The sequence below is a fragment of the Paracoccus lichenicola genome, assembly GCF_009708075.1.
Classification (GTDB): Bacteria; Pseudomonadota; Alphaproteobacteria; order Rhodobacterales; family Rhodobacteraceae; genus Paracoccus; species Paracoccus lichenicola.
The window spans coordinates 54353-164796 of the sequence record NZ_WMBT01000002.1; the positions used below are offsets into that span (position 1 = coordinate 54353).

Sequence of the window (110444 nt, forward strand, 5' to 3'; positions counted from 1 at the left end):
CGGCGACTGGCTGGACGACCTGCTGCGCGGCGTCTCGGACGGGGCCAAGGCCCTGGCCGCGGGCGACGGCCCGCGCTTCCAGAACGCCGTGGCGGCCCGGATGCAGCCCGCGCGGAACAGCGGCACCCGGCCCGTGGCCGAAAAGCCTGCCCCGGCGCCCGCTGCCCCCGCAGAGCCTGCGAGCCTGCCCGACAAGCTGCGGCAGTTGACCGATCGTTTCCGCCAGCGGTGATCGGCGCGGGACTTGGCGCGCCCGCCGCATGGCTGTAGCCTGTCACAAGGAGGACATGCCATGGAACCATCGCTGAACGTGCTGGGAACCCGGCTGGAGCCATGCTCGATGAAGCCGCTGACGGGCTTTTATCGCAACGGCTGCTGCGATACCGGGCAGGGTGACGCCGGCAGCCATACGGTTTGCGTGATCGTCGATGCCGAATTCCTGGCGGTGTCGAGATACCTGGGCAACGACCTGTCCACGCCGCGTCCCGAGTTCCGCTTCGACGGGTTGAAGCCCGGCGACCGCTGGTGTCTGTGCGCCGCGCGGTTCCTGCAGGCCGCCCAGGAATTCGCCGCCCCCAAGGTGGTGCTGGCCGCGACCCATGCCCGCGCCACCGACATCGTGCCCCTGGCGCTGTTGCAGGCCCACGCGGCGGACGCGCGCACCTGAAACATCAAGGATCTGACAATGACGAAAGCCCTTGCGCTTGCCGTGGCGCTGGCCCTCGGACTGCCCGTGGCGGGCGCCGCCCAGGCGATCCGGCCCGACGACCAGGCGCGGCTGGACCAGCTGGACGCGGCGGCGGGCAAGGCCCTGCTGCAGGTGCTGTCGCTGGGCAGCGACGAGGAGATCGTTTCCGCCATCAACGCCTTGCAGGGACCGGGCATGGCGCCCAACCAGTCCTTGGCGGACAGCCTGCCGGGCGATTGGCAATGCGCCATGGTCAAGATGGGCGGCGTGATGCCGCTGGTCGCCTATCCCCCCTTCCGCTGCCGGATCGAGGCGCGGGACGGCATCCTGCATTTCGACAAGCTGACCGGATCGCAGCGCACCAGCGGCACGATCCAACAGATCGGGGACCGCTGGATCTATCTGGGATCGTCCTTCGTGGGGGGACAACAGCCCCGGCCCTACGCCGATTTTCCAGCCGAAATCGACACCGGCGCGACCGAGACGCTGCCCGATGTCGGCGTGCTGGAGGTTCTGGGCCAGGATCGGGCGCGGCTGGTGATGCCGCTGCCCTATCGTGAATCGGTCCTGAACGTGCTGGTGCTGACGCGCTGAGGCTTCACGCCTCGACCTTCACGCCCAGGTGCTTGGCGACGGTGAAGATGTCCTTGTCGCCGCGCCCGCACATGTTCATCACGATCAGGTGGTCGCGCGGCAGGCCGGGGGCGATCTTCATCACGTGGGCCAGGGCGTGGCTGGGTTCCAGTGCGGGGATGATGCCTTCCTGGGCACAGCACAGCTGGAACGCCTCCAGCGCCTCATCATCGGTGATGCTGACATATTCGGCGCGGCCCGTGTCGTGCAGCCAGGCATGTTCCGGCCCGATGCCGGGATAATCCAGCCCGGCGCTGATCGAATGGCCTTCCAGGATCTGGCCTTCGTCATCCTGCAACAGATAGGTGCGGTTGCCGTGCAGGACGCCCGCGCGGCCCCCGGAAAGGCTGGCGCAATGCTCCAGGCGGTCGTCCACGCCCTTGCCCCCGGCCTCGACCCCGATGATGCGGACTTCCTTGTCGTCCAAAAAGGGATGGAACAGGCCCATGGCGTTCGATCCGCCGCCAATGGCCGCGACGATGGTGTCGGGCAGGCGGCCTTCGCGGGGCAGGATCTGTTCCTTGACCTCTTTCCCGATGATCGACTGGAAGTCGCGCACCATGGCCGGATAGGGATGCGGTCCCGCGACCGTGCCGATGCAATAGAAGGTGTCGCGCACGTTCGTGACCCAATCGCGCAGGGCGTCGTTCATGGCGTCCTTCAGCGTGCCGCGGCCGCTGGTGACGGGCACCACCTCGGCCCCCAGCAGGCGCATCCGGAAGACGTTGGGCGCCTGGCGTTCCACGTCATGGGCGCCCATGTAGACGATGCATTTCAGCCCGAAGCGCGCGCAGACGGTGGCGGTCGCCACGCCATGCTGGCCCGCGCCGGTTTCGGCGATGATCCGGGTCTTGCCCATGCGGCGCGCCAGCAGGATCTGGCCCAGCACGTTGTTGATCTTGTGCGCGCCGGTGTGGTTCAACTCGTCGCGCTTCATGTAGATCTTGGCGCCGCCCGCGTATTCCGTCAGGCGTTCCGCGAAATAGAGCGGCGAGGGACGGCCGACGTAATGCGTCCACAGGTCGTTCATCTCGGCCCAGAAATCCGGGTCGGTCTTGGCGCGTTCGTATTCGGCCTCCAGATCCAGGACCAGCGGCATCAGCGTCTCGCTGACGAAGCGGCCGCCATAGATGCCGAAGCGGCCCTGTTCGTCGGGACCGGTCTTGTAGCTGTTCACCAGATCATCTGCCATCGGACGCGCCTTCGTTAAGATGCAAGCAAGCCGTCATAACGCCGACGGTCGCGGACGGAAAGGCCAAGGTCAGCCTGCCGCCGCGATAAAGGCACGGATCAGCGCCTCGTCCTTCACCCCCGGCTCGATCTCGACGCCCGACGACACGTCGACGGCAGGGGCGCCGGTCAGGCGGATCGCCTCGGCCACGTTCTGCGCGGTCAGTCCGCCCGCCAGCATCCAGGGGCGCAGCCACTTGCGCCCGACCAGAAGGCGCCAGTCGAAAGCCAGCCCGTTGCCGCCCGGCAGATCGGCGCCTTTCGGGGGCTTGGCATCGACCAGCAGCATGTCGGCCACCAGGCCATAATCGGTCAGCGCGGGCAGGTCGTCAGGTCCCGACAGGCCCACCGACTTCATCACCGGCAGGCCGGTCAGCGCCTTGACGGCGGCAACGCGGTCCGGGCTTTCGGAACCGTGAAGCTGGATGATGTCCAAGGGCACCCGGGCCAGCGTCTCGGTCAGCAGGGCGTCGTCGGGATCGACGAACAGCCCCACCCGCGCGACGCCGACCGGGACATGGGCCGCCAGCTCGGCGGCCTCGTCGATGGACACGGCGCGGGGCGATTTCGGAAAGAAGACCAGGCCCACATAGCGCGCCCCGGCCTCGGCTGCGGCAACGATGTGTTCGGGCCGCCGCAGACCGCAGATCTTGACCTGGGCCATGTCCTAGGACCGGGCGGGCAGCGTGGTTCCCGACGCAGGCGCGGTCGGGGCTGCGGGGACGGCAGGCGGGGCGTTCTTCGGGCGCTCGAGGATCGCCAGAACCTCGTCCTTGGGCGCGGCGTGGCGGTCGCGCAGGTGGCCGACCTCGCTCTCCAGCTTGGCGGCGCGGCCGGCGTGAAGGCGTGCCTCGCGGCGGATGTGGGATTCGCGCAGCCACTCCCAGACCAGGCCGGCCAGCATCCCGACGGCAAAGGCCAGGAAGATGACCAGGAACAGCGGAAGATCGACCGACCAGCGCCCGCCCAGGTATTGTCCGAAATTCGCGGGAAAGGCGGACAGCGTGACGATGTCGCGGTTGGCCAGGGCAACCGCGACCAGGATGATTGCCAGCAGCACGATGAAGATCAGGCGAAGAAAGCGCATCGGTGGTCCTTGCTTGCGGCCGCCGGGTGCGGCCGTGGTTCCTGCAGCGGTTTTGCCCCGTCAGGCGTCCCCGTTCAACCGATCGCGCAACAGTTTTCCGGTCTTGAAGAAGGGGACATATTTCTGATCGACATCGACCGACTCCCCTGTCCGGGGATTGCGGCCGGTCCGGGAGTCGCGCTTTTTCACCGAAAAGGCGCCGAAGCCGCGAAGTTCGACCCGATCACCGCGGGCCATGGCGTTGATGATCTCCTCGAAAACCGTGTTCACGATCCGCTCGACATCGCGCCGGAACAGATGCGGGTTTTCGTCAGCAATAAGCTGGATCAGTTCGGAACGGATCATCATCCCCCCAGATGGCGTAACGGCTGCATGAGGTCGTTCGCACAGCTTGCGACAAGAAGGCAACGCAGGAAAAGGTCCCAAGTTTCCATAGCGATGCCAGTTTTGGCCCCGCCGCGCAAGAGAGCTGGAAGCCTGCTGCCTGTCCCTTGGGCATGAAAAGGCCCGCCCCCGCAACCGCAGGGACGGGCGATGTCAGACGGATGAACCGGCGATCAGCGGTCGCGGTTCAGCGCGGCGCCCAGGATGTCGCCCAGCGAGGCACCCGAATCCGAGCTGCCGTACTGGTCGATGGCTTCCTTTTCCTCGGCGATCTCGCGCGCCTTGATCGACAGGCCCAAGCGGCGGGTCTTGGTGTCGATGTTGGTCACGCGGGCATCGACCTTGTCGCCGACGCCGAAACGCTCGGGGCGCTGGTCCTGGCGGTCGCGGGCCAGATCGGACCGGCGGATGAACGACTTGACGCCGTTGTATTCCACCTCGATCCCGCCATCCTCGATCGCCGTCACTTCCACGGTGACGACCGAGCCACGCTTCACGCCGTCAACGGCTTCGGCCATGTGCTCGTTTTCCAGCGACTTGATCGACAGGCTGATGCGTTCCTTTTCGACATCCACGTCCTGGACGACGGCTTTCACCACATCGCCCTTGCGGAAGTCCTGGATCGCGTCCTCGCCGCGGGCATCCCACGAGATGTCCGACAGGTGGACCATGCCGTCGATATCGCCGTCCAGGCCCACGAACAGACCGAATTCGGTGATGTTCTTGACCTCGCCTTCGATGACGGTGCCCGAGGGATGCGTTTCCGCAAAGACTTCCCACGGGTTGCGCTGCGTCTGCTTCAGGCCCAGGGACACGCGGCGCTTGGCCTCGTCGATCTCCAGCACCATCACGTCAACCTCTTGCGAAGTGGACACGATCTTGCCCGGATGGACGTTCTTCTTGGTCCAGGACATTTCGCTGACGTGGACCAGACCCTCGACGCCGGCTTCCAGTTCGACGAAGGCGCCATAGTCGGTGATGTTGGTCACGCGGCCCTGGTGAACCGAGCCGATCGGGAACTTGTCGCCCACGGTGTCCCACGGATCGGACTGGAGCTGCTTCATGCCCAGGCTGATGCGGTGGCTGTCCTTGTTGATCTTGATGACCTGGACCTTCAGGGTCTCGCCGATCGACAGGATCTCGGACGGGTGGTTGACGCGGCGCCAGGCCATGTCGGTGACGTGCAGCAGCCCGTCAACGCCGCCCAGATCGACGAATGCGCCGTATTCGGTGATGTTCTTGACGACACCATCGACGGTCTGGCCTTCGGTCAGGTTGGCAATGACCTCGGCGCGCTGTTCGGCGCGGGATTCTTCCAGGATGGCACGGCGCGACACGACGATGTTGCCCCGGCGGCGGTCCATCTTGAGGATCTGGAACGGCTGCTTCAGGCCCATCAGGGGACCGGCGTCGCGCACGGGGCGCACATCGACCTGGCTACCGGGCAGGAAGGCCACGGCGCCGCCCAGATCGACGGTGAAGCCGCCCTTGACGCGGCCAAAGATGGCGCCTTCGACGCGCTCTTCATCGGCATAGGCTTTTTCCAGGCGATCCCAGGCTTCTTCGCGGCGGGCTTTCTCGCGCGAGATGCTGGCTTCGCCGCGGGCGTTTTCCACGCGGTCCAGATAAACCTCGACCTCGTCCCCAACCTTGATGTTGGGTTCTTCGCCGGGGTTCGCGAATTCCTTGAGATCGACGCGGCCTTCCATCTTGTAGCCAACGTCGATGATGGCCTGTCCCGCCTCGATGGCGATGACGCGGCCCTTGACGACCGAACCTTCGTCCGGCGTGTCGATGTCGAAGCTTTCGTTCAGGAGGGCTTCGAATTCCTCCATGGTCGCTTTAGCGCACATATATGATCGGTTTCCTTTACGACGATTTTTACTGGCCATGCGGTTGGCTCCGCCGGTCTTTATGGCGTCCTTCGGCAACGACAAAGGGTCGCGGCATGACGCCCGACCCGTTCCGATGCGGTCTGTTCTGACCCTGTCGCCCAAAGACTGACGGTCATATAGTCGCGCAGGGCCTTCAAGACAACACAAAAGGTGGTGGCGCGGTTATGGCCGGCGGGAAAGATCGCTTGCGCGGCAAGTCGGGGCGGCGATAGGTTCGCCGGGACATATCGCACGAGGACCCGATGATCCGCCCTGCCCTTCTGCTTGCCATGACGGCCGTGCCCGCCATGGCCGGGGACGTGACGGTCTTTGCCGCCGCCTCGCTGAAGAACGCCCTGGACGAGATCGCAACGGGCTTCACGCAGGATACCGGCCACCAGGTGAGGATCTCCTATGCGGGGTCGAACGCGCTGGCCAGGCAGATCATTGAGGGCGCGCCTGCCGACCTGTTCATCTCGGCCAGCGGCGAATGGATGGACGAGGTCGAAAAGGCCGGGCTTGTGCGGGACCGGGCCGACCTGCTGGGCAACCGGCTGGTGCTGGTCGCGCATGGCGACGTTGCGCCCGTTACGATTTCGGCGGACACGGATCTGGCGGCGATGCTGGACAGCGGCAAGCTGGCCATGGCGCTGGTCGATTCCGTGCCCGCCGGGCAATACGGCAAGGCGGCCCTGGACAGCCTGGGCCTGTGGGACGAGGTGAGGGCCGACGTGGCGCAATCCGACAACGTGCGCGCGGCCCTGGCCCTGGTCGCGACCGGCGAGGCGCCGCTGGGCATCGTCTATGCCACCGACGCCACCGCCGAGGACGACGTGACCGTCGTGGGCGAGTTTCCCAAGGGCAGCCATCCCCCGATCACCTATCCCGCCGCGCTGCTGGCCGGGGCGGATGAGGCCGACCGCGCCTTTTACGACGCGCTGAGGGGCGATGCCGCCGATGCGATCTTTGCCAGGCACGGCTTCACGGTGGCGGACTGACTTGGGCGACTGGCTGACCCCCGACGCGTGGCAGGCCGTCCGCCTGTCGCTGACGGTCTCGCTGTGGGCGGTGGCCGCCAGCCTGCCGTTGGGGATCCTTGTGGCCTATGCCCTGGCGCGGTGGCGCTTTCCGGGGCATGGGCTTCTGAACGGGCTGGTGCATCTGCCGCTGGTGCTGCCGCCGGTCGTCACGGGCTATCTGCTGCTGCTGACCTTCGGGCGGCGCGGTTGGGTCGGGCAATGGCTGGACCAGGTGGGCATCGTCCTGGCCTTCCGCTGGACCGGCGCGGCGCTGGCCGCCGCCGTCATGGCCTTCCCGCTGATGGTCCGCGCCATCCGCCTGTCGATCGAGGCGGTGGATCCCCGGCTGGAACAGGCGGCATCGACGCTAGGCGCGCCGCGCGTGTGGGTGTTCCTGACCGTCACCCTGCCGTTGATCCTGCCGGGTATCCTCGCGGGCGCGATCCTGGCCTTCGCCAAGGCCATGGGCGAATTCGGCGCGACGATCACCTTCGTGTCGAACATCCCCGGGCAGACGCAGACCCTGCCCTCGGCCATCTACGCCTTTCTGCAAGTGCCGGGGGGCGAGGGTGCCGCCGCCCGGCTGGTCCTTATCGCCATCGCCATCGCCATGGCCGCGCTGTTTTTGTCGGAATGGCTGTCGCGCCTTGTCGCGCGCCGCATCCGGGGGCTGTGATGCTGTCCGTCGCGCTGCGCCATGCCTTCCCCGGCTTCACGCTGGATGCCGGTTTCGAGGCGCCTGCCGGGCTGACGGCGTTGTTCGGGCAATCAGGCTCGGGCAAGACAACGGTCGTCAACGCCGTCGCCGGTCTGCTGCGCCCGCAGTCGGGGCGCATCGCGGTGGGCGATACTGTGCTGACCGACAGCGGGCGGGGCATCTTCCTGCCGCCGCACCGGCGCGGCATCGGCTATGTCTTCCAGGAAGCGCGGCTGTTTCCGCACCTGACCGTCCGGCAGAACCTGCTGTATGGTCACTGGTTCACGGGCCGGGGCCGCCAGCCCGACCTGCCGCGCGTGGTCGAGATGCTGGGCATCGGTCCCCTGCTGCCCCGCCGCCCCGCCGCGCTGTCGGGGGGCGAACGCCAGCGAGTCGCGCTTGGCCGGGCGATCCTGTCGCATCCCCGGATGCTGCTGATGGACGAACCCCTGGCCGCCCTTGACCAGCCCCGGAAAGAGGAAATCCTGCCCTATCTGGAACGCCTGCGCGACCATGCCGGGCTGCCGATCCTGTATGTCAGCCATTCCCCGGCCGAGGTCGCGCGCCTTGCCACCACGGTCGTGCTGCTGGACCGGGGCCGCGTCACCGCAGCCGGGCCGGTCGCCGCCATGCTGTCCGATCCGGCCATCGCTCCGTTGCTGGGCTTGTCGGAAACCGGCGCCATCCTGGCTGCCCGGGTCGAGGCGCAAGAGGCCGACGGGCTGACGCGCCTGTCCACGCCCTCGGGTCCCCTGTTCCTGCCGCGGGTCAAGGCGGACGTGGGGGCCATGCTGCGGCTGAGGATCCTGGCGCAGGACGTGATGATCGCGACTGCCGCGCCGCAGGGCATCTCGGCGCTGAACGTGGTGCCCGTGCAGGTGCGCGACCTGACCCCCACCGGGGACGGCGTGCTGGTGCGGCTGGACGCAGGCGATCAGGTGATCCTGTCGCGGATCACGGCGCGGTCAGCCGCAGCCCTGAATCTGCGGCCCGGTCTGGCCGTTCACGCGGTGCTGAAGGCGGTTTCCGTGGCCCCCGGCACGATCGGCGTTTCCGCCGGCTGATGGGCCACCCAGATCCCGCTTTCGCGCGAGAAATGCTCGTATTCCGGCGGGCGGAAGGATGGCTCGTCCATGGGGGCGATGTGGCGCTCGATGGTGAGCAACGGCCCGTCCAGTTGCAACACGGCAAATTCGTTCTGCCGGTCCGAGGGGCGTCCGCACAGGGCCGTGCCCGCCTGGACCTGCAGCACGCCCCGATGCGCCGTCTGGTCCAGCATCGCCCCCGTCGCCCAGACATGCAGGTGCCCCGACAGCACGATCTGCGCGCCCGCGCGTTCCAGCCGGGCCAGGGCCTCGGGCGCGCGGAGGGTCGGTTCCTTGTCCACCTCGGCCAGCTGTTCCAGCGGGTGATGCAGGGCCACGATGTTCATCGCCTGCGGGTCGAGTCCGCCGATCAGCCGCCCGATTTCTCCCTCGCGGATGATGCCGCGCTGCACGGCGAAGGGATCGACGCTGTTCAGCCCCAGCACCCGGACCGCGCCCGCCTGCCGCGTGGGCGTCAGGTCCGGTCCCATCACGCGGCGAAAGCCCGCATAGGGCGCCAGATAGCGGACGGCCAGATTGTAAAGCGGCACGTCATGGTTGCCCGGCACGGCCATCAGAGGCGCCTCGATCCGCTTCAGGAAGGCCGCCGCCTGGGCATACTGGTCGCGCCGCCCGCGATGCGTCACGTCGCCGGTCACGACCACCAGATCGGCGCGGGCGCGGTTGACGCGCTCCAGCAGGGCGTCGGTCAGCGCCGCGCGGTGAAGGCCGAAATGCAGGTCCGACAGGTGGACGATGCGCGTCACGCCTCGGCGCCCTTGGTCTTGCTGCTGCCGTCGGCGGGGACCAGCACCTTCAGCGCGCCATGCCGGACCTGCAGGTCGAAGGGGCTGACCATGCGGGTCTTTTCACCGTCATGGGCGATCAGCTGCTGGCGCTTGCCGGTCTCGATCGTCAGGCTGTCGGTGATGATCAGGTCGAAGTCGCTGTCCTTGGCGCTAAGCCCGAAGGCCAGCCGAAAGGCCGACCGCAGCAGCGGCAGGGGGCGGCGCGCCCTGGCGATCAGCACGGCGAAATTGCCCGCCCGGATCGCATCCGCGCCGTCCAGCCCGAAGGAATCCAGCTGATAGGCGCTGCGGGCGACAAAGACCAGGGCGGTGGTGAAGTTCCGCGCTTGCCCATCGACCTTGGCCGTCAGCCGCATCGGATGGCGCAGCCGCCGCATCGCCACCAGCACCGACCAATAGGCCGCAAGGCGCGACCGGCCCCAGCGTTTGTAAATCCCCTCGCGCGTCTTGAGGATGTGCGGATAGGCGCCCAGGCTGACATTGTTCAGGAAGACCAGGTTCTCGATCTGGCCGACATCCACGCGCCGGACCCGCGCGTCCAGCAGCGTTTCCAGGGCGTCCTCGACCGTCTCGCCCACGCCCAGGTCGCGCGCGAAATAGTTGAAGGTGCCGCCCGGCAGCACGCCCATCGCCGTCTCGGTGCCCGCCAAGGCCCCCGCGACCGCCGACTGGGTTCCGTCGCCGCCATAGGCCACCACGATGTCGAAGCCATCCTCGACCGCCTGGCGGGCAAGGCCGGGCAGTCGCTCGCCCCGGTCGGTTTCGCGCAGGGCGAATTCGGCGACCCGGCCTTCCAGCGCCTCGCGGATGGCCCGGGCCTGCTGCTTGCCGTCCTTCTTGCCCGACCCCAGATTGCCGATCACGCATAAACGGCAGGCGGACAGGTCCACCTTGTCGGCTGTATCGCGCATCCGTCCCCCGATGTGGTTTCCCTCACCAACACGCAGGCGGGGGCGACGGTTTCACGGGCGCGGGATCAAAGGTGCCGCACGGCCTCCTGGACCGAGGGGCGCAGCCCCGCGCCGCCGCTTTCGGCATAGGATTTCAACTGCTCGCGCATCCGGGGTTCCCAGTAATCCTTCATGTGCGCGGCGATCTTGTCGGGGGCATGGCCCGGCTGCGTGTCGAAGAAGGTGGCGATCTGGTTGGCCATGGTGACCATCTTTTCAGGCGACATCGGAAACCTCGGCGCGCAGCCGCTGGGGGTGGCAGAACAGATCGAACCCCTCGCCCCGCGCGAAGGCGGCAAGGGTCAGCCCCGCGCCTTCGGCCAGGCGCAGGGCGTGCAGCGTGGGGGCGGACACGGCGATCAGCACGGCGCAGCCCGCCATCACGCATTTCTGCACCATCTCGGTGGACACCCGGCTGGTCAGGACGATGGCGCCCTGCGCGGGGTCGATCCCCTGCCGGGCCATGGCGCCGATCAGCTTGTCCAGGGCATTGTGGCGGCCCACATCCTCTCGCGCCAGGACGACGCCCTGGCCCGGCAGCAGGAAGCCCGCCGCATGGACCGCGCGCGTGCGGTCGTGCAAGGGCTGCCAGCCGCGCAGCGAGTCGGTGGCCGCCGCGATCTCGTCAACCGTCAGGGTCGGACCCACGCCCGCTAGGCTTGGCAGGGACCGCACCGCGGCCTCGATGCTGTCGATGCCGCAGAGGCCGCAGCCGACCGGTCCCGCCAAGGACCGGCGGCGGGCGGCAAGCTGGGCGCCGCGATCTTCGGCCAGCCACATCTGCGCCTCGATCCCCTCCGGATGGGCGATCACGTCGCATGTGGCGATCTGGTCCAGGCCAGTCACGATGCCTTCGGTCAGCGAAAAGCCCACCGCGAAGTCCTGAACATCGGCGGGCGTCGCCATCATCACGGCATGGGTGGTGCCGTCATAGACCATGGCGATGGCCGTTTCCTCGGGCAGCGCGCGCGTGACCGCGACGTGGCTGCCGGGCCGATGGTGGGTCGCATCCGTGGCCCCGAAGGGCGGCGGCAGGGTCATGGCCTACTCCGCGGCGGTCAGGATCCGCCGCGACCGTTCGGCCTGTTCGGCATAGCTTTCCTGCCACTCCGAAGGACCGTTCGAGGGGCTGACCTGCACCGCCGTCACCTTGAATTCCGGGCAGTTCGTCGCCCAGTCCGAAAAATCGGTCGTGACCACGTTAGCCTGGGTCGAGGGGTGATGGAAGGTCGTATAGACCACCCCCGCCGCCACCCGATCGGTCAGCACCGCCCGCAGCGTGGTTTCGCCCGCGCGGGATGCCAGCCGCACCCAATCGCCGTCGTTGATGCCGCGGTTTTCCGCATCGTGGGGATTGATCTCCAGCACGTCCTCGGGGTGCCAGACCACGTTGTCGGTCCGCCGGGTCTGGGCGCCCACGTTGTATTGCGACAGGATCCGCCCCGTGGTCAGCAGCAGCGGGAAGCGCGGGCCGGTGCGTTCGTCGGTCGCGACATATTCCGTGACCATGAAATGCCCCTTGCCCGAGACGAAGCCGTCCACATGCATCAAGGGCGTCCCGTCCGGCACCGCCTCGTTGCAAGGCCACTGGACCGAACCCTTCTCCTCCAGCACCTCATAGGACACGCCGGCGAAGCTGGGGGTGGTGGCGGCGATCTCCTCCATAATCTGGCGGGGATGGGTATAGCGCCAGTTCGCGCCCATGGCGTTCGCCAGAAGCTGCGTGACTTCCCAATCCTCATAGCCGTTGCGGGGGGCCATCACCTTGCGGACGCGGTTGATGCGGCGTTCGGCATTGGTGAAGGTGCCGTCCTTTTCCAGGAAGGTCGAACCCGGCAGGAAGACATGGGCATAGTTCGCGGTCTCGTTCAGGAACAGGTCGTGGACGATCACGCATTCCATCGCGGCCAGACCCGCCGCGACGTGGTGGGTGTCGGGGTCGGATTGCAGGATGTCCTCGCCCTGGCAATAAAGGCCCTTGAAGGTGCCCTCGACCGCCGCGTCCAGCATGTTGGGGATGCGCAGGCCGGGTTCGGGGTCGATCTCGCAGTTCCAGGCCTTCTCGAAAATCGCGCGGACATCGGGCAGCTTGACGTGGCGATAACCGGGCAGTTCGTGGGGGAAGCTGCCCATGTCGCAGCTGCCCTGCACGTTGTTCTGGCCGCGCAAGGGGTTCACGCCCACACCGGGACGGCCGATATTGCCGGTCAGCATGGCAAGGTTGGCAATGCCGATCACGGTGGTGGAGCCTTGGGAATGTTCCGTCACGCCCAAGCCATAATAGATCGCGCCGTTGCCGCCGGTGGCATAAAGCCGCGCCGCCGCGCGCAGGTCCGCCGCCGGAACGCCGGTCAGCAGTTCCACGTTTTCCGGCGCATGGCGCGGGTCGCTGACGAAATCGACATAGAACTGGAATTCGTCCCAATCGCAGCGGGTGCGGATGAAGTCTTCGTCGAACAGCCCCTCGGTCACGATCACATGCGCCATGGCGGTGACGACGGCGACGTTGGTGCCGGGCCTCAAGGGCAGGTGATATTCCGCCTGGATGTGCGGCGAGCGCACGATGTCGGTGCGGCGCGGATCGACCACGATCAGCTTGGCCCCCTGGCGCAGGCGCTTTTTCAACCGGCTGGCAAAGACAGGGTGCCCATCAGTGGGGTTCGCGCCGATCACCATCACCACGTCGGCTTGTTCCACCGAGTCGAAATCCTGCGTCCCTGCCGAGGTGCCATAGGTCTTGCCCAACCCGTATCCGGTCGGCGAATGGCAGACACGGGCGCAGGTGTCGGTGTTGTTGTTGCCGAAGACCGCGCGGGTCAGTTTCTGCACCAGATAGGTTTCCTCGTTGGTGCAGCGGCTGGAGGTGATGACGCCCACCGACTTGCGGCCATACTTTTCCTGGATGCCGCGCATCCTGGCGGCGGCAAAGGCCATCGCCTCGGGCCAATCCACCTCGCGCCACGGCTGGTCGATGGTGTCGCGGATCATGGGTTTCAGGATCCGGTCCTTGTGCTGGGCATAGCCATAGGCGAAGCGGCCCTTGACGCAGCTATGCCCCCGGTTCGCCTTGCCGTGCTTGTAGGGGACCATGCGCACCAGCTGGTCGCCGTTCAGTTCCGCCTTGAAGCTGCAACCCACGCCGCAATAGGCGCAGGTGGTGATGACCGACCGTTCCGGCGTGCCCAACTCGATCACCGATTTCTCCTGCAAGGTCGCGGTCGGGCAGGCCTGCACGCAGGCCCCGCAGGACACGCAGTCCGAGGTCAGGAAATCGTCGCCAATGGCCCCCGCCTTGACGCGGCTGTCAAAGCCGCGCCCCTCGATGGTCAGGGCGAAGGTGCCCTGCACTTCCTCGCAGGCGCGGACGCAGCGCGAGCAGACGATGCACTTGGCCGGGTCATAGGTGAAATACGGGTTGCTTTCGTCCTTGGGGGTGTAATTCGCGTTGACACCCACCCCGTCGCGTTGGGCGAAGTGGTTGAGAAGCGTCGCCCCCTCGGGCGCTTTATACCGCACGTCGCGCAGGCCGACGTTGCCCGCCATGTCCTGCAATTCGCAATCACCATTGGCCGCGCAGGTCAGGCAGTCGAGAGGGTGGTCCGAGATGTAAAGCTCCATCACGCCCTTGCGCATCCGGCGCAGCTTGTCGGACTGGGTGTGGACGACCATGCCTTCGGTCACCGGAGTGGTGCAAGACGCGGGCGTGCCGCGCCGGCCTTCGATCTCCACGACGCAGAGGCGGCAGGATCCGAAGGCTTCGAGGTTGTCGCTGGCGCACAGCTTCGGGACCATGATCCCGGCCTCGGCGGCGGCGCGCATGACGGACGTGCCTTCGGGAACGGTGATGTCGATCCCATCGACGTTCAGCGTCACCGGCAAGCCGACCTTGGCAGGCGTGCCCATGTCGCGGTCGTCGCCCGGCGGGTATTGGGGGATGATGAAGTCTCTCATTCGGCTGCCTCCCGATAGGTGGCGAAATCGTCGGGGAAATTTCTCAGTGCGGACATGACCGGGAAGGGCGTGAAGCCGCCAAGCGCGCACAATGATCCGTCCTTCATCGTCTCGCACAGGTCGGTCAGCAGCGGGATCGCCGCCGCGTCGCCCTGGGCGATGCGGTCGATGGTTTCCACCCCGCGCACCGCGCCGATCCGGCAGGGCGTGCATTTGCCGCAGGATTCGACGGCGCAGAACTCCATCGCGAAGCGCGCCATGCGCAGCATGTCCACGGTGTCGTCAAAGACCACCAGACCGGCATGGCCGATCAGCCCGCCGTTCTGGTCGAATTCCTCGTATCCCATGGGCGTGTGGAACTGGTCGATGTGCATATAGGCGCCCAAGGGGCCGCCGACCTGCACCGCCTTGACGGGCCGCCCGCTGGCCGTGCCGCCGCCGATGTCGTTCACGACCTCGCCCAGGGTCAGGCCGAAGGCGGTCTCGAACAGCCCGCCGCGCTTGACGTTTCCGGCGATCTGCAAGGTGACGGTGCCGCGCGACCGGCCCAGGCCGAAATCGGCGTAATGCTTGGCACCCCGTTCGAAGATCACCGGGATCGTGGTCAGCGAGATGACGTTGTTCACGACCGTGGGTTGGCCCAGGAAGCCCTGCAACGCGGGCAAAGGCGGCTTGGCGCGCACGGTGCCGCGCTTGCCTTCCAGGCTGTTCAGCAGCGACGTTTCCTCGCCGCAGACATAAGCGCCCGCGCCGGTGCGGACCTCCATGTCGAAGGCGCGGCCCGATCCCAGCACGTCTGCGCCCAGCAGGCCCCGCTGGCGGGCGATCTTCACCGCTTGCGTCAGGATGGCGATGGCGTCGGGATATTCCGAGCGCAGATAGACATAGCCGCGCGTGGCGCCAACCCCCAGACCAGCAATCGCCATGCCTTCGATCAGTTGGAAGGGATCGCCCTCGATGATCATGCGGTCTGCGAAGGTGCCGCTGTCGCCCTCGTCGGCGTTGCAGACGATGTATTTCTGCGGGGCTTCGGCTTCGGCCACGGTCTTCCACTTGATGCCGGTGGGGAAACCCGCGCCGCCGCGCCCGCGAAGGCCGCTGTCGATGACTTCCTGCACGATCCGGGCCTTGGTCATGGTCAACGCGCGGCGCAGGCCGACAAGGCCGCCGTTGGCCTGATAGTCGTCCATGTCCAGCGGGTCGATCACGCCGCAGCGGGCAAAGGTCAGGCGGGTCTGGCGGGCGAACCAGTCGATGTCCTCGACCCGGCCCAACCCGTTCAGCTTGCCATCGAGCAGGTCGGGCACCTGGTCGGGGGTCACGTTTCCGTAACCGATGCGGCCCTGGGGCGTCTCGACCTCGACCAGGGGTTCCAGCCAGACCATGCCGCGGGTGCCGTTGCGGACGATCCGGATGTCGATGCCACGTGCCGCCGCCTGACGCGCAAGCGCATCGGCCACGTCATCCGCGCCAAGCGCCTTGGCGGCGCTGTCCAAGGGAACGAAGACCTTCATGCGCCCACCTCGGCCAGGATGCGGTCCATCCGGGCATCATCGACGCGGCCCACGACGCGGCCATCGACCATGGCGGCGGGGGCGCAGGCGCATAGCCCCAGGCAATAGACGGGTTCCACCGTCACCGCGCCGTTGGGGGTGGTGCCGTGCCAGCCGATCCCCAGCTTTTGCAGGGTGGATTCGGCCAGGGCATTGGCTCCCATGGACTGGCAGGCCTCGGCCCGGCAGATCTTCAGGACGTGCCGGCCCGCCGGATGGTCGCGGAAATCGTGATAGAAGCTGATGACGCCATGCACCTCGGCCCGGCCCAGGTTCAGGATGTCGGCCAGCACCGGCACGGCGGCCTGCGGGACATGGCCCCAGGTATCCTGCAACGCGTGCAGCATCGGCAGAAGTGGCCCTTCCAGGGAAGCAAGCGGCGCGACGATGCCCCGGATCTCCTCCTCGGTCGGGGCTGGCGCATGGGAATGCATATGCTGGCCTTTCGACGATCCTCTGGCGCATATCCAAGCACGCTGCACATTCCGAAATCAATATCGTTGTTTCGTCAGTTGATAGAAATCATCTATCGTTCGCCATGCGTCGCGCCTCGGTCAGCAGGGCCTCCAGCACAGGCGTATGGGGTTCGCGCCATGGTGCCACGAGGCCCACGGCATGGCTGGCGCCATCGCCGTCCAGGGGAATGGTCCGCAGCGGCTTGCCCTGGGTCAGGAAACCCGCGATGTCCTCGGGCAGGATGGTGATCCAGCCGCCTTCCAGCACATGGGCGACCAGCACCACGGTGGAACTGGATTCGACGGTGGCCTGAGGGGTCACGCCCGCCTCGATCAGGTTGCGGTTGATGATGCGGCGGTTCTGCATGTCGCTGGTCAGCAGGCACAGCCGATGCCCCGCCAGATCGGACCACCCCACGCGGTCCTGCCCGGCCAGCGGCGAGTCCGCACCGCAGACCAGCATGTAGCGTTCGTCGTAAAGGCTGACGGTGCTGACCCGGCCCAAGGGTTCGTTGTCCAGATAGGAAATCCCCGCGTCCACGGTCAGGTCGTCGATCATCTGAAGGATCTCGACCGAGGTGCGCGACAGGATGGTCATGCCCACATTCGGATGGGCCGCGCCGAAGCGGGCGCTGATCCAGGCGGCCCAGGTCAGTGCCGTGGGGATCACGGCGATGCGCAACTGGCCCGACAGCCCATGGCGCGTGGCCCGCATCTCCTCGCGCAACTGGCGGGTGTCGCCGACGATGCGGCGCGCCCAGACCAGGGCGGACTGGCCTTCGGGCGTCAGCCCGCCGAAGCGCGAGCCGCGAAAGACCAGCAGCACGCCAAGCTGTTCCTCGAGTTGCTTGATGCCCGCCGACAGGGTGGGCTGCGTGATGCCCAAGCTGGCGGCGGCGCGGCCGAAGTGGCGTTCCTTGGCGACGGCCAGGAACATCTCCAGCTTGTCGATCATTCGGCGGGCGCGGGCGCCGCCTGATCCTGCCGCGCCTTGCGGCCGCCCAGAAGCCGGACCATCAGCACGAAGAACAAGGGCGCGAACAGGATGCCCAGCACCGTGGAAGCAACCGTCCCGCCGATCACCGTGGCGCCGATGGCGTTGCGGCCATTGGCCCCTGCCCCGGTGGACAGCACCAGCGGCAGTACGCCCAGCGTGAAGGCGATCGAGGTCATGACGATGGGGCGGAACCGCTGGCGCGCGGCCTCGACCACGGCCTTGAACAGGGGGACGCCGTGTTCGGACTGTTCGCGCGCGAATTCGACGATCAGGATGGCGTTCTTGCCGGTCAGGCCGATCACGGTCAGCAGGCCCACCTGGAAGAACACGCCGTTGTCGAAGCCGCCGAAGTAAGCGCCCGCAAGCGCGCCCAGCACGCCGATGGGCATGACCAGGATCACCGCCAGCGGGATCGACCAGCTTTCGTAAAGCGCGGCCAGGCACAGGAAGACGGCGGCCAGCGACATCGCGTAAAGCAGCGTCGTCTGGTCGCCGGATTCCTGTTCCTCGAGCGACAGGCCCGTCCAGGCCACGGCATAGCCCGGCATCTGCGACACCAGGTTTTCCACCTCGGCCATCGCCTCGCCCGTGCTGACGCCAGGGGCGGGGCTGCCCTGGATCTGCATGGCCGGGATGCCGTTGTAACGGTTCAGCCCCTGCGGCCCGAAGGTCCATTCCCCCGCCGAGAAGTTCGAGAAGGGCACCAGCCCGCCGCTGGCATTCCTGACGCGCCACTTGTCGAAATCGCTGGGGGCGGACCGCGATGTCGCCTCGCCCTGGACATAGACGCGCTTGATGCGGCCGCGGTCCACGAAGTCGTTCACGTAGCGGCCCGTCCAGGCCACCTGAAGCAGGTTCGCCACATCGGTCGCCGTGACCCCCATGGCGCCTGCCTGCCGCCAGTCGATGTTCAGCTTGAACTGGGCCGCATCCTCAAGCCCCGAGGGGCGGGTCTGCGTGATCACCTGGCTTTGCGAGGCCATGCCCAGGAACTGGTTGCGGGCCGCCAGCAATTCCTCGTGCGATTGGCCGCCGCGGGCCTGAAGGTAGAAGTCGAAGCCCGAGACGTTGCCAAGCTCGATCACCGAAGGGGGCACGATGGGGAACACCATCGCGTCCTGGATGCCGCTGAGCGCGCCGAAGGCCCGGCCCGCGACCGCCTGCACGGCCTGTTCGGGGTTGGGGCGTTCCTTCCAGTCCTTCATGCGCACGAAGGCCATGCCGACGTTCTGCCCCTGCCCCGCGAAGCTGAAACCCACGACGCCGAACATCGAATCGACCGAGTCCTTTTCCTGGGTCAGGAAGTAATCCTGCACCTGATCGACCACCGCCGCTGTGCGTTCCGCCGTGGCCCCGGTGGGTCCCTGGATCAGGACGAACATGATGCCCTGGTCCTCGTCCGGCAGGAAACCCTCGGGCGTGCGCAGGAACAGCAGCACCATGGCCGCGCCAAGCGCCGCATAGATCAGCAGCACCCGCAGCGGACGGCGCACGATCCAGCCCACCGCGCCGGTATAGCCGTCGGTCGTGCGGTCGAAGCTGCGGTTGAACCAGCCGAACAGCCCGCGCTTGGAATGATGGTCCTTGGACCGCAGCAGCGTGGCGCAGAGCGCCGGCGTCAGCGTCAGCGCGACCAGAACCGACAGCGCCATGGCCGAGACGATGGTGACCGCGAACTGCTGATAGATCACCCCGGTGGATCCGCCGAAGAAGGCCATCGGCACGAAGACCGCCGACAGGACCAGCGCGATGCCGATCAGCGCGCCGGTGATCTGGCCCATGGACTTGCGGGTGGCCTCGCGCGGCTCCAGCCCTTCGTCCTCCATGATCCGCTCGACGTTTTCCACCACCACGATGGCATCGTCCACCAGCAGGCCGATGGCCAGCACCATGGCCAGCATGGTCAGGGTGTTGATGGAAAAGCCGAAGGCCGCGATGATGCCGAAGGTGCCCAGCAGGACGATCGGCACGGCCAGCGTCGGGATCAGCGTCGCCCGCCAGTTCTGAAGGAAGACATACATGACGATGAAGACCAGCACGATGGCCTCGATCAGCGTCTTGACGACCTCCTCGATGGAGATTTCCACGAAGGGCGAGGTGTCGAAGGGGATCACGTATTCCACGCCCTCGGGGAAGAATTCGGCGAATTCGACCATGCGTTCCTTGACGCGTTCGGCGGTGTCCAGCGCGTTGGCCCCGGGCGCAAGCGACAGCGCCATCCCGGCGGCGGGACGCCCGTTATAGGTGGCCTCGGTCGCATAGCTTTCGGCCCCGACCTCGACCCGCGCCACGTCGCGCAGCAGGACCAGGCCGCCGTTCTCCTCGGCCCGCAGGACGATCTGGCGGAAATCCTCGGGCGTGGTCAGCAGGGACTGCGCGGTGACGGTGGCATTCAGCTGCTGGCCTTCTACCGTCGGCAGGTCGCCGAAGGCCCCGGCGGAAATCTGGGTGTTCTGCGCGGAAACCGACGCCACCACGTCCGACGGCGTGATCTCGTAGGCCGCCAGCTTGTCGGGATCCAGCCAGATGCGCATGGCATAGGGTGAGCCGAAGACCTGCACGCTTCCCACGCCCTCGACCCGGGACAGGTCGTCCACCAGGTTCGAGAACATGTAGTCCGAAAGGTCCGTCTGGTCATAGCTGTCGCTGCCGATCAGGCCGATCACCATCAGGAAGCCCGCGGTCGATTTCTCGACCACGACGCCCTGGCGCTGGACAGGTTCGGGCAGCAGGGGCGTGGCCTGCGACAGCTTGTTCTGGACCTGGACTTGGGCGATGTCCACGTCGGTGCCGGTCTCGAAGGTCAGCGTCGTCTCGGACGCGCCAGCCGAGGACGAACCCGACGAGATATAGCGCAATCCGTCAAGGCCGGTCATCTGCTGCTCGATCACCTGGGTCACGGTGTTCGAGATCGTCTCGGCGGACGCGCCGGGATAGGTCGCGCGGACCGTGACCGAGGGCGGCGCGATCTGCGGATATTGCGCGATGGGCAGCGACAGGATCGACAGGATGCCGATGCCCATGATGATGATCGAGATGACCCAGGCGAATACCGGACGGTCGATGAAGAAACGGGCCATGATCTGTCACGCCTTGCTTGTCTGGACCGTCAGTTGCCCGACGCGTCTGCGGTGTCTTCCGTGGCTTGTCCTGCGGGCGCGGGCTGTCCTTCGGCGGGCGCGGTCGCACCTTCCGCGCCGCGTTCCTGCGGCACCACCGTGGCGCCCGGTCCGATCCGCTGCAGCCCCGCCACGACCACGCGGTCGCCGGGCGCAAGCCCGTCCGTCACGATCCAGTGGTTGCCGCGGTCCTGGGCGACTTCCAGCGTGCGTTCCTCGACCACGTTCTGGTCGTTCACGACCATCGCCACGGGACGCCCGCGCCGGTCGCGGCTGACGGCTTCCTGCGGGGCCAGGATCGCGTCCTTCAACTGCCCCTGCGGGATGTCGGCCAGCACGAACATGCCCGGCAGCAGGAAGCCGTCGGGATTGGCGAATTCCATCCGCAGGGTGATGACGCCGGTGGTCTCATCGACATGCGGCTCGGCGGCGGTCATGGATCCGGTGTGTTCATAGGTGCTGCCGTCGGGAAGCCGCAGCGTCACGGTGCGGTCGGTGCCCCGGGGCAGCGCGGCTTCGGCACCCATGCGCTGCCAGCGGGTGATCTCGGCTGCGGATTGCGTGACATCGACGCGGACCGGGTCGATGCGGCGGATGACGGCCAGGGGCGTCGCCTGCCCGGCGGTGACCAGGGCGCCGGGGCTGGCCTGGGCCAGGCCGATCACCCCGTCCAGGGGGGCGGTGATGGTGGTGCGGTCCAAGTCGATCTGGGCCGTCAGCAATTGCGCCTCGGCGGCCTTGACGCCGGCTTCTGCCGCGTCGCGTGCGGCGATGGCGCTGTCCTGGGTCTGTTCGCTGGCCACGCGCCGGTCGCGCAGGGTCACGACACGCTCGGCTTCGCGGCGTGCGGCATCGGCCTGGGCCTGGGCCTGGGCCAGCGCCGCCTGCGCCTGCGCGACGGCGGCCCCATAGCTGCGGGGGTCGATGCGGTATAGGGGATCGCCCTCGGCCACCTCGCTGCCTTCCTCGAACAGGCGCTCGACGATCAGGCCGCCGACCTGGGGGCGCAACTCGGCCTCGGCCGAGGCGACGACGCGGCCCGGCAGGCTGGCGGTCAGGGTCACGTCCTCGGCCTTCAGGGTGACGACGGTGACGGCGGGGGGCGGCATCTCTCCGCCCGGGGCCTGGGCGGAAAGGCCATGCGGGGCCATTGCCGCGACCATGCCGGCAAGAACAAGGATTCGTGTCAGCGTCGCCATGCTGTCCATACCGTCTGGGATAAATAACCGATGCTGGCGCCTGCCCGTTCGCAAGGGCAGTCCGTCGCCGCCGCTCACGCTATCGTCAAGCGGCGGCAAGGACAACGGGTCCGTTGCGATTCCCGCGCTTTGTTCGGTGCTTGCCTCGTCCGGCGACACAAGGCACTGTGGATCCCATGGGCAAGAGGGGGGAGCCGATGCCAGCCTATCTGATCGCGGACGTGAAGGTGACGGATGATGCGTGGGTGCCCGATTACGCCGCCCGCGTCCACGAGATCGCGGCCCGGCACGGCGGCCGCTATCTGTCGCGGTCCGGCAATATCGACACGCTGGAGGGCACGCCCCTGGGCAGCACGCTGGTCGCCCTGATCGAGTTTCCCTCGAAGGAGGCCGCGCGGGCCTTTGCGACCGATCCCGAATACGCCCCCTTCGCCGAGGCGCGCAAGGCGGGCAGCGTAAGCAACTTTCACCTGATCGACGACACCGACCTGGCGGGCGCCATCCCCTATCTGCCCAAGGGGTGACGCATCACATCGCCGCGCCTGACTTCGGGGCGCAAGGAACAGGCCCGGCGGCTGGCCGATGTGGCCCGGCTGCAGTGCCGCCGACATTTCCACCAGCCATCCGGTTGAACTGCGCCCGTTTCCGCCTATTCTGCGATGCAACAGGCCTTCCGCACGACGGATAAGGAAAGACATGCCATGACCGACGACACCCGCCGCCGCGCCGAGGACATCCGCACCCAGATCGAGGATCTGACCCGCGTGTCCCTGCCGGAACCCAAGGCCGATCCCCTGTCGATCCGTGCCGCCGATCCCCAGCTGGCCGCCGAGATCCGCCGCCGCATGGACGAGATCGACCTGGGCGACACCGGATCCATCGTCCGCTTCGGCACCCGCGCGCAGGCGGGGTTGCAGGAAATCAGCCAGAAGATGCTGGCCGATGTCAAAAGCAAGGATGTCGGCCCGGCGGGCGAAAGCCTGCGCAACATCGTGACCACCATCCGCGGCTTTTCCACCAGCGAACTGGACGTGCGCCGGACGCGCAGCTGGTGGGAAAAGCTGCTGGGCCGGTCCGCGCCCTTCGCGAAGTTCGTGGCCAATTACGAACAGGTCCAGACCCAGATCGACCGCATCACGGTGGAACTGGAACGCCACGAACAGACCCTGCTGAAGGACATCAAGTCGCTGGATCTGCTGTATGACCACACGCTGAACTTCTATGACGAACTGGCGCTGTACATCGCTGCCGGAGAGGAGAAGCTGGCGGAACTGGACAGCAAGGTCATTCCCGACATGGAAGCCAGGGTCAAGGCCGCGCCCGAGGCCGAGCAGGTCATGCAGGCGCAGGCGCTGCGCGACCTGCGCGCGGTGCGCGACGATCTGGAACGGCGCGTCCACGACCTCAAGCTGACGCGGCAGGTGACGATGCAGTCCCTGCCCTCGATCCGGCTGGTGCAGGAAAACGACAAGTCGCTGGTGACGAAGATCAACTCGACCCTGGTGAACACCGTGCCGCTGTGGGAAACGCAACTGGCCCAGGCGGTGACGATCCAGCGCAGCGCCGAGGCCGCCCGCGCCGTCAAGGAGGCCAGCGACCTGACGAACGACCTGCTGACCCGCAACGCCGACAACCTGCGCCAGGCGAACGTGCAGATCCGCACCCAGACCGAACGCGGCGTCTTCGACATCAACGCGGTCAAGGCCGCCAACGCGCAACTGATCGCCACCATCGAGGACTCCTTACGCATCGCCGACGAAGGCCGCGCCCGCCGCGCCGCCGCCGAGGGCGAGCTGACCAAGATGGAGGCGGAGCTTCGCGACACGCTGGCCCGCGCGACGGCGAAGCGCCAGGATGGCCGGTCGGCGCCGGGGACGCCGTCGCGGCAATGACGGCAGGGTGGGTCGGGCTTTTGGGCCGGCTGCCCCTGCTGGGGCTTCTGGCCGTGGCCGCCTGCGGGGCGCCGGAACCGTCGCCGCCGGACCCGGAACCCCGGCCCGCAGTCAGGCCCGATCCTGGCCCCTCGCAGGAAGAATTGCGCAAGGCCCGCGCCGAACGCAACCGCGCCGCCAATGCCGCCGCAGCCGAGGCCCTTGTCCAGGCAAGCGCCACCAGCACCGCGCAGCGCGATTTCTATGACCGCGCCGAACGCGCCCTGCGCGCCCAGGGCAGGCTGCGCCGCGACCGGGTGCCGCAGGACGCCCCCATCGACGCCGAAACGCTGACGCGCAACTTCATCGCCGTCGCGTTGCGGGACGAATACGGGCAGGGCGGGATCCAGGCGGGCAATGGCGGCGCCGCGGCGCCCCTGCGCCGCTGGCAGGATCCCGTGCGGCTGCAGATCGAATTCGGCACCACCACCGACGTGGCGACGCGCCGCGCCTACCGCGTCGAGGTCAGCCAGTTCGCCGCCCGCCTGGCCGAGGCGACGGGCCACCGCGTGTCCCTGACCGACAGCGGCGGCAATTTCATCGTGATGGTCCTGTCCGACGACGAACGCCGCGCCATCGGCCCACGGCTGGCGCAGCTCGTGCCGGGCATTCCGGCGCAGGACATCGCCGTCATGCAGGATCTGGACGCCGACAACTTCTGCACGGTCTTCGCCTATTCGCGCGGCGCGGCGCCCGTCTATTCCAACGCCGTCGCCCTGATCCGGGCCGAGTTGCCGCCCCTGCTGCAAAGTTCCTGCATCCACGAGGAAGTGGCGCAGGGCATGGGTCTGGCAAACGACAGCCCCGAGGCCCGCCCCTCGATCTTCAACGACGACGAGGAATTCGCCCTGCTGACCCGGCATGACGAGCTGCTGCTGAAGATCCTGTATGACCCGCGCCTGCGCCCGGGCATGACGCGGGCCGAGGCCGAGCCGGTCGTCCGGCGGATCGCGACCGAGCTGCTGGGCCAGGACATCTGAAAGCCGTCTTGCGCGGGGCCTTCCCGGCCCTCTAACATGGACCAGGCATCCCGAGTAGACGAACATGGCACTCTTCGACATTCTGGGCGGCGAGTTCATCGAGGTCATCGAATGGACCGACGACACCCGCGACACGATGGTCTGGCGCTTTCCCACCGTCGGCAACGCGATCAAGTACGGCGCCAAGCTGACCGTCCGCGAGGGCCAGGCCGCCGTCTTCATCCATGAAGGGCAACTGGCCGATACGTTCGGACCGGGTCTCTACATGCTGGAAACGAACAACCTGCCGGTCCTGACGCGGTTGCAGCACTGGGACCACGGCTTTCGCAGTCCCTTCAAGTCGGAAATCTATTTCGTCAGCACGACCCGCTTCAACGACCTGAAATGGGGCACCAAGAACCCGATCATGGCCCGCGACCCGGAATTCGGCCCGGTCCGCCTGCGCGCCTTCGGCACCTATTCGCTGCGCGTGACCGACCCCGCCCGCTTCATGACCGAGATCGTCGGCACCGACGGCGAATTCACCCGCGACGAGATCACCTTCCAGATCCGCAACGTGATCGTGCAGGAATTCTCGCGCGTGATCGCGGGATCGGGGATCCCGGTGCTGGACATGGCGGCCAACACCGGCGACCTGGGCCGCCTGGTGGCCACGGCGATCGAGCCGACGATTGCCGCCTATGGCCTGACCATCCCGGAATTCTATATCGAAAACATCAGCCTGCCGCAGGAAGTCGAGAAGATGCTGGACAAGCGGACCTCCATGGGCATCCTGGGCGACCTGGACCGCTTCGGCCAGTATGCGTCGGCCGAGGCGATGGTGAATGCCAGCCAGAACCCCGGCGCCGCCGGTGCGGGCATGGGGGCTGCCATGGGCGCGGCGCTTGGCGCGGGCATGGCGAACCGTCCTGCCGTCGGCCCTTGGGGCAGCGTCCCGCAGGCCGGTGCCGCGACCTCGCCGCCCGTCCCGCCAAAGACGGATGCGATCTGGCATGTCGCGCTGAACGGCGAGGCGCAGGGACCCTATGACCGCACACACCTGGAACGTCTTGCGACCGAGGGGCGGGTGATGCGCGACACGCTGGTCTGGACGCCCGGCCAGGACGGCTGGCGCAAGGCGGGCGAGGTCGCGGACCTTGCCCCCATCTTCCCCTCCATGCCGCCGCCCCTGCCCGGCTGATCCATGCCCACGCCCCAGGCCGAACACCGCTATCCCTGCGAACAATGCGGGGCCAGCCTGCGCTTTCTGCCGGGCCAGCAGGTGCTGGTCTGCGACTGGTGCGGGCACCGCCAGGCCATCGGCGACGGTCCTGCCCGCGCCCCGGCCCGCCAGTCCGGCGGCGGGGCCGAGGGCGAGGACGCGATCCTTTCCGATCCCGAAACCGGCCGCGCCCTGCAATGGGATGCGGGGCACAAGTCGCCGGAACTGGTCGAGATTCCGCTGGAACAGGGCCTGCGCCTGGACGCCGGGTCCGATCTTGCCGCGACCGTCCGCCTGCTGTCCTGCCCCAATTGCGGCGCGCAGATCGAGATCGGCGACACCACCCATTCCAGCGCCTGCCCCTTTTGCGCCACCCCCGTCGTCACCGACACCGGCACCAGCCGCAAGATCAAGCCGCAGGGCGTCCTGCCCTTTCGCCTGACCGAGGATCAGGCCCACAAGGCGATGCAGGACTGGCTGGGAAAGCTGTGGTTCGCCCCATCCGGCCTGACCGCCTATGCCCGGCGGGGGCGCCGGATGCGCGGCGTCTATTCGCCTTTCTGGACCTTCGACGCGCGCACGAGGTCGGACTATGTCGGCCAGCGCGGCGATTACTACTATGAAACCGTTTATGTCACCCAGCAGGTCAACGGCCGCAGCCAGCAGGTCGCCCGCCAGATCCGCCGCACGCGCTGGCGGCCCGCTGCGGGCCAGGTGGCGCGGGATTTCAACGACGTGCTGGTGCTGGCCTCGGCCTCGCTGCCGCGCAAGTTCTCGGACGGGTTGACGCCGTGGGACCTGTCGCACCTGCGGAGCTATCGTCCCGACTATCTGGCTGGGCTTGAGGCCGAGGCCTATACGATCCCTCTGGCCGAAGGCCACAAGATCGCCCGGGCCGAGATGGAAGGCGTGATCCTGAACGACGCCCGCCGCGACATCGGCGGCGACGAACAGCGGGTGGACCAGATCCACACCGACTACCGGGACGAGACCTTCAAGCACATCCTCCTGCCGGTCTGGACCGCCGCTTATCGCTATAACGGGAAAAGCTATCGTTTCGTGGTCAACGGGCAGTCGGGGCGCGTCGTGGGCGAACGCCCCTGGTCCGCCTGGAAAATCGCCGCTGCGGTGATCGCCGCTCTGGTTGCGCTAGCGGCTTTCCTGTATGGGGCCGATGCAGGGGGCTATATCGACCTGGACGCCGTCTTGCAGGGTCAGGATATCGTCATCCAGGGCTATTGAGAGGGGGGGATGATGATCCTGTGCGCGGGCGAATCGCTGATCGACATGGTGCCGCAGGACGGCGCCTTCCGGCCCCTCGCGGGCGGATCGGTCTATAACACCGCCATCGCGCTTGGCCGCCTGGGCGAACCCGTGGCCTATCTGTGGCCCATCAGCCGCGACCCCTTTGGCGAGGTTCTGCTGCGCCCGCTGACCGAGGCCGGGGTAAACACCGACCTTTGCCCCCGCACCGACCGGCTGACGACGTTGGCGCTGGTCACGCTGACCGGGGGCGAGGCGCGCTATTCCTTCTATGATGAAGGCTCGGCGGGGCGGATGCTGGCGCCCGCCGACCTGCCTGTCCTGCCTGATAGGATCCAGGCGCTGTTCGCGGGCGGCATCAGCCTGGTCCCCGACCCTTGCGGCGCGGCCATCGAGGCGCTGGTCGAACGGGATGGCGACCGCCTGCCGGTCATGCTGGACCCGAACATCCGGCCCTTCTTCATCACCGACGCCCAGGCCTATCGCACCCGCCTGTCGCGGCTGATCGCGCGCGCCGATATCGTCAAGCTGTCCGGCGACGACCTGGAATGGCTGTATCCCGACCTGCCACCCGAAGATGCGGCCCGCCACGTGCTGGCCCAGGGACCGCGGCTGGTGCTGCAAACGGGCGGCGCGGCGGGGGCACGGGCGCATTGGGCGGGCGAGACCGTCGCGGCCCCGGCCGTCCGCACGACCGTTGCCGACACCATCGGCGCGGGCGACACGTTCAACGCGGGCGTCTTGGCCAGCCTGCGCCGCCAAGGGGTGTTGTCGAAGGCGGGTCTGGCCGCGATCACCGCCGACGGGATCGCCGCTGCCCTGACGCTTGGCGCGCAGGCCGCCGCCGTCACCGTGTCGCGCCCCGGCGCAAACCCGCCCTGGGCGCACGAAATGACCGCCCTTTCCGATGGACGCACAGGGGGCTAGAACCATCCCATGGACATTCTGGACAAGATCAAGGCCTACAAGCTGGACGAGATCGCCACCGCCAAGGCCGCGCGTCCGCTCGCCGATGTCGAGGCCGCCGCCCGCGCCGCCTCGGCCCCGCGCGGCTTCGCGCAGGCACTGACGCGGAAGGCCGCGACCGGCGCCGCGCTGATTGCCGAGATCAAGAAGGCCAGCCCCTCCAAGGGCCTGATCCGGCCTGACTTCGATCCTCCGGCCTTGGCGCGCGCCTATGAGGCGGGCGGGGCCGCCTGCCTGTCGGTCCTGACCGATGCGCCCAGTTTCCAGGGCGCGCCCGCCTTCCTGACCGCCGCGCGCGAGGCCTGTTCGCTGCCGGTCCTGCGCAAGGACTTCCTTTACGACACCTATCAGGTGGCCGAGGCGCGGTCCTGGGGCGCGGACTGCATCCTGATCATCATGGCCTCGGTCGATGATGCCCTTGCGGCGGAGCTGGAGGACGCGGCCTTCCACTGGGGCATGGACGCGCTGATCGAGGTCCACGATGCCGCCGAACTGGACCGGGCGCTGCGGCTGAAGTCGTCCCTGATGGGGATAAACAACCGTAATCTCAAGACGTTCGAACTTTCTCTTGATGTGACGCGCGAACTTGCGCCGCGTGTTCCGGCAGATCGGGACATCGTCTGCGAAAGCGGGCTGTTCACCGCCGACGACCTGACCGCAATGATGCAGGTGGGGGCGCGTCGGTTCCTGATCGGCGAAAGCCTGATGCGGCAGGCCGACGTGACCGCAGCCACCCGCCGGATCCTGGACGTGGCGGCATGAGCCTGACCCATTTCGACGCCTCGGGCCAGGCCCACATGGTCGATGTCTCGGACAAGGCTGTGACGACCCGAGAGGCCGTGGCGCAGGGCTGCGTCGTGATGACGGCAGAAACGCTGGCGCTGGCGCAAGGCGGGGCGAAAAAGGGCGATGTGCTGGGCGTGGCGCGCCTGGCGGGGATCATGGCGGCCAAGCGGACGGCGGACCTGATTCCGCTGTGCCATCCGCTGCCCATCAGCAAGGTGTCCCTGGACTTTGAACCCGACACCGCCCTGCCCGGCATCCGCGTCACCGCGACCGTGCGCACGACCGGCCAGACCGGGGTCGAGATGGAGGCGCTGACCGCCGTCTCGGTCGCCTGCCTGACCATCTATGACATGCTGAAAGCCGCCGAGAAGTCGATGGTCTTGCAGGACATCCGGCTTCTCAGGAAAAGCGGCGGAAAGTCAGGGGATTACGAGGAAAACGCATGATTTCGGTTCAACAGGCGCTGGAGCAGGTTCTGGGCCTTGCGCATCCCGTCGCAAGCGAACTGATCCCGATTGCCGAGGCCGTGGGCCGCGTCCTGGCGGAACCTGCCGTGTCCCGCATCACGCAGCCGCCCTTCGACGCCTCGGCTATGGACGGCTATGCCGTTCGGACGGCGGACATGGACCAGCCCCTGACCGTCATCGGAGAGGCTGCGGCGGGCCGCCCCTGGAATGGTCAGGCGGCGCCCGGCACTGCCGTTCGCATCTTCACCGGCGCAGCGGTTCCGCCGGGCTATGACCGCGTCGTCATGCAGGAACATGTGGTCCGTGACGGAAACCGGGTGCGGATCACGGATCGCTCCAGCGGCGCCAATATCCGCAAGGCGGGCGACGATTTTCAACAGAGCGACCGCTTTGCCCCGGCGCGCAGGCTGACCGCATCCGACATCGGCCTGCTTGCCGCGATGAACATTCCGGTCGTCGCCGTCGCCAAGCGTCCCCGAGTCGCGATCCTGGCCGGCGGGGACGAACTGGTGGCCCCCGGAACGCAGCCCCTGCCGGGCCAGATCGTCAGTTCCAACGACCTCGCCATTGCGGCGCTTGTGCGCGATGCCGGGGCCGATCCCCTGGTCCTGCCGATCGCCCGCGACACCGAGGAAAGCTTGCGCGCGGGTTTCGCCGCCGCCTCGGGCGCCGATCTGCTGGTCACCATCGGAGGCGCCTCGGTCGGCGATCATGATCTGGTCGGCAAGGTCGCGGCGGATCTTGGCCTTCAGCGCGCCTTCTACAAGATCGCGATGCGGCCGGGCAAGCCGCTGATGGCGGGCCGGCTTGCCGACATGCCGATGATCGGGCTTCCGGGAAACCCTGTTTCGGCAATGGTTTGCGGCCTCTTGTTCGTAGAACCTCTCATTGCTGCGATGCAGGGGCTTCGCCCTGTCCACAAGCTGGCAAAGGCAAGGCTTGCCGTCGAAATGCAGGCCGAGGGCGACCGGCAGCACTATCTGCGCGCGACCCTGGAGGATGGCGAGGATCTGCCGCTGATCCGCCCGTTTTCCAGCCAGGATTCGGCGCGATTGTCGCTGATGGCGCAGGCCGACGCCCTGCTGGTCCGTCTGCCGAACGATCCGCCCCGCCGTGCTGGAGACATCGTCAGCTTTCTGCCCCTTCGTGGCTGACGATTAACGAAGTTTTCAGTTTCCCCTGTTCTGTTCGTTGACGCGATTCTGCTTTTGCGATAGAACAGATACGGAACAAGAAGATGCCGGGGATTGACGGAATGCTGACCAAGAAGCAAATCCAGTTGCTGGATTTCATCCAAAAGCGCATGGCGCGCGACGGGGTTCCGCCCTCCTTTGACGAGATGAAGGAAGCTCTGGATCTTCGGTCAAAATCCGGCATCCATCGCCTTGTCACCGCGCTGGAAGAACGCGGCTTCATCCGCAGGCTTCCGCATCGCGCCCGCGCCCTGGAAATCGTGCGCCTGCCCGACGCCCTGCTTGGGGCAGCGGAAATGAAGGGTGGCTTTACGCCGCGCGTCATCTCGAACACGCGTCCGCCCCGTCCGCGCGGCGCCATCGCGATTGCGGACAGCCCTGCGGTCGAACTGCCGCTGATGGGCCGCATTGCCGCCGGCGTTCCCATCGAGGCCATTTCCGAGGTGTCGCATCATGTCGCGGTGCCGGGCACCATGCTCAGCGGCCGCGAGCATCACTATGCGCTGGAAGTCCAGGGCGATTCGATGATCGAGGCTGGCATCAACGACGGCGATGTGGTGGTGATCCGAGAGCAGGACACCGCGGAAAACGGCGACATCATCGTGGCCCTGGTCGATGGTCATGAGGCGACTTTGAAGCGTTATCGCCGCCGCGGCGGCATGATTGCGCTTGAGGCCGCGAACCCCGCCTATGAGACGCGCATCCTGCCCGAGGAAAGCGTCCGCATCCAGGGGCGGCTGGTCGGGCTGATCCGCAGCTACTAAGGCGTTCGGTTCGGCAGGCAGGCTTCAGACGCCGTCGAAGAAGCCCGCCCCTGCCCGGCCCAGCAATTCCTCGGCCAGATCGGCGCCCATGATCGCGCCCTCGTCAAGACCGCCTTCCCGATGGCCGCTGATGGCAGCGGATCCGTCGGGCCGCAGGATTTCGCCTCGCAACAGCAGGCGGTCGTCCCGGATCTCGGCCAGGCCGGCGATGGGCGTCTGGCAGGATCCGTCAAGCCGGAGCAGGAAGGCGCGCTCGGCGGTGATGCGATAGCCGGTGTCCGCATGGTGGATTGCGGCCAGCAGGCTTGCCGCGATGGCGTCGCCCTGACGCCGCTCGACCCCGATGGCGCCTTGCGCGACGGCAGGCAGCATCTCGGCCGGGTCGATGGCGTTGCGCGCGACATCACGCATCCCAAGCCGGGAAAGCCCCGCCATCGCCAGGAAGGTCGCGGCCGCCACGCCTTCGTCCAGCTTCTTCATCCGGGTCTGGACGTTGCCCCGGAACTCGACCAGGCGCAGATCCGGACGGCGATGCGCCAGTTGCGCGCGGCGGCGCAGGCTGGAGGTGCCGACCACGGTGCCCGCAGGCAGGTCGGGGATCGAGGCGAAATGCGGGCTGACAAAGGCGTCCCGCACATCCTCGCGCGGCAGAAGGCAGTCGATCACCAGCCCTTCGGGTTGCAGCGTCGGCATGTCCTTCATCGAATGGACCGCGATGTCGATCTGCCCGGCCAGCAGCGCCTCCTCGATCTCGCGCGTGAACAGGCCCTTGCCGCCGATCTCCTTCAGCGGGCGGTCGGTGATCCGGTCGCCGGTCGTCTTGATGACGACGATCTCGAAGGCATCCGTGGGCAGGCCATGCGCGGCGGAAAGGCGGTCCCGCGTCTCGTGCGCCTGCGCAAGCGCCAGCATCGAGCCTCGGGTGCCGATCTTCAGGGGACGGGTGGGGTCGGGCATCTGGGTCATGCCCCCCGCATAGCGACAGGCAGGCTGCTTGACAACGTCCGACGCCTCGCCTTGAAGGGTCCGCAGGAGGCCCCATGACCAAACTTCTGCTGCGCGCCTTGGCCGGCGAAACCCTGCCCGTCCCGCCGATCTGGATGATGCGCCAGGCGGGCCGCTATCTGCCGGAATACCGGGCCACGCGCGCGCAGGCGGGCGATTTCCTGTCGCTGTGCTATAATCCCGATCTTGCGGCCGAGGTGACGTTGCAGCCGATCCGCCGCTTTGGCTTCGACGCGGCGATCCTGTTCGCGGACATCCTGCTGGTGCCGCAGGCGCTTGGGGCGGATCTGTGGTTCGTGACAGGAGAGGGGCCGCGGCTGTCCACGGTGACGACCGCCGACGAGGTCGCAAGGCTGAAGCCCGCGGACCAGATCCACGACCGTCTGGCCCCCGTTTACGAAACAGTGCGCATCCTGGCGCGCGAACTGCCGCGGGACACGGCGCTGATCGGCTTTGCCGGCGCGCCCTGGACGGTGGCGACCTATATGGTGGCAGGCCGCGGCACACCCGACCAGGGACCGGCCCATGCCTTGAAGGACAGGGACCGCGCGGCCTTCACCGCCCTGATCGACCGAATCACCGAGGCCACGATCCTCTATCTGTCGGCGCAGATCGAGGCCGGGGCCGAGGTGGTCAAGCTGTTCGACAGCTGGGCCGGCAGCCTCAAGGGCCAGGATTTCGACGACTTCGCCATTGCCCCCGCCCGGCGCATCATCGCCGCGATGAAAGAGCGTCATCCCCATGTTCCGATCATCGCTTTCCCGCGAGAGGCGGGCGAGCGTTACATCGGCTTTGCCCGCGCGACCGGGGCGGATTGCGTCGCGCTGGACAACTCGGTCGGCGCGGACTGGGCGGCGCGCCATGTGCAGGCGGACGGCTGCGTGCAGGGCAATCTGGATCCGCGGCATATGGTCACGGGCGGGCCGGATCTGGTGGCCGAGGCGCAGCGGATCACGCGGGCCTTCCGGGGCGGACCGCATATCTTCAACCTGGGCCACGGGATCACGCCCGATGCCGATCCCGAAAACGTCGCCCTGATGATAAAGGCCGTACGCGGCGCATGATCTGGGTCGCGGCCACGCTGATCGCGGCCACGGCGCAGACCGCCCGGAACGCCGCGCAGGCGGGGCTGACACGAGAGGTCGGCACCCTGGGGGCCACGGCCGTCCGCTTCGTCTTTGGCTTCCCCTTCGCCGCCTTGGCGCTGGTCGCGGCATCGGCCTGGGTGCCTTTGCCGACGCCTGGCCTTCAGGTGATCGGCTGGGCCGCGCTTGGCGCGCTGGCGCAGATCGCCGCGACCGCCTTCATGCTGATGACCATGCGCGACAAGGGCTTTGGCGTCGCGACCGCGCTGATGAAGACCGAACCCGTGACGCTGGCCCTGGTCGGTGCCCTTGTCTTGGCCGAGCCGCTCGGCCCCGCCCGGTTGGCCGCCATCGGCCTGGCGACGCTGGGGGTCGTTCTTGCCTCGGGCGCAAGCTGGGGCCGCGCGGGGTGGGGTGCGGTGGGAACCGGCATCCTGTCGGGCGCGCTGTTCGGCCTGTCGGCCCTCGGCTTTCGCGGCGCCCTGCTGGCCCTGCCCGATGGCGGCCATGTGGTTCGCGCCATCACCGTCCTGACCATCACCCTGGGGCTGCAGGCCGCGATCATGCTGGCCTGGCTTGCGCTTCGGGACCGGGCCGCGCTGCGGGCCATCGCGGCGCAGTGGCGCATATCCGTCGGCGCCGGCGCCTTGGGGGCCTTCGCCTCGCTGTTCTGGTTCATCGGCTTTGCCCTGACCCCGGCCGCCAATGTCCGCACGCTGGCCCTGGTCGAGGTCGTGATGGCGCAGGTTCTGTCGGGCCGGGTCTTTCGCCAAAGCGTCAGGCCCGTGCAACTGATCGGCATGGCGCTGATCCTGGCGGGGGTCGGCTGGCTGCTGGCGGTCGCAGCCTAGACCCACTTCGCCAGCGGCGGCAGGCTCATCAGCACGGCGTCGGCATTGTGGCCGGTTTCCAGCCCGAACTTCGTCCCCCGGTCATAGACGAGGTTGTATTCCGCATAAAGCCCGCGATGGATCAGTTGCGCATCGCGGTCCGCGTCCGACCAGGGCTGCCCCATCCGCGCCTGCGCCAGCGGCAGGAAGGCGGGCAGGAACGCCTCGCCCACGGCGTGGGTAAAGTCGAAATCCGCTTGCCAGTCGCCGGTGTTCAGGTCGTCGAAGAAGATGCCGCCGACACCCCGCGCGCGCCCCCGGTGCGGGATGAAGAAGTATTCGTCGGCCCAGGCCTTGAAGCGGTCATAGTAATCGGCGCCATGCCCGCCGCAGGCGGCCCGCAGGGTGGCGTGGAAATGGGCCGTGTCGTCGGCATATTCGATGCAGGGGTTCAGGTCCGCCCCGCCTCCGAACCACCAGGCGCCGGGCGTCCAGAACATCCGCGTGTTCATGTGGACGGCGGGCGCGTGGGGGTTCTGCATATGCGCGACCAGGCTGATGCCGCTGGCCCAGAAGCGGGGATCCGTGTCGATCCCCGGCACCCCGCGGGACGCCATCGCCGCCTGCGCGCGGGGGGCCAGGGTGCCATGAACCTCGGACCAGTTGACGCCGACTTTTTCAAACACGCGGCCGCCGCGCAGGACCGACATCAGCCCGCCGCCGCCGTCGCCCTCGCGCAGGGTCGGGGTCACGGTGAACCGGCCTGCAGGGGCGGCGCCGGGGCCTTGGTCCTCCAGCCCCTCGAAGGCCGCGACGATGCGGTCGCGAAGCGCGCGGAACCAGGTGGCGGCGGTATGGCGTTCGTGGTCCACAAGCATCTCCAAACTTGATTTGCCAGCCTGAACGCGCCGGGCTAGCATTCGTTACCCGCTGTAATGAGACCCGCCATGAGCCGCAACTCTGCCCTTGCCGCAATCGTCACCCTGCCGCTGCTTGTGGCGGCCTGCGGCACGCCGCAGGAACGCTGCATCAGCCAGAACACCAGCGAATACCGCACCGTCAGCCGCCTGCTGGCCGAGGTCGAGGGTAATCTGGCGCGCGGCTATGCCTGGGAGGAACGGCAGGTCGTGCGCGACCGCCTGACGCAATGCCGGACCTATGTCCGCGACGACAAGGGCCGCGCCGTGGTTGCCTATGAGCCGTGCTGGCGGGATTACGTCGATACCGAACGCTATCGCGTTCCCATCGACCCTGCGGCCGAACAGCGCAAGCGCGACAACCTGGCCGCGCGCGCCGCCGTGCTGGGCAACCGGGCAGCATCGGTCGTGCAAGCCTGCCGCGCCGCCTTCCCCGAAGAGCAGGGCTGACCCTCAGACCGTCTGCACCGCCACTCGGTCGGCCAGGCTGCGGCCCCCGTCCACGGTGAGGATCTGGCCCGTCACGAAGCGCGAGGCATCGCTGGCCAGATACATCACCGTGTCCACCAGTTCGTCGGCGGGCGCGATGCGGCCCATGGGGGTGGCGGCAACGATCCGGTCGCGCAATTCCGGCTTTTCGCGCAGCGATTCCTTCAATTCGTGCGACATGACGCTGCCGAAGCGCACGCCGTTCACGCGGATCCGGTGGGGCGCCAGCGCCAGCGCCATGCCCCGCGTCGCCTGTTCCTGCGCGGCATAGGCGATGGAATAGCCCAGCATGGTGGGCACCGGATGCTGCGCGGCCAGCGTGGACAGGTTGACGATGGCGCCCGCCGACCCAGACTCGGGCGCTTCCTCGGCCTGCCGGATCATGCGCTTGGCGACGATCTGCGTCATGCGCAGGCCCGCCATCATGTTTTCGCGCAGCAGCTGTTCCAGCACGTCGGGATCGGTGTCCAGCGGGTCCGAGGCCTTGACCAGCCGATGCGCGTTGACCAGGATGTCCACCCGGTCAAAGGCATCCAGCGTCGCCGACAGCAGGTTCGCCGTGGCGAGCCGTTCCGACATCCGCCCCGCGAAGCTGCGCACATGCGGGTCGCGTTCGTCGTAATCCGACATGGCGACGGTCAGCGCCGCCTCGTCCGCGTCGGCGAACATCACGTTGGCGCCGCGTTCGACGAACTGGCGGGCAATCGCCATGCCGATTCCGCGTCCGGCGCCCGTGACGATGGCCGTCTTGCCCCCGACACCACCGCCCATCAGCGCCGCCCCTTGCGCGCGGCGCCCCGGGCGGCGGCGGTCGCCTCGAAGACCTTGAAGCGGGTGTCGCCGCTGATCTCGCGGACCTGCCCGAAGTGCTGCGCCAGGACCGTTTCATAAGGCAGGTGCCGATTCGCGACCATCCACAACCGCCCTGCCCCGGTCAGCAGCCGGGCCGCCGCCGCGATGAAGTCCCCGCCGATCCGCGGGTCCGCCGCGCGGCCATCGTGGAACGGCGGGTTCATGATGACGCCGTTCACGGGCTCCTTCAGCGTGAAATCCCGTGCATCGGCCCAATGGAACTGCGCGCGCGGGTCGCGGATGTTGTCGCGGGCCGAGTCCAGGGCGGCATGATCGCCCTCGACCAGATGGAGGATCTCGATCCCCGGGCGGTCCAGCGCCTGCGCCGACAGCCATCCCCATCCCGCGCCCAGATCGACGACACGGGTCGGCATCCGGTCCGGCAGCGCCGCCGCCAGCATGGCCGATCCGGGATCGACCCCGTCTGCCGAAAAGACGCCCGGACGGGTCACGAAGCCCGGCGCGATCTCTTGCGGGCGGGCGGTCCAGTCGGGGGGCAGCCAGTCGCCCCCGGGGATCGTCACGCGGAAGATCTTGCCATGCGCCTTGCTGTGGACCTCGTCCACCGGTGCCAGGGCGCGCAGATCCTTCAGCATGGAATCGATGCCGTCGGTCTTTTGCCCGTCGATCCACAGCGCCGAACCGGGCTGCAGGCGCGCGGCGGCATCGGCGATGCGCGCGCGCCCTTGCGCCTTGGCGCGGGACAGCACGACCAGCGCGGCGTCAAAGCGGCCCTCGACCTGGGGCGCGACATGAAAGCCGCGCGCGGACAGGGCCTGGTGATCCGGGAAATTGCCCTGCTGGACCTGCGTGCGGGCGGGATCCAGCGGCGACAGGTCGTCGCCGCCCCGCGCGCCGATCACGAGAAAATCGCCTCCGGGATGACCATCCGGAAGCGCGAGAGCCAAGCGAGTCACTGTCACTGTTATTCTTTTTCCATGGTGCATTGCAGCGGATGCTGCTGCCGCCGCGCCAGTTCCATCACCTGCGCGACCTTCGTTTCGGCAACCTCGTGCGAGAAGACGCCCACGACCGCCACGCCCTTGCGATGGACGGTCAGCATGATCTCGATCGCCTGGGCATGGGTCATGTTGAACAGCCGTTCCAGCACATGGACCACGAATTCCATCGGCGTGAAATCGTCGTTCAGCATCAGGACCTTGTACATCGGCGGCCGTTGCGTCCGGGTGCGCGGCTTCGTGACCAGTTCGATCTGGTCGTCGGGTCCGTCGCCGTCTGTCATCCAGTGCGCCATGCTGTCCAGTCTGATCGATTATCGCAATACGTGCCTCAATATAGTCGATTTCGCCGCCGATAAAAGCCCGCCCGGACCAACGCAGGCGCAGGAAAATAACGCAAATCGGCGGTTACATGGCAGGGAATGGCGTGCTATTATCCGGTTGTTAAGCAATGGCATGCGACAAACGACATGCCGCCAGAGGCAGAGAGACCGCGACAGTGATCCGAATTTCCCAGACAGCCCGGCTGTGGGCTATCCTCTTGCTGGCCGTCCTGGCCCCGGCAAGCCTGTCGGCCGCCCCCTTCGCCGCCTATGTCATCGACGCGCGCACGGGCCAGCCGATCTACAAGCAGAACGAGGATACGCGGCTGCATCCCGCGTCCCTGACCAAGATGATGACGCTGTACATGGCCTTTACCGCGATCGAACGCGGACAGGTCCGGCTGGATTCGCAGTTCCCGGTGTCCACCAATGCCGCGTCCGAACCGCCGTCCAAGCTGGGCCTGAAGGCGGGCCAGCGGATCGAGCTGCGCTATCTGATCCGCGCCGCCGCGATCAAGTCGGCCAACGACGCCGCGACCACGATCGGCGAAGGTCTTGCCGGGTCCGAGGCGGCGTTTGCCCAGCAGATGACCCAGATGGCCCGCGCCATCGGCATGACCAACAGCCACTTCCAGAACGCCCACGGGCTGACGCAGGAAGGGCATTACTCGACCGCCCACGACATGACCATCCTGGGGCGGCGGCTGTTCTATGATTTTCCGCAGTATTACAACATCTTCTCGCGCCGCTCGGCGGATGCGGGGATCGCGCAGGTCGCCTCGACCAACAAGCGGTTCCTGGACAGCTACCAGGGCGCGGACGGGATCAAGACGGGCTATACCCGGGCCGCGGGCTTCAACCTGACCGCCTCGGCGCAGCGCGGCAACAAGCGGCTGGTGGCGACCGTGCTGGGCGGCACCTCGACCGCGCATCGCAACCAGGTGATGGCGCAGCTGCTGGACGCGGGCTTCAGCCGCGTGCCGAACCGCGTCCGCGAGGTCCGCCCCGAGGCGCCTCGCCTGCTGGCGACCCGCGTCGTACGCCGCGCCCAGGTCGAGCCGTCGGTCGCGGCGACGCAGCCCGATCCGCAGCGGCTGGTGCTGACGGCCTCTGCCCCTCCGGCGCGCCTCAGCCGGCCTGCGGCGGCCTCGACAGCCGCCGTGGTTCCCGCAGCAGAACCCGAGGCCGTGCGTCGGACCGAGCCTGTCGCGACCGGCGGTCTGACGCTGGCGGCCAGCGCCCGTCCCGTCAGCCGCCGCGCCGCCGCACCGGCAGAAGTCGCCGCTGCACCGGCAGCGGCCGAGCCTGCGGCACCATCGGCCAGCCTCGTGGCGCCGGTCCTGTCGCAATCCGTCCGCCCTGCCCCCGCGCCGCGGTCCCGTTCGGCCAGCACGGCGGCGGCGATCACCAACGCCGGGGCCGAGCCTGAAGCGATCGCCCGCGCCGTGGCCGAGGCCGTGCCGCAGCAGGATGGCACAGCCTCGATGTCGCTGCTGGCCTCGCCCGCGCCGAAACCGCGGTCGGAAACCGTGATCCTTGCCGCCATGGGCGAAGGCGACCTTGCCGAACCCGAGGCGCTGGAAATCGTGTCCCGCCCCGGGGGCAGCGGGCGTGGCTGGGGCGTGACCTTGGGAATGTTCACCTCGAAGACCGAGGCGGAACGGCTGCTGCTGCGCAGCGCGCTGCAGGACGGCGCCGTCCTGGAAGGCGCGGCGCGCCATGTGGCCGACACCAGGCGCGGCTTCCAGCCAAGCTTCGCGAACCTGACAAAGGCCAATGCCGAACTGGTCTGCGAACGCTTCGTCAGCCGGTCGCAGGAATGCCAGGTGGTCGGGAACTGAGCCGGACCGCTGACCGAAATGATAAGGGGCGAGGATCACCTCGCCCCTTTTCTATGTCTCGGCCTGCCTAGTCGGGCCTTGGCCGGTCGTCCCACTTGTCGGACAGGATCCGTTCGGCATCGCCCTTGGGATCCTCGAACTGGCGCGACCGCAGCGCCCAGATGAAGGCGACCAGGCCTGCCGCGCCAAGGCCAAGCGATACGGGGATCAGGATGGACAGGATTTCCATGACCTACTCCTTTCGGTCGCGCAGCCGCAGGGCGTTCAGCGTCACCGTGATCGAGCTGAGCGACATCGCCAGCGCCGCGATCAGCGGCGTCACCATCCCGGCGACCGCCAGCGGCACCGCCACGATGTTATAGGCGATCGAGATCGCGAAGTTTTCGCGGATCCGGCGGGTGGCGCGGCGCGCGGTCTCTACCGCATCGGCCACGGGCGCAAGGTCGTTGCCGGTCAGAACCATGTCGCTGGCGACCCGCGCCGCATCCAGCGCGCTGGCAGGCGAGATCGAGGCATGGGCGCGGGCCAGCGCCGCCGTGTCGTTCAGCCCGTCGCCGACCATCAGGACGCGCGCACCCCGTACTGCAAGATCGGCCACCATGGCCTCTTTCCCGCGCGGATCGACGCCCGCGTGGAAATCACCGATGCCAAGCCGCGCGGCCAGATCGGCCACCGCAGCCTGGCGGTCGCCCGAGATCAGCACGACCCGCAACCGCGCCTTGCGCAGCATCGCCACGCAGTCCGCAGCACCCGGCCGCAATTCGTCGGTGAAGTCCAGCCGGACCGGGGCCTGTCCCTCGACGGCCAGCCAGGTCGCGCTGGTGGGGAGGGTTCCATCATCCTCGCCCACGCCCAGCCAGTCGGCACGGCCCAGCCGGACCATGCGGCCTTGCCAGCGGGCCGAGACGCCGAATCCCGGATGCTCGGTCACGTCGGTGAGGTCGGCAACGGGCTGGTCGGCGAGTGCCTCGGCCAGCGCGCGCGACAGGGGATGGGCGGAAGCCTCGGCCAGGGCGCGGGCCACGGGGCGCAGAACGGGGGTCAACGGATCGGCGGACACCAGCACCGGCCGGCCCATGGTTAGCGTGCCGGTCTTGTCGAAGACCACGGTATCGACCTCGGCCAGGCGTTCCAGGGCGGTGCCGTCCTTGATCAGCAGCCCGCGCCGGAACAGCCGCCCCGAGGCCGCCGTGGCGACCGCCGGGACCGCCAGGCCAAGCGCGCAGGGGCAGGTCACGATCAGCACCGCCGCCGCGATGTTGACGGCCAGCCGCAGATCGCCCGTGGCCCACATCCAGCCCGCGAAGCTGGTCAGCGCCATCACATGCACACTGGGCGAATAGGCCTTGGCGACACGCTCGGCCAACGAGGTATAGCGGCCACGCGCGGATTCGGCCGCCTCGACCAGGGCAGTCAGGCGCGCCAGCGAGGAATCGCGCCCCGCCGCCGTCACGCGCAGGGTCAGGGGGCCGGTCAGGTTCACCTCGCCCGCCGACAGCATCTGGCCGGGCACGGCCAGCACGGGCAGCGTCTCTCCGGTCAGCAGCGCGCGGTCGATCTCGGACCGGCCTTCCACGATCTCGCCATCGGCGGGCACGCGGGCGCCGGGACGGATGCGGATCAGGTCACCCAGGCGCAAGGATGCGATGGGCACGACCTGTTCGGCCCCGTCGATCAGCAGGGTGGCGCGGGGAACCTCGAGCGCGGTCAGTTCGGCTGCGGCGGACCGGGCAATGGCGCGGGTGCGGTGGTCCAGGTAACGGCCGATCAGCAGGAAGAAGCACAGCATGGTCACGCCGTCGAAATAGGCGTGATGTCCCGAATTCATCGTCTCATAGACGGAAATCGCGCTGGCCAGAACCAGCGCCAGCGAAATCGGCACGTCCATGCCAAGGCGGCCAACCCTCAGCGCCGACCAGGCGCTGCGGAAGAAGGGCTGGCCCGCGAAGAACACGGTGGGCAGCGCGATGGCGCCACTGATCCAGTGGAACAGGTCGCGCGTCGCGGCCTCGGCCCCCGACCAGACGGCGACCGACAGGATCATGATGTTCATCATCGCGAAACCCGACACGCCGATGCGCATCAGCAGGTCGCGGCCCTGCCGGTCGGCGGTGGTGGCCGACAGCGCGTCGGGGTCAAGCTCGTGCGCCTCATACCCCACGCCGGCCAGGACCGGGATCAGGTCGTCGGCACTCAGGCCCGGCGCATCCACGGTGACGCGGCGCAGGGTCAGGTTGACGCGGGCGCTGCGCACGCCCGGATGGGCAACTAGGGCGGTTTCCACGTCGGTGATGCAGGTCGCGCAGTGGGCCGAGGGCAGCGACAGGATCAGCGTGCCGTCGGCATGGTCGGCCCGGTCGGCCAGCCGCTGCGCCAGGGGCGCGGCGTCGCAGGCGGGACAGGCGCTAAAGCCCGATGCGGTCAGGTCGGCCATGTCAGTTCACCCTTGCGCCGGCATAATGGTCCAGCCGCTGGCGGAACCGCGTCCCGTCCTCGGCCACGGCCTGGACATGGATGTTCCATGCCCCCGGTTCCAGATCCAGGGGCGCACGATAAACGCCGCCAGCCACGGTGAAGTCGGGCGTCACGTCCGCGCGCTTGTGCGTGGGCCGGCCGACCGTGGCCGTGAGATCGCGCAGGATCGGATGCCGGCCCTGCTTGTCCAGGATCTCGATGGTCAGGTCCGATCCGTCATAGCTGGCCTTGGCGGTCCAGCCCAGACCCTGCTGGGCCTGCCGGTCGCGGTCGAACTCCTGCGAGGCGACATAGCTGTTTTGCACCTCCAGCCCCGGAAAGCTGCCGACGGCCAGGAAGGCCATGACGACATTGACGGCGATGATGACGCCGAATGCGGCCAGCGTGATGATCAGGACGTGGCGGCCCGTCAGTTCCCGTGCCATGTCACTGGCCCTTTCCGTGGAAGATGGTGCCGACGGTCGCGGTGGTGCCGTCGATTTCGTCCCGAACGATCAGGTCCAGCGAGGTCGTTGCGGCCCCGGCCAGTTCCGATCCGGCAGGCGCCGTCACATAGATCCGGCGGCTCAGAGTCTCGTCCGCCGCAACCTCGACCGCGCCCGAGGGGGCGCCCTCGATGGCAACCGCCACGTTCCCGCCGCCTTCCACGTCGAAGCTGAAGGCGCGCGTCTCGTTCTGCTTGTTGCGCAAGCGCACCTCGTAGGTGTTGCGGATCGCGCCGTCGGACATGGTGACGAACAGCGGGTTGCGCACCGGCGAGACGTTGAGGTCCAGCGGCGAGCGGATGAACAGCGCCACGATCAGCCCGACGCCGATGCCGGCCCACAGCGTGAAATACAGCAGCGTGCGGGGCCGCAGGACATGCTTCCAGACGGGCTTCGGCTTGGCCCCGGCGCGTTCGGCGGTTTCGTCCTTCAGCGCCATGTAGTCGATCAGCCCGCGCGGCTTGCCGATCTTGTCCATGATCTCGTCGCAGGCGTCGATGCACAGCGCGCAGGTGATGCATTCCATCTGCTGGCCGTTGCGGATGTCGATGCCCATCGGGCAGACGTTCACGCAGGCCATGCAGTCGATGCAGTCGCCTGCGGAATTCAGCGGGATCGGCCCGCCGACGCCCGTGGGCACGCCCGGATAAGGCACGGGCGGGTATTTGCCGCCTGCAACCGGACCGGCGGCATGGCTGTCAGCCTCGGCCTGGAAGGCCACGGCGGCGGGGCGGTGGCGGACATTGGTCTTGCCGCGCGGCTCGCCCCGCCATTCGCGATAGGCGACGGTCAGCGTGTCCTCGTCCATCATGGCGGCCTGGATGCGCGGCCAGGGGCAGGCATAGATGCAGATCTGCTCGCGCGCGAAGCCGCCGAAGAAGAAGGTCGTCGCCGTCAGGATCGCCATGGTGGTGTAAGCGACAGGGTGGGCCTGGCCGGTCAGCAGGTTGCCCAGCAGCGTCGGCGCATCGGTGAAATAGAAGATCCAGGCCCCGCCGGTCATCAGCGCGATCACCAGCCAGACCGCCCATTTCGCGGCCCGCAGCCGGATTTTCTGCGCGTCCCAGGCCTGGCGGTGCAGGCGGATGCGGGCGTTGCGGTCGCCCTCGATCCAGCGTTCGACCAGGATGAACAGGTCGGTCCAGACCGTCTGCGGGCAGGCATAGCCGCACCACACCCGTCCCAGGGCCGAGGTGAACAGGAACAGCCCCAGTCCCGCCATGACCAGAAGGCCCGCGACGAAATAGAATTCGTGCGGCCAGATCTCGATCCAGAAGAAGAAGAAGCGCCGGTTGGCCAGATCGACCAGGACCGCCTGGTCGGGCATCGACGGTCCCCGGTCCCATCGGATCCACGGCATGATGTAATAGATCGTCAAGGCCACTGCCATGACGATCCACTTGAGGTTCCTGAACCGCCCCTTCACCCGCTTCGGAAAGATGGGTTCCCGCTTGGCGTAAAGGCTGGGGGGGTCCAACTCTTGGCTGGACATGTGAAGAATCGCTCCTGTTTCGCAAGGCCCGGTCTAGACCGGATGCCGGGGCGATTCCTTGACCTGCATCAAATGCAACCGGCCCTTATCCGTGCGGCACCGCGACCTTGCGGCTGTTGGGATGCAGCGCGCGGCCCAGGATATGGGTCGAGCCGTGGACCACATGGGTGGCCGGGCCGACGATCAGCGGGTCGGGCGGCAGGGCGACGGCCGGATCCTTGTCGGGATAGTCCAGCGTCGCCAGGAAATGCCTCATGCAGTTCAGCCGGGCGCGTTTCTTGTCGTTCGACTTGACGATGATCCAGGGCGCGTCGGCGGTGTCGGTATAGAAGAACATCGCCTCCTTCGCCTCGGTATAGTCGTCCCACTTGTCCAAGCTGGCCTCGTCGATGGGCGACAGTTTCCAGCGTTTCAACGGGTCGGTCTGGCGGGCGGTGAAGCGCAGCCGCTGTTCGTCCTGCGTGACCGAGAACCAGTACTTGTAAAGCCGGATCCCCGACCGGACCAGCATCCGCTCGAACTCGGGCGCCTGGCGCATGAATTCCAGATAGTCGCTGGCGGTGCAGAAGCCCATCACCCGCTCGACCCCGGCGCGATTGTACCAGCTGCGGTCGTAAAAGACCATTTCGCCCGAGGTGGGCAGATGCTGGACGTAACGCTGGAAATACCATTGCCCGCGTTCCTCGTCCGTGGGCTTGTTCAGAGCCACCACGCGGGCCGCGCGCGGGTTCAGGTGTTCGTTGAACCGCTTGATCGTGCCGCCCTTTCCGGCGGCATCGCGGCCCTCGAACAGGATCACGAACTTCTGGCCGGTTTCCTGGGTCCAGATCTGCACCTTCAGCAATTCGGCCTGCAGTTCCGCCTTTTCCGCCTCGTATTCCCGGCGGCCCATGCGGTCGCGATAGGGATAGCGGCCGGTCTCGAACGCCTCGCGCACGGCATCGGGACCCGAGGGCCTGGCGCGGCGGGGGCGCGGCGCGCGAACCGGCGGGGGCGCCTCGGCCTGGGGGGCCGGGGTGGCGGCTTCGTTCGCGGGGGCGGTGGGGATGGCAGTCTCGGCAGTGTCGGGGGCGGGGGACAGGATATTGTCCATGGAATGTCCTTCTGCACGGGATTGAACGTCACGAGTCTGACACGTTTCCCGGCCTTCCGCCTTGCGCAGGATCAAGTCATGACGCTTTCCTGCCCCTTGCAGGCGGCATGGCGTCTGTCCGACAGAAGGAGCCTTCCATGCTGACCATCCACGGCGTCACCCGTTCGCGCGCCTCGCGCATCATCTGGCTGTGCCACGAGATCGGGCTGGAGTTCCGGCAGATCCCCGTGATCCAGGCCTATCGCCTGGCCGATCCCGATGCCCCGCACGCAGCCCTGAACACGCATTCCCCGGCCTTCCTGTCGCTGTCGCCCGCAGGCGCGATCCCCGTGATCGAGGACGACGGCCTGGTCCTGTCCGAGTCGCTGGCCGCCACCCTGTATCTGGCGCGCAAGCATGGCGGCGAGATCGGCCCGGCTGATCTGGCCGAGGACGCGCTGATGATGCAGTGGAGCTTTTATGCCGCCACCAGCATCGAGCCTGACGCGCTGACCATCCTGTTCCTGCACGCTCGCTCTCGGCTGCAATCGGGCGAGGACCAGGCCCTTGTCGCCCACGCGGCCGAGCGTCTGGTCCGCCCGCTGAGCGTGGTCGAGGGGCATCTTTCCACCCGCAGGCACCTGATGGGCGACCGCTTCACCGTGGCCGACATCAACATGGCCGAGGTTCTGCGATACGCCCAGGGCTATTGCGAGCTGATGGGCCAGTTCCCCGCAACCATGGCCTGGCTGGAGGCCTGCCAGTCCCGCCCCGCCTTCCGCCAGATGTGGGAAGCACGCCTCGCCGAACCGGAATGAGGGATTGAAATATACATTGCAGTAGGCAATATTCAGGCTGTTAGGAGATCGCCATGACCCGCTTGCTGACGAACCACATCTGCACCATGACCGAATTGCGCGAACCGCATAAGGTTCTTGAACGCTCTGGCGGCAAGCCGGTGGCGATCCTGCGGAATTCGCAGCTTGTCGGCTATCTGGTCCCCGAGGAAGCGACGGACAAGGGGCAGCACCGCCATGCCACGCGCGAGGAAGTGATGGAATCGCTGCGGCGGACCCAGGATCGTGCGCAACCCGTCCTTGATTATCTGCGCGACAAATAGGCCATGAATAATTGGCTGCTGCCCTCGACCGAACTGGTCGAGATGATCCATGATGCCGTTCTGAACGATGGGGAACTGCCCGGCCGGGCGCAGGACAAATCCCTGGACGGAGCCTTGGCGCGGGTCGAGAACCGGCTGGCCTATGGCATGATCGAGGATGTCTTCGATCTGGCGGCGGCTTATGCCATGGCCATCGCCCAGGGTCATTGCTTCAACGATGCGAACAAGCGCACGGCCTTTCGCACGATGCAGGTGGTCCTGGACATGAACGGCGCGAGAGAGCCGGATGTCCCGGATCATGTCATCGGCCAGAAGATCATCGCCCTGGCCCAGGGCCTGATCGACGACGGCGACCTGGCCTGCTGGCTGCGCGACACCGCCTGAACCCTGCGGGACTGGCCTTGGCCCCGCTTGCATGAGATAGTCCCCCCACCAAGAACAAGAGCAGAACCCATGGCCGACGACCTTCTTTCCGCAGTCGATGCGACCGACAGCTATTCCGCGGCCTCGATCGAGGTGCTGGAGGGGTTGGAGCCTGTGCGCAAGCGGCCCGGCATGTATATCGGCGGAACCGACGAACGCGCGCTGCATCACCTGGTGGCGGAAATCCTCGACAACTCGATGGACGAGGCCGTGGCGGGCCATGCCACCCGGATCGAGGTCGAGCTGCTGGCCGATCACAGCGTGGTCGTGCGCGACAACGGCCGCGGCATCCCCATCGACCCGCATCCCAAGTTTCCGGGCAAGTCGGCGTTGGAGGTAATCCTCTGCACCCTGCACGCGGGCGGCAAGTTCTCGGGCGATGCCTACCAGACCTCGGGCGGGTTGCACGGGGTGGGCGCGTCCGTCGTGAACGCGCTGTCGGACGTGATGATCGTGCAGGTCGCGCGGAACAAGGAATTGTTCGAGCAGCGGTTCTCGCGCGGTATTCCGCAGGGACCGGTGGCGCGGATCGGCGCCGCCCCGAACCGGCGCGGGACCACCGTCACCTTCCACGCGGACGAGGAGATCTTCGGCCACCACCGCTTCAAGCCCGCGCGGCTGCTAAAGATGGTCAAGTCCAAGGCCTATCTGTTCAGCGGCGTCGAAATCCGCTGGAAATCGGAAATCGACGACGGCGAAACCCCGCGCGAGGCCACGTTCCATTTCCCCGGCGGCCTGGCCGATTATCTGTCCGAAACGCTGACCGGGGCCAGCACCTATGCCGACCGGCCCTTTGCGGGCAGCGTCGATTTCCGCAGGCAGGGCGCGCCGGGCAAGGTGGACTGGGCGATCAACTGGACGCCCGCGCGCGACGGCTTCATCCAGTCCTATTGCAACACGGTCCCCACGCCCGAGGGCGGCACGCACGAGGCGGGCTTCTGGGCCGCGATCCTGAAGGGCGTGCGCGCCTATGGCGAGCGGATCAACAACAAGAAGGCCGCGAACATCACGCGAGAGGATCTGCTGACCGGCGGCTGCGCGCTTGTGTCCTGCTTCATCCGCGAACCCGAATTCGTGGGCCAGACCAAGGATCGCCTGGCCACGACCGAGGCCGCGCGCCTGGTGGAAAACGCCGTGCGCGACCACTTCGACACCTGGCTGGCCGCGGACACGAAATCGGCGGGCGCGATCCTGGACTTCCTGGTCCTGCGGTCCGAGGAGCGCCTGCGCCGCAGGCAGGAAAAGGAAACCGCCCGCAAGACGGCCACGAAAAAACTGCGCCTGCCCGGCAAGCTGGTCGATTGCAGCGCCACCAGCCGCGAAGGGACCGAACTGTTCATCGTCGAGGGCGACAGCGCGGGCGGCAGCGCCAAGATGGCGCGCGACCGGACCAACCAGGCCCTGCTGCCCTTGCGCGGCAAGATCCTGAACGTGCTGGGCGCGGCGTCGAACAAGATGGGCGCCAACCAGGAAATCAACGATCTTTGCCAAGCTCTTGGCGTCGGTATCGGATCCCGTTTCAACGTCGATGACCTGCGCTATGACAAGGTCATCATCATGACCGACGCCGATGTGGACGGGGCGCATATCGCGTCGCTGCTGATGACCTTCTTCTTCACGCAGATGCGGCCGATGATCGACAAGGGGCACCTGTACCTGGCCTGCCCGCCGCTTTACCGGCTGACGCAGGGGGCGCATCGTATCTATGTCGCGGATGACGCGGAAAAGGAGCGGATGCTGGCCAAGGGTCTGGGCGGCAAGGGCAAGATCGACGTGCAACGCTTCAAGGGCCTAGGCGAGATGGACGCCAAGGACCTGAAGGACACGACGATGAACCCCAGGACGCGCAAGCTGATCCGGGTCAGCATCGACGACGACGAAGGCGGCGAAACCGGCGATCTGGTGGAGCGCCTGATGGGCAAGAAGCCGGAACTGCGCTTCGAGTACATCCAGGAAAACGCCCGCTTTGCCGACGAACTGGACGTGTGACATGCGGCAGTATCACGACGCCTTGCGGACGGTGCTGGACCAGGGGCAGGAAAGCTCTGACCGGACGGGAACTGGCACGATCAGCCATTTCGGGCTGCAATGCCGCTATCCGCTGGCGGACGGCTTTCCGCTGGTCACGACCAAGAAGCTGCACCTCAAGTCGATCATCCACGAACTGCTGTGGTTCCTGTCGGGCGACACGAACATCCGTTACTTGCAGGAAAACGGCGTCTCGATCTGGGACGAATGGGCGGACGAGAACGGCGACCTTGGTCCGGTCTATGGCCGCCAGTGGCGCCATTTCCCCAAGCTGGTGCCCAGCGGGCTGGATGCCGATGGACGCCCGCTGTTCTTCGCGGGCCATGTCGATCAGATCGCCGATCTGGTCGATGCGATCCGCAGGACGCCGGATTCTCGCCGCCTGATCGTGTCGGCCTGGAACCCCGGCGACGTGCCCGACATGGCACTGCCGCCCTGCCATACGCTGTGGCAGGTGCGGATCCTGGCGGGCAAGCTGCATCTGCAACTGTATCAGCGATCGGCGGACATGTTCCTGGGGGTGCCGTTCAACATCGCCTCCTATGCGCTGTTGCAGGTGATGCTGGCACATGTGACCGGGTATCAGCCGGGCGATTTCGTCCATTCCATCGGTGACGCGCATATCTATTCCAACCATCTGGACCAGGTGCGCACCCAGCTTGCGCGGACTCCGAAGCCCCTGCCCCAAATCCGTCTGCGCCGCGACGTGCCGTCGATCTTCGATTTCCGCCATGACGATTTCGAGATCCTGAACTATGACCCCGATCCGGCCATCAAGGCCCCGGTGGCGGTCTGATGCTGACCCTGATCGCGGCCCGCGACCGCAACGGCGCCATCGGCAAGAACAACGACATCCCCTGGCGCGCGCCCGATGATCTGGCCTTCTTCCAGCGCGAAACCACCGGCGGGGCCGTCATCATGGGCCGCCGGACCTGGGACAGCCTGCCGGTCAAGCCGTTGAAGAACCGGTTGAATCTGGTCGTGTCATCGGACCTGACCATTGCCGAGCAGGTCTTCCCCTCGCCCGAGGCGGCGGTCGATCACGCGCATCAATCGGGCCAGCGGCGCGTCTATGGCATCGGCGGAGCGGGCGTCTATCGCGCGCTGCTGCCCCTGGCGGACCGGCTGCTGCTGACCGAGGTGGACCTGGCCGTGCCGGACGCCGACGCGTTCTTTCCGGCTTTCGATGATAGCGACTGGCATTGCCTCGGGTCCGTGCCGCTGCGCCCTGCCGGGCCTGCCTGCGTGCTGTTCGAATACCTGCGCCGCCGCTAGCGCGGTTTGCGCCCCGCCGCCCGTCATGCCAAGCTGCCGGCAATCCGCAAGACAAGGAGATCCCCGTGAATATCCGCTATCTGCACACGATGGTCCGCGTCGCCGACCTGGACAAGACCATGGCCTTTTTCAAGCTGCTGGGGATGGAGGAAACACGCCGCATCGACAACGACAAGGGCCGCTTCACGCTGGTCTTCATGGCCCCGCCCGGCCAGCCGGAATGCCCGGTCGAGCTGACCCACAACTGGGACGGGGACAAAGGCCTGCCCTCGGACAGCCGCCATTTCGGGCACCTGGCCTACCGGGTCGGCAACATCTATGACCTGTGCCGGACGCTGATGGACGCGGGCGTCACCATCAACCGGCCGCCGCGCGACGGGCACATGGCCTTCGTACGCAGCCCCGACAACATCTCGATCGAGCTGTTGCAGGAAGGCGACCCCCTGCCCCCGGCGGAACCCTGGGCCAGCATGGAAAACACCGGCCACTGGTGATCCTGCCGTCGGTCAGTAGATATAGCGGATCTGTTCCAGCCAGAACCGCTCGATCCGGCGGCTTTGCAGGTTCACCTGTTCCAGGGGCGGATCCTCCAGCACGCCGGACATGGCCAGCCCTTCGGCGTGGCGCAGGAACAGGCGGTGGACCATGTCGCGGATCGCCTGGCCTTCGTCGGTCAGCTTCACGCGGACCGAGCGGCGGTCCAGGTCGCTGCGTTCGTGATGGACATAGCCCATCGTCACCAGCTTCTTCAGGTTATAGCTGACATTCGATCCCTGATACATGCCGCGGGACCGCAATTCGCCCGCCGACACCTCGGCCCCGCCGAGGTTATAGAGGATCATCGCCTGGACCGGGGTCAGGTCGTGCTGGCCCAGGCGTTCGAATTCGTCCTTGACCAGATCCAGCATCAGCCGGTGCAGCCGTTCCAGAAGCTGGAGGGATTCCAGATAAGCCTCGGTCGTGTCGGCAAGGTCCGGCAGGGCCTGGACATCGGCTTGGGGGCGCATGTCGCGCGGCGCGGGGGAAATCATGGAATCTCGCGGTCCTGATTTGTTCGTCATGACCGCATCATTGCCCTGAAAATCGAAATCTTCGGTTAAAGCGATGCAACTTCCCCAGGAGATTAGGGAAAATTCTAACGAACCGGCTTCAGCCGTTCCGCCGCATGGGCCGCGATCCTGTCCAGCATCGCGGCAAGCCCCGCCGGGCCGCGATTGCCGCCGCCATTCACGCGCGCCGTGACCCACAGGTACAGATCCTGGTCGTTCTCGGCCAGGACAGCCTCGTAGGCGTCCAGATCGGCGGGCGGCAGGCCGGCCAGGGGACCGTCGGCGAAATGGCCCAGGATCAGGTCCATTTCCTTCATGCCGCGGCGCCAGCTGCGCATCTTCAGGCGGCGCAGGCGGATGTCAGGCGATTCGGTCATTCTTTGTCCTTTACGGCGCGCTTGTCGTCCCGGTCCGGGCAGCATAAGCCATGCGCGCACGTCCTTCAAACCGCCGAGGCCGCCCATGGGTTTTCTGTCCGACCGCCTGTCCCGGATCAAGCCGTCGCCCACCATCGCGATGACCACCCGCGCGGCCGAGTTGCGCGCCAAGGGCCGCGACATCATCGGCCTGTCAGCAGGCGAGCCTGATTTCGATACGCCCCTTCATATCCGCGATGCCGCCAAGGCCGCCATCGACGCGGGCCACACGCGCTATACCGCCGTGGACGGCACGCCGTCGCTGAAGCGCGCCATTTGCGACAAGTTCGCGCGGGAAAACGGGCTGGATTATGCCCCTTCGCAGATCACGGTCGGCACGGGCGGCAAGCAGATCCTGTTCAACGCGCTGCTGGCCACGCTGGACGAAGGCGACGAGGTCATCATTCCCGCGCCCTATTGGGTCAGCTATCCCGACATGGTGCTGCTGGCGAGCGGCACGCCGGTGGTCGTCGAATGCGGCCTGGAGCAGGGCTTTCGCCTGACGCCTCAGGCGCTGGAGGCCGCGATCACGCCGCGCACGAAATGGCTGATCCTGAATTCGCCGTCCAACCCCTCGGGCGCGGGCTATGACCGGGCGGCGATGCAGGCGCTGACCGATGTGCTGCTGCGCTATCCGCAGGTCTGGATACTTTCGGACGACATCTATGAACACCTGGTCTTCGACGGGTTCTCGTTCGTCACGCCCGCGCAGGTCGAACCCCGGCTGAAGGACCGCACGTTGACGATGAACGGCGTCAGCAAGGCCTATGCCATGACCGGCTGGCGGATCGGCTATGGCGCCGCGCCCGAATCGCTGATCCGGGCGATGGCCAAGCTGCAATCGCAGTCCACCTCCAACCCCTGCTCGATCAGCCAATACGCGGCCGAGGCGGCGCTGGCCGGGCCGCAGGATTACGTCACCGAAAGCCGCGCCGTGTTCCAGCGCCGCCGCGATCTGGTGGTGGCCGGGCTGAACGCCTGCCCCGGCATCGAATGCCCGATCCCGCAGGGGGCCTTCTATGTCTATCCCTCGATCAAGGGGTTGATCGGCAAGACCTCGGCTGCCGGAACCCTCATCGCCGATGACGAGGCCTTCGCCAACGCTCTGCTGGAGGAGACGGGCGTGGCGGTGGTCTTCGGGGCGGCCTTCGGCCTTTCCCCGCATTTCCGCATCTCCTATGCCACCAGCGATCAGCAACTGACCGAGGCCGTTGCCCGCATCCGCCGCTTTTGCGAAGGCTGCGCCTAGAGCGCCGTCCAGCCGCCATCCACGCTGATCGTCGTGCCGGTGATCTGGGCCGCCGCGTCGCTGCACAGGAAGACCGCCGTGTCGCCCATCTGCTCGACCGTGGCGAATTCCTTGGACGGCTGGCGTTCCAGCATGACGTTGCGGATCACCTCGTCGCGCGTCATGTTGTATTCCTTCATCGAGTCAGGGATCTGCGCCTCGACCAGGGGGGTCAGGACATAGCCGGGGCAGATCGCGTTGCAGGTGATCTGCTCGCGTGCGGTTTCCAGCGCCGTCACCTTGGTGAAGCCCACGATTCCATGCTTGGCCGCGACATAGGCCGACTTGAAGGCGCTGGCCGTCAGCCCGTGGGCCGAGGCGATGTTGATGACCCGCCCCCAGCCTGCGGCGCGCATCATCGGCAGCGCCGCGGCGGTGGTGTGGAAGGCCGAAGTCAGGTTGATCGCAATGATCGAGTCCCACTTCTCGATCGGGAAATCGGGAATCGGCGCGACATGCTGGATGCCGGCGTTGTTGACCAGGATGTCGCAGCGGCCAGCCTGTTGGATCAGGGCGCGGCATTCATCGCCCTTCGACATGTCGGCCTTGACATATCTGACGGTTACGCCATGTTCCTCAGCCAGATTCTGGGCAAGCTGATGATCCTCGGGACGGTCGGTGAAGCTGTTCAGGACGATGTCGGCCCCGGCCCTGGCCAACTGGCGCGCCACCCCAAGCCCGATGCCCGAGTTGGAACCCGTCACGATTGCCGTTTTACCGCCTAGAAATCTCTCGAACATCGCGCCTCACACCTGTTGTCCGTGGGGACCGGGGGGATGTGCCCGGACCGGTTTGCAGGTGCAGCATGGGCAAAAAAAAACGCCCGCACAAGGCGGGCGCAAGTCATGAGGCAGGTTTCATACAGGCAAGAAACCTATCGAGCAGTAAGGTATTTATACGCCAAAGCCCGCCAGAGTCCAACGAATAAGTCTCACCTGCCATTGACGATCTTCAGGCAAGTCAGTTGAATTTGTATCGAAAAGAAGAAAAACGGGCGGGCAGGCGATGAAAATCTTAAGAAACCTTAACAAATCCGCGACTATGCGCGCCTTGTGCCTGATATTGGGGGCTTTTTCAGGTGTTGCATCATTGCCGCTTTCGGCGGGTGCCGAAGCCGTCCATGCCCTTGCCATGTATGGCGAACCGGCGCTATCCGATGGATTCACCGCCTTGCCTTACGTCAACCCTGACGCGCGGCAAGGCGGAATGATTCGCCTGGCGGAAGCCGGCGGCTTCGATTCGCTGAAACCCTGGGTGCTGAAAGGCAATGCCGCCTGGGGTGTCGGCGTCCATGTGGCCGAAACCCTGATGTATCGCAGCCTTGACGAGCCTTTCACCCTTTACGGATTGCTGGCCGAGTCCGTCGAGACCGCGCCGGACCGATCCTGGGTCGAATTCACCCTGCATCCCGAGGCGCGCTTTTCCGACGGCAGCCCCGTCACGGTTGCCGACGTGATGTGGTCCCTGGAAACGCTGGGTACCCGGGGGCACCCGCGCTATCACGCCGCCTGGGCCAAGGTTGCGCGGATGGAACAGACGGGCGAGCGAAGCCTGCGCATCACCTTTACCGAGACGGACCGAGAGTTGCCGATGCTGATGGGGCTGCGTCCGGTCCTGAAAAAGGCGCAATGGGAGGGGAAGGATTTCTCGGCCTCCAGCCTGGAGGCGCCGGTCGGGTCCGGTCCCTATGTGGTGGATCGCGTCGATCCCGGACGCTCGATCACCTTTCGGCGCGATCCCGCCTATTGGGGCAAGGATCTGCCGGTGAACCGGGGGCGCAACAACCTGGATGTAATTCGCTATGACTATTTCGGCGACGCGAACGCCATGTTCGAGGCCTTCAAGGCGGGCGAGGTCACGGTCTGGCGCGAACTCTCCGCGCTCAAGTGGGAACAGGAATACGACTTTCCCTTGATGCAGCGCGGCGATGCCGTGAAGTCCGAGATCCCCAATGGCCGCCCCTCGGGGATCATGGGACTGGTGATGAACACCCGCAACCCGCTGTTCGCCGACTGGCGCGTGCGGCAGGCGATGATCGAGGCGTTCAACTTTCGTTTCGTCAACGCGACGCTGAACGGCGGCAAGGACCGGCGCATCACGTCCTATTTCGCCAATTCCGGCCTTGCGATGCAGCCGGGTCCCGCCACCGGGCGCGAGGCCGAATTGCTGCAGCCCTTCGCCGCCGACCTGCCCCCCGGCACCATCGAGGGATACACCCTGCCCGAGGGATCGGACCGCGCCTTGGACCGCGCGGGCCTGCGCCGGGCCATCGCGCTGCTGGCGGATGCCGGCTGGACCGTGCGCGACGGCGTGTTGCAAGATGCACAAGGCCGCCCCTTCGCCTTCGAGATCCTGCTGAACCAGTCCGGCACCGCGATGCGCACCGCGTCCGAAACCCAGCAGATCGCCGACATCTATGTGCAGGCGCTGCGGAACCTGGGGATGCAGGCGCGCATCACGCTGCTGGATCCGGCGCAGTTCGTGCAGCGCACCAACGAATTCCAGTTCGACATGACCTGGTACGAACGCGCGCTGTCGCTGTCGCCGGGCAACGAACAGCTGCTGTATTGGGGGTCCGCCGCCGCCGACCAGCCGGGCAGCCGCAACTGGATGGGGATGAAAAGCCCGGCGGTCGAGTCGGTGGTCGCGGCCATGGTGAATTCTCAAACTGCCGAAGATTTTGCCGCCGCCGTCCGTGCCTTGGATCGAATCCTGACCGCGGGGCGTTATGTGGTGCCGGTCGGATTCTCGCCGGTCTCGCGGCTGGCCCATGCCGCGGACCTGCGGTATCCTGCCCGGACAACGCCACTTTACGGAGATTGGCCGGGCTTCATGCCCGAGCTGTGGTGGCAGGAGGCAGAGGAATGAGAGCAGTGATGGGAACGCTGCTGGCCTGCATGATGTTGGCTGGCTGCAACACGGTCGCAGGCGTCGGAGAGGACATCACCGGCATCGCGACATGGGCGCAATCGTCGATGGGAGGCGGATACTGATGAAATGGCAGCACGTGCAACAGAACTGGACCGCCTTCTACGAGGCGATCGTCGAGAAATGGCCCGAGGTTGATGAAACCGACCTGGACGAGATCGACGGCGACCAGCGCGCCTTCGTGGCCTATCTGGCCGAGGCGACGGGCCAGGAGCCGTCCGAGATCCGCGAGGAGTTGCGCGAATGGCTGGCCGGAGAGATCCCCTCGGACGTGGTCATGGATCCGATGCATGACAACCATTCCATCGCGCTCAGCGGCAAATACGTGGGCGAGGGCGAGGATGAATATGCCGACGACGCCCGCTTCGGGGACGACGACGAAAACCCGAACGACGGGGACGACTGATCCTCAGGCGCCGCGCGGTCCCCACAGGATCAGGGCCGCACCCGCAAGGCAGATCGCGGCGCCCCCCAGATCCCATGGGTCGGGCCGCCGCCCCTCGGCCAGCCACAGCCATGCCAGGGATGCGGCGATGTAGATGCCGCCATAGGCCGCATAGGCCCGGCCCGCCTGATCGGCGGGGCTAAGCGACAGAAGCCAGGCGAACAGCGCCAGGGATGCCATGCCGGGCGCCAGCCACAGGGCGGACCGCCCCAGCCGGAACCAGGCCCAGAAGGCGAAGCAACCGGCGATCTCGGCCAGGGCGGCGGCGATATACAGGGCAAGGGCGTGCATCAGACCGCCGATAGCCCGACCGCCGGGCAAGGTCCACCGCCCTTTCCAGTTGCAACAAGCGGCGCCGTCTGCCAGATGCACCCCGACGGAAGGGGCAGCATCGAAGGACCGTCGCCATGAACCGCACCTTGAAGATCGCCTTGGGCAGCATCGTGGTCGGCATCGTCGTGCTTGGCCTCAAGACGCTGGCCTGGCAGATGACGGGATCGGTGGCGCTGTTGTCCGATGCGCTGGAAAGCACCGTCAACGTCGCCACCGCCCTTGCCGCGCTGATCGCCATCCGCATCGCCCAGCGGCCCGCGGACCAGAGCCACCCCTACGGCCATCACAAGGCCGAATTCCTGTCCGCCGTGCTGGAAGGCGTGATGATCATCGTCGCCGCCCTGCTGATCCTGGAAGAAGCCTTTCACGGCATCATGGCGCCCCGTCCGCTGGATGCGCCGCTGGAAGGGCTGCTGGTCAACGTCGCGGCCAGCGGGATCAATGCGGCATGGTGCTGGGTGTTGCTGAGCCAGGGCCGCAGGCTCAAATCGCCCGCGTTGGTGGCGGACGGCAAGCACCTGTTGTCGGATGTCGTCACCTCGGGCGGGGTGATCGCGGGCGTGCTGCTGGCCATCGTCACGGGCCATGCGATCCTGGACCCGATCCTGGCGGCGGTGGTTGCCGTCAACATCCTGTGGTCCGGGTGGAAGGTCATGACCGCCTCGCTGGGCGGGCTGATGGACAAGGCGGTGTCGGACGACGTGCTGACCGCGATCCGCAGCACCATCTCGGACCAGGCGCATGGCGCGATCGAGGCGCATGACCTGCGCACGCGTCACGCGGGCAGCATGACATTCATCGACTTTCATCTGGTCGTGGACGGCGAAACATCGGTGTCCGAGGCCCATGCGATCTGCGACCGGATCGAATCGGCGCTGAAGCATCGCCTGGACGACGCCCAGATCACCATCCATGTCGAACCCGAACACAAGGCCAAGCATTCGGGCGTGCTGGTGCTTTAGGCCGCCAGGCGCACCCAGACGGGCACGTGGTCGCTGGGCTTCTCGGCGGCGCGGGCGTCCTTGTCGATGCCGGTTTCCACCAGCAGGTCGGCGGCTTGCGGCGACAGCAGCAGGTGGTCGATGCGGATGCCGTCGTCGCGCGACCAGGATCCGGCCTGGTAATCCCAGAAGGTGAACGGTCCACGCGTGGCCCAGGGGTCGCGGATGCGCACGGCGTCTGTCCAGCCCTGGTTGACGATCCGGCGAAAGGCCGCGCGGCTTTCCAGCAAAAACAGCGCGTCATCCACCCAGGCCTGCGGGCGGGCAGCGTCGCGGGGTTCGGGGATGACGTTGAAATCGCCCAACATCACCACGGGCATCTCGCCGGCCAGCAATTCCGCCGCGCGCTGGCGCAGGCGTTCCATCCAGGCCAGCTTGTAGTCGTATTTCGGCCCCGGCGCCGGGTTGCCGTTAGGCAGATACAGGCCCGCGATGCGCACGGCCTGGGCGCCCACCACCGTCGCCTCGATATAGCGGGCCTGTTCGTCGGTGTCGTCGCCGGGCAACCCGCGCGTCACGTCCTCCAGCGGCAGCCGGGACAGGATCGCCACGCCGTTGAAGCCCTTTTGCCCGTGGGTTTCGACGGTCCAGCCCAGATCCTCGAAATGCTGGCGGGGAAAGCCCTCGTCCACCGACTTGATTTCCTGCAGGACGACCAGATCGGCGCCCGATCCGGCCAGCCAGTCGGTCAGCGCGGGGATGCGGGCCTTGACGCCGTTGATGTTGAATGTCGCAATCTTCATGGCCGCATCTTTATCCGCCGTCCCGCGATTGGCAACCACGGGCGGGACAGATGCGTTCACCCCCATGCATCGCCTGTTCGCCCTGCTTCTGATCGTCGCGACCGCCCTGCCCGCCTGGGGTCAGGACCCGCCGCGCGCGGGCCTGATGTGGAACCGCAGCGGGTTGCCCGCGACGTTGCCGCTGGTCGTCCAGACCATGCCGGGGCGGGACTATGTCGTCTTCCTGGCCCCGCCCCAAGGCGGCGATCCGGTGATGGCGGGCTTTATCCAGGGCGGCACGTTCTTCCGCCTGCTGGTGCCGCCCGGCACATGGGCCGTCCGCTTCGCCCATGGCCGCGACTGGCAGGGCGAGGATGAGCTGTTCGGACCCGCAACGGAATGGATCGGCCTGGACCAGCCCTTGACCTTCGAGGCGGGGGTCGCGCGCAGGCAGGGCCATCTTATCCGGCTGATGGAAAGCGACGGGCAGGTCGAAGTTGCGTCCCAAGGCCCCCTGGACATCTGCCAGGGTCTGACCGTCACGACCGAGATCGACAGGCGGGACGAGAGTGATGAAGACCGCGAGGCGCTGAACCTTCTGCCCGCGCTGGGCCTTCAGGATCTGCGCGACGACTTCGACACCTTCCCGCGCAGCGATTTCAACCGCCTGCCCGCCCCCGGCCTGCGCCGGATCGAGACAGAGCTGGACACCCGCAGCCGGGTCTGTCCGCTAGATTGAAAACGACGTGCCGCAGCCGCAGCTGCTGGAGGCGTTTGGGTTGTCGATGACGAAGCGCGCGCCGATCAGTTCGTCGGCAAAGTCGATGGTGGCGCCCGCCAGATAGGGCAGCGACACGGGATCCACGACAACCTTCTGCCCCGCGCTTTCCAGCACCAGATCATCGGCCTCGGCCCGGTCCAGGCGGATGTCGTATTGGAAACCCGAACAGCCGCCGCCCGACACGGCCACGCGCAGGGGCTTGGCATCCCCGGAATCGTTGATCTGGGCCAGCTTGGCGAAGGCGCGTTCGGTGACTTTCGGCGGCAGGTTCATGGGGCGTTCCCGTTTTCGTCGTCAGTCCCTAAATATAGGGTCAAGCGCACCCGTTGCAAGGAAGGCCCTGCCCCCGTGAATGCCCCCCATGCCTGCCATCCCGACGCCAGCCGCGGGCGGCTGCACCCCGAACGGATGTCCACCTTTCGCAGCCCCTGGCAGCGCGACCGCGACCGCATCATCCATTCCAGCGCCTTCCGCCGCCTGAAGCACAAGACCCAGGTTTTCGTGGAACACGACGGCGAGGCCTATCGCGGCGACTATTTCCGCACCCGCCTGACCCACACGATCGAGGTGGCCCAGGTCGCCCGCACCATCGCGGGCGCCTTGGGCCTGAACACCGATCTGGCCGAAACCGTGGCCTTGGCGCATGACCTGGGCCACCCCCCTTTCGGCCATACCGGAGAGGATGCCTTGGCCGCGCTGATGCAGCCTTATGGCGGCTTCGACCACAACGCCCAGGCCTTGCGGATCGTCACCCGGCTGGAACGCCATTACGCCGATTTCGACGGGCTGAACCTGACCTGGGAGGCGCTGGAGGGGATCGCCAAGCACAACGGCCCCGTCACCGGCCCCCTGCCCTATGCCCTGGCCGAGGTGAACGCCCAGTGGGATCTGGAACTGCACACCAATGCCAGCGCCGAGGCTCAGGTGGCCGCGGTGGCCGACGACGTGGCCTATAACCACCACGACCTGCACGACGGCCTGCGCGCCGAACTGTTCACCGAGGACGAACTGGCCGAACTGCCTGTCGTCGGCCCGGCTTTCGCCGAGGTGGACCGGCTTTACCCCGGCCTCGACCCCACCCGCCGCCGGTACGAGGCGCTGCGCCGCGTGTTCGGCGTCATGGTGGAAGACGTGATCGCCGTGGCGCAGAACCGCCTGGCCGGGTTGCAGCCGCAATCGGCGCAGGAAATCCGCGACATGGACGGACCGATCATCCGGTTTTCCAAGCCGCTGTATCAGAACATCAAGGCGATCAAGTCCTTTCTGTTCACGCGCATGTATCGCGCGCCTTCGGTCGTGGTGGAGCGTAGCAACGTCACCGCCATGCTGAACGACCTGTTCCCGCTGTTCCTGCACGACCCCGGCCAGATGCCCGACCACTGGTGCCGCGTCGCGCGCGAGGCAGGGGACGAGACGCAATGCGCCCGTGTCGTTCTTGATTACGTGGCAGGCATGACTGACCGCTTTGCCATCGCCGAACACCAGCGGCTGTTCCCGAACCGCCGATAATCGCGCCCCGTTGAACCTAAGGCTTGCCCCGGCGTTTGACCTGCGAAAGCATGAACGCATGGAGGACAGCATGTTCACACGAAGCGGATCGGCCACCTGGCAAGGCGGGCTGAAGGACGGCACGGGCACGGTATCGACGCAGTCGGGCGCGCTGACGGATCTGCCCTATGGCTTCAACACCCGCTTCGCCGACGAACCCGGCACCAACCCCGAGGAACTGATCGGCGCGGCCCATGCGTCCTGCTTCAGCATGGCGCTGTCGAACCTGCTGTCGGGCGCCGGCATCGGCGGCATCTCGATCCGGACGACCTCGAAGATCACCCTGGAAAAGGACGGCGACGGCTTCACCGTGACCAAGGCGCATCTGGAAACGACCATCTCGGCCGACGCCGACCGGACGCAGATCGAGGATCTGGCGCAAAAGGCCAAGGCCGGTTGCCCGATCTCGAAGCTGCTGAACGCCGAGGTCACGATGAACGCGACGGTCGCCTGATGCGCATCAGGATCGGGTACGAGATGACGATCGAGGTGCCGCAGGCCACGCCGCTGATCGCGCTGACCACCCCGGAACCGGCACGCCACCGCGACTATGTCTTTCCCGAGGATCTGAGAACGACGCCCCATGTCCCGGTCCAGAACTATGTCGATCGGTTCGGCAATATCTGCCGCCGCATGGTGGCGCCGGCAGGCAGTTTCACGCTTTACAGCGACATCACCCTTTCCGATCCCGGCAGGCTGGACGAGGCCGATTTCAGCGCCCCCGAATGGCCGGTCGAGGCGCTGCCGTCCGAGGTGCTGGGCTTCCTCACCGCCTCGCGCTATGTCGAGACCGATCTGGTCAGCGACGAGGCCTGGGCCTTGTTCGGCCAGGTCGCGCCGGGCTGGAACCGGGTCCAGCATGTCATCGATCATGTCAACGGCAGCATGGTCTTCGACTATAAGCTTGCTTCGCAATACCGCACGGCGGCAAGCGCCCGAAGCGACGGGGTCGCCGTCTGCCGCGACTTCGCGCATCTGGCGCTGGCCTATCTGCGGGCGCTGAACATTCCGGCGCGTTACGTCAACGGCTATGTGGGCGACATCGGCGTGCCCAAGTCCGCATCGCCCATGGATTTCGCCGCCTGGATCGAGGTGTTCCTGGGCGGCAAGTGGTGGACCTTCGATCCCCGCAACAACCAGCGCCGCATCGGCCGGGTGGTCGTCGCGCGCGGCATGGACGCGGCCGACGTGCCGCTGATCAACAGCTTCGGTCCCCATGCCCTGACCGGCTTTCGTGTCTGGTGCCATCCGGTCGATGAGGCGGGGAACGAACTGGACGGAATGCTGTTCGGCTGACCTTGCCATCCGGGCCGCCGCATGGCCTTCTGCGCCCTGACGCAACAGGGGCAGACCATGCGGTTCCACGGCCTTTCCGCCTTTCCGATCACCCCCGCCGATGCCGATGGGCAGGTGCTGGCGCGCGACCTGCGCCGGATCGTCCGGCGTGCAGCAGATGAAGGGGTCGATTCGATCTGCGTGCTGGGCAGTGCGGGTGGCTTCGCCTATCTGGATCCCGATCAGCGCCGTGCCGCGGTGGACGCGGCGTTGGCCGAACTGGACGGCGCCCTGCCCCTGATCGTCGGCGTGGGCGCGCTGCGCACGGACACCGCCGTGTCGCTGGCCCGCCACGCCAAGGCCGCCGGGGCGGATGCGCTGCTGGTCCCGCCCATATCCTATACCCCTCTGACGGATGATGAGGTTTTCGCCCATTACGCCGCCATCGCCCAGGGGGGCGGCCTGCCGGTCTGCATCTACAACAACCCGACCACGACGCATTTCACGTTCTCGCCCGATCTGCTGGTCCGCTTGTCCGCCATCCCGCGGATCTGCGCGGTCAAGATGCCCCTTCCCGCCCATGGCGATTTCGGGGCCGAGATCGCGGATCTGCGCGCCCGCCTGCCGCAGGGCTTTTCCATCGGCTACAGCGGCGACTGGGGCTGCGCGGGCGCGATGCTGGCGGGGGCCGATGCCTTCTACAGCGTGGCGGCGGGCACCTGGCCCGCCCCGATGCTGCGCCTGGTCCGGGCCGCGCAAGCGGGCGACGGGGCGGAAACCGCGCGGATCGACGCGGCCTTCCAACCACTGTGGTCGCTGTTCCGGCAATGCGGCAGCTTTCGCGTGGTCCATCGCGCGGCCAACCTGCTGGGCCTATCCGACGCGCAGCCGCCGCGTCCCATCCTGCCGCTGGCGCCCGATCACGACGCGGCCTTGCGCGACGCCATAGCCGCGCTGGACACGATCTGACCTGCGGCATACCGTTGCATACCGATTGCCTATCCCTGCGGCGGCGGCTAGAACCGCGCCAAACCGCGAGGGAGCCTTCCGATGACCAAGACCCGCACAGAGACCGACAGCTTCGGCCCGCTGGAGGTTGATGCCAGCAAATACTGGGGCGCGCAAACGCAGCGGTCCATCCAGAACTTCCCCATCGGTTGGGAACGCCAGCCTGTCGCGATCATCCGCGCGTTGGGCGCGATCAAGCTGGCGGCGGCGCGGGTGAACCAGGCCAACGGTGATCTGGACCCCGCCATCGGCAAGGCCATGGAACAGGCCGCGACCGAGGTGTTCGAGGGCAAGTTCGACGACAACTTCCCGCTGGTGGTTTGGCAGACCGGATCCGGCACCCAGTCGAACATGAACGCGAACGAGGTGATTTCCAACCGCGCCATCGAGATCCTGGGCGGCGAGCTGGGGTCGAAAAAGCCGGTCCACCCGAACGACCATGTGAACATGGGCCAGTCGTCCAACGACACCTTCCCGACGGCGATGCACGTGGCCATCGGCATGATGGCGCGCGACACGCTGATCCCCGGCCTGGAAAAGCTGCACAAGGCGCTGGACGCCAAGGCGCAGGAGTTCAAGGACATCATCAAGATCGGCCGCACCCACACCCAGGACGCGACGCCGCTGACGCTGGGCCAGGAATTCGGCGGCTATGCCCACCAGGTCGCCAAGGGGATCGAGCGGATCAAGCTTGCCCTGACCGACATCCATGAACTGGCCCAGGGCGGCACCGCCGTGGGCACCGGGCTGAACACGAAAAAGGGTTGGGACACCGCCATCGCGGCGGAAATCGCCCGGATCACCGGCCTGCCCTTCGTCACCGCCCCCAACAAGTTCGAGGCCTTGGCCGCGCATGACGCGATGGTCTTCTTCTCGGGCGCGCTGAAGACGGTGGCGGCGTCCTTGTTCAAGATCGCGAACGACATGCGCCTGCTGGGATCGGGTCCGCGGTCCGGCCTGGGCGAGCTGATCCTGCCGGAAAACGAACCCGGATCCTCGATCATGCCGGGCAAGGTCAACCCCACCCAGGCCGAGGCGCTGACCATGGTTTGCGCCCATGTCATGGGCAATGACGCGGCGGTCGGATTCGCCGGGTCGCAGGGCCATTTCGAGCTGAACGTCTATAACCCGATGATGTCCTATAACGTGCTGCAATCCATGCAGCTTCTGGGAGACGCGGCCGGCAGCTTCACCGACAACATGGTGGTGGGCACCCAGGCCAACGTGGCCCGCATCGACAAGCTGATGAAGGAATCGCTGATGCTGGTGACGGCCCTGGCGCCGACCATCGGCTATGACAACGCCACCAAGGTCGCCAAGACCGCCCACAAGAACGGCACCACCTTGCGCGAGGAAGCCATCGCCCTGGGCTTCGTGGACGGCGAGACCTTCGACCGCGTCGTCCGCCCCGAGGAGATGATCGGCCCCAAGGGCTGATCGGCGCTTGACCGCATCGGGATGGGGCGCGGTATGATGACCGCGCCCCTTTCCGTCGGACCCGCATGACCAAGATCATCAACCTGCGCCAAGCCCGCAAGCAGCGCGACCGCGACGCGAAACGCGCGGCGGGCGATGCGAACGCGGCCAAATACGGCGAGGGCAAGCCCCTGCGCGAGGCGCGCGAGGCCGAGGCGGACCGCGCCGCCCGCGCGCTTGACGCGCATCGCCGCGACGACGCGCCAGACGATGATTGACCTGCCGCCCATGACCCCGCCGCTGAAGCGGTCGGTGACGATCGACGGGCACCGCACCTCGGTCTCGTTGGAGGACGCGTTCTGGCGCGGCGTGGCCGAGGCCGCCCGCGCGCGCGGCATGACCCGGGCGGACCTGATCGGCCAGATCGACCATGCCCGCCCGCCCGAGGTGGGATTGGCGACCGCGCTGCGGCTGTTCGTGGTGGCGGAATTGCGTCCCGCGAAGGCCGGGGGCGCTTCGCCCCCCGGACCCCCCGAGGATATTTAGGCAAAGGTGAAGGATCAGGCGCGGAGCGTGCCGCCGGTGGCCTTTTGCACCTTGTCGATGATCTTCTGGCTGACGGCCTCGATCTCCGCGTCCGTCAGGGTCTTGTCGCGCGGTTGCAGGCGGGCGGTGATGGCGATGGACTTCCTGCCGCCCTCAAGCCCGGTGAACTGGTCGAAGACCGTCACGCTGTCGATCAGCGCCTTGTCGGCGCCTGCGGCGGCGTTGACCAGGGTCAGCGCCTCGACTTGAGGATCCACGACGAAGGCGAAGTCGCGTTCGACGGCTTGCAGTTCCGAGATGGCAAGCGCCGGGCGCGTCGCCGTGCGGGTCTTGGGGAAGGGCACGTTGGCGATGCGGACGGTGAAGGCGACTGCCGGACCCTTCACGTCGAAGGCGCGCAGGATGCGGGGGTGGATTTCCCCGAAGGTCGCGAGCGCGTTCGGGCCAAGCGCGATGTTGCCCGCGCGGCCCGGATGCCACCACGGGTCCAGCTTGCGGTTGACCTGCACCTTGGCGGGCGCGCCGAGGGTGGCCAGCACGGCCTCGGCATCGGCCTTGGCGTCATGGATGTCCACCTTGCGGCGGCTGCCGAAGGGGTCGCGCGGCGCGGTGTGGCCGATCATCAGGCCCGAGATCTGCGTGGCCTGTTCGCCCGGCTCGCCGCCCGCGAAGACCGGCCCAAGCTCGAACAGCGCCAGGTCGGCGAAGCCGCGCGCCTGGTTGCGGGCGGCTGCGGACAGCAGGCCGGGCAGCAGGTCGGGGCGCAGATGCGTCATCTCGCTGCTGATCGGGTTTTCGACGCGCACGGTATCGGCGCCGCCGCCGAACAGTTCGGCGGACGCGCGGTCGATGAAGCTGTAGGTCACGCATTCGTTGTAACCAAGCGCCGCCGCCTGCCGCCTTGCGGCCTTCTCGCGGACCTGCAAGGGGGTCAGCACGGGCTTGGGCACGCCAGGGCGCGGGCGCGGCAGGGGCTGGCCTTGCAGCTTGGTGAGGCTGGCGATGCGGGCGATTTCCTCGACCAGATCGGCCTCGCCCAGGATGTCGGGGCGCCAGGAGGGGACATGGGCCATGTCGCCGTCCATGCGGAAGCCGAGCGCGGTCAGCGTGGCGCGCTGCGTGTCCGCCGGGATGTCCAGGCCGACCAGGCTGGCGGTGCGGGCGGGGTCCAGAGGGTAAGCGCGGGCTGTGTCGGGGACGACGCCTGCCTCAACCACTTCGGACGGCTCTCCGCCGCACAAGTCCAGGATCATCTGCGTGGCCAGTTCCAGGCCCGGGCGGGTGAAGGCCGGATCGACGCCGCGTTCGAAGCGGTAGCGGGCGTCGCTGTTGATCTTCAGCGCGCGGCCCGTGGCGGCGATGGCGATGGGATCCCAATAGGCGCTTTCCAGGAAGACATCCGTGGTCTCGTCGGAACAGCCGGAGTGTTCGCCGCCCATGATGCCTGCGATGCTTTCGGAACCGTTGGCGTCAGCGATCACCATGGCGCCTTCGGACAGCGGATAGGTCTTGCCGTCAAGGGCCAGGATCTGTTCGCCCTCGCGCGCGGAGCGGACATGCAGGTTGCCGGAAACTTTTGCCAAGTCAAACACATGCAGGGGCCTGTTCATGTCGTATGTGAACAGGTTGGTGACATCCGCCAGCGCGTTGATCGGGCGCAATCCGATGGCACGCAGGCGTTGTTGCAGCCATTCGGGCGACGGGCCGTTCCTGACGCCCCGGATCACGCGGCCCGCGAAATACGGGGCCTTGTCGGCGATGGCCGGGTCGATGCTGACCGAAACCGGGCTTGCGAAGCGCCCCGGCACGATCGTGTCAGCCACCGGTTTCAGCACCCCCAACCCGCGCGCCGCAAGGTCGCGGGCGATGCCGTGGACGCCAAGCGCGTCGGGGCGGTTCGGCGTGATCTTGATGTGGATCATCGGATCCACCTTGTCCGGCGCATTCGCGGCCAGCCAGTCCACGAACCGCTGCCCGACCTGCCCCGAGGGAAGCTCGATGATGCCGTTGTGTTCGTCCGACAGTTCCAGTTCCCGTTCCGAGGCCATCATGCCGTGGCTTTCCACGCCCCGGATCTTGCCCACGCCCAAGGTCACGTCGATGCCGGGGACGTAATCGCCGGGCTTGGCCAGCACCACGGTGATCCCCTCGCGCGCATTGGGGGCGCCGCAGACGATCTGCTTTTCGCCCTCGTCCGTCAGCACGCGGCAGACGCGCAGGCGGTCGGCGTCGGGATGCTGCTCGGCGTGCAGGACGCGGGCCAGGGTGAAGGCGCGCAGCTTGGCCGCCGGGTCGCGGACCTCCTCGACCTCGAGACCCAGGTCGGTCAGCGCCTCGGTGATCTGGTCCAGGGTGGCGGTGGTGTCGAGATGCTCTTTGAGCCAGGAGAGGGTGAACTTCATGACGCAGCTTTCCGGTTTCGCGCACGGGCGTTTGCCTGCCTTGAACCGTTCCAGGGCACGATGGTCAAGCGTCAAGCAGAACGGCAGGACATCTTTCGGCCTTCGGGAATTGTTTATCGCCCCGCCCGGTGCCAGAGTTCGCCCGAACCCGGCACCTGTCGCAGGAGGTTTTTCGTGCCCTATCGCCTTTCCATTCTTGCCAGCCTTGCCCTTGCAGCGGCACCCGTCCTTGCGCAGGAAGCGCCCCGGATCTGCGGTGCCGCGCAGGTCGAATGGCTGGCCGGGGACGAGGCCGGGCAGGACATCGCGACCATCCAGGCGGCGCTGTCGGCTTCGGTTCAGGTGGCGGGCAGCCAGCCGACCGTCCTGGCCTTCCGCACCAGTGCCAACAGCCAGACCCTGCGCGTCGAGGCCAGTGCGGACAACGGCGATCCCGCGATTTCCCTGCTGACCGAGGATGGCGACCTGATCGCCGAGAACGACGACACGCCCGTGTCGCTCAATGCGATGCTGGAAACGACGGTCGGGCCGGGGATCTATTGCGTCGCGCTGCGCTCGGTCGGGGACGGCGACATGGCCGCCACCGTGCAGGTGTCGCGTCTCGAACAGGACCCGCTGCTGCACGAGGAGGGCACGGACACCGGTGGCGAGATCGCGGCCTGCGCGCCCGATACCCCGGCGGCACCCCTGGCCGAGGGCGCGATCGACGAACGGCTGGCCCAGGGACCGGTCAGCACGACGCAGGATGGCAGGCAGGTCGGCTATTACCGCTTTACCCTGTCCGGGGCGACGCCCGTGACGCTGCGCGCGTCCAGCCCCACGCTGGATCCCCATCTGAAGCTGTTCGACGCCCAGGGCACGCTGATCGGAGAGAACGACGATGCCGAGGGGCTGAACGCGCGGCTGGATTTCGTGTCTTCCCTGGCGGCGGGCGATTACTGCATCGGGGCCGCGGCCCTGACATCCGAGGCGGGCGAACTGACCGTCAGCGCGCAGAGACTGGACCCCCAGGCCTTCCTGCGCAACGCTTATCGCAAGGGCGAACTGAACCCGCCCGCCGACGGCAGCTATCCGGTGCAGGCGGTGGACTTGGCGCGGCAGAAGCAGACGGTGGTTTTGCACGACGGCGCCGCGCAATGGCTGGGCTTCGATCTGGACCAGCCGACGGTGGTCATCGTCAGCGCCTATGGCTCGCTTGTGGGCGCCGATCCCCGGCTGGTGCTGTTCGCGGCATCGGGCGCGCTGGAGGCCGAGAATGACGACGTGGACGGCGGCACCGATGCCCGCGTCGGCCCTGTCCTTCTGGAACCGGGCCGCTATCACCTGGGCGTCGTGGATGTCAACCGCAACGACGGCACCCGCGGCCCGATCCGCCCCATCGGCCTGATGTTCGAACGCTTCCTGCGCGCGCCCTGATCCTTGTGCAGGGACCAAGGGTTCCTATCTGTCATGGCAAGGGGCGGCTGATCCGCCCGCTGTGATGGAGAGACCCTTGGCGGACAATGTCCAGCAACAGCTGCTGATCGAGCAGCGCGTCGCGAACGAATCGAAGTCCCAGCTGGTCGCCTATCTGCTGGCGATCCTGCTGTGGGGCCTGGGCGTGCATCGCATGTACCTGGGCCGCTGGGCCAGCGGCATCATCATGCTGGCGCTGTCCGGCATCGGGATGCTGACCGCGCCGATCCTGATCGGATGGATCCCCCTGGCCTTCGCCTGGGTCTGGGCGTTCATCGACCTGTTCCTGATCCCCGGCATGATCCGCAACGACCAGGCGGTGATTCGGCAGCGGCTGATGGCGGGCCGCTGGTAACGAAAAGGCCGCGCGGCATCTGCCGGCGCGGCCCTTGTTCATCTGGCGGTCGGCCTTATTTGGGCGCGATCATCATGACCATCTGCCGGCCTTCCAGCTTGGGCATGGATTCGATCTTGCCCGCCTCGCCCACGTCGTCGCGGACACGGTTCAGCAGTTCCAGCCCCAGATCCTGGTGGGCCATCTCGCGGCCGCGGAAGCGCAGGGTGACCTTGACCTTGTCGCCTTCGCCCAGGAACTTCATGACGGAACGCATCTTCACATCGTAATCGTGGGTATCGGTTCCCGGACGGAACTTGATTTCCTTGATCTCGATGATCTTCTGCTTCTTGCGGGCCTCGGCCTCGCGCTTTTGCTGTTCGTACTTGAACTTGCCCAGGTCCATGACCTTGCAGACCGGCGGGGTCGCGTTCGGCGAGATCTCGACCAGATCCAGCCCGGCGTCCTGCGCCATCTGCAGCCCGACCGAAGGCGGCACGACGCCGACGTTCTCTCCGTCAGCGCCGATCAGGCGGATTTCGGATACGCGGATGCGTTCATTGACACGAGGGCCGGTGTCACGGGTAGGCGGTGCGTTATGCGGTCGGCGGGCTATGGCGATGCTCCTTGGATGGCCAAATCGGAATAGACGGAAAATAATCGTCAAGGCGGCGTGATTCAACCGGATTTGAAGGTTGTTTCGCAAGGCGGGCAGATATGTCGCCCCCCTGCCCCCTCCGCCGCCTTTTCCACACGTCCAGGCTGTGCCATAGCTTCGGCCAACCGACCCATCAAGCAAGGACTGCCCGCCATGCGTATTCTTCTGGCCGTGATCGTGATTCTGCTTCTGGGTGTCGGCGGCTGGTGGGTTTGGCAGGACGCCCGCGCCCCGCTGGGCGAGGCTCCCGAAGCGGTCCAGGCCACGCCCCCCACGGACGCCCCCGCCATGACTGCCGCGACCGAGGCTGCGGCCGATGCGGCAGCAGACGCTGCCGCCGTCGCCGCCGATGTCGCGGCCGAGGCCGCCCAGGCCTCGGAAGACGCGGGCGTCGCCCCCGTCAGCGATGCCGCAGCCGAGGCCGAGGCTGCCGCCGAAGCGGCGCTGAGTGCCGCCGACCGTGCCGCCGATGCCGCCGCGACCGCGCCCACCCCACAAGCGGCCGAGGAAGCGGCCTCGGCCGCCACGGATGCCGCCGCCGCCACCGACCAGGCCGCCAGCGCCGCCATGGCCGCCACGCAAATCCAGTCCCTGCTGACGCCCAAGGGCTTTGATGCGGCCCAGGTCGCCCGGATCATCAACGGGGCCGCGATCAGCGACATGCAGAAGGCCACGCTGAGACGCCTGGTCGAGACGGCGGGAACCGATCCCGACCTGTTGCGCCAGGCGCTGGACCAGGTGAAGGCGGTCATGCCGTGACCACCCATCCGCCCCTGGCCGATTTCCTGAAATCCGGTCCCGCCGCCCTGAAGCGCGGTCCCATCGCCATCGTCCTGGTCGAGGACGATGCCGCCGTGGCCGAGACCCTGCGCCATCACGTGCAGATCGGCTTTCGCCACATCCTGGCCCTGTCGCCGGACCCGGTCGCCGTCCCGGATGACTTGGCGCCGCGCGTCACCTGCCTGCAATGGAATACACGGCGCGCCCAGGCACACCAGGATGCCGTCAATGCGGTCCTGGCCGCCGTGCCCGCCGGAACCTGGCTTTACTATTGCTACAACGCCGAATTCCTGTTCTTCCCCTTTTCCGAGACGCGCAGCGTCGGAGAGCTTCTGGCCTTCCATGTCGAGGAACGGCGCGACGCGATGCTGACTTACGTCGTCGATCTCTACTCGCCCGATCTGGCCCGTGATCCGAACGCGGTGAACCTGGCCGACGCCATGTTCGACCGTGCGGGATATTTCGCCCTTGGCCGGAAGGGTCCCGATGGCCACCCGCTGGAGCGGCAGCTGGATTTCCACGGCGGCCTGCGCTGGCGGTTCGAGGAACACGTCCCCCCGGCCAGCCGCAGGATCGACCGCATCGCCCTGTTCCGCGCCGCCCCGGACCTGCGGCTGGAAGCGAACCATTGCTTCAACATGCCCGAATACAACACCTATGCCTGCCCCTGGCACCACAACCTGACCGCCGCGATCGCCTCGTTCCGGGCGGCCAAGGCGCTGGCCACCAATCCGGGATCCCGCGACGCCATAAGCAGCTTCCGGTGGCGCAATTCCGAACCGTTCCAGTGGAAGGCGCAGCAGTTGATGGATCTGGGGCTGATGGAACCCGGCCAGTGGTTCTGACCTATTGACAGGAACTGAGCGGACACCTTCCGCCTGAAGGATGCGACATATGGCAAAGGACGGTTTTCTGCCACGGCTGGCGCTTGTGACCCTTGCGGGGATCCTGCTGATCCTGGTCTGGCGCGGGGTTCCCCTGCTGGAACTCGCCCTGCGCGGCCCGGTCGAGGAACCGCGGGCCGTCCTGCCACGCGGCGATCTGGCCGCAAACGAGCAGACGACCATCGCCCTGTTCGAGGGGGCGCGGGACAGCGTGGTCTCGATCACCACCGAAAGCCGCGTCGTCGATTTCTGGACCCGCAACGCCCATGACGTGCCGCGCGGCAGCGGATCGGGGTTCATCTGGGACGCCGGGGGCCATGTCGTGACCAACAACCACGTCATCGAAGGCGCGACCGGCGCCCTGGTGCGGCTGGCGGATGGCCGCGCCTACCCGGCCCGGCTGGTCGGGACCGCGCCCGAACACGACCTGGCCGTGCTGCGCATCGACGCGGGCGCCGAGCAGCCCTTGCCGCTGGCCGTCGGGGTGAGCGGGGACTTGCGCGTGGGACAGAGCGTCTTTGCCATCGGCAACCCCTTCGGCCTGGACTGGACGCTGACCACCGGCATCGTCTCGGCCCTGGACCGGGAGCTTCCGGGCCAGCGCGGGGCGGTGATCCGGGGGCTGATCCAGACGGATGCCGCCATCAATCCGGGCAATTCGGGCGGGCCGCTTCTGGACAGCGCCGGGCGGCTGATCGGGGTGAACACGGCCATCTACAGCCCCTCGGGATCCAGCGCCGGGATCGGGTTCGCGGTGCCGGTGGACACCGTGAACCGGGTCGTGCCGCAGCTGATCGCCACGGGCCGCTATGCCCCGCCCACCCTGGGTGTCGCGCATGATCCGCGCGGGGATGCCTTGCTGGCGCGCGCGGGGATAAGCGGGGTGATGGTGCTGGATGTCACGCCGGGCAGCCCCGCCGATGCCGCAGGTCTCAGGCCCGCAAGAATGACGCGGGACGGACGGCTGGGCCTGGGCGACGTGATCGTGTCGCTGGACGATGCGCCGCTCAAGGGGTCCGAGGACCTGCAAGCCGCCCTGGACCTGCGGCAGGCGGGCGAGACGGTCAGGCTGGGGATCCTGCGGGACAGCCGCAGGATCGAGATGACGGCGACCCTGGCCGCCGGGACATGACCCGGCCTTCCCACTGTTGCGCCTTGCGCGCGGATGACGGCCTGGCTTGCCTTCACAATCCCGATCCCCGGGCGTAAGCACGGGTTTGCAGCCTTTCCGCAGGACAGACCATGACCCGCATTGCCCCCCCGCATCTCCGCCCCAAGATCATGACCGCAGACGAGGCGGCGGCGCTGATCCATTCGGGCGATACGGTCGGGATGAGCGGCTTCACCGGCTCGGGCTATCCCAAGGCGGTGCCGGTGGCGCTGGCCGCGCGGATCGAGGCGGAACACGGGGCGGGCAGGCCCTTCCGCGTTCGCGTCTGGACCGGCGCCTCGACCGGGCCGGAACTGGACGGGGCGCTGGCCAAGGCTAACGGGATCGAGTTCCGCCTGCCCTACAACTCGGACCCCATCGCCCGCGACAAGATCAACCGCGGCGAGATGGACTATTTCGACATGCACCTGAGCCAGGTCGCGCCCATGGCCTGGCAGGGCTTCCTGGGTCCGCTGGATGTCGCGGTGATCGAGGTGACGGGCATCCGGCCCGACGGGACGCTGATCCCCTCCTCGTCGGTCGGCAACAACAAGACCTGGCTCGACCGCGCCCGAAAGGTCATCCTCGAGGTGAACCGCTGGCAGAACCCGGCGCTGGAAGGGATGCACGACATCTATTACGGCACGCGCCTGCCGCCCGACCGGGTGCCGATCCCCCTGACCCGCCCCGACAACCGGATCGGAGAGCCGTGGCTGCGCTGCGACCCGGCCCGGATCGTGGGCATCGTCGAAACCGACACGCCCGACCGCAACCTGCCCTTCACCCCGCCCGACCGGACCGCCCGCGCCATCGCCGGCCACTTGCTGGAGTTCCTGCGCCACGAGGTCGCCCGCGGCCGCCTGCCCGCATCCTTGCTGCCGATCCAGTCGGGCGTGGGCAATATCGCCAACGCCGTCCTGACGGGCCTGGTGGACAGCCCCTTCGAGGACATGACCGCCTTCACCGAGGTGATCCAGGACGGGATGCTGGACCTGCTGGACGCGGGCAAGCTGCGCATGGCCTCGGCCACGGCCTTCTCGCTCTCGCCCGAGGCGGCGGGCCGCGTGAACGCCGACATGGATCGTTATCGCAACCGCATGATCCTGCGCCCGCAGGAAATCAGCAACCACCCCGAACTGATCCGCCGTCTGGGCTGCCTGGCCATGAACGGCCTGATCGAGGCCGACATCTATGGCAACGTGAACTCGACCCACATCATGGGTTCGCGCATCCAGAACGGCATCGGCGGTTCGGGCGATTTCGCGAGGAACGCCTATGTGTCGATCTTCATGACGCCGTCCACGGCCAAGGGCGGGCGGATCTCGGCCATCGTGCCGCAGGCAAGCCATGTCGATCACATCACCCAGGACGTGCAGGTGATCGTGACGGAACAGGGCCTGGCCGACCTGCGCGGCCTGTCGCCCAAGCAGCGCGCCGCCGTCATCATCGAGAACTGCGCCCATCCCGACTATCGCCCCCATCTGGCCGACTATTTCCGCCGCGCCTGCGCGGGGTCCTACGGGATGCAGTCCCCCTCGCTGCTGACCGAGGCGCTGAGCTGGCACCAGCGGTTCATCGAGACGGGGTCGATGCTGCCCTAGGCTGATCCCGCGCGTGGTCGGGGTATGGGGGACAAGGGTTCTCCACGTGCCGGAAACCGCAGCGATGCGCATCCTGCGGATCTTGCCATGCGCGGCATTCCGGGCACCGTGCTTGCGCGCGTTCCGGTCGCCTTTGCCCTTGCGGTGCCTTCAACCAGCAGGCGCAACGGGCGGTCTGATCGGCGACAGAAAATGGCAAGTGGCGGAGTGGAAGGGATTCGAACCCTCGAGACGGTTTCCCGCCTGCACCCTTAGCAGGGGTGTGCCTTCGACCACTCGGCCACCACTCCGCTGGCGGGTATAGGGGCGGGCACGGGCAGTGACAAGGGGGTTTTTAGGGCGATTTCAACCGAAAACGCCCCCTCAGCCCTTGCGGCGGAAGGTCGCGTAATGGGGCACGCGGCCCTCGCGCAGGGCCTTCTGTTCATAGCGGGTGCTGATCCAGTCGTCCCAGGCCACCGGCGTCTCGGCCACCAGATCGAAGCCCGCCAAAGGTACCTCCTCCAGCGTCTGGCGCATGTAGTCGGGGATGTCGGTCGCCACCCGGAACTCGGCGCCCGGCTGCATCACGCGGGCCAGCGGGATCAGGTGTTCGGGCGTCACGAAGCGGCGGCGGTGGTGGCGCGCCTTGGGCCAGGGATCGGGATAGTTCAGGAAAGCCTTGCTGATCGAGGCAGGGGGCAGCACGTCCATCAGGTCGCGCGCATCGCCCGGATGGACGCTGACATTGGTGACGCCCGCGTTGCGGATCTTGCCCAGCAGCATGGCGACGCCGTTGATGAACGGCTCGCAGCCGATGATGCCGATGTCCGGGTAACGGGCGGCCATGTGGACCATGTGCTCGCCCCCGCCGAAGCCGACTTCCAGCCAGATCGGACGGTCGTTGCCGAAGATCGCCGCCGGGTCGATCGGGCGGCGGTCCGGGTTGTCCTGCACGGTGATGCCGCGCGGGCGCAACTCGCCCAGATCCTCGGACAGGTAGCCCTTCTGGCTTTGGCGCAGGGTCTTGCCGTGCCGCCGGCCATAGAAGTTGCGGCGCGGCGGATTCGGATCGAAGGCGGAGGGGGGCGTGTCTGACATGGCCGCGGGATTGCACCGGGCAGGCGCGCGGGTCAAGCCCCCCGCCCGGCTGTTATTCCCCCATCAAGCGGCTGATGATGACCGTGACCTCGGGCTTCTTGCCGATCTCCTCCATGGCGACCTGGCGGGCGATGCGGCGGATCGCCTCGTCCATCTTGGCGTCGTCGCGGACCACGCGGGGATTGGCGCCTTCCAGGAACTCGGACAGCTCGCCCTCGATATGCGCGCCCAGATCCTCGCCGCTGCGGGTGCGGCCGGGCAGGCCCATCAGTTCCACCCAGGCATCGGGCAGGACGTTGTCGTCCTCGTCCACGATCACGCTGACCAGCGCGTGCCCGTTCAGCGCCATGCGGATGCGGTCGCGCACCACGCCGTCCATCGCGCCGATCAGCACGGTGCCGTCCAGATACAGGCGCCCGGTTTCCACCTGGTCCACGATGCGCGGCACGTCGCCGGTCAGATCCAGCATGGTGCCGTTGGTGCAGATCTCGGCGGCAAGGCCCTTGCCGCGCGCCAGCATCACATGCTCGCGCAGGTGCAGGTGCTCGCCATGCATGGGAATGACGATCCGGGGCTTCAGCAGCTCGTGCAGGGCTTCGATGTCGGGGCGGTTCGCGTGGCCCGAGACGTGGTAAAGACCGTCATCGGCATCATAAACCTCGACTCCGATCTCGCTCAGCGCGTTCATGATCCGGCCCACGGACTTTTCGTTGCCGGGGATGGTCTTGGAGCTGAACAGGAAGCTGTCGCCCTCCTTCAGCATCATCCCCAGATAACGCCCGCGCGAGAGCTGCGCGCTGGCGGCGCGGCGTTCGCCCTGGCTGCCGGTGGCCAGCAGCATGACCTGGTGGCGCGGCAGGCTGGCGGCTTCCTCGGGACCGATGGTGTCGGGGAAATCGGTCAGCACGCCGGTTTCCAGGCCGACCGCGACCATCTTGCGCATGGCGCGGCCCAAAAGGCAGACCTTGCGGCCGCCGGCGATGGCGGCGTCCGACAGGGTCTTGAGGCGCGCGATGTTGCTGGCGAAGGTGGTGGCGACGACCATGTTCTTTTGCGCCATCACCCATTCCAGGATGGGATTGGCCAGCGTCGCCTCGGACCGGCCGGGATGGGTGGAAAAGATGTTGGTGCTGTCGCAGGCCAGGACCTTGATGCCCCGGCCCTCGGCCGCGATGTCGTGCCAGGCGATCGGGTCGAAGGGATCGCCCACGACCGGCGTGCCGTCCAGCTTGAAGTCGCCGGTATGGACCACCCGGCCCGCGGGCGTGTCGATGATCAGCGCCGCACTTTCGGGGATCGAGTGGCTGACCGGCACGAACTGCACGGTGAACGGCCCGACCTGCGTCACCTCGGGGCGCGGGCCGACGATGTTCACCACGGACGCCGGGTGGCCCTGCTCCTCCAGCTTCAGGCGGCACAGGGCGCCGGTGAACTGGCGGGCATAGACCGGAACCTTCAGGCGCGCATACAGATGGCCCAGGGCGCCCAGGTGATCCTCGTGCCCGTGGGTGATGAAGATCGCCTCGAGCCGGTTGCGGTTCTGTTCCAGCCAGGTCAGGTCGGGCATGATGAGGTCGATGCCGGGGCTGCCGTCCATGTCGCCGAAGGTGACGCCCAGATCGACCAGGATCAGCCGTTCCCGGCCCGGCGAGCCATAGCCATAGACATAGGCGTTCATGCCGATTTCGCCCGCGCCGCCCAGCGGCAGATAGATCAGGCGCTCAGCCATTGCCCATCTCCTTGTTGTAATCGTGAATGAGCCGAAGCCCGTGCATCGTCAGATCGTCTTCGATTGCGTCGAACAGGTCAAACCCCTGATCGAACAGCGGCGCAAGGCCCCCGGTTGCAATAACCTTCATCGGGCGATCACGTTCGGCGCGGATCTGGCGCACGACGCCATCGACCAGGCCGATATAGCCCCAGAAGATGCCCGACTGGATGCAGGCCACCGTGTTGGTGCCGATCACACGGGCCGGCATGGTCACATCGACATGCGGCAGGCTGGCCGCGCCCATGTGCAGCGCCTCCAGCGACAGGTTCACGCCGGGCGCGATCACGCCGCCGATATAGGCGCCGTCCACATCCACCACGTCGAAGGTCGTCGCCGTGCCGAAGTCCACCACGATCAGGTTCGGTCCGTGGCGGTCAAAGGCGGACAGCGTGTTGACCAGCCGGTCGGGACCGACCACGGTGCCCTCATCCACGCGCGGCTGCACGGGCAGCAGGCAATCGGGCTTGCCCACCACCAGCGGGCGCGTGTCGAAGTAACGATTGCACAGGACGCGCAGGTTGAACACCACGCGCGGCGCGGTCGAACTGATGATGCAGGCGTCGATGTCCAGGTCGAACTTCTGCCCGGCGATCAGGGTGGACAGCCAGACGAAGTATTCGTCCGCCGTGCGGCGGTGATCGGTGGCGATGCGCCAATGGGCCAGGAAACGTTCGCCGTTCCAGATGGAAAAGACCGTGTTCGTGTTGCCGGTGTCGATGCACAGAAGCATGGCTCAGGACCTGCCGAAATAGACATCGGCGGCGGGGATCGCCTGGCGCCCGCGCGGCCCGGTCAGGACCAGGGCGCCGGTGTCGTCGATGCCGTCGAAGCGGCCGGTGGTCTGGGCCGTGCCGGTGCGGGCGGTGATCGTCTCGCCCAGCATGGCGGCGCGGGCCAGCCAGGCGGCGCGGATCGGGGCAAAGCCGAAATCACGCATCTGCCGATGCCAGGCGTCAAAGGCCACGGCCAGCGCGGGCAGGAAGTCGTCGGGGGTGATGGTCAGGCCGGTTTCGCCCTGCAGGCTGACCGGGCGGGTGGCGCCCGGTTCGACCTGTCCCGCGTCCGGTGCCGCCGCCAGGTTGACGCCGACGCCGATCACCAGCGCCTGGATCGTCCCGCCTGACCCGACGCTTTCCAGCAGGATGCCCGACAGCTTGCCGCCGTTCAGCAGCACGTCATTGGGCCATTTCAGCGCGACGTTCAGCTGCGGCCCGCACAACCGGCGCAGCGCGTCATGAACGGCAAGCGCGGCGACAAAGGACAGGCGCGCGGCATCTGCCGGGCCGCCCTGGGGGCGCAGCACCAGCGAGGCGGCGAAGTTGCCGGGCGGATCGGCCCAAGCCCTGCCCCGGCGGCCGCGCCCGGCGGTCTGCCGGCGGGCCATGATCCAGGCCGGGCCGGACAGGCCCGGCGCCATGCGCATCGCCTCGGCATTGGTGCTGTCAACGCGGTCAAGGACGTGGCAGGCCACGCCCATGGGCCAGGAGGGCAGCGGGCCGCCGTCACTCAACGGCAGGCGCCTCGCCGGGGACATCGGGAAGCAGCGCGGCTTCCGCCGGCACCACCGTGCTGACCAGCGATTCCGCGGCCCGCGCCGCGGCGGTATCGACACCCCACATCGACACGGCGCCGATCAGCAGCAAGGCCGCCGGAACGATCAGCGCCAGATACTGCACGGTGCCCATGCGGCTTTCCATGCCCTCGTTCTCGGCCCCGAACCACATGTAATAGACGATGCGCAGGTAATAGAACGCCCCGATGACGGATGCGATGACGCCCAGGATCGCCAGCCAGGACATGCCCGCCTGCACCGCCGCCGTCAGCACGCCGTACTTGGCGAAGAAGCCCAGGAAGGGCGGCACGCCGGCCAGGCTGAACATCAGGAACAGGACGGCAAAGCCCTTGACAGGTTCCGTCTGGGCAAAGCGGTTCAGGCTTTCCAGGTCGGTGATCGGGCGGCCGTCGCGTTCCATCGACAGGATGAAGGCAAAGCTGCCCACGTTCATCACGACATAGATCGCCATGTAGATCAGCATCGACTGCACGCCGAAGGCCGTCCCCGCCGCCAGGCCCACAAGGGCAAAGCCCATGTGCGCGATGGACGAATAGGCCATCAGCCGCTTGATGTTGCGCTGGCCGATCCCGGCAACGGATCCCAGGAACATCGACATCACCGCAAGCGCCGCGATGATCTGGCCCCAATCGCCCGGCACGTTGCCGAAGGCGTCGAACATCAGCCGCGCGATCAGCGCCATGGCCGCCACCTTGGGCGCGGTGGCGAAGAAGGCCGTCACCGGCGTCGGCGCGCCTTCGTAAACGTCGGGCGTCCACATGTGGAACGGCACCGCCGACACCTTGAAGGCAAGGCCCACCAGCAGGAACACCAGGCCGAACAGCAGGCCTAGGGACAATTGCCCGCCCACGACCGTCTGCACGATCCCCGCAAAGCTGGTCGTGCCCGAGAAGCCATAGACCAGGGATGCGCCGTAAAGCAGCATCCCCGAGGACAGCGAACCCAGGACGAAATACTTCAGCCCGGCCTCGGACGACTTCACGCTGTCGCGGCGCATGGCGGCGGTGACGTAAAGGGCCAGCGACTGAAGCTCCAACCCCATGTACAGCATCAGCAGGTCGCTGGCCGAGACCATCAGCATCATGCCGATGGACGCCAGCGTGATCAGGATCGGATATTCAAAGCGCAGCAGCTTGTGGCGGTCCATGTATTCCGCGCTCATCGCCAGGACGGCGGCGGCGGAAATCAGGATCGTCACCTTGGCAAAGCGGGCAAAGGCGTCGTCGGCGAACATGCCGAAAAAGGCCATCTGCACCGGCCGGTCGGCAAAGCCCACATACAGGCCGATCACCAGAAGCGCGGCAACCGTCGCCCACAGGATGGGACGCGCGATGGCATCCTTGCCGAAGTAAGCCCCGGCCATCAGCGCGGCCAAGGCATAGATCGCCAGCAGAAGTTCCGGCAGGATGGTCGAGAAATCGAGCGCGGTCATCGTGCTTCCCTCAATGGCTGGCAGCGGCCGTTTCCGCCTGCGCGGTCACGGCCAGCCCGTCGCGCGCCTCGTGCGGCAGGGCATCGTGATAGTTGACCAGCAGCGCCTGGACGGCGGGTCCGGTGATGTCGGTGACGGCGCGCGGATAGATGCCCAGATACAGCGTCATGATGATCAGCGGCACGAAGACCCACTTCTCGCGCGCGGTCATGTCGGTGATGGTCCGCAGGCTTTCCTTGACCAGCGCGCCCAGCGTGACGCGGCGATACAGCCACAGCGCATAGCCTGCCGACAGGATCACCCCGGTCGCTGCCACGAAGGCCACCCAGGTGTTGGCCTTGAAGGTGCCCATCAGCGTCAGGAACTCTCCCACGAAGCCCGAGGTGCCGGGCAGGCCGACATTGGCCATGGTGAAGAACAGGAACACCAGCGCATAGACCGGCATCCGGTTCACCAGCCCGCCATAGGCGTCGATCTCGCGCGTGTGCATCCGGTCATAGATGACGCCCACGCACAGGAACAGCGCGCCCGAGATGAAGCCGTGCGACAGCATCTGGAAGATCGCCCCGTCCACGCCCTGCTGGTTGGCGGCAAAGACGCCCATCGTGACGTAGCCCATGTGCGCGACCGAGGAATAGGCGATCAGCTTCTTCATGTCGGTCTGCGCCAGCGCCACAAGCGAGGTGTAGACGATGGCGATGGCCGACATCCAGAAGACCAGCGGCTGCATGATGTCGGAGGCGACCGGGAACATCGGCAGGCTGAAGCGCAGGAAACCGTAGCCCCCCATCTTCAGCAGCACGGCGGCCAGCACCACCGATCCCGCGGTCGGCGCCTGGACGTGGGCGTCGGGCAGCCAGGTATGGACCGGCCACATCGGCATCTTGACCGCGAAGCTGGCGAAGAAGGCCAGGAACAGCAGCGTCTGCATCCCGCCCACGACGGTAAAGCCCAAGATCCGCATCGTGTCCGACGGGAAGTCGAAGGCCAGCATCTGCGCGATGTCGGTGGTCCCGGACATGCGGATCATGGCGATCATCGCCACCAGCATCAGGACCGAGCCGAGGAAGGTGTACAGGAAGAACTTGAACGTCGCATAGATGCGGTTCGCGCCCCCCCAGATGCCGATGATCAGGAACATCGGGATCAGCCCTGCCTCGAAGAACAGATAGAACAGGATCAGGTCCAGCGCGGTGAAGACGCCGATCATCAGCCCTTCCAGCACCAGGAAGGCGATCATGTATTCCTTCACCCGCGTCTTCACGTCCCAGGTGGACAGGATCGTCAGCGGCATCAGGAAGGTCGTCAGCATCACGAACAGGACCGAGATGCCGTCCACGCCCATCTTGTAGCGCAGGCCCATGATCCAGGGACGATCCTCGACGAACTGGAAGCCGGTGTCGGCCGGATCGAAGCCCGCCAGCACGAACAGCGAGATCAGGAAGGTCGCCGCCGTGGCGATCAGCGCCAGCCACTTGGCGTTGCGCTGCGCGGCCTCGTCCTCGCCGCGCAGGAACAGGGCGAGGATCCCCGCCGCCACGATGGGCAGGAAGGTGATGATCGAAAGAAGGTTCGTCATGTCAGTGCGCGCCCCGCATCATCACCCAGATCAGCAAGCCCACGATGCCCAGGACCATCGCGAAGGCGTAATGGAACAGATAGCCCGACTGCACCCGGCCGGCGAAGCGTGTCAGGCGCGGGATGATTCCCATGGCCACCCCGTTGATGGCGCCGTCGATAACCGCTCCGTCGCCGCCCGTCCACAGGGCGCGGCCGATCCACAAGGCGGGCCGGACGAAGATGAAGTGATAGATCTCGTCGAAATACCACTTGTTCAGCAGGAACTGATACAGCGCGGGCTGCTGCGCCGCGAGCTTCGCGGGCGCGTTCGGATAGCGGATATACATCAGCCAGGCCAGGCCAAGCCCGATCAGCATCGCGATGAACGGCGACATCTTGACCCAGGCCGGGACCGAATGGGCGTCATGCATGACGTGGTTGTCCCCGCGCATGAAGATCGCGCCCTGTTCGTAACCGGCAGGCGCCGCGTGGCCCTCGGCTTCCTCGGCGGGATCGCTGGCTACACCGGCTGCGGCATGGGTTTCAGCACCCTCGGACGCCGCGCCATGGCCGCCTTCGGCCTGTGCGTGCTCGACCTCGGGCAGGCCGAAGAACCGCTGCACGTTGTCGCCGAAGAAGCTGCCGTACCAGATCATGCCTGCGAAGATCGCGCCCAGGGCCAGGACGGCCAGCGGCACGGTCATCACCGCAGGGCTTTCATGGGCGTGGTTATAGGCGTGCAGGGGATCGTGATGGTGATCGTCATGGCCGTGACCATGGCCGGGAACGGGCTGGACCTCCTCCTCGGACTTGATGGCGGCGTCCCAGATCTTTTGCGGACGCGGCGCGCCCCAGAAGGTCAGGAACATCAGCCGCCAGGAATAGAAGCTGGTCATCAGCGCCGCGATCACCAGCAGCCAAAAGGCATAGCCCACGCCCGAGGCATAGGCGCTTTCGATCACGGCGTCCTTGGACAGGAAGCCCGCGAAGCCGATGTCGGTCATGGGGATGCCGACGCCGGTGATGGCCAGCGTGCCGATCAGCATGGCGGCAAAGGTATAGGGCACCTTCTTGCGCAACCCGCCATAGTTCCGCATGTCCTGTTCATGGTGCATCGCGTGGATCACGGACCCCGCGCCCAAAAACAGCATGGCCTTGAAGAAGGCGTGCGTGAACAGGTGGAACATCGCGGCCGAATAGACGCCGACGCCCGCCGCCACGAACATGTAGCCCAGCTGCGAACAGGTCGAATAGGCGATCACGCGCTTGATGTCGTTCTGCACCAGGCCCACGGTCGCGGCGAAGAACGCGGTCGAGGCGCCGATGATCGTCACGAACATCTTGGCCTCGGGCGCGAACTCGAACAACGGCGACATGCGGCAGACCAGGAACACGCCCGCCGTCACCATGGTCGCGGCGTGGATCAGCGCGGACACAGGCGTCGGGCCTTCCATCGCGTCGGGCAGCCAGGTGTGCAGGAACAGCTGCGCCGACTTGCCCATCGCGCCGATGAACAGCAACACGGCCAGCAGGTTCGCGGCGTTCCAGCCGGTCCACAGGAACTGGACCTGCGCGTTCGCCAGCTCGTCCACCTGCGCGAAGATCGCGTCGAACTGGATGGAACCCGTCATCCACCACAGGCCGAAGATCCCCATCAGGAAGCCGAAGTCGCCCACCCGGTTGACGATGAAGGCCTTCATCGCGGCGGCGTTGGCCGAGGGCTTGCGGTAATAGAAGCCGATCAGCAGATAGGACGCGACGCCCACCCCTTCCCAGCCGAAGAACATCTGCAACAGGTTGTCCGCCGTCACCAGCATCAGCATGGCGAAGGTGAAGAACGACAGATAGGCGAAGAAGCGCGCCTTGTAGTGTTCGTCATGCGTCCAGTTGTCGTCATGGGCCATGTAGCCCATCGAATACATGTGGACGAGCGCGGACACCGTGGTCACGACGATCAGCATGATTGCCGTCAGCCGGTCCAGGCGGATGGCCCACTGGCTGCTGAAATCGCCCGAGACGATCCAGTCCATGACCGGAATGTGCTGGGTTTCGCCATTGAAGCCCAAGAAGACGATCCAGGAAAAAAGCGCGGCGACGAACAGGATGCCCGTGGTCAGCAGCATCGCGGCCTTTTCGCCGATGACGCGCCAGCCGAAGCCCGCGATCAGGGCGCCCAGCAGCGGCGCGAACAGGATGAATTGCGCCATGACCGCTTATCCCTTCATCACGTTGACATCTTCGACCTGGATGGTGCCGCGGTTGCGGAAGAACACCACCAGGATCGCCAGGCCGATCGCGGCCTCGGCGGCGGCGACGGTCAGGATGAACATCGTGAAGACCTGCCCCGCCAGATCGCCCAGATGGGCCGAGAAGGCGACGAAGTTGATGTTGACCGACAGCAGGATCAGTTCGATCGACATCAGGATGACGATGACGTTCTTGCGGTTCACGAAGATGCCGAAGATCCCGGTGACGAACAGGATCGCCCCCACGACAAGGTAATGCGTCAAGCCTATCATCGTCTTTCGTCCCTTTTGTCCCTTGCCGACTTTACGCCTATTCTGCCGCAGCAGCTTTGGACCAGTTTGCTGTGCTGCCCGGATAATAAAGTTCGCAGGCGCAAGAGGCTGTCTTTGATTGAGAGGTTGCCTGTCCACGACTCGTCCGAAGGCCGTTGGTGCGGCCATATTCCTCCAAGCGCGCCAAGGAAAGCGGCTTCACACCCTGGGGAACCAGATCGCGCAACGTGGCATCGTGTGGATGGGCATCCTCGAATGAAAAATTCGGATTTCGGGTCATGCGCACGGCCTCTCCCGAGGAGCACTGTATGACATGCAATACTCCAACAGAGCCTTCTGTATCGATGAACGAAGTCTCGTTAAAAGATACAAAACCGGCACCTTCATCGTTTGCAGATGAGATAGCGTGTCCAACGAACGGATCGTCCGTTGTCAATCCACACCGCTCTAGCTCGCGTTCATCGAACGGATTGTCATTGTTGTCGCTGGAGCCTGATTCTTCGCAACTGGCAAGCACCACAGCCCCAGCGGTCAGCAAACACAAAGCCAAGCTTCGTTTCACAGCCCCTGCCCCGGCTTCACGTCGCGCAGTTCCATGGCCTTGGCCGGGTCGCGCCACATCTGCTCCAGCACGTTCTGGCGCTTGATGTCGCGGCGGTGGCGCATGGTCAGGGTGATGGCGCCGATCATGGCGACCAGCAGGATCAGCCCCGCGACCTGGAACGGCAGCAGATAGCGGTCATACAGCACCGTGCCGATGGCGTTGGTGTTCAGAGAGTCCAGCAGAACCGGCGCGGCCCGCATCCCCTCGGCCTGGATCGAGCTTTCCCAACCCCCGAAGGCAATCGCCAGCTGCGCCAGCAGCACGACGGCGATCAGCCCCGCCAGCGGCAGATAGCGCGCGAACTCGCCCTTGAGCTGGGCGAAGTCCACGTCCAGCATCATCACCACGAACAGGAACAGCACCGCCACCGCGCCGACATAGACGATCACCAGCAGCATCGCCACGAACTCCGCGCCTTGCAGCACGAACAGCCCGGCGGATGCGATGAAGGCCAGGATCAGCCACAGCACCGAATGCACGGGGTTGCGGGACAGCACCACCATGAAGCCCGCCAGGCAGACCGAGATGGCGAACAGATAAAAGGCGAAGGTGATCATTCGGCCTGTTTCCCTTCATGGTCGGTGAACACGCCCTGGGCGATCTCCAGGGCCTTCTGCATGGCCGGGATGCCGCCGAACATCCCCATCTGATAGATGACCTCGGCCACCTCGCGGGCGGTGGCGCCCGCGGCGATGGCGTGGCGGATGGTCAGGCGCAGTTGCGGTTCCGCGTGCGCGCCCTGCACGGTCAGCGCGGCGACCGTCACCAGCAGCCGGGTCTTGGCGTCCAGGCCGTCGCGGTTGAAGGTGCGCCCGAACCACATTTCCAGCATGTCCGCCGGCATGGTCGGGATCATCTTCTCGAAGGCGCGGGGATCGAGGTTCTCGATGCCCGGATTGAAGGCCCGGGCCATTTCCTGCCCGGACTGCATCATCTGCTGGAACAGCTTGGTGAACGCGTCGCTCATCGGTAGGGCGCGTCGATGGACAGGTTGCGGGCGATCTCGGCCTCCCAGCGGGCGCCGTTGTCCAGCAGCTTCTGCTTGTCGTAGAACAGCTCCTCGCGCGTTTCGGTCGAGAACTCGAAGTTCGGGCCTTCCACGATGGCATCGACCGGGCAGGCTTCCTGGCAGAAGCCGCAATAGATGCACTTGGTCATGTCGATGTCATAGCGCGTGGTGCGGCGGCTTCCGTCCTCGCGCGGTTCGGAATCGATGGTGATCGCCTGGGCGGGGCAGATCGCCTCGCACAGCTTGCAGGCGATGCAGCGTTCCTCGCCGTTGGGATAGCGGCGCAAGGCGTGTTCGCCCCGGAAACGCGGCGAGATTGGCCCCTTTTCGTGGGGATAGTTGATCGTGGATTTCGGTGCGACGAAGTATTTCATCGCCACGCCGAAGCCCTTCAGGAAATCGACCATCAGGAAATACTTGGTGGCGCGCATGATGTCGAAGGCCATCAGAATTCTTCCCCTTGCTTGGGCGCGGCGAAGCGGTCGAAGGCCGCCACGTATTCGCGAACCCTGGCGCCGTCACGGGACTGTTCGGCACTATCCAGATTGTTGGCCAGGAAATGCGCGAACTCGACCTTGTCGGTTTCCGACGCATTTGCCAGCATTTCGGCGATCCTGTTGGAATAAGCCATGTCTTATGCCCCTGCCCAGCGTGCCCAGAACGACCCGAAGACCTCGTAGCGCGCCAGGAAGGCGATCAGCACGACCCACCCCAGCGACAGCGGCAGGAACACCTTCCAGCCGATCCGCATCAACTGGTCATAGCGGTACCGCGGCACCATCGCCTTGACCATGGCGAACATGAAGAACCAGAAGACCATCTTCAGGAACATCCAGATCGCGCCGTCGGGAATGCCGGGGATGGGCGACAGCCAGCCGCCGAAGAACAGCAGCGAGATCAGCGCGCACATCAGCCAGATGGCGATGTATTCGCCCGCCATGAACAGCAGATAGGGCGTGGACGAATATTCGACCATGAAGCCCGCGACCAGTTCCGATTCCGCCTCGGCCAGGTCGAAGGGCGGGCGGTTGGTTTCGGCCAGCGCCGACACGAAGAACAGCACCAGCATCGGGAAATGCGGCAGCCAGTACCAGGACAGCAGCCCCGCGCCCGACTGCGCCTCGACGATGGCGCTGATGTTCATCGACCCGGTCGAGATGATGACGCCGATGATGATGAGGCCCAGGCTGACCTCGTACGAGATCATCTGCGCCGCCGCGCGCAGCGACGACAGGAACGGGTATTTCGAGTTCGAGGCCCAACCGCCCATGATCACGCCATACACCTCCAGCGAGGAGACGGCGAAGATGAACAGGATGCCCACGTTGATGTCGGCCATCACCCAGCCGGGCGCGAAGGGGATCGCGACGAAGGCCAGCAAGGCCAGCGTCATCGACAGGAAGGGCGCCAGGAAGAAGACGAACTTGTCGGCCCCGGCGGGGATGACGATTTCCTTCAGCACGTATTTCAGCGCGTCCGCGAAGGTCTGCAGCAGGCCCCAGGGACCGACCACGTTCGGGCCGCGCCGCATCTGCACCGCGGCCCAGATCTTGCGGTCGCCATAGACCAGAAAGATCAGCGACAGCATGACAAAGGCGATCACCGCCAGACCCTGCGCCAGAAGCAGGATCGCCATGCCCAGAGAGGATGCCCAGAAATCAGCCATGCCCGTCCCTATCCCATTACGCGGCGGGAATGCCGCGCGCCTTGCATTCGCGCAAGGTGTCTTCCGTTTCCATCACCCGCAGGCCCATCGGCTTCTGATCCGACAGCGTGAATGCGGCACCGATCATCAGCTTGCCGTCGCGCGTGTCCTGCAGCGTGCGCACATGGCGACCGTAGGGCGCGCCATTCCGCTTGGCCCAACCTGCCAGCGCGCAGGTGGCATACGAGAAGGCGATGTCGGCGTCCACCCCCTCGCGCAAGTTCGCCGTCACCTCGACCAGATCCGACGCGCCCTTGGGACTGAGGGAAACGACCTGAGCGCCCATGAAGGCGGCAGGATCGACCTCGGTCCCCTCGGCCCAGGTGGGCAGCGCAGGCTGGGTGCGCGCGGCGAATTCCTCCAGCGCCTTGTCCTGCGCGGTCTGGCGCGGCGGCAGGTCGGGCGCCACGCCCGCCCCCAGGTCCAGATCCAGGTTCGCGTTCAGCGCCATCAGGTCGGCCTCGGACACGGCAAAGGCGTCCTGCCCTTCGGGACTGTCCAGCGCCATGGTGGTGACGCTTCCGTCGGGTTCCAGGATCAGGATCTCGCCCGACTTGGTCGAGATGCGGGCAAGGGTCAGCGGCGCCTTGCCCTTGGCCGCGCCGGGCGTGACGACCTTGGCCGTCATCATCTCGGGCTTCGGCTTGGGCCGGCCGTCGCCGGCGTCATCCCCGCAGCCGGCCAGCAGCGCAGCCCCGGCCAGGGCTGCGATCAGGAAGCGAGGCTGGCAGGGTGCTGGCCGCATGGCGCTACTCGGCCGCCAGCGAGGGCGCATGGCGCGCGGCCGCCATGCGGGACAACTCGCCCATCAAAGGCGAGGAGCGCGCGATCGGGTTCGTCAGGTAGAAATCCTTGACGGCATAGCGGAAGCTGGCCTTGCCCATATCCAGCCGGTCGAGCGCGCGCCATTCGTTTTCCGGAACCTGGTCGATCATGGCCAGATGCGGCACGGCCGCGACCAGGGCGCGGCGCAACTGCGTCAGGCTGTCCCAGGGCAGGGTCTGGCCCAGCTCGGCGGATAGCGCGCGCAGGATCGCCCAGTTTTCCTTGGCCTCGCCCGGCGCGAAGTTCGCGCGCAGGGCAATCTGCGGGCGGCCCTCGGTGTTCACGAACAGCCCGTTTTCTTCCGTGTAGCAGGCGGCGGGCAGGATGATGTCGGCCCGATGCGCGCCCCGGTCGCCGTGGCTGCCCTGATAGATCACGAAGGCGCCGGGGGCCACGTCCACCTCGTCCGCGCCCAGGTTGTAGATCACCTCGGCCCCGTCGATGGCGGCAGCCAGCCCGCCCTCGGTCACCGCGCTCACATCCATCGCGCCCACGCGGGACGCGGCGGTATGCAGGACCAGCAGCTTGCAGTCGTCCAGTTCGCAGATGCGCATGGCATTGGCCAGCACGGCCTCGCCGTCCGCCTCGGTCAGGGCGCCCTGGCCCACGATCACGATGCCGGGCGTGCCTGCGGTGGACTTCAGGTCGTCCTTGGCCAGATGGGACAGCACGGCACGGTCGTTGCCATGATGGTGATAGTCATAGGTCAGATCGACCGCATCCCCGATCAGCGCGATCTGCGCGCCATGCGCCCAGGCCTTGCGGATGCGGGCGTTCAGAACCGGCGCTTCCTCGCGCGGGTTGGTGCCGATCAGCAGGATGCGTTTCGCGCCGTCGATGTCGGCAATCGTCGCGTTGCCGACATAGGCGCCCCGGTTGCCCGCAGGCAGCCGCGCGCCATCGGTGCGGCATTCGACATGGCCGCCCAGGCCTTCCACCATTTGCTTCAGGCTGAACGCGGCCTCGACCGGGGCAAGATCGCCGACCAGACCGGCGACCTTGCGGCCCTTCATGGCCGAGGCGGCGGCAGCCAGGGCCTCGGGCCAGGTGACGGGGCGCAGCTTGCCGTTCACGCGGACATAGGGCTTGTCCAGCCGCTGGCGGCGCAGCCCGTCCCAGACGAAGCGGGTCTTGTCGCTGATCCATTCCTCGTTCACGTCGTCATGGTTGCGCGGCAGGATGCGCATGACCTCGCGGCCCTTCACGTCGATGCGGATGTTGCTGCCAAGCGCGTCCATCACGTCGATGCTTTCGGTCTTGCGCAATTCCCAGGGGCGCGCCTTGAAGGCATAAGGCTTGCTGACCAACGCCCCAACCGGGCACAGGTCGATGATGTTGCCCTGCAGGTTGGATGCCAGCGTCTCGTTCAGATAGCTGGTGATCTCGCTGTCCTCGCCACGCCCGGTCTGGCCCATCTGGCTGATGCCCGCGACCTCGGTCGTGAAGCGCACGCAGCGGGTGCAGCTGATGCAGCGGGTCATGTGCGTTTCGACCAGCGGCCCGAGATCCAATTCCTCGGCCGCGCGCTTCGGTTCTCGAAAACGGCTGAAGTCCACGCCGTAAGCCATTGCCTGGTCTTGCAGATCGCATTCGCCGCCCTGGTCGCAGATCGGGCAGTCCAGCGGATGGTTGATGAGCAAAAACTCCATCACCCCCTCGCGCGCCTTCTTGACCATCGGGCTGTTGGTGCGGATTTCCGAGGGCGCGCCGTCCGGGCCGGGGCGCAGATCCTTGACCTGCATCGCGCAGGACGCGGCGGGCTTCGGGGGACCGCCCACGACCTCGACCAGGCACATCCGGCAGTTGCCCGCGATGGACAGCCGTTCGTGATAGCAGAAGCGCGGGATCTCGATCCCCGCCTGCTCGCAGGCCTGGATCAGGGTCAGGTTGGGATCGACCGCGATCTCGGTCCCGTCGATCTTGATCGTGCGCAAATCGGCCATCGGCTTTCTTCCTTACCTGGCGACCAGAAGCGATCCGGCGATCGTCTTCCGGGCTATCTCTTGCCGCCCCAGACGGCAGAATGTCTCGGGCTGTCCGCTGACAACCCCGTTGGCGGTCATGTAGCGGTCCGCCTCGGCATAGATGCGGCGGCGCTCATCCTTGTTGTCCAGGAAGGCGTCGATCTGCGCCTCGCTATAGCCTTGGTCCAGGGCATAGCGTTTCAGCTTGCGCGCCTCGCCAAAGGCCTTGAGGACACGCGCGTCCAGCGTGGGACAACCCTTGCGCAGCACGTCCGCCACCCGCGCCTGGACCAGGCTGTCGTTGATGTGGCGTTCCTGCGACAAGGGCGGCAGGGCGGCGGCAGGGCCTGTCAGCAACGCAGCGGCAAGCAGGGCGCTGCCGAGCGTCCGGACGCTGACCCGATATGCCGCCCTTGCCCTCATTCCGCAGCCATCGCCCCCATGCGGCCGGTGCGCTTGGCCTTGATGCGGTCCTCGATCTCCTCGCGGAAATTGCGGATCAGGCCCTGGATCGGCCAGGCGGCGGCGTCGCCAAGCGCGCAGATGGTGTGGCCCTCGACCTGCTTGGTCACGTCCAGCAGCATGTCGATTTCGGCGACCTCGGCATCGCCGCGAACCAGGCGTTCCATCACGCGCATCATCCAGCCGGTGCCTTCGCGGCAAGGCGTGCATTGGCCGCAGCTTTCATGCTTGAAGAACTTGGACAGCCGCCAGATCGCCTTGATGATGTCGGTCTGCTGGTCCATCACGATCATGCAGGCGGTGCCGAAGGACGACCGCAACTCGCGCATCCCGTCGTAATCCATGATGGCGTTTTCGCACTGTTCCGCCGTCAGCACGGGGCAGGATGCGCCGCCGGGGATCACCGCCTTGAGGTTCTTCCAGCCGCCGCGCACGCCGCCGCCATGCTTCTCGATCAGCTCCTTCATGGGGATCGACATGGCTTCCTCGACCACGCAGGGCGTGTTCAGGTGCCCGGTCAACCCGAACAGCTTGACGCCCGCGTTGTTCGGGCGGCCGAAGCCCGCGAACCATTCCGGGCCGCGCCGCAGGATCGTGGGCGTCACGGCGATGGATTCGACGTTGTTCACCGTGGTCGGACAGCCGTAAAGCCCCGCGCCCGCCGGGAACGGCGGCTTCATGCGCGGCATCCCCTTCTTGCCTTCCAGCGATTCCAGCAGCGCCGTTTCCTCGCCGCAGATATAGGCTCCGCCGCCGTGATGGACATAGATGTCGAAATCCCAGCCGGACCCGGCGGCATTGGCGCCCAGCAGGCCCGCGTCATAGCATTCGTCGATGGCGGCCTGCAGCGACTCCTTCTCGCGGATGAACTCGCCGCGGATATAGATGTAGGCCGCGTGCGCGCCCATGGCGAAGCCCGCGATCAGCGCGCCTTCGATCAGCGTGTGCGGATCGTGGCGCATGATCTCGCGGTCCTTGCAGGTCGCGGGTTCGGACTCGTCGGCGTTGATCACCAGATAGGACGGGCGGCCGTCGGATTCCTTGGGCATGAAGGACCACTTGAGACCCGTCGGAAAGCCCGCGCCCCCGCGCCCGCGCAGCCCGGATGCCTTGACCTGTTCGACGATCTTGTCGCGGCCGCGGGCAATGATCTCGGCGGTGCCGTCCCAATGGCCGCGCTTCTTCGCACCGGCCAGGCTGCGGTCGCCCATCCCGTAGATGTTGGTGAAAATGCGATCCTGATCTTTCAGCATCCTGCTCTCAATCCTCTCATCCGGGCGTCACGCATTCCTGCGCCGCCAGATACGCCAGGTCACGATCAGCGACCAGACAAAAGCACCCATGGCGGCCAGATCCGCCAGAAAGGCCCATCTTCCGGCCCAGTCGTAATAGCCGCCAAGCGCCTGGACCAGCAGCCACAGGCACATGGCGACGGCGATCACGATGGCTGCCAGACGCATCTGGCCCGCGTCACGATCCTGCCCGGTTCCGCGCATTGCCTGGTTCCCTGCCTATCGGTCCGTCGTCTCGTCCTTCTGCTCCGCTTCCTCGAGGGCGCGGATGCCCGCCGGGTTGCGGTCCGACACCGGGCGCGCCGCCGAGGCCGCCTGCGCTTCCTGCTGGGTGATGCCGGACGCGTCCGCGGGCGTCCCTTCGGACGGGCGCGGTTCGGTTTCGGGCGCGCTGTCGATGCCGGTCCGGTCATCGGACGCAGCCTCGGGGTTGCGAAGCCACTTGGCCAGGATCGGAACCTCGGTCCCGTCGATGCGCTTGACCGTCTCGCCGATGTCGCGGGCAAGCGCCGCGCTGGCGTTCAGGCTGTCGCCCTGCCCCTTGAGGTCCGCCAAGGCGACCGGACCGCCCAGCGGCTCGGACGAGAAGCGCCCGTTCTGCGGACCCGGCAGCGGCACTTGGCCGGCCGAGAAGGCGTCGATCAGTTCTTCCAGCCTGGCGGGCGTCAGATCCTCGTAATAGTCCTTGCCGATCTGGGCCATGGGCGCGTTGGTGCAGGCACCCAGGCACTCGACCTCCTCCCAGCTGAACTTGCCGTCCGCCGACAGCGTGTGCGGGGTGGGCGCGATCTTGCGCTTGCAGACGGCGATCAGATCCTCGGCCCCGCAGATCATGCAGGTAGTGGTGCCGCAAATCTGGATATTCGCAATCGACCCAACGGGTTGAAGCTGGAACATGAAGTAGAATGTCGCGACTTCCAGCGCCCGGATATAGGGCATTCCCAGCAATTCGGCGCAGTATTCGATGGCGGGCCGCGACAGCCAGCCTTCCTGTTCCTGGGCGCGCCACAGCACCGGGATGATCGCCGATTGCTGGCGGCCTTCCGGATACTTGGTCATCTGGGCATAGGCCCAGTCCAGATTGGCGGGCGTGAATTCAAAGCTGTCCGGCTGGACGGGCGAAAGACGGCGGAGCATCAGCGGTCAACCTCTCCGAACACGATGTCAAGGGTGGCGATCAGGGCGGGCACGTCGGCCAGCAGATGCCCCTTGGCGATCCAGTCCATCGACTGAAGATGCCCGAAGCCCGGCGCCCGCAGCTTGGCGCGATAGGGCTTGTTCGTCCCGTCGCTGACCAGATAGACCCCGAACTCGCCCTTGGGCGCCTCGACGCAGGCATAAACCTCTCCGGCGGGGACGCGGAAGCCTTCGGTGTAAAGCTTGAAGTGGTGGATCAGGCTTTCCATGTCGTGCTTCATGTCGCCGCGCTTGGGGGGCGTCAGCTTGCCGCGCGCCAGCACGTCGCCGGCAGGCTCGGCCCGCAGCTTGTGGACGGCCTGCCGCATGATGCTGGTCGATTCCCGCATTTCCTGCATCCGCACCAGAAAGCGGTCATAGCTGTCGCCATTGCGCCCGACCGGGATCTTGAAGTCGAATTCGTCATAGCATTCGTAGGGCTGCGAACGGCGCAGGTCCCAGGCCAGGCCCGAGGCGCGCGCCATGACGCCGGAATAGCCCCAGTCCAGCGCGTCCTGTTCGTTGACGATGCCGATGCCGACCAGCCGCTGCTTGAAGATCCGGTTTTCCGTCAGCAGGGTATCCAGATCGTCCACGACGTTCAGAAACTGGTCGCACCACGCCTCGATATCGTCCAGCAGGTCTGGGGGCAGATCCTGGTGGACGCCGCCCGGCCGGAAATAGGCCGCGTGCAACCGCGCGCCCGAGGCCCGTTCATAAAAGATCATCAGCTGCTCGCGCGCCTCGAACCCCCACAGCGGCGGGGTCAGCGCGCCCACGTCCATGGCGCCGGTGGTCAGGCCCAGAAGGTGGTTCAGGATGCGGCCGATTTCCGAATACAGGACGCGGATCAGGCTGGCACGGCGCGGCACCACGGTGCCGGTCAGACGCTCGATCGCCAGGCACCAGGCATGTTCCTGGTTCATGGGCGAGACATAGTCCAGCCGGTCGAAATAGGGCAGGTTCTGCAGGTAGGTCCGGCTTTCCATCAGCTTTTCGGTGCCGCGATGCAGCAGGCCGATATGGGGATCGGCGCGTTCCACGACCTCGCCGTCCAGTTCCAGAACCATGCGCAGCACGCCGTGCGCCGCCGGGTGCTGGGGACCGAAGTTGATGTTAAAGTTGCGGATCTTCTGCTCGCCCACCAGGGTGTCAGCCGATCCGTCGTCATACTGGTTGGTGCGGATATCGCCGTCCATCGCCTTACCCCTTGGTCTTTTCGTCGCCGGGCAGCACGTATTTCGCGCCCTCCCACGGCGAGAGGAAGTCGAACTGGCGGTATTCCTGCGTCAGTCGGACGGGTTCATAGATCACGCGCTTTTCGGATTCGTCATAGCGAACCTCGACATAGCCGGTGGTCGGAAAGTCCTTGCGCAACGGAAAGCCGCTGAAGCCGTAATCGGTCAGGATGCGCCGCAGGTCCGGATGCCCCGAGAACAGGATCCCGAACATGTCGAAAACCTCGCGTTCCAGCCAGTTGGCGCAGGGATAGATCGGCACCATCGAGGGCACGATCTCGTCCTCGCGGATGGCGACCTTCACGCGGATGCGGTGGTTCTGATACATGGACAGCAGGTGCCAGACCATGTCGAAACGCTGCGGGCGTTCCGGGTGATCGACCGCGGTGATGTCGATCAGCGTCGAAAAGCGGCAGCTGCTGTCGCTGCGCAGGAACTCGATCAGGTCCACGATGCCGGACAGGGTCGAGGTCACGGTCAGCTCGCCAAAGGCGACGGCCGTGTCCAGGACCTGGTCCCCGCAGCGCAGCTTGAGGTGTTCGGCCAGCTGGTCCAGCGCGTCGATGTCGGGATAGACAGCCATGGCTTACCTCACCAGCGTGCCGGTGCGCCGGATCCGGCGCTGGAGTTGCAGGATGCCGTACAGCAGCGCCTCGGCCGTGGGGGGGCAACCGGGGACATAGATGTCCACGGGCACGATCCGGTCCACGCCGCGCACCACCGAATAGCTGTAATGGTAATAACCGCCGCCATTGGCGCAGCTGCCCATGCTGATGACATAGCGCGGCTCGGGCATCTGGTCATAGACCTTGCGCACCGCCGGGGCCATCTTGTTGGTCACGGTGCCCGCCACGATCATCAGGTCCGACTGGCGCGGGGACGCGCGCGGCGCCGTGCCGAAGCGTTCCACGTCATAGCGCGGCATCGAGGTGTGCATCATCTCGACCGCGCAGCAGGCCAGGCCGAAGGTCATCCAGTGCAGGCTGCCGTTGCGCGCCCAGTTGATGATGTCCTCGGTCGTGGTCAGCAGGAAGCCCTTGTCCTGCAACTCGCGGTTCAGGGTGGCCGTCGCGACCTCGCGGTCAGGACCGGCCGTGTTCGCCCCGGTCATCACGCCCATTCCAGTGCCCCTTTCTTCCATTCATAGGCAAAGCCCACGGTCAGCACCCCCAGGAACGCCATCATCGACCAGAAGGCCACGTCCGACAGGCCCGCGAAGCTGACCGCCCAAGGGAACAGGAAAGCCACTTCCAGGTCGAAGATGATGAACAGGATCGACACCAGATAGAAGCGCACGTCGAACTTCATCCGCGCGTCGTCGAAGGCGTTGAAGCCGCACTCGTAGGCGCTGACCTTTTCCGGGTCGGGGTTGCGCACGGCAACCACCACGGCAGCCAGGATCAGGACCAGCGCCAATGCAGATGCCATCCCCGCGAAGACGAGGATCGGCAGATAGTCCTGCAGCAGAGTTTCCACGGGCAAGTTCCCCTTGTCGGCCGCGGAAAAGCTGTGGCTGCCCGCGACGGGTTAGCTAGGCGCCCGTTTAGACCTGTGGGCCAGCGGGGTCAACGGGCGGCTGATGCGGAGGGCAGGCGTGTCGCGCGCACTGCCCTTGCGCCCATATGTCCACCCCGGGCCTCATCTTCCAGATGCCCTTGGCGGTTTGCAGGGGTGACTGCCGTAACGTCACGAACCCGCCCTTGTGCTGCGGCGGAAAAGCAAGGAAGGCAGCCCGGGGGGCTGCCTTCGATCGCCGCGTTCCTTTTGGGGGGCGGATTACATCCCCGCAGCCTGGCAGTCGGCCAGCGTGATGATCTCCATGTTGATCTTGCCCGAGAACTGGTCGGCATCCTGGTTGCCTTCCAGCCCGGTCGTGCCGGTGGCCGTGTTGTCGCTGGCGGCAGCCGCCGCGGCCGGGTTGGGCGCGTCGTCGTCCTGGTTGCCTTCGTTGCCCGTGGTGGGCTGCGCGGCGTCCATCGTGCCCGCATCCGCGTCAGGTCCCGTGCCGGACACCGAATCGTCATCGGCATTGCCCGTGTTGCCGGCATCGCCGCCCGCGACGGTCGCGTTCGGGGCCTGGTCATCCGACCCCATGGCCAGGGTCCGGCAATGCTCGGCCACGGCGGCCATGTCGGCCTCGGTGATCTGCTGCGTGCCGATCATGTTCTGGGCAAATGCGGCAGGGCCGAAGCCGAGAACGGCAGCCAGCGCGATCGAGGCGGTCAGGGTCTTGATCTTCATCTCATTGCTCCATCTGTGGCGTGTAGGCGTTGAATTGCCTGACCAACACCCCAGGTCGCCTGCTTGTTCCGTGTCGCCGGCACACAAGAATGCGGGGCACGGCGGTGGAGCCGTCCCCGGGCCTGGCATTGCATGGCGCCCATGCGTTGCGCTTGGCCCGGGGAGCGGTTATTTCTGGGCGAACCGCGACCGAAAGGACATGGCCTTGCGCGATCTTCGGATTCCCGACCAGCGACACCCGGAAAAGGCCCACCGGCCCGACCAGGCGCAGCCCAAGAAGCCCGCCTGGATCCGCGTCAAGGCCCCCACGTCCGAGGGCTACAAGCGCACCCGCGACATCATGAAGGACAACCGCCTGTCCACCGTCTGCGAGGAAGCGGGCTGCCCCAATGTCGGCGAATGCTGGTCCCAGGGCCACGCCACCATGATGATCATGGGCGAGATCTGCACCCGCGGCTGCACCTTCTGCAACGTCGCCACGGGCAAGCCCAATGCCCTTGACGTGTTCGAGCCGGGCCGCGTGGCCCATGCCGTCCAGAAGCTGGGGCTGAAGCATGTCGTCATCACGTCGGTGGACCGCGACGACCTGGACGACGGCGGGGCGGACCATTTCGCCCAGACGATCCGCGCCATCCGCCACCGCAGCCCCGATTCGACCATCGAGGTTCTGGTCCCCGACTTCCTGAAATCCAGGCCCGGGTCGATGGAGATCGTGGTCGAGGCGCGCCCCGATGTCTTCAACCACAACCTGGAAACGGTCCCCGCGCTTTATCCCACGGTGCGCCCCGGCGCGCGCTATTTCCATTCGCTGCGGCTGTTGCAAAAGGTCAAGGAACTGGACCCGGCGATGTTCACCAAGTCCGGCATCATGGTGGGCCTCGGCGAGGATCGGGGCAGCGTGTTGCAGGTCATGGACGACATGCGCGCCGCCGACATCGACTTCATGACCATCGGCCAGTATCTGCAACCGACGCCCAAGCATCACCGCGTGGACCGCTTCGTCACGCCCGAGGAATTCGCGAGCTATGAAAAGGCGGCCTTCGGCAAGGGCTTCCTGATGGTCTCGGCCACGCCGCTGACGCGGTCGTCCTATCACGCGGGCGACGATTTCGCCCGGCTGCGCGCCGCGCGGTTGCAGAAACTGGGCCGCGCCTGACCTCTTGCAAAAGCTTGCGTCCCGGCATAATCGGAACGCGCAAGGCCCGAGTGACGGAATGGTAGACGTAGCGGATTCAAAATCCGCCGCCGCAAGGCATGTCGGTTCGAGTCCGACCTCGGGTACCAGCCTTTCCCCCGATCCGATGGAAAAGGGCCGCGCGTGGCGGCCCCTGCCTTTCCTCAGGCCCTGACGCCCTGCTTGCGCAGCCGTGCGTTGCGCGCCCACATGTTCAGCCCCTCGACCACCGCCGAGAAGGCCATCGCGGCATAGACATAGCCCTTGGGCACATGGACGCCGAAGCCCTCGGCGATCAGCGTGGTGCCGATCAGCAGCAGGAAGGACAAGGCCAGCATCACGATGGTGGGGTTCTTGCCGATGAACGTCGCCAGCGGGTTCGCGGCCAGCAGCATCACGGTCACGGCCACGACCACGGACACGACCATGATTTCGACATGCGGCGTCATGCCCACGGCGGTGATGATGCTGTCGATGGAAAACACCAGGTCCAGCATCAGGATCTGCACGATGGCGCTGCCGAAACCGACGGCTGCCGTTCCGATCATCGTGTCCTCGTGATCATCGGGATCGACGTGGTGGTGGATTTCCTTTGTCGCCTTCCAGACCAGGAACAGACCGCCCGCGATCAGGATGATGTCCTTCCAGGAAAACTCGTTCCCCAGGATCGTGATCACCGGCTGCGTCAGCTGCACGATCCAGGCGATCGTCGCCAAAAGCCCAAGCCGCATGATCAGCGCCAGGCCGATGCCGATCTTGCGCGCGCGTTCGCGTTGCCCTTCGGGCAGCTTGTTCGACAGGATCGAGATGAACAGCAGGTTGTCGATGCCCAGCACGATCTCCATCACCATGAGGGTGGCAAGCGCGATCCAGGCCTCGGGTTGCTGCATAAGGGCGATGATGTCCTGCATGGGAAAATCCTGTCAAAAAAGGGGCTGTCGGTCAGAAAAGTCATTCCGCCCTCGCCGGTTCCGTTCTTTTCGCAATGCGGCATCATCGCCCGGATGGGAAGACGGAAACGCCGGGCGGCATGATTCGGGCCGGGCTGGCGGTTACGCCGCCATCACCCGTTCGCTTGCCTGGATCAGCGTCGCGGCCAGATCGTCCAGCCACCCCCCTGCGGGCGTCGAGGCGCGGCGCAGCAGCAGCACCTCGCGCGAGGGCTGAGGGTCGGGAAACTCCACCACGGACAGGCCGGGCGCCGCCGCGCGTTCAAGGCGCAGGGCAAGCTGCGGCAGGAAGGTCAGGCCCATCCCCTGCGCGGCCAGGCGGCACAGGGTGGACAGCGAGGCCGCCCCCAGGTCCAGACGCGCGCTGCGGCGGCCCAGGCCGCAGACCTCCAGCGCCTGGTCGCCCAGGCAGTGCCCCTCGTCCAGCAGCAGCAACTGGCCGGGGTCCAGGTCGCGCGGCTCGGGACGCGACCGGCCCAGGCGGGCGATGCGGTCCTGGCTGCCCGCCAGCAGGAAGCGGTCGGTGAACAGCGGCATCGCCACCAGGTCAGCGCTGTCGGGGGGCGTCGCCACGACCGCCACGTCCAGCCGTCCCTGGCACAGCTCATCGACCAGCCGGTCGGTCTGCGCCTCGCGCAGGTGCAGGTCGCGCGTCAGGTCGCGGGCGCGCAGGATCGGCAGGGCCTCGGGCAGAAGATAGGGCGCGACCGTGGGGATCATTCCCAGCATCAGCCGCCCGCCCTGCCCCGGCTGGCGCATCCCCTGTTCCAGCCCGGCCATCGCGGCCATGACCTGCCGGGCATGGGATTCCAGCGCCCGGCCCTGCGGGGTCAACACCACGCCGGACGGGGTGCGTTCCACCAACGGGCTACCCACCTGATCCTCCAGCGCGCGGATCTGCATGGACAGGGCGGGTTGGGTCACATGCATGACCTCGGCCGCGCGGGTGAAATGCCCCTGCTGCGCCAAGGCCAGGAAATAGCGCAACTGCCGCAGGGTGATGTTCATAAGCGCGCCTTATCAATGCAATCGAATTTTCCGATTTCTTTTTATTCGGACGCTCTGCCACAAGCAACCCAACCGCCAACAAGGAGACCGGACATGAGCCAGGACACCCCCCGCCCCCGGATGACCACCACGGCAGGCGCGCCGATCGCCTCGAACCAGCACAGCGAGACCGCAGGCGACCGTGGCCCGGTGCTGATGCAGGACTACCAGCTTCTGGAAAAGCTGGCGCACCAGAACCGCGAACGCATCCCGGAACGCGTCGTACATGCCAAAGGCTGGGGCGCCTTCGGCACCTTCACGGTGACGCATGACATCACGCAATACAGCTGCGCCTCGATCTTCGGGGCGGTGGGCAAGACCACCCCGATGCTGGCGCGGTTTTCCACCGTGGCCGGAGAGATGGGCGCGGCGGACCACGAACGCGACGTGCGCGGCTTCGCGCTGAAGTTCTATACCGACGAAGGCAACTGGGATCTGGTCGGCAACAACACGCCCGTGTTCTTCGTGCGCGACCCGCTGAAGTTCCCGGACTTCATCCACACGCAGAAGCGCCACCCGCGCACCAACCTGCGCAGCGCCACCGCCATGTGGGATTTCTGGGGCCAGGTGCCCGAATCGCTGCACCAGGTGACGATCCTGATGTCGGACCGCGGCCTGCCGCAGGACCCGACCTTCATGGACGGCTTCGGCAGCCACACCTATTCCTTCTGGAATGGGGACGGCGAACGCTTCTGGGTCAAGTTCCACTTCAAGACGCAGCAGGGCCACCGTCATTACACCAACGGCGAGGCCGCCGCCATCATCGGCCACACCCGCGAGGGCTATCAGGAAGCCCTGTTCGGCAAGATCGAACGCGGCGAATTCCCCCGCTGGACCATGTTCGTGCAGATCATGCCCGAACTGGACGCCGAAAAGACGCCCTATGATCCCTTCGACCTGACCAAGGTCTGGCCGCACGGGGATTACCCCCTGATCGAGGTGGGCGAGTTTGAACTCAACCGCAACGCCGACAACTATTTCGCGCAGATCGAGCAGGCGGCCTTCAGCCCGTCGAACAAGGTGCGCGGCATCGGCTACAGCCCCGACAAGATGTTGCAGGCCCGCGTGTTCAGCTATGCCGACGCGCATCGCTATCGCCTGGGCACGCATTACGAGCATCTGCCGGTGAACGCGCCGAAATGCCCGGTCCATCATTACCACAAGGACGGGCAGATGAACTTCTTTGGAGGGGTGACGGGCAGCACGGACGCCTATTACGAACCGAACAGCCGAGGCGGCGCGGCCGAGGATCCGTCCTTTGCCGAACCGCCGCTGCGTCTGTCGGGCGTGGCCGCGCGCCAGCCGCACCGCCAGCTGATCGACGATTACGAACAGCCCCGCGCGCTGCACGACCGGGTGCTGAACGATGATGAACGGGCGCGGCTTTACAAGAACATCGCCGCCGCCATGGAAGGCGCGGACGAGGACGTGATCGAACGCGCGCTGGTCCATTTCGACCGCATCAGCCCGGCCTATGGCGCGGGGATCCGGGCGGCGCAGGCGGAAAAGGCGGCGCATCGCCACGCCGCCGAATAGCCCCAAGGCGTTTGTCACGAGTGGCCTGTTACGGAAAGGGGCGCCCGCATGGCGCCCCTTTTTCCTTACCCGATCAGGCGCGACCCGCTGCCATAGGTTTCCTGGTAATGCCGTTCCAGCCGCATCAGGGCCAGGCGCAGCACGATCTTGCCCGACCGGGCGGACCAGCCCAGGCGGCGCTCGGTCAGTTCGATCCCTTCCAGGAAGCAGCAGACGCGCAGCACGATGTCGCCCATGCCCGGCCCCAGGTCGCGCAGCGCCATCGCCACCCGGTCGCGCGCCGATTCCGATCCGCCGCGATAGCCCCCGCCACTGCGGGACACGTCGATGCCCGAGGTCATGAAGCCCGCCCAGTTCTGCGTGACGCGCGGTCCCATCTGGGCCAGCTCGAAATCCTCGCGCAGGCGTTCGCCCGCCGCGACCATGCCGGGCGACAGGAAGGGCTTGCCCGCGCCGTCGCGCCGGCGCGCCAGCAGCAGCAGCGGGCTTTCGGCGATGTTGACGCGGGCGCGGCGGCGGCGGCGATCCTCGGGGTCCTCGATCACGCGGCTTTCCCAGACACGGTGCCGGTCGGCGTGGTCGAAACCGGCGGGCGCCTCGGCCATGCCGGGGGCGTCGTCGGGGGCCACGGGGCTTGCGTCGGTGAATTCGGCAGGCCCGGGCACCGCCTTGCGCTGGCGCGGCGATTGCAGCATGTCGCGCAGCGCGTCGCGCCCGGCAGGGGCAATGGCATAACGCTGCACCCGCCCCGGCATCGCCGAAGGCACGACCCAACCCTTCAGGGCCATCAGTTCGGCGATCCAGCGTTCCAGGACGGCGGTGCGGATGTCGTCGCGGCTGATGATGGCCTTGTCCATGCCCTCGGCCGTGACCAGCACCGCGCCGGGTTCGGCCAGGCGGCGCAACAGGCGCATGGCCTGCCGGTCGTCCAGCTTGCGGGGGCGGTCCGCGCCCTCGGCCAGGGCGCCATCGACAAGGGGATCGTCGCGCCGCGCCTCGAACCGGCGGATGCGGCGCAGGATGGTGGAGGCGTGGCAGCCCTCGGACCGGGCCAGGGCGCGGATCGACTGCCCTTCCTCGACATGGCGCAGGTAAAGGCGCGCGTCGTCGGGCAGGTCGTCAGGGGGGGTGGGGGCGGTCCCGGTCGGCGAACGGTGCTCCGCGGCAAGGCTGGGGAAGGCGAAATCACCGGTCAAAAGCGTCATGTCTGGTCCCTTGTCATCCTTGGCAGCCGGGGGAAACTGAAACTACCTGAGGTTGCGTTAAACGTGGTTAATGGAACGGCTGGTCTTCAGCAGATAGCCGCAACATTCCCTAACAAACCCTAAAGATACGTTGCCCGACCGAACGCTGCGACAAGGCAGCAGGCAACACCCGTTAAAGCTGTGTGAAGCTGGTCTCACCAACACCAATGGGACAGTTCAAAAATGAGCTACATGCCGAACGTGATCGCCTTCCGTCCCCGCCCCGTGGCCGAGCCTTTGCGCCGCCCCCGCATCCTGATCCGCGCCGCCCGCGAGGGGCAGGCAGGCTGGCGGCGCGACCGCGACCTGAAGCGGCTGCTGCGCACCGATCACTGCCCCGCCCCCGGCGCCTGCCTGCCCCGCCTGCGCGCCGAGGAGGCCGCCCTGAACGAGGCCCGGCTGCAACGCGCGGCGGAATACGACATGCACCGCCACGTCCTGCTGATGATCGCCATCCTGGCCGAGATACGCGCGGCGGTGGCCGATGCGCCGGTCTGGGCGGGCGCGGGCATGGGCGCGGCGATGCTGGCGCAGATCGGCGCGGCGCTCAGCGGCCCCGCAGCAGCGATCCCAGCACGCCCCTGACGATGGCCTGGCCGGATTTCGTGCCAAGCTGCCGCGCCAGGCTCTTGCCGAAGGTTTCCACGATCGAATCGCTGCGGGACGACGGGGAACGCGCCTCGTCCCGCGGCTGATACCGGCGGGCGTTGCGGTATTCGGCGCGGTTCATGTCGAACAGCGCCTCGTCCTTGGCCTTGGCCGCGTCGCTGGTCCTGCGCGCCAGCAGTTCATGCGCGGAGTCGCGGTCGATGGTCCTGGCATACTTGATGCCCATGGGGGACGCCGCCATCACCCCGGCCCGTTCCGCGTCCGTGATCGGTCCCATGCGGCTGAAGGGCGGGCGGATCAGCGTGCGCTGCACCATGCCCGGCACGCCCTTGTCCTCCAGCAGGGATGTCACGGCCTCGCCCGTGGCGACATGCTGGATCGCGTCGGCGGTGTCGAAGCCGGGGTTGGCGCGATAGTTTTCCGCCGCCATGCGCAGCGCCTTCTGGTCCTTGGGGGTAAAGGCGCGCAAGGCGTGCTGGACGCGGTTGCCAAGCTGGCCCAGCACCCCTTCGGGAATGTCGGCGGGGTTCTGGCTGACGAACCACAGGCTGACGCCCTTGGACCGGATCAGGCGGGCGACCTGCTCGACCTTTTCCACCAGCGCCCTGGGCGCGCCGTCGAACAGCAGATGCGCCTCGTCGAAGAAAAAGGCGACGCGCGGGCGGTCGGGATCGCCCACCTCGGGCAGTTGCTCGAACAGTTCGGACAAAAGCCACAGCAGGAAGGTCGCGTAAAGCCGGGGCGACTGCATCAGCCGGTCGGCGGCCAGGATGTTGACGACCCCCCTGCCCGATGCGTCCCGCCGGATGATGTCGGCCAGGTCCAGCGCGGGTTCGCCGAACAGCCGGTCCCCGCCCTGGTTTTCCAGCACCAGAAGCGCCCGCTGGATGGCGCCCACGCTGGCCGTGCCGACATTGCCGTATCGCAGCGACAGATCGGCCGCGTTCTGCCCCACCCAGACCAGCATCGCCTGCAAGTCCTTCAGGTCCAGCAGCGCCAGGCCCTGTTCGTCGGCCACCCGGAAGGCGATGTTCATCACCCCTTCCTGCGCGTCCGTCAGATCCAGCAGGCGCGACAGCAGCAGCGGTCCCATCTCGGCCGGGGTGGTGCGGACGGGATGGCCTTTCTGGCCCCAGATGTCCCAGAAGGTCACGGGAAAGGCCTGGTAGTCCAGCGGCAGGCCCATCCGCGCGGCGCGATCCGCAAAGGCCGCGTGCGGCCTTGCCTCGGCGCTGCCGGCGCAGGCCATGCCCGCCAGATCGCCCTTCACGTCGGCCAGAAACACCGGAACGCCCGCCAGCGACAGGCTTTCGGCCAGGGTTTGCAGCGTGACCGTCTTGCCGGTGCCGGTCGCGCCCGCGATCAGGCCGTGGCGATTGGCGTATGGAAGCAGCAACCGTTGCGGCGTGGCGTGATCCGGCCCGCTGCCGCCTACCAGGACTGTGTTCGCCTGCTGATCCACCACATCCGCCATGCCTGCCCCCCGTTGCGCCGCGCGCCGATGCGGCGTCCGGCGCAATAATACAAATTTAATGCAACCATGACAGGATGCGAATCGTTCGTCATCAGGCTCGTCGATGACGGACCTTCCTCCCTGTTGGACTGCCGCGCCTTCGGGCGCGGCTTTTTTTGTGATCGGGGCGCCTTCATGGACCTGTTGACGGACGACGGCGGTGCGACTAGCGTATGGATCAATGATGACCGGCCAGTCCGGCAGGGGGAAGACAGCGCCCATGGCGCCGGGGTCGTGGTTCATGCCGCGACCCTTTCGATTTGGCCGTTCGCCTGATGCCGCAGGATCCGTGTCGATCCGGTGACAGGAAGGGATGGCCGGGTTCATGCGTGTCAACGCTTGGTGAACGGCGCATCCAGGAAGCCGCCTGACAAACCAAAACGGACATGCTAGGCCCGCCCGACGCATTGAGCAAAGGGACGAAAACAACCATGCCAATCAAACCCTCGCAGGCCCTGCTGGCCGCGCTTGCCCTGGCCGCGGCACCGGCCTTCGCGCAGGACAACACCGCCCCGGCCGCGCCCCAGGCACCCGCCGAAGCCCCGGCGGCGCAGGCCCCCGCCGCGGCACCCGCAGCGGACGGCGCTGCCGCCCCTGCCGCAGCCCCTGCAACGGCGCCCGCCAATGCGGAACCGCAGGTGGGGCAGTATTACGTCAAGGCCACCAGCCAGGACTGGACCACCCGCTGCCTGAAGGCCGAGCAGGGCAAGGATCCCTGCGAGCTGTATCAGCTGCTGAAGGATGGCGAGGGCAATGCGGTCGCCGAGATGACCCTGATCCCGCTGAAGAACAGCAAGGACGTGGCGGCGGGCGCGACGCTGGTGGCGCCCCTGGAAACCGACCTGATCCAGGGCCTGGGCTTTGCGGTCGGCACGGGCGAGGCGCGGGGCTATCCCTTCAGCTTCTGCGCGCCGGTGGGCTGCGTGTCCCGCCTGGGCTTCACCCAGGCCGAGCTTGACGGGTTGAAGCGCGGCAGCGCGGCGACCCTGACGCTGTTGCCCTTTGGCGGCGATCGCAAGAACCCGGTCCGGCTGACCCTGTCGCTGTCGGGCTTTACCGCGGCCTTCGACGCGCTGTCGGCCTATGCCGACGAACCGGTTCCCGCCGCCGAGGCTACCCCTGCCCCTGCGGCAGCGGCGCCCGCCCAGGAAGCGCCCGCGAACTGATCCGACAGACCCGCCATGAACCGCGCCCCTGACCGGGCGCGGTTTTTCGTGGCCCTATGCCCGGCGCAGCGCGATCACCGCGTTCAGGCCCCCGAAGGCGAAGGCATTGGACAGGACCGCATCGACGCGGGCCTGCCGCGCCTCGTTCGGCACCACGTCCAGCGCGCATTCGGGATCGGGTTCCTGATAGCCGATGGTGGGCGCGATCACGCCGTCGCGCAGCGCCATGATGCAGGCCAGCAGTTCCACCGCCCCGGTGCCGCCGATGATATGGCCGTGCATCGCCTTGGTGGACGAGATCATCAGCCGGTCCGCGTGATGGCCGAAGGCGTGCGCCACGGCGGCACATTCGGTCTTGTCGTTGGCCGCCGTGCCGGTGCCGTGGGCGTTGATGTAGCCCACATCCTCGGGGTTGAGGCCCCCGTCCTGCAAGGCCGCCGTGATCGCGCGTTCCGCCCCCTGGGCGGACGGCATGACGATGTCCTGCGCGTCCGAGGACATGGCGAATCCTACCACCTCGGCCAGGATGTCGGCGCCGCGGGCGCGGGCGTTATCGAAATCCTCGAAGACGAAGACCCCGGCCCCTTCCCCTTGGACCATGCCGTTGCGGTTGGCGGAAAAGGGGCGGCAGGCGTCCTTGGACATCACGCGCAGGCCTTCCCAGGCCTTGACGCCGCCAAAGCACAGCATCGCCTCGGACCCCCCGGTCAGCATGACCTGGGCCGCGCCCGACCGCACCATCTGGAAGGCAAGGCCCATCGCGTGGTTGGAACTGGCGCAGGCGGTCGCGACCGTGAAGGCCGGGCCGCGCAACCCGAACTCCATGCTGACATGGCTGGCGGCGGCGTTGTTCATCAGCTTGGGCACCACGAAGGGATGGACGCGGTTCTTCCCTTCCTCATAGACGGTGCGGTAATTCTCGTCCCAGGTGTTCAGCCCGCCGCCCGCCGTGCCCAGCACCACGCCCGACCGCAGGCCAAGCGCGCCCTGGAAATCCAGCCCGGACTGCGCGACCGCCTGCTTGGCGGCCAGCAGCGCGAACTGGGTGAACTTGTCATAGAGCAGGATTTGCTGGCGGTTGAAGTAATCCTCGGCCCGCCAGGGATGGACCTGCGCACCGATCTGGATCGACAGGCGGTCCACGTCGCGGAACTCCAGCGGACCGATGCCGCAGCGCCCTTCGCGAAAGGCGGCAAGCGTCGTCGGCACGTCATGGCCAAGCGCGTTGATCGTGCCCGCGCCGGTGATCGCCACGCGGCGCAGGCCGTCCGGCCGTTCGGAATTCTTCAGGCTCATGCGGCCTTCTGCGCCACCAGCCGCTCGACGGCCGCGATGATGGTGCCCATGGTCGAGATGTCGAAGTCCGACTTGTCCGGCTCGTTGGCGTTGAAGGGGATCGAGATGTCGAATTCTTCCTCCAGCGCGAAGATCGATTCGACCAGCCCCAGGCTGTCGATGCCCAGATCCTGCGGGGTGGAGTCGTCGCTGATCTGGTCGGGTTCAAGCATGGCCTGTTCGGCGATGATGGCCGTGATGCGGTTTCTGATCTGGTCGGTCATGAAGCCTCCTGCTCAGCCCTTTTCCAACAGTCGTGTAACAGTTTCCTGAAGCTTTGCCACTTGCTGCGCGAATCTCGGCAGGCGGCGCATGGCCTTCTGGATTTCCATCTGCGTTTCCATCTTGACGGCGGGGTTGCCCAGGATCACCCGCCCCGCCGGGACGCGGGTGAAGATCTTGCTGGCGCCGCCCGCGATCACGTCGTCGCCGATCTCGATATTGTCGCTGACGCCGACCTTGCCGGCCAGCACCACACGGTTGCCGACCTTGGACGACCCGGCGATGCCCACCTGCGAACACAGCAGGCAATCGTCGCCCACCACCACGTTGTGGCCCAGCATCACCAGGTTGTCGATCTTGGTGCCGTTGCCCACGCGGGTCGCGCGGATCGTGCCCCGGTCGATGGTGGCGTTGGCGCCGATTTCCACGTCGTCACCGATCTCGACCCCGCCCAGCGAATGGATGCGCGTCCAGTGCTGCTGCTTGATGCCTTCGCGCGTGCCCAGGGTGCGGCGGATTTCCTCGATCCCCGATTCCTCGGGCGTGACGAAGGAAAAGCCGTCGCCGCCGATCACCGCGCCGGGTTGCACGATCAGCCGGTGGCCCGCCGTGACGCCATGGGCGATGCGCGCCCCCGCGTGGATCAGCGCGTCATCGCCCAGGCGGCTGCCGCGCCCGATCGACACATGCGGCCCGATCCGCGCGCCCGAGCCGATCCGCACATCCGCGCCGATCACCACGAAGGGACCGATGGCCGCGCCCTCACCAACCTGCGCCGAGGGGTCGATGATCGCCGTCGGATGGATGCCCGGCGCGATGTCGGGACCGGGATCGAAGGCGCGCGTCAGGCCCGCCATCAGCAGGCGCGGGCGCGGCGCGAAGATCGCGGCCTTGAGGCCGAAGGCCTGGGGGTCCATGCCCTGGGCAAGGATCGCCATGCTGCCGGGCTTCAGCGTCTCGGCGTATTTCGGCGACATCGCCAGGGCAATCACGCCGCCCTTCGGCCCGACCGGACCGGTGGCGCCGGGTTCCGACGCGCCGGTGACGGGCAGGTCCAGGTCGCCCCAGCCTTGCGCGTCCAGCGCCTGCGCCAATGCGCGGATGGTGATTGCCATGGTCGCCCCCCGGACCGCCTTCGTGTCGGAAGCGACTTAGACCTTCCGGGCCTATGAATCCAGCCCGGCCTTCTGGATCGCGTCATACAGAAGCGCATCGCGGCCATAGACATCCTCGAACCGGCGGATGGTGCCGTCCGCGTCGGGGAAGGCCGTGAAATAGACCAGATGCACCGGGACCGGCGGCGTCAGCTTCAGCCAGGTTTCCTTGCCCCGGTCCAGCGCCCGCTGGAACATGGCCTGCGGATCGTCGGTCTGTTTCGACAGCAGGGCATGGGCCAGGTCGAAGGGATCGCCGATGCGGATGCAGCCGTGGGAATGGGCGCGCATGGCGTTGCCGAACAGGTGCTTGGTGGGCGTGTCGTGCAGATAGATGTTCCAGGGGTTCGGAAAGATGAACTTCACCAGACCGAGCGCATTGTCGTCGCTGGCCTTCTGCCGCATCCGATAGGGGAAATTCGCCGCCGTATAGCGGCCAAAGTCGATCCGGTCGCGCCCGATCACGTTGCCGTTTCCGTCCACCACGTCGATATGCGACACCGCATGGCGGTTCGCCTGCAGCCTGGGCAGGTATTCCTTGACCGTGATCGACCGCGGGACGTTCCAGCGCGGGTTGGCCACCACATATTCGATCTGGTCCGAGAATTCGGGCGTCTGCCGGTCGTGTTCGGTGCTGCCCACCACGACGCGGGTGCCGAACACCTGCGTTCCGCCCTCCATGATGCGGGCGGTGTATTCGGGGATGTTGACCCAGACATGACGGGCGTCCAGATCCTCGCCCGCCATCCAGCGCATCCGTTCCAGCGCGACGACGATGGCGCGGCTGCGGGCATCGTCGGGCATGTCGCCGTTCAGGTGGCGGATGGTCTTGGGTCCCGCCACCCCGTCCGAAGGCAGGCCCGCCGCGGCCTGATAGCGCGCGACCGCATCGGCCAGGGCCGCGTCATAGGCCTGCGGGTCGGTCACGGGCGCGGCAAAGCCGATGCTGTCCAGGCGCGCGCGCAGGGCCGCCACGCCCTCGCCCCGCGCGCCGGTCCGCCAGATCCCCTCGGGGATGCGGGGAAGGTTTGCGGGAACCGCCAAGGCCTCGCCGCCCGGCAGAGCGCGTTGCAACGCCAGATAGGCCGGGTGGCGCGGCTGAAGGTCCAGCAGGAACCGCGCCGGGTCCGAGGCCTGGGCGAAATCGTGGATCAGGCGGTCGATGGGCGGACGCTTCACCTCTCGCTTGATCAGGGGATCGACGCTGGCGGGGCGGACCACGCCCCCCGTCATGTCGCGCAGGTATCGCGCGAGGATTCGCGCCTGCGCCACCTCGGTCGCAACGTCCCTGACCTCGCCGGACAGCGCCGCGGCGCCATAGCGGCCCGCCGGAATGCCATGCGCCGGGGCCGTCGCCACGGCCCGAGCCAGCGCATCACGGCGCAGTGCGGCCTGCGGACCCATGAACACGGGCTGCAGCCCGTGGGTGCCGTAATAGGCGGCAAGATCGGGGTTGTCCGCCGCCGCCTGGGCCAGCGCCATCTCGGCCGGCGTGAAATGCAGGCGTGGTGCGGCGGCAACACCCACGGACGGCGCAAGCCCCGCCTGCGGCTGAGCAACCGCAGATTGAACGCCTGAAATCAGAAGAATAGCAGCAAACAGCCTGAAGCCGTACATGATCACCCCGCCCGGTCTTGACCCAAATCTGCCACCCGGACAGGGGATTCACCAGCAAATGCGGGATGTCCGCCGGCCGCTGCGCAGCGATGGTTGCAGCCATGCCACAGCAAGGGGGCACATCCGCAACAGCAGGCTTGCATCGGCAGGATTTTGCCTAACCTTGTGGATATATATCTTTCGACGGCAGGAATCTGTTTCTGAGCGCACGGTCTTTTGACATATTGTTAAGCAGCCGGGGATAACCTTGGTGGCGCCGCAGGGGATGTGGCGGACAAAAGACGAATGGGACAGGCGATCTGACATGACACTCGACCTTCTTTCGCGTCGCGGCATCCTGGGCGTGTTTGCGGCTACAACCGTGACGGCAGCGCCGGTAATGGCCAATGCCTTCGGCTTCCTTCGCGGCGCGGGCGACATGCGCCGCATCCGCATGTATTCGGGAAGGACCGGC

Annotated in this window: 118 protein-coding genes and 2 tRNA genes (2 of these 120 running past the window's edge); 52 read left to right on the top strand and 68 right to left on the bottom strand. The window is 66.9% G+C overall.

Annotated elements, in window-relative coordinates; all coding sequences use genetic code 11:
* The 3 genes in view from pth to GIY56_RS03705 are tightly spaced (at most 60 nt apart) and all read left to right on the top strand, a layout consistent with a single transcriptional unit that may run on beyond the window.
* Positions 1–232, top strand: the final stretch of a protein-coding gene (gene pth / locus GIY56_RS03695) for an aminoacyl-tRNA hydrolase (protein WP_328288427.1). It extends 458 nt beyond the left edge of the window; the window shows 232 of its 690 coding nt (coding positions 459–690); its start codon lies beyond the left edge, outside the window; the stop codon is at positions 230–232.
* 60 nt (positions 233–292) lie between these two features.
* Positions 293–667, top strand: coding sequence for a DUF2237 family protein (locus GIY56_RS03700; protein ID WP_154763478.1), 375 nt, complete (start codon positions 293–295; stop codon positions 665–667).
* 18 nt (positions 668–685) lie between these two features.
* Positions 686–1282: a DUF4893 domain-containing protein gene (locus tag GIY56_RS03705; protein WP_154763479.1), complete on the top strand. Its 597-nt coding sequence runs from the start codon at positions 686–688 to the stop codon at positions 1280–1282.
* A 4-nt stretch (positions 1283–1286) separates the two neighbouring features.
* Here the strand turns inward: GIY56_RS03705 and trpB are convergent, their stop codons facing one another.
* The 5 genes from trpB to rpsA all read right to left on the bottom strand — a co-directional run bounded on the left by trpB (position 1287) and on the right by rpsA (position 5875).
* Positions 1287–2513 carry a tryptophan synthase subunit beta gene (gene trpB / locus GIY56_RS03710; protein WP_154763480.1) on the bottom strand — a complete coding sequence of 409 codons (1227 nt, stop codon included), beginning with the start codon at positions 2511–2513 and terminating at the stop codon, positions 1287–1289.
* A 69-nt stretch (positions 2514–2582) separates the two neighbouring features.
* Positions 2583–3215, bottom strand: a complete 633-nt coding sequence (locus tag GIY56_RS03715) for a phosphoribosylanthranilate isomerase (protein WP_154763481.1) — start codon at positions 3213–3215, stop codon at positions 2583–2585.
* A 3-nt stretch (positions 3216–3218) separates the two neighbouring features.
* Positions 3219–3638 (bottom strand): lipopolysaccharide assembly protein LapA domain-containing protein, encoded by a 420-nt coding sequence (locus GIY56_RS03720; RefSeq protein WP_154763482.1) that lies wholly within the window; start codon positions 3636–3638, stop codon positions 3219–3221.
* A gap of 60 nt (positions 3639–3698) precedes the next feature.
* The gene (gene ihfB / locus GIY56_RS03725) at positions 3699–3983 is read right to left on the bottom strand and encodes an integration host factor subunit beta (RefSeq protein ID WP_154763483.1); all 285 of its coding nucleotides are present in this window, start codon (positions 3981–3983) and stop codon (positions 3699–3701) included.
* Positions 3984–4195: 212 nt separating this feature from the next.
* Positions 4196–5875: a 30S ribosomal protein S1 gene (rpsA, locus tag GIY56_RS03730; protein WP_154763484.1), complete on the bottom strand. Its 1680-nt coding sequence runs from the start codon at positions 5873–5875 to the stop codon at positions 4196–4198.
* 284 nt (positions 5876–6159) lie between these two features.
* Between rpsA and modA the strand changes: the two genes are divergently transcribed.
* The 3 genes from modA to modC are packed head-to-tail and all read left to right on the top strand — an operon-like array spanning position 6160 to position 8676.
* Positions 6160–6894: a molybdate ABC transporter substrate-binding protein gene (gene modA, locus GIY56_RS03735; RefSeq protein ID WP_154763485.1), complete on the top strand. Its 735-nt coding sequence runs from the start codon at positions 6160–6162 to the stop codon at positions 6892–6894.
* Position 6895: 1 nt separating this feature from the next.
* The gene (modB, locus tag GIY56_RS03740; protein ID WP_154763486.1) at positions 6896–7591 is read left to right on the top strand and encodes a molybdate ABC transporter permease subunit; all 696 of its coding nucleotides are present in this window, start codon (positions 6896–6898) and stop codon (positions 7589–7591) included.
* Positions 7588–8676: a molybdenum ABC transporter ATP-binding protein gene (modC, locus tag GIY56_RS03745; protein ID WP_328288428.1), complete on the top strand. Its 1089-nt coding sequence runs from the start codon at positions 7588–7590 to the stop codon at positions 8674–8676. The genes modB and modC overlap by 4 nt, the downstream gene beginning before the upstream one ends.
* Here the strand turns inward: modC and GIY56_RS03750 are convergent.
* The 10 genes from GIY56_RS03750 to GIY56_RS03795 form a co-directional block, all read right to left on the bottom strand.
* On the bottom strand, positions 8616–9464 hold the full coding sequence (locus GIY56_RS03750) for a metallophosphoesterase family protein (RefSeq protein WP_328288429.1): 849 nt from the start codon (positions 9462–9464) through the stop codon (positions 8616–8618). The genes modC and GIY56_RS03750 overlap by 61 nt on opposite strands.
* Positions 9461–10417, bottom strand: a complete 957-nt coding sequence (locus GIY56_RS03755; protein ID WP_154763488.1) for a diacylglycerol/lipid kinase family protein — start codon at positions 10415–10417, stop codon at positions 9461–9463. The genes GIY56_RS03750 and GIY56_RS03755 overlap by 4 nt, the downstream gene beginning before the upstream one ends.
* A 65-nt stretch (positions 10418–10482) precedes the next feature.
* A complete protein-coding gene (locus GIY56_RS03760; RefSeq protein ID WP_154763489.1) occupies positions 10483–10683 on the bottom strand; it encodes a formate dehydrogenase subunit delta in 201 nt (66 codons plus the stop codon).
* Entirely contained in the window at positions 10673–11497 is an 825-nt protein-coding gene (gene fdhD, locus GIY56_RS03765; RefSeq protein ID WP_154763490.1) for a formate dehydrogenase accessory sulfurtransferase FdhD, read from the bottom strand. The genes GIY56_RS03760 and fdhD overlap by 11 nt, the downstream gene beginning before the upstream one ends.
* A 3-nt stretch (positions 11498–11500) precedes the next feature.
* Positions 11501–14407 (bottom strand): formate dehydrogenase subunit alpha, encoded by a 2907-nt coding sequence (gene fdhF, locus GIY56_RS03770; RefSeq protein WP_154763491.1) that lies wholly within the window; start codon positions 14405–14407, stop codon positions 11501–11503.
* The gene (locus GIY56_RS03775) at positions 14404–15921 is read right to left on the bottom strand and encodes a formate dehydrogenase beta subunit (protein ID WP_154763492.1); all 1518 of its coding nucleotides are present in this window, start codon (positions 15919–15921) and stop codon (positions 14404–14406) included. The genes fdhF and GIY56_RS03775 overlap by 4 nt, the downstream gene beginning before the upstream one ends.
* Positions 15918–16394, bottom strand: coding sequence for a formate dehydrogenase subunit gamma (locus tag GIY56_RS03780; RefSeq protein WP_154763493.1), 477 nt, complete (start codon positions 16392–16394; stop codon positions 15918–15920). Before GIY56_RS03780 ends, GIY56_RS03775 begins: the two co-directional genes overlap by 4 nt.
* Before the next feature lie 88 nt (positions 16395–16482).
* The gene (locus GIY56_RS03785) at positions 16483–17370 is read right to left on the bottom strand and encodes a LysR family transcriptional regulator (protein ID WP_154763494.1); all 888 of its coding nucleotides are present in this window, start codon (positions 17368–17370) and stop codon (positions 16483–16485) included.
* Positions 17367–20492: an efflux RND transporter permease subunit gene (locus GIY56_RS03790; protein WP_154763495.1), complete on the bottom strand. Its 3126-nt coding sequence runs from the start codon at positions 20490–20492 to the stop codon at positions 17367–17369. Before GIY56_RS03790 ends, GIY56_RS03785 begins: the two co-directional genes overlap by 4 nt.
* Before the next feature lie 29 nt (positions 20493–20521).
* Positions 20522–21730 (bottom strand): efflux RND transporter periplasmic adaptor subunit, encoded by a 1209-nt coding sequence (locus GIY56_RS03795; RefSeq protein WP_154763496.1) that lies wholly within the window; start codon positions 21728–21730, stop codon positions 20522–20524.
* Positions 21731–21927: 197 nt separating this feature from the next.
* On the opposite strand from GIY56_RS03795, the gene GIY56_RS03800 reads away from it, so the two are divergent.
* The 10 genes from GIY56_RS03800 to lexA all read left to right on the top strand — a co-directional run bounded on the left by GIY56_RS03800 (position 21928) and on the right by lexA (position 31281).
* On the top strand, positions 21928–22254 hold the full coding sequence (locus GIY56_RS03800; protein ID WP_154763497.1) for a DUF1330 domain-containing protein: 327 nt from the start codon (positions 21928–21930) through the stop codon (positions 22252–22254).
* A gap of 177 nt (positions 22255–22431) precedes the next feature.
* Positions 22432–23622: a toxic anion resistance protein gene (locus GIY56_RS03805; RefSeq protein WP_154763498.1), complete on the top strand. Its 1191-nt coding sequence runs from the start codon at positions 22432–22434 to the stop codon at positions 23620–23622.
* Positions 23619–24641: a DUF2927 domain-containing protein gene (locus GIY56_RS03810; RefSeq protein ID WP_154763499.1), complete on the top strand. Its 1023-nt coding sequence runs from the start codon at positions 23619–23621 to the stop codon at positions 24639–24641. Before GIY56_RS03805 ends, GIY56_RS03810 begins: the two co-directional genes overlap by 4 nt.
* Positions 24642–24705: 64 nt before the next feature.
* A complete protein-coding gene (locus GIY56_RS03815; RefSeq protein WP_154763500.1) occupies positions 24706–25821 on the top strand; it encodes an SPFH domain-containing protein in 1116 nt (371 codons plus the stop codon).
* Positions 25822–25824: 3 nt separating this feature from the next.
* A complete protein-coding gene (locus GIY56_RS03820) occupies positions 25825–27084 on the top strand; it encodes a zinc ribbon domain-containing protein (RefSeq protein ID WP_154763501.1) in 1260 nt (419 codons plus the stop codon).
* 12 nt (positions 27085–27096) lie between these two features.
* Complete coding sequence (locus GIY56_RS03825; protein ID WP_154763887.1) at positions 27097–28032, top strand: carbohydrate kinase family protein; 936 nt, start codon at positions 27097–27099, stop codon at positions 28030–28032.
* A 9-nt stretch (positions 28033–28041) separates the two neighbouring features.
* On the top strand, positions 28042–28833 hold the full coding sequence (trpC, locus tag GIY56_RS03830) for an indole-3-glycerol phosphate synthase TrpC (RefSeq protein WP_154763502.1): 792 nt from the start codon (positions 28042–28044) through the stop codon (positions 28831–28833).
* Positions 28830–29303, top strand: a complete 474-nt coding sequence (gene moaC, locus GIY56_RS03835; protein WP_154763503.1) for a cyclic pyranopterin monophosphate synthase MoaC — start codon at positions 28830–28832, stop codon at positions 29301–29303. Before trpC ends, moaC begins: the two co-directional genes overlap by 4 nt.
* The gene (locus GIY56_RS03840; protein WP_154763504.1) at positions 29300–30478 is read left to right on the top strand and encodes a molybdopterin molybdotransferase MoeA; all 1179 of its coding nucleotides are present in this window, start codon (positions 29300–29302) and stop codon (positions 30476–30478) included. The genes moaC and GIY56_RS03840 overlap by 4 nt, the downstream gene beginning before the upstream one ends.
* Before the next feature lie 101 nt (positions 30479–30579).
* The gene (gene lexA, locus GIY56_RS03845) at positions 30580–31281 is read left to right on the top strand and encodes a transcriptional repressor LexA (protein ID WP_154763505.1); all 702 of its coding nucleotides are present in this window, start codon (positions 30580–30582) and stop codon (positions 31279–31281) included.
* Between the two features lie 24 nt (positions 31282–31305).
* On the opposite strand, the gene hemC is transcribed toward lexA, so the two are convergent.
* Complete coding sequence (gene hemC, locus GIY56_RS03850; protein ID WP_196053539.1) at positions 31306–32247, bottom strand: hydroxymethylbilane synthase; 942 nt, start codon at positions 32245–32247, stop codon at positions 31306–31308.
* Between the two features lie 74 nt (positions 32248–32321).
* On the opposite strand from hemC, the gene hemE reads away from it, so the two are divergent.
* Both hemE and GIY56_RS03860 read left to right on the top strand, forming a co-directional pair.
* Positions 32322–33350: a uroporphyrinogen decarboxylase gene (gene hemE / locus GIY56_RS03855; RefSeq protein WP_154763506.1), complete on the top strand. Its 1029-nt coding sequence runs from the start codon at positions 32322–32324 to the stop codon at positions 33348–33350.
* Positions 33347–34222: a DMT family transporter gene (locus tag GIY56_RS03860; protein ID WP_154763507.1), complete on the top strand. Its 876-nt coding sequence runs from the start codon at positions 33347–33349 to the stop codon at positions 34220–34222. The genes hemE and GIY56_RS03860 overlap by 4 nt, the downstream gene beginning before the upstream one ends.
* Here the strand turns inward: GIY56_RS03860 and hemF are convergent.
* Positions 34219–35079 carry an oxygen-dependent coproporphyrinogen oxidase gene (gene hemF, locus GIY56_RS03865; RefSeq protein ID WP_154763508.1) on the bottom strand — a complete coding sequence of 287 codons (861 nt, stop codon included), beginning with the start codon at positions 35077–35079 and terminating at the stop codon, positions 34219–34221. The genes GIY56_RS03860 and hemF overlap by 4 nt on opposite strands.
* A 69-nt stretch (positions 35080–35148) precedes the next feature.
* On the opposite strand from hemF, the gene GIY56_RS03870 reads away from it, so the two are divergent.
* Positions 35149–35568: a hypothetical protein gene (locus GIY56_RS03870; protein WP_154763509.1), complete on the top strand. Its 420-nt coding sequence runs from the start codon at positions 35149–35151 to the stop codon at positions 35566–35568.
* Positions 35569–35571: 3 nt separating this feature from the next.
* Here the strand turns inward: GIY56_RS03870 and GIY56_RS03875 are convergent, their stop codons facing one another.
* From GIY56_RS03875 to clpS, 3 genes are read right to left on the bottom strand one after another with little or no spacing between them, the layout of a single operon-like run.
* A complete protein-coding gene (locus GIY56_RS03875; RefSeq protein ID WP_154763510.1) occupies positions 35572–36378 on the bottom strand; it encodes an SDR family NAD(P)-dependent oxidoreductase in 807 nt (268 codons plus the stop codon).
* On the bottom strand, positions 36378–37376 hold the full coding sequence (locus GIY56_RS03880; protein ID WP_407946950.1) for a class I SAM-dependent methyltransferase: 999 nt from the start codon (positions 37374–37376) through the stop codon (positions 36378–36380). The genes GIY56_RS03875 and GIY56_RS03880 overlap by 1 nt, the downstream gene beginning before the upstream one ends.
* 8 nt (positions 37377–37384) lie before the next feature.
* Positions 37385–37702: an ATP-dependent Clp protease adapter ClpS gene (clpS, locus tag GIY56_RS03885; RefSeq protein WP_154763512.1), complete on the bottom strand. Its 318-nt coding sequence runs from the start codon at positions 37700–37702 to the stop codon at positions 37385–37387.
* Positions 37703–37917: 215 nt separating this feature from the next.
* On the opposite strand from clpS, the gene GIY56_RS03890 reads away from it, so the two are divergent.
* Entirely contained in the window at positions 37918–39582 is a 1665-nt protein-coding gene (locus GIY56_RS03890) for a serine hydrolase (RefSeq protein WP_328288430.1), read from the top strand.
* Between the two features lie 67 nt (positions 39583–39649).
* On the opposite strand, the gene ccoS is transcribed toward GIY56_RS03890, so the two are convergent.
* The 5 genes from ccoS to ppk2 all read right to left on the bottom strand — a co-directional run bounded on the left by ccoS (position 39650) and on the right by ppk2 (position 45127).
* Entirely contained in the window at positions 39650–39811 is a 162-nt protein-coding gene (gene ccoS / locus GIY56_RS03895) for a cbb3-type cytochrome oxidase assembly protein CcoS (RefSeq protein WP_154763514.1), read from the bottom strand.
* 3 nt (positions 39812–39814) lie between these two features.
* Positions 39815–42016 carry a heavy metal translocating P-type ATPase gene (locus GIY56_RS03900; RefSeq protein WP_154763515.1) on the bottom strand — a complete coding sequence of 734 codons (2202 nt, stop codon included), beginning with the start codon at positions 42014–42016 and terminating at the stop codon, positions 39815–39817.
* A gap of 1 nt (position 42017) precedes the next feature.
* Positions 42018–42482 (bottom strand): FixH family protein, encoded by a 465-nt coding sequence (locus tag GIY56_RS03905; RefSeq protein WP_154763516.1) that lies wholly within the window; start codon positions 42480–42482, stop codon positions 42018–42020.
* Position 42483: 1 nt separating this feature from the next.
* Positions 42484–44034, bottom strand: coding sequence for a cytochrome c oxidase accessory protein CcoG (gene ccoG, locus GIY56_RS03910; protein ID WP_154763517.1), 1551 nt, complete (start codon positions 44032–44034; stop codon positions 42484–42486).
* A gap of 85 nt (positions 44035–44119) precedes the next feature.
* Positions 44120–45127, bottom strand: coding sequence for a polyphosphate kinase 2 (ppk2, locus tag GIY56_RS03915; protein WP_154763518.1), 1008 nt, complete (start codon positions 45125–45127; stop codon positions 44120–44122).
* A gap of 137 nt (positions 45128–45264) precedes the next feature.
* Between ppk2 and GIY56_RS03920 the strand changes: the two genes are divergently transcribed.
* The 7 genes from GIY56_RS03920 (at position 45265) to GIY56_RS03950 (ending at position 50446) form a co-directional block, all read left to right on the top strand.
* Positions 45265–45924 (top strand): glutathione S-transferase family protein, encoded by a 660-nt coding sequence (locus GIY56_RS03920; protein ID WP_154763519.1) that lies wholly within the window; start codon positions 45265–45267, stop codon positions 45922–45924.
* 53 nt (positions 45925–45977) lie between these two features.
* Entirely contained in the window at positions 45978–46226 is a 249-nt protein-coding gene (locus tag GIY56_RS03925) for a hypothetical protein (protein ID WP_154763520.1), read from the top strand.
* 3 nt (positions 46227–46229) lie between these two features.
* Entirely contained in the window at positions 46230–46610 is a 381-nt protein-coding gene (locus GIY56_RS03930) for a type II toxin-antitoxin system death-on-curing family toxin (RefSeq protein ID WP_154763521.1), read from the top strand.
* Positions 46611–46679: 69 nt separating this feature from the next.
* The gene (parE, locus tag GIY56_RS03935; protein WP_154763522.1) at positions 46680–48638 is read left to right on the top strand and encodes a DNA topoisomerase IV subunit B; all 1959 of its coding nucleotides are present in this window, start codon (positions 46680–46682) and stop codon (positions 48636–48638) included.
* A 1-nt stretch (position 48639) separates the two neighbouring features.
* Positions 48640–49473, top strand: coding sequence for a thymidylate synthase (locus GIY56_RS03940; protein WP_154763523.1), 834 nt, complete (start codon positions 48640–48642; stop codon positions 49471–49473).
* The gene (locus tag GIY56_RS03945; protein ID WP_154763524.1) at positions 49473–49952 is read left to right on the top strand and encodes a dihydrofolate reductase; all 480 of its coding nucleotides are present in this window, start codon (positions 49473–49475) and stop codon (positions 49950–49952) included. The genes GIY56_RS03940 and GIY56_RS03945 overlap by 1 nt, the downstream gene beginning before the upstream one ends.
* A gap of 65 nt (positions 49953–50017) precedes the next feature.
* Positions 50018–50446: a VOC family protein gene (locus tag GIY56_RS03950; RefSeq protein WP_328288431.1), complete on the top strand. Its 429-nt coding sequence runs from the start codon at positions 50018–50020 to the stop codon at positions 50444–50446.
* A 12-nt stretch (positions 50447–50458) separates the two neighbouring features.
* Here the strand turns inward: GIY56_RS03950 and GIY56_RS03955 are convergent, their stop codons facing one another.
* Both GIY56_RS03955 and GIY56_RS03960 read right to left on the bottom strand, forming a co-directional pair.
* The gene (locus GIY56_RS03955) at positions 50459–50959 is read right to left on the bottom strand and encodes a MarR family winged helix-turn-helix transcriptional regulator (RefSeq protein WP_154763890.1); all 501 of its coding nucleotides are present in this window, start codon (positions 50957–50959) and stop codon (positions 50459–50461) included.
* 128 nt (positions 50960–51087) lie between these two features.
* Positions 51088–51378 (bottom strand): succinate dehydrogenase assembly factor 2, encoded by a 291-nt coding sequence (locus GIY56_RS03960; RefSeq protein WP_196053540.1) that lies wholly within the window; start codon positions 51376–51378, stop codon positions 51088–51090.
* Positions 51379–51463: 85 nt separating this feature from the next.
* On the opposite strand from GIY56_RS03960, the gene GIY56_RS03965 reads away from it, so the two are divergent.
* A complete protein-coding gene (locus GIY56_RS03965) occupies positions 51464–52666 on the top strand; it encodes a pyridoxal phosphate-dependent aminotransferase (RefSeq protein ID WP_154763525.1) in 1203 nt (400 codons plus the stop codon).
* Here GIY56_RS03965 and GIY56_RS03970 read toward each other — a convergent pair.
* Both GIY56_RS03970 and GIY56_RS18830 read right to left on the bottom strand, forming a co-directional pair.
* Complete coding sequence (locus tag GIY56_RS03970; RefSeq protein WP_154763526.1) at positions 52663–53445, bottom strand: 3-hydroxybutyrate dehydrogenase; 783 nt, start codon at positions 53443–53445, stop codon at positions 52663–52665. The two genes, GIY56_RS03965 and GIY56_RS03970, sit on opposite strands and share 4 nt — an antisense overlap.
* A gap of 153 nt (positions 53446–53598) precedes the next feature.
* Positions 53599–53871 carry a hypothetical protein gene (locus GIY56_RS18830; RefSeq protein ID WP_328288460.1) on the bottom strand — a complete coding sequence of 91 codons (273 nt, stop codon included), beginning with the start codon at positions 53869–53871 and terminating at the stop codon, positions 53599–53601.
* On the opposite strand from GIY56_RS18830, the gene GIY56_RS03975 reads away from it, so the two are divergent.
* From GIY56_RS03975 to GIY56_RS03980, 3 genes are read left to right on the top strand one after another with little or no spacing between them, the layout of a single operon-like run.
* Positions 53837–55573 carry an extracellular solute-binding protein gene (locus tag GIY56_RS03975; RefSeq protein WP_328288432.1) on the top strand — a complete coding sequence of 579 codons (1737 nt, stop codon included), beginning with the start codon at positions 53837–53839 and terminating at the stop codon, positions 55571–55573. The genes GIY56_RS18830 and GIY56_RS03975 overlap by 35 nt on opposite strands.
* Complete coding sequence (locus GIY56_RS18715) at positions 55570–55698, top strand: hypothetical protein (protein WP_268866557.1); 129 nt, start codon at positions 55570–55572, stop codon at positions 55696–55698. Before GIY56_RS03975 ends, GIY56_RS18715 begins: the two co-directional genes overlap by 4 nt.
* Positions 55698–56039, top strand: coding sequence for a hypothetical protein (locus tag GIY56_RS03980; protein WP_154763528.1), 342 nt, complete (start codon positions 55698–55700; stop codon positions 56037–56039). Before GIY56_RS18715 ends, GIY56_RS03980 begins: the two co-directional genes overlap by 1 nt.
* 3 nt (positions 56040–56042) lie before the next feature.
* Here GIY56_RS03980 and GIY56_RS03985 read toward each other — a convergent pair whose 3' ends face one another.
* The gene (locus GIY56_RS03985; protein ID WP_154763529.1) at positions 56043–56369 is read right to left on the bottom strand and encodes a YnfA family protein; all 327 of its coding nucleotides are present in this window, start codon (positions 56367–56369) and stop codon (positions 56043–56045) included.
* A 116-nt stretch (positions 56370–56485) separates the two neighbouring features.
* Here GIY56_RS03985 and GIY56_RS03990 point away from each other — a divergent pair, with 116 nt between their 5' ends.
* Positions 56486–57373 (top strand): cation diffusion facilitator family transporter, encoded by an 888-nt coding sequence (locus tag GIY56_RS03990; protein ID WP_154763530.1) that lies wholly within the window; start codon positions 56486–56488, stop codon positions 57371–57373.
* Here the strand turns inward: GIY56_RS03990 and xth are convergent.
* Positions 57370–58155, bottom strand: a complete 786-nt coding sequence (gene xth / locus GIY56_RS03995) for an exodeoxyribonuclease III (protein WP_154763531.1) — start codon at positions 58153–58155, stop codon at positions 57370–57372. The two genes, GIY56_RS03990 and xth, sit on opposite strands and share 4 nt — an antisense overlap.
* Before the next feature lie 64 nt (positions 58156–58219).
* Between xth and GIY56_RS04000 the strand changes: the two genes are divergently transcribed.
* Positions 58220–58873, top strand: coding sequence for a hypothetical protein (locus GIY56_RS04000; RefSeq protein WP_154763532.1), 654 nt, complete (start codon positions 58220–58222; stop codon positions 58871–58873).
* On the opposite strand, the gene GIY56_RS04005 is transcribed toward GIY56_RS04000, so the two are convergent.
* Positions 58865–59188: a HesB/IscA family protein gene (locus tag GIY56_RS04005; protein WP_154763533.1), complete on the bottom strand. Its 324-nt coding sequence runs from the start codon at positions 59186–59188 to the stop codon at positions 58865–58867. The two genes, GIY56_RS04000 and GIY56_RS04005, sit on opposite strands and share 9 nt — an antisense overlap.
* Before the next feature lie 75 nt (positions 59189–59263).
* On the opposite strand from GIY56_RS04005, the gene GIY56_RS04010 reads away from it, so the two are divergent.
* From GIY56_RS04010 to GIY56_RS04040, 7 genes are all read left to right on the top strand, one after another.
* On the top strand, positions 59264–60424 hold the full coding sequence (locus GIY56_RS04010; RefSeq protein WP_328288433.1) for a deoxyguanosinetriphosphate triphosphohydrolase: 1161 nt from the start codon (positions 59264–59266) through the stop codon (positions 60422–60424).
* A gap of 70 nt (positions 60425–60494) precedes the next feature.
* Positions 60495–60917 (top strand): OsmC family protein, encoded by a 423-nt coding sequence (locus GIY56_RS04015; RefSeq protein WP_154763534.1) that lies wholly within the window; start codon positions 60495–60497, stop codon positions 60915–60917.
* Complete coding sequence (locus GIY56_RS04020) at positions 60917–61759, top strand: transglutaminase-like domain-containing protein (RefSeq protein ID WP_154763535.1); 843 nt, start codon at positions 60917–60919, stop codon at positions 61757–61759. Before GIY56_RS04015 ends, GIY56_RS04020 begins: the two co-directional genes overlap by 1 nt.
* Before the next feature lie 21 nt (positions 61760–61780).
* On the top strand, positions 61781–62707 hold the full coding sequence (locus GIY56_RS04025) for a dihydrodipicolinate synthase family protein (RefSeq protein WP_230312270.1): 927 nt from the start codon (positions 61781–61783) through the stop codon (positions 62705–62707).
* Between the two features lie 81 nt (positions 62708–62788).
* Positions 62789–64183 carry a class II fumarate hydratase gene (fumC, locus tag GIY56_RS04030; RefSeq protein ID WP_154763536.1) on the top strand — a complete coding sequence of 465 codons (1395 nt, stop codon included), beginning with the start codon at positions 62789–62791 and terminating at the stop codon, positions 64181–64183.
* A gap of 65 nt (positions 64184–64248) precedes the next feature.
* Complete coding sequence (locus GIY56_RS04035) at positions 64249–64440, top strand: DUF4169 family protein (RefSeq protein ID WP_154763537.1); 192 nt, start codon at positions 64249–64251, stop codon at positions 64438–64440.
* The gene (locus GIY56_RS04040; RefSeq protein WP_154763538.1) at positions 64433–64708 is read left to right on the top strand and encodes a ribbon-helix-helix domain-containing protein; all 276 of its coding nucleotides are present in this window, start codon (positions 64433–64435) and stop codon (positions 64706–64708) included. The genes GIY56_RS04035 and GIY56_RS04040 overlap by 8 nt, the downstream gene beginning before the upstream one ends.
* A 14-nt stretch (positions 64709–64722) precedes the next feature.
* On the opposite strand, the gene pheT is transcribed toward GIY56_RS04040, so the two are convergent.
* The gene (pheT, locus tag GIY56_RS04045) at positions 64723–67110 is read right to left on the bottom strand and encodes a phenylalanine--tRNA ligase subunit beta (protein WP_154763539.1); all 2388 of its coding nucleotides are present in this window, start codon (positions 67108–67110) and stop codon (positions 64723–64725) included.
* Between the two features lie 174 nt (positions 67111–67284).
* On the opposite strand from pheT, the gene GIY56_RS04050 reads away from it, so the two are divergent.
* Both GIY56_RS04050 and GIY56_RS04055 read left to right on the top strand, forming a co-directional pair.
* Positions 67285–68526, top strand: a complete 1242-nt coding sequence (locus GIY56_RS04050) for a DVUA0089 family protein (protein WP_154763540.1) — start codon at positions 67285–67287, stop codon at positions 68524–68526.
* Positions 68527–68602: 76 nt separating this feature from the next.
* The gene (locus GIY56_RS04055; RefSeq protein ID WP_230312271.1) at positions 68603–68920 is read left to right on the top strand and encodes a TM2 domain-containing protein; all 318 of its coding nucleotides are present in this window, start codon (positions 68603–68605) and stop codon (positions 68918–68920) included.
* Positions 68921–68975: 55 nt separating this feature from the next.
* Here the strand turns inward: GIY56_RS04055 and infC are convergent, their stop codons facing one another.
* Positions 68976–69698, bottom strand: coding sequence for a translation initiation factor IF-3 (gene infC / locus GIY56_RS04060; protein ID WP_328288434.1), 723 nt, complete (start codon positions 69696–69698; stop codon positions 68976–68978).
* A gap of 12 nt (positions 69699–69710) precedes the next feature.
* On the opposite strand from infC, the gene GIY56_RS04065 reads away from it, so the two are divergent.
* From GIY56_RS04065 to GIY56_RS04080, 4 genes are all read left to right on the top strand, one after another.
* Complete coding sequence (locus GIY56_RS04065; RefSeq protein WP_230312272.1) at positions 69711–70316, top strand: hypothetical protein; 606 nt, start codon at positions 69711–69713, stop codon at positions 70314–70316.
* A complete protein-coding gene (locus GIY56_RS04070; RefSeq protein WP_328288435.1) occupies positions 70313–71182 on the top strand; it encodes a glycosyltransferase family 2 protein in 870 nt (289 codons plus the stop codon). Before GIY56_RS04065 ends, GIY56_RS04070 begins: the two co-directional genes overlap by 4 nt.
* Positions 71183–71231: 49 nt before the next feature.
* Entirely contained in the window at positions 71232–72353 is a 1122-nt protein-coding gene (locus tag GIY56_RS04075) for a S1C family serine protease (protein ID WP_154763543.1), read from the top strand.
* A 110-nt stretch (positions 72354–72463) separates the two neighbouring features.
* Positions 72464–73972 (top strand): acetyl-CoA hydrolase/transferase family protein, encoded by a 1509-nt coding sequence (locus GIY56_RS04080; RefSeq protein WP_154763544.1) that lies wholly within the window; start codon positions 72464–72466, stop codon positions 73970–73972.
* Between the two features lie 200 nt (positions 73973–74172).
* Here GIY56_RS04080 and GIY56_RS04085 read toward each other — a convergent pair.
* From GIY56_RS04085 to GIY56_RS04210, 26 genes are all read right to left on the bottom strand, one after another.
* Positions 74173–74262, bottom strand: a tRNA-Ser gene (locus tag GIY56_RS04085).
* A 73-nt stretch (positions 74263–74335) separates the two neighbouring features.
* Positions 74336–75052: a tRNA (guanosine(46)-N7)-methyltransferase TrmB gene (gene trmB, locus GIY56_RS04090; protein ID WP_154763545.1), complete on the bottom strand. Its 717-nt coding sequence runs from the start codon at positions 75050–75052 to the stop codon at positions 74336–74338.
* Between the two features lie 52 nt (positions 75053–75104).
* A complete protein-coding gene (locus GIY56_RS04095; protein WP_154763546.1) occupies positions 75105–76781 on the bottom strand; it encodes a ribonuclease J in 1677 nt (558 codons plus the stop codon).
* Positions 76774–77553 (bottom strand): type III pantothenate kinase, encoded by a 780-nt coding sequence (locus tag GIY56_RS04100; RefSeq protein WP_154763547.1) that lies wholly within the window; start codon positions 77551–77553, stop codon positions 76774–76776. Before GIY56_RS04100 ends, GIY56_RS04095 begins: the two co-directional genes overlap by 8 nt.
* Before the next feature lie 3 nt (positions 77554–77556).
* On the bottom strand, positions 77557–78315 hold the full coding sequence (locus tag GIY56_RS04105; protein WP_407946951.1) for a biotin--[acetyl-CoA-carboxylase] ligase: 759 nt from the start codon (positions 78313–78315) through the stop codon (positions 77557–77559).
* Between the two features lie 10 nt (positions 78316–78325).
* Positions 78326–79828, bottom strand: a complete 1503-nt coding sequence (gene nuoN, locus GIY56_RS04110) for an NADH-quinone oxidoreductase subunit NuoN (RefSeq protein ID WP_154763548.1) — start codon at positions 79826–79828, stop codon at positions 78326–78328.
* Positions 79829–79838: 10 nt separating this feature from the next.
* Positions 79839–81407, bottom strand: coding sequence for an NADH-quinone oxidoreductase subunit M (locus GIY56_RS04115; RefSeq protein ID WP_154763549.1), 1569 nt, complete (start codon positions 81405–81407; stop codon positions 79839–79841).
* A 1-nt stretch (position 81408) separates the two neighbouring features.
* Positions 81409–83595 carry an NADH-quinone oxidoreductase subunit L gene (gene nuoL / locus GIY56_RS04120; RefSeq protein ID WP_154763550.1) on the bottom strand — a complete coding sequence of 729 codons (2187 nt, stop codon included), beginning with the start codon at positions 83593–83595 and terminating at the stop codon, positions 81409–81411.
* 6 nt (positions 83596–83601) lie between these two features.
* Positions 83602–83907 carry an NADH-quinone oxidoreductase subunit NuoK gene (nuoK, locus tag GIY56_RS04125; RefSeq protein ID WP_154763551.1) on the bottom strand — a complete coding sequence of 102 codons (306 nt, stop codon included), beginning with the start codon at positions 83905–83907 and terminating at the stop codon, positions 83602–83604.
* A 37-nt stretch (positions 83908–83944) separates the two neighbouring features.
* Positions 83945–84469, bottom strand: a complete 525-nt coding sequence (locus GIY56_RS04130) for a hypothetical protein (protein ID WP_154763552.1) — start codon at positions 84467–84469, stop codon at positions 83945–83947.
* Complete coding sequence (locus tag GIY56_RS04135; protein ID WP_154763553.1) at positions 84466–85068, bottom strand: NADH-quinone oxidoreductase subunit J; 603 nt, start codon at positions 85066–85068, stop codon at positions 84466–84468. The genes GIY56_RS04130 and GIY56_RS04135 overlap by 4 nt, the downstream gene beginning before the upstream one ends.
* Positions 85065–85478: a carboxymuconolactone decarboxylase family protein gene (locus GIY56_RS04140; protein WP_154763554.1), complete on the bottom strand. Its 414-nt coding sequence runs from the start codon at positions 85476–85478 to the stop codon at positions 85065–85067. Before GIY56_RS04140 ends, GIY56_RS04135 begins: the two co-directional genes overlap by 4 nt.
* Positions 85475–85966 carry an NADH-quinone oxidoreductase subunit NuoI gene (gene nuoI, locus GIY56_RS04145; protein WP_154763555.1) on the bottom strand — a complete coding sequence of 164 codons (492 nt, stop codon included), beginning with the start codon at positions 85964–85966 and terminating at the stop codon, positions 85475–85477. Before nuoI ends, GIY56_RS04140 begins: the two co-directional genes overlap by 4 nt.
* Entirely contained in the window at positions 85966–86151 is a 186-nt protein-coding gene (locus GIY56_RS04150) for a hypothetical protein (RefSeq protein ID WP_154763556.1), read from the bottom strand. The genes nuoI and GIY56_RS04150 overlap by 1 nt, the downstream gene beginning before the upstream one ends.
* Before the next feature lie 3 nt (positions 86152–86154).
* On the bottom strand, positions 86155–87186 hold the full coding sequence (nuoH, locus tag GIY56_RS04155; RefSeq protein WP_154763557.1) for an NADH-quinone oxidoreductase subunit NuoH: 1032 nt from the start codon (positions 87184–87186) through the stop codon (positions 86155–86157).
* Positions 87187–87202: 16 nt separating this feature from the next.
* Positions 87203–87970, bottom strand: coding sequence for a hypothetical protein (locus GIY56_RS04160; RefSeq protein WP_154763558.1), 768 nt, complete (start codon positions 87968–87970; stop codon positions 87203–87205).
* 4 nt (positions 87971–87974) lie between these two features.
* Entirely contained in the window at positions 87975–89993 is a 2019-nt protein-coding gene (nuoG, locus tag GIY56_RS04165) for an NADH-quinone oxidoreductase subunit NuoG (protein WP_154763559.1), read from the bottom strand.
* 12 nt (positions 89994–90005) lie between these two features.
* Positions 90006–90371, bottom strand: a complete 366-nt coding sequence (locus GIY56_RS04170) for a DUF5333 domain-containing protein (RefSeq protein ID WP_230312273.1) — start codon at positions 90369–90371, stop codon at positions 90006–90008.
* 62 nt (positions 90372–90433) lie between these two features.
* On the bottom strand, positions 90434–91729 hold the full coding sequence (gene nuoF, locus GIY56_RS04175) for an NADH-quinone oxidoreductase subunit NuoF (RefSeq protein ID WP_154763561.1): 1296 nt from the start codon (positions 91727–91729) through the stop codon (positions 90434–90436).
* A 27-nt stretch (positions 91730–91756) separates the two neighbouring features.
* Positions 91757–91972, bottom strand: coding sequence for a DUF5337 domain-containing protein (locus tag GIY56_RS04180; protein WP_154763562.1), 216 nt, complete (start codon positions 91970–91972; stop codon positions 91757–91759).
* Positions 91973–91987: 15 nt separating this feature from the next.
* Entirely contained in the window at positions 91988–92905 is a 918-nt protein-coding gene (gene nuoE / locus GIY56_RS04185) for an NADH-quinone oxidoreductase subunit NuoE (protein ID WP_154763563.1), read from the bottom strand.
* Complete coding sequence (locus GIY56_RS04190; RefSeq protein ID WP_154763564.1) at positions 92905–94143, bottom strand: NADH-quinone oxidoreductase subunit D; 1239 nt, start codon at positions 94141–94143, stop codon at positions 92905–92907. Before GIY56_RS04190 ends, nuoE begins: the two co-directional genes overlap by 1 nt.
* 4 nt (positions 94144–94147) lie before the next feature.
* Positions 94148–94765, bottom strand: a complete 618-nt coding sequence (locus GIY56_RS04195) for an NADH-quinone oxidoreductase subunit C (RefSeq protein ID WP_154763565.1) — start codon at positions 94763–94765, stop codon at positions 94148–94150.
* 3 nt (positions 94766–94768) lie between these two features.
* Positions 94769–95302, bottom strand: coding sequence for a NuoB/complex I 20 kDa subunit family protein (locus GIY56_RS04200; RefSeq protein WP_154763566.1), 534 nt, complete (start codon positions 95300–95302; stop codon positions 94769–94771).
* Entirely contained in the window at positions 95293–95658 is a 366-nt protein-coding gene (locus tag GIY56_RS04205; RefSeq protein WP_328288436.1) for an NADH-quinone oxidoreductase subunit A, read from the bottom strand. The genes GIY56_RS04200 and GIY56_RS04205 overlap by 10 nt, the downstream gene beginning before the upstream one ends.
* Before the next feature lie 300 nt (positions 95659–95958).
* The gene (locus GIY56_RS04210) at positions 95959–96423 is read right to left on the bottom strand and encodes a hypothetical protein (RefSeq protein ID WP_154763567.1); all 465 of its coding nucleotides are present in this window, start codon (positions 96421–96423) and stop codon (positions 95959–95961) included.
* Positions 96424–96622: 199 nt separating this feature from the next.
* Between GIY56_RS04210 and lipA the strand changes: the two genes are divergently transcribed.
* Both lipA and GIY56_RS04220 read left to right on the top strand, forming a co-directional pair.
* On the top strand, positions 96623–97579 hold the full coding sequence (gene lipA / locus GIY56_RS04215) for a lipoyl synthase (RefSeq protein ID WP_154763568.1): 957 nt from the start codon (positions 96623–96625) through the stop codon (positions 97577–97579).
* A 44-nt stretch (positions 97580–97623) separates the two neighbouring features.
* A tRNA-Leu gene (locus GIY56_RS04220) sits at positions 97624–97707 on the top strand.
* Between the two features lie 54 nt (positions 97708–97761).
* Here the strand turns inward: GIY56_RS04220 and GIY56_RS04225 are convergent.
* On the bottom strand, positions 97762–98508 hold the full coding sequence (locus GIY56_RS04225) for a TerC family protein (RefSeq protein WP_154763569.1): 747 nt from the start codon (positions 98506–98508) through the stop codon (positions 97762–97764).
* A gap of 141 nt (positions 98509–98649) precedes the next feature.
* Complete coding sequence (locus tag GIY56_RS04230; RefSeq protein ID WP_154763570.1) at positions 98650–99555, bottom strand: hydrogen peroxide-inducible genes activator; 906 nt, start codon at positions 99553–99555, stop codon at positions 98650–98652.
* A 93-nt stretch (positions 99556–99648) separates the two neighbouring features.
* Here GIY56_RS04230 and GIY56_RS04235 point away from each other — a divergent pair, with 93 nt between their 5' ends.
* Positions 99649–101130 (top strand): catalase, encoded by a 1482-nt coding sequence (locus tag GIY56_RS04235; RefSeq protein WP_154763571.1) that lies wholly within the window; start codon positions 99649–99651, stop codon positions 101128–101130.
* 65 nt (positions 101131–101195) lie between these two features.
* Here GIY56_RS04235 and GIY56_RS04240 read toward each other — a convergent pair whose 3' ends face one another.
* Complete coding sequence (locus GIY56_RS04240; protein WP_230312274.1) at positions 101196–102335, bottom strand: DUF6456 domain-containing protein; 1140 nt, start codon at positions 102333–102335, stop codon at positions 101196–101198.
* A 222-nt stretch (positions 102336–102557) separates the two neighbouring features.
* Here GIY56_RS04240 and GIY56_RS04245 point away from each other — a divergent pair, with 222 nt between their 5' ends.
* Entirely contained in the window at positions 102558–102959 is a 402-nt protein-coding gene (locus GIY56_RS04245; protein ID WP_196053541.1) for a DUF6477 family protein, read from the top strand.
* Here the strand turns inward: GIY56_RS04245 and GIY56_RS04250 are convergent.
* Complete coding sequence (locus GIY56_RS04250) at positions 102922–104457, bottom strand: helicase HerA-like domain-containing protein (protein ID WP_154763572.1); 1536 nt, start codon at positions 104455–104457, stop codon at positions 102922–102924. The two genes, GIY56_RS04245 and GIY56_RS04250, sit on opposite strands and share 38 nt — an antisense overlap.
* A gap of 470 nt (positions 104458–104927) precedes the next feature.
* Between GIY56_RS04250 and GIY56_RS04255 the strand changes: the two genes are divergently transcribed.
* Positions 104928–105662 (top strand): invasion associated locus B family protein, encoded by a 735-nt coding sequence (locus GIY56_RS04255; protein WP_154763573.1) that lies wholly within the window; start codon positions 104928–104930, stop codon positions 105660–105662.
* A 54-nt stretch (positions 105663–105716) separates the two neighbouring features.
* Here GIY56_RS04255 and GIY56_RS04260 read toward each other — a convergent pair whose 3' ends face one another.
* The 4 genes from GIY56_RS04260 to GIY56_RS04275 are packed head-to-tail and all read right to left on the bottom strand — an operon-like array spanning position 105717 to position 109900.
* Positions 105717–106925 carry a beta-ketoacyl-[acyl-carrier-protein] synthase family protein gene (locus tag GIY56_RS04260; protein ID WP_154763899.1) on the bottom strand — a complete coding sequence of 403 codons (1209 nt, stop codon included), beginning with the start codon at positions 106923–106925 and terminating at the stop codon, positions 105717–105719.
* Between the two features lie 29 nt (positions 106926–106954).
* A complete protein-coding gene (locus GIY56_RS04265) occupies positions 106955–107221 on the bottom strand; it encodes an acyl carrier protein (protein ID WP_154763574.1) in 267 nt (88 codons plus the stop codon).
* 12 nt (positions 107222–107233) lie between these two features.
* The gene (lpxD, locus tag GIY56_RS04270) at positions 107234–108334 is read right to left on the bottom strand and encodes a UDP-3-O-(3-hydroxymyristoyl)glucosamine N-acyltransferase (protein ID WP_154763575.1); all 1101 of its coding nucleotides are present in this window, start codon (positions 108332–108334) and stop codon (positions 107234–107236) included.
* Between the two features lie 51 nt (positions 108335–108385).
* Positions 108386–109900 carry a L,D-transpeptidase family protein gene (locus tag GIY56_RS04275; RefSeq protein ID WP_328288437.1) on the bottom strand — a complete coding sequence of 505 codons (1515 nt, stop codon included), beginning with the start codon at positions 109898–109900 and terminating at the stop codon, positions 108386–108388.
* Between the two features lie 394 nt (positions 109901–110294).
* Here GIY56_RS04275 and GIY56_RS04280 point away from each other — a divergent pair, with 394 nt between their 5' ends.
* Positions 110295–110444 carry the 5' end (the start) of a YcbK family protein gene (locus tag GIY56_RS04280; protein ID WP_154763577.1) on the top strand. The gene runs 411 nt beyond the window's last position, so only the first 150 of its 561 coding nucleotides appear in the window; it begins with the start codon at positions 110295–110297; the stop codon falls past the right edge of the window.

Coding starts and splice junctions, on each gene's coding strand:
- GIY56_RS03700 (WP_154763478.1), top strand. CDS start 293: ATGGAACCATCGCTGAACGTGCTGGGAACCCGGCTGGAGCCATGCTCG.
- GIY56_RS03705 (WP_154763479.1), top strand. CDS start 686: ATGACGAAAGCCCTTGCGCTTGCCGTGGCGCTGGCCCTCGGACTGCCC.
- trpB (WP_154763480.1), bottom strand. CDS start 2,513: ATGGCAGATGATCTGGTGAACAGCTACAAGACCGGTCCCGACGAACAG.
- GIY56_RS03715 (WP_154763481.1), bottom strand. CDS start 3,215: ATGGCCCAGGTCAAGATCTGCGGTCTGCGGCGGCCCGAACACATCGTT.
- GIY56_RS03720 (WP_154763482.1), bottom strand. CDS start 3,638: ATGCGCTTTCTTCGCCTGATCTTCATCGTGCTGCTGGCAATCATCCTG.
- ihfB (WP_154763483.1), bottom strand. CDS start 3,983: ATGATCCGTTCCGAACTGATCCAGCTTATTGCTGACGAAAACCCGCAT.
- rpsA (WP_154763484.1), bottom strand. CDS start 5,875: ATGTGCGCTAAAGCGACCATGGAGGAATTCGAAGCCCTCCTGAACGAA.
- modA (WP_154763485.1), top strand. CDS start 6,160: ATGATCCGCCCTGCCCTTCTGCTTGCCATGACGGCCGTGCCCGCCATG.
- GIY56_RS03755 (WP_154763488.1), bottom strand. CDS start 10,417: ATGCGCGATACAGCCGACAAGGTGGACCTGTCCGCCTGCCGTTTATGC.
- GIY56_RS03760 (WP_154763489.1), bottom strand. CDS start 10,683: ATGTCGCCTGAAAAGATGGTCACCATGGCCAACCAGATCGCCACCTTC.
- fdhD (WP_154763490.1), bottom strand. CDS start 11,497: ATGACCCTGCCGCCGCCCTTCGGGGCCACGGATGCGACCCACCATCGG.
- fdhF (WP_154763491.1), bottom strand. CDS start 14,407: ATGAGAGACTTCATCATCCCCCAATACCCGCCGGGCGACGACCGCGAC.
- GIY56_RS03775 (WP_154763492.1), bottom strand. CDS start 15,921: ATGAAGGTCTTCGTTCCCTTGGACAGCGCCGCCAAGGCGCTTGGCGCG.
- GIY56_RS03780 (WP_154763493.1), bottom strand. CDS start 16,394: ATGCATTCCCATGCGCCAGCCCCGACCGAGGAGGAGATCCGGGGCATC.
- GIY56_RS03785 (WP_154763494.1), bottom strand. CDS start 17,370: ATGATCGACAAGCTGGAGATGTTCCTGGCCGTCGCCAAGGAACGCCAC.
- GIY56_RS03790 (WP_154763495.1), bottom strand. CDS start 20,492: ATGGCCCGTTTCTTCATCGACCGTCCGGTATTCGCCTGGGTCATCTCG.
- GIY56_RS03795 (WP_154763496.1), bottom strand. CDS start 21,730: ATGGCGACGCTGACACGAATCCTTGTTCTTGCCGGCATGGTCGCGGCA.
- GIY56_RS03800 (WP_154763497.1), top strand. CDS start 21,928: ATGCCAGCCTATCTGATCGCGGACGTGAAGGTGACGGATGATGCGTGG.
- GIY56_RS03805 (WP_154763498.1), top strand. CDS start 22,432: ATGACCGACGACACCCGCCGCCGCGCCGAGGACATCCGCACCCAGATC.
- GIY56_RS03810 (WP_154763499.1), top strand. CDS start 23,619: ATGACGGCAGGGTGGGTCGGGCTTTTGGGCCGGCTGCCCCTGCTGGGG.
- GIY56_RS03815 (WP_154763500.1), top strand. CDS start 24,706: ATGGCACTCTTCGACATTCTGGGCGGCGAGTTCATCGAGGTCATCGAA.
- GIY56_RS03820 (WP_154763501.1), top strand. CDS start 25,825: ATGCCCACGCCCCAGGCCGAACACCGCTATCCCTGCGAACAATGCGGG.
- GIY56_RS03825 (WP_154763887.1), top strand. CDS start 27,097: ATGATCCTGTGCGCGGGCGAATCGCTGATCGACATGGTGCCGCAGGAC.
- trpC (WP_154763502.1), top strand. CDS start 28,042: ATGGACATTCTGGACAAGATCAAGGCCTACAAGCTGGACGAGATCGCC.
- moaC (WP_154763503.1), top strand. CDS start 28,830: ATGAGCCTGACCCATTTCGACGCCTCGGGCCAGGCCCACATGGTCGAT.
- GIY56_RS03840 (WP_154763504.1), top strand. CDS start 29,300: ATGATTTCGGTTCAACAGGCGCTGGAGCAGGTTCTGGGCCTTGCGCAT.
- lexA (WP_154763505.1), top strand. CDS start 30,580: ATGCTGACCAAGAAGCAAATCCAGTTGCTGGATTTCATCCAAAAGCGC.
- hemC (WP_196053539.1), bottom strand. CDS start 32,247: ATGACCCAGATGCCCGACCCCACCCGTCCCCTGAAGATCGGCACCCGA.
- hemE (WP_154763506.1), top strand. CDS start 32,322: ATGACCAAACTTCTGCTGCGCGCCTTGGCCGGCGAAACCCTGCCCGTC.
- GIY56_RS03860 (WP_154763507.1), top strand. CDS start 33,347: ATGATCTGGGTCGCGGCCACGCTGATCGCGGCCACGGCGCAGACCGCC.
- hemF (WP_154763508.1), bottom strand. CDS start 35,079: ATGCTTGTGGACCACGAACGCCATACCGCCGCCACCTGGTTCCGCGCG.
- GIY56_RS03870 (WP_154763509.1), top strand. CDS start 35,149: ATGAGCCGCAACTCTGCCCTTGCCGCAATCGTCACCCTGCCGCTGCTT.
- GIY56_RS03875 (WP_154763510.1), bottom strand. CDS start 36,378: ATGGGCGGTGGTGTCGGGGGCAAGACGGCCATCGTCACGGGCGCCGGA.
- clpS (WP_154763512.1), bottom strand. CDS start 37,702: ATGACAGACGGCGACGGACCCGACGACCAGATCGAACTGGTCACGAAG.
- ccoS (WP_154763514.1), bottom strand. CDS start 39,811: ATGGAAATCCTGTCCATCCTGATCCCCGTATCGCTTGGCCTTGGCGCG.
- GIY56_RS03900 (WP_154763515.1), bottom strand. CDS start 42,016: ATGGCCGACCTGACCGCATCGGGCTTTAGCGCCTGTCCCGCCTGCGAC.
- GIY56_RS03905 (WP_154763516.1), bottom strand. CDS start 42,482: ATGGCACGGGAACTGACGGGCCGCCACGTCCTGATCATCACGCTGGCC.
- ccoG (WP_154763517.1), bottom strand. CDS start 44,034: ATGTCCAGCCAAGAGTTGGACCCCCCCAGCCTTTACGCCAAGCGGGAA.
- ppk2 (WP_154763518.1), bottom strand. CDS start 45,127: ATGGACAATATCCTGTCCCCCGCCCCCGACACTGCCGAGACTGCCATC.
- GIY56_RS03920 (WP_154763519.1), top strand. CDS start 45,265: ATGCTGACCATCCACGGCGTCACCCGTTCGCGCGCCTCGCGCATCATC.
- GIY56_RS03925 (WP_154763520.1), top strand. CDS start 45,978: ATGACCCGCTTGCTGACGAACCACATCTGCACCATGACCGAATTGCGC.
- GIY56_RS03930 (WP_154763521.1), top strand. CDS start 46,230: ATGAATAATTGGCTGCTGCCCTCGACCGAACTGGTCGAGATGATCCAT.
- parE (WP_154763522.1), top strand. CDS start 46,680: ATGGCCGACGACCTTCTTTCCGCAGTCGATGCGACCGACAGCTATTCC.
- GIY56_RS03940 (WP_154763523.1), top strand. CDS start 48,640: ATGCGGCAGTATCACGACGCCTTGCGGACGGTGCTGGACCAGGGGCAG.
- GIY56_RS03945 (WP_154763524.1), top strand. CDS start 49,473: ATGCTGACCCTGATCGCGGCCCGCGACCGCAACGGCGCCATCGGCAAG.
- GIY56_RS03955 (WP_154763890.1), bottom strand. CDS start 50,959: ATGCGCCCCCAAGCCGATGTCCAGGCCCTGCCGGACCTTGCCGACACG.
- GIY56_RS03960 (WP_196053540.1), bottom strand. CDS start 51,378: ATGACCGAATCGCCTGACATCCGCCTGCGCCGCCTGAAGATGCGCAGC.
- GIY56_RS03965 (WP_154763525.1), top strand. CDS start 51,464: ATGGGTTTTCTGTCCGACCGCCTGTCCCGGATCAAGCCGTCGCCCACC.
- GIY56_RS03970 (WP_154763526.1), bottom strand. CDS start 53,445: ATGTTCGAGAGATTTCTAGGCGGTAAAACGGCAATCGTGACGGGTTCC.
- GIY56_RS03975 (WP_328288432.1), top strand. CDS start 53,837: ATGTATGGCGAACCGGCGCTATCCGATGGATTCACCGCCTTGCCTTAC.
- GIY56_RS18715 (WP_268866557.1), top strand. CDS start 55,570: ATGAGAGCAGTGATGGGAACGCTGCTGGCCTGCATGATGTTGGCTGGC.
- GIY56_RS03980 (WP_154763528.1), top strand. CDS start 55,698: ATGAAATGGCAGCACGTGCAACAGAACTGGACCGCCTTCTACGAGGCG.
- GIY56_RS03985 (WP_154763529.1), bottom strand. CDS start 56,369: ATGCACGCCCTTGCCCTGTATATCGCCGCCGCCCTGGCCGAGATCGCC.
- GIY56_RS03990 (WP_154763530.1), top strand. CDS start 56,486: ATGAACCGCACCTTGAAGATCGCCTTGGGCAGCATCGTGGTCGGCATC.
- xth (WP_154763531.1), bottom strand. CDS start 58,155: ATGAAGATTGCGACATTCAACATCAACGGCGTCAAGGCCCGCATCCCC.
- GIY56_RS04000 (WP_154763532.1), top strand. CDS start 58,220: ATGCATCGCCTGTTCGCCCTGCTTCTGATCGTCGCGACCGCCCTGCCC.
- GIY56_RS04005 (WP_154763533.1), bottom strand. CDS start 59,188: ATGAACCTGCCGCCGAAAGTCACCGAACGCGCCTTCGCCAAGCTGGCC.
- GIY56_RS04015 (WP_154763534.1), top strand. CDS start 60,495: ATGTTCACACGAAGCGGATCGGCCACCTGGCAAGGCGGGCTGAAGGAC.
- GIY56_RS04020 (WP_154763535.1), top strand. CDS start 60,917: ATGCGCATCAGGATCGGGTACGAGATGACGATCGAGGTGCCGCAGGCC.
- GIY56_RS04025 (WP_230312270.1), top strand. CDS start 61,781: ATGGCCTTCTGCGCCCTGACGCAACAGGGGCAGACCATGCGGTTCCAC.
- fumC (WP_154763536.1), top strand. CDS start 62,789: ATGACCAAGACCCGCACAGAGACCGACAGCTTCGGCCCGCTGGAGGTT.
- GIY56_RS04035 (WP_154763537.1), top strand. CDS start 64,249: ATGACCAAGATCATCAACCTGCGCCAAGCCCGCAAGCAGCGCGACCGC.
- GIY56_RS04040 (WP_154763538.1), top strand. CDS start 64,433: ATGATTGACCTGCCGCCCATGACCCCGCCGCTGAAGCGGTCGGTGACG.
- pheT (WP_154763539.1), bottom strand. CDS start 67,110: ATGAAGTTCACCCTCTCCTGGCTCAAAGAGCATCTCGACACCACCGCC.
- GIY56_RS04065 (WP_230312272.1), top strand. CDS start 69,711: ATGCGTATTCTTCTGGCCGTGATCGTGATTCTGCTTCTGGGTGTCGGC.
- GIY56_RS04075 (WP_154763543.1), top strand. CDS start 71,232: ATGGCAAAGGACGGTTTTCTGCCACGGCTGGCGCTTGTGACCCTTGCG.
- GIY56_RS04080 (WP_154763544.1), top strand. CDS start 72,464: ATGACCCGCATTGCCCCCCCGCATCTCCGCCCCAAGATCATGACCGCA.
- trmB (WP_154763545.1), bottom strand. CDS start 75,052: ATGTCAGACACGCCCCCCTCCGCCTTCGATCCGAATCCGCCGCGCCGC.
- GIY56_RS04095 (WP_154763546.1), bottom strand. CDS start 76,781: ATGGCTGAGCGCCTGATCTATCTGCCGCTGGGCGGCGCGGGCGAAATC.
- GIY56_RS04100 (WP_154763547.1), bottom strand. CDS start 77,553: ATGCTTCTGTGCATCGACACCGGCAACACGAACACGGTCTTTTCCATC.
- nuoN (WP_154763548.1), bottom strand. CDS start 79,828: ATGACCGCGCTCGATTTCTCGACCATCCTGCCGGAACTTCTGCTGGCG.
- GIY56_RS04115 (WP_154763549.1), bottom strand. CDS start 81,407: ATGACGAACCTTCTTTCGATCATCACCTTCCTGCCCATCGTGGCGGCG.
- nuoL (WP_154763550.1), bottom strand. CDS start 83,595: ATGGCGCAATTCATCCTGTTCGCGCCGCTGCTGGGCGCCCTGATCGCG.
- nuoK (WP_154763551.1), bottom strand. CDS start 83,907: ATGATAGGCTTGACGCATTACCTTGTCGTGGGGGCGATCCTGTTCGTC.
- GIY56_RS04135 (WP_154763553.1), bottom strand. CDS start 85,068: ATGATCACCTTCGCCTTTTATCTGTTCGCCATCTCGGTCTGCCTGGCG.
- GIY56_RS04140 (WP_154763554.1), bottom strand. CDS start 85,478: ATGAGCGACGCGTTCACCAAGCTGTTCCAGCAGATGATGCAGTCCGGG.
- nuoI (WP_154763555.1), bottom strand. CDS start 85,966: ATGGCCTTCGACATCATGCGCGCCACCAAGTATTTCCTGATGGTCGAT.
- GIY56_RS04150 (WP_154763556.1), bottom strand. CDS start 86,151: ATGGCTTATTCCAACAGGATCGCCGAAATGCTGGCAAATGCGTCGGAA.
- nuoH (WP_154763557.1), bottom strand. CDS start 87,186: ATGGCTGATTTCTGGGCATCCTCTCTGGGCATGGCGATCCTGCTTCTG.
- GIY56_RS04160 (WP_154763558.1), bottom strand. CDS start 87,970: ATGCGGCCAGCACCCTGCCAGCCTCGCTTCCTGATCGCAGCCCTGGCC.
- nuoG (WP_154763559.1), bottom strand. CDS start 89,993: ATGGCCGATTTGCGCACGATCAAGATCGACGGGACCGAGATCGCGGTC.
- nuoF (WP_154763561.1), bottom strand. CDS start 91,729: ATGCTGAAAGATCAGGATCGCATTTTCACCAACATCTACGGGATGGGC.
- GIY56_RS04180 (WP_154763562.1), bottom strand. CDS start 91,972: ATGCGCGGAACCGGGCAGGATCGTGACGCGGGCCAGATGCGTCTGGCA.
- nuoE (WP_154763563.1), bottom strand. CDS start 92,905: ATGCTCCGCCGTCTTTCGCCCGTCCAGCCGGACAGCTTTGAATTCACG.
- GIY56_RS04190 (WP_154763564.1), bottom strand. CDS start 94,143: ATGGACGGCGATATCCGCACCAACCAGTATGACGACGGATCGGCTGAC.
- GIY56_RS04195 (WP_154763565.1), bottom strand. CDS start 94,765: ATGGCTGTCTATCCCGACATCGACGCGCTGGACCAGCTGGCCGAACAC.
- GIY56_RS04200 (WP_154763566.1), bottom strand. CDS start 95,302: ATGGGCGTGATGACCGGGGCGAACACGGCCGGTCCTGACCGCGAGGTC.
- GIY56_RS04210 (WP_154763567.1), bottom strand. CDS start 96,423: ATGAAGATCAAGACCCTGACCGCCTCGATCGCGCTGGCTGCCGTTCTC.
- lipA (WP_154763568.1), top strand. CDS start 96,623: ATGGCCTTGCGCGATCTTCGGATTCCCGACCAGCGACACCCGGAAAAG.
- GIY56_RS04225 (WP_154763569.1), bottom strand. CDS start 98,508: ATGCAGGACATCATCGCCCTTATGCAGCAACCCGAGGCCTGGATCGCG.
- GIY56_RS04230 (WP_154763570.1), bottom strand. CDS start 99,555: ATGAACATCACCCTGCGGCAGTTGCGCTATTTCCTGGCCTTGGCGCAG.
- GIY56_RS04235 (WP_154763571.1), top strand. CDS start 99,649: ATGAGCCAGGACACCCCCCGCCCCCGGATGACCACCACGGCAGGCGCG.
- GIY56_RS04240 (WP_230312274.1), bottom strand. CDS start 102,335: ATGACGCTTTTGACCGGTGATTTCGCCTTCCCCAGCCTTGCCGCGGAG.
- GIY56_RS04245 (WP_196053541.1), top strand. CDS start 102,558: ATGAGCTACATGCCGAACGTGATCGCCTTCCGTCCCCGCCCCGTGGCC.
- GIY56_RS04250 (WP_154763572.1), bottom strand. CDS start 104,457: ATGGCGGATGTGGTGGATCAGCAGGCGAACACAGTCCTGGTAGGCGGC.
- GIY56_RS04255 (WP_154763573.1), top strand. CDS start 104,928: ATGCCAATCAAACCCTCGCAGGCCCTGCTGGCCGCGCTTGCCCTGGCC.
- GIY56_RS04265 (WP_154763574.1), bottom strand. CDS start 107,221: ATGACCGACCAGATCAGAAACCGCATCACGGCCATCATCGCCGAACAG.
- lpxD (WP_154763575.1), bottom strand. CDS start 108,334: ATGGCAATCACCATCCGCGCATTGGCGCAGGCGCTGGACGCGCAAGGC.